General features: G+C 70.3%; 66 protein-coding genes and 1 pseudogene. 33 read left to right on the top strand and 34 right to left on the bottom strand.

From position 1 onward, the window contains the following. Positions 1 to 307 precede the first annotated feature (307 nt). Complete coding sequence (locus tag AB0I15_RS52410; RefSeq protein ID WP_358114438.1) at positions 308 to 1,855, top strand: FG-GAP-like repeat-containing protein; 1,548 nt, start codon at positions 308 to 310, stop codon at positions 1,853 to 1,855. A gap of 29 nt (positions 1,856 to 1,884) precedes the next feature. Here AB0I15_RS52410 and AB0I15_RS52415 read toward each other — a convergent pair whose 3' ends face one another. Beyond that, positions 1,885 to 2,370 carry a hypothetical protein gene (locus AB0I15_RS52415; protein ID WP_358114440.1) on the bottom strand — a complete coding sequence of 162 codons (486 nt, stop codon included), beginning with the start codon at positions 2,368 to 2,370 and terminating at the stop codon, positions 1,885 to 1,887. A gap of 93 nt (positions 2,371 to 2,463) precedes the next feature. Between AB0I15_RS52415 and AB0I15_RS52420 the strand changes: the two genes are divergently transcribed. Beyond that, complete coding sequence (locus AB0I15_RS52420) at positions 2,464 to 3,531, top strand: serine hydrolase domain-containing protein (RefSeq protein WP_358114443.1); 1,068 nt, start codon at positions 2,464 to 2,466, stop codon at positions 3,529 to 3,531. 420 nt (positions 3,532 to 3,951) lie between these two features. Here AB0I15_RS52420 and AB0I15_RS52425 read toward each other — a convergent pair whose 3' ends face one another. Next, positions 3,952 to 4,938 carry an AraC family transcriptional regulator gene (locus AB0I15_RS52425; RefSeq protein WP_358114445.1) on the bottom strand — a complete coding sequence of 329 codons (987 nt, stop codon included), beginning with the start codon at positions 4,936 to 4,938 and terminating at the stop codon, positions 3,952 to 3,954. 52 nt (positions 4,939 to 4,990) lie between these two features. On the opposite strand from AB0I15_RS52425, the gene AB0I15_RS52430 reads away from it, so the two are divergent. Both AB0I15_RS52430 and AB0I15_RS52435 read left to right on the top strand, forming a co-directional pair. Beyond that, positions 4,991 to 6,046: a saccharopine dehydrogenase NADP-binding domain-containing protein gene (locus tag AB0I15_RS52430; RefSeq protein WP_358114448.1), complete on the top strand. Its 1,056-nt coding sequence runs from the start codon at positions 4,991 to 4,993 to the stop codon at positions 6,044 to 6,046. A 235-nt stretch (positions 6,047 to 6,281) separates the two neighbouring features. Further along, a complete protein-coding gene (locus AB0I15_RS52435; RefSeq protein WP_358114450.1) occupies positions 6,282 to 7,226 on the top strand; it encodes an NAD(+)/NADH kinase in 945 nt (314 codons plus the stop codon). 100 nt (positions 7,227 to 7,326) lie between these two features. Here AB0I15_RS52435 and AB0I15_RS52440 read toward each other — a convergent pair whose 3' ends face one another. From AB0I15_RS52440 to AB0I15_RS52500, 13 genes are all read right to left on the bottom strand, one after another. Then, a complete protein-coding gene (locus AB0I15_RS52440) occupies positions 7,327 to 8,007 on the bottom strand; it encodes an L-2-amino-thiazoline-4-carboxylic acid hydrolase (protein ID WP_358114453.1) in 681 nt (226 codons plus the stop codon). A 386-nt stretch (positions 8,008 to 8,393) separates the two neighbouring features. Further along, positions 8,394 to 8,609, bottom strand: a complete 216-nt coding sequence (locus tag AB0I15_RS52445; protein ID WP_358114456.1) for a hypothetical protein — start codon at positions 8,607 to 8,609, stop codon at positions 8,394 to 8,396. 83 nt (positions 8,610 to 8,692) lie between these two features. Continuing rightward, a complete protein-coding gene (locus AB0I15_RS52450) occupies positions 8,693 to 9,160 on the bottom strand; it encodes a hypothetical protein (protein WP_358114459.1) in 468 nt (155 codons plus the stop codon). A gap of 460 nt (positions 9,161 to 9,620) precedes the next feature. Continuing rightward, positions 9,621 to 10,895 (bottom strand): amidohydrolase, encoded by a 1,275-nt coding sequence (locus AB0I15_RS52455; protein WP_358114462.1) that lies wholly within the window; start codon positions 10,893 to 10,895, stop codon positions 9,621 to 9,623. Positions 10,896 to 10,932: 37 nt separating this feature from the next. Next, positions 10,933 to 12,462: an ABC transporter substrate-binding protein gene (locus AB0I15_RS52460; protein ID WP_358114465.1), complete on the bottom strand. Its 1,530-nt coding sequence runs from the start codon at positions 12,460 to 12,462 to the stop codon at positions 10,933 to 10,935. 115 nt (positions 12,463 to 12,577) lie between these two features. Next, positions 12,578 to 14,083, bottom strand: coding sequence for an aldehyde dehydrogenase family protein (locus AB0I15_RS52465; RefSeq protein WP_358114468.1), 1,506 nt, complete (start codon positions 14,081 to 14,083; stop codon positions 12,578 to 12,580). Next, complete coding sequence (locus AB0I15_RS52470; RefSeq protein WP_358114470.1) at positions 14,080 to 15,096, bottom strand: ABC transporter ATP-binding protein; 1,017 nt, start codon at positions 15,094 to 15,096, stop codon at positions 14,080 to 14,082. The genes AB0I15_RS52465 and AB0I15_RS52470 overlap by 4 nt, the downstream gene beginning before the upstream one ends. Next, complete coding sequence (locus AB0I15_RS52475) at positions 15,093 to 16,097, bottom strand: ABC transporter ATP-binding protein (protein ID WP_358114473.1); 1,005 nt, start codon at positions 16,095 to 16,097, stop codon at positions 15,093 to 15,095. Before AB0I15_RS52475 ends, AB0I15_RS52470 begins: the two co-directional genes overlap by 4 nt. Further along, the gene (locus AB0I15_RS52480) at positions 16,094 to 16,906 is read right to left on the bottom strand and encodes a GntR family transcriptional regulator (RefSeq protein WP_358114476.1); all 813 of its coding nucleotides are present in this window, start codon (positions 16,904 to 16,906) and stop codon (positions 16,094 to 16,096) included. The genes AB0I15_RS52475 and AB0I15_RS52480 overlap by 4 nt, the downstream gene beginning before the upstream one ends. Positions 16,907 to 17,019: 113 nt before the next feature. Further along, the gene (locus tag AB0I15_RS52485; RefSeq protein ID WP_358114479.1) at positions 17,020 to 17,943 is read right to left on the bottom strand and encodes an ABC transporter permease; all 924 of its coding nucleotides are present in this window, start codon (positions 17,941 to 17,943) and stop codon (positions 17,020 to 17,022) included. Continuing rightward, positions 17,930 to 18,874: an ABC transporter permease gene (locus AB0I15_RS52490; protein ID WP_358114482.1), complete on the bottom strand. Its 945-nt coding sequence runs from the start codon at positions 18,872 to 18,874 to the stop codon at positions 17,930 to 17,932. Before AB0I15_RS52490 ends, AB0I15_RS52485 begins: the two co-directional genes overlap by 14 nt. Positions 18,875 to 18,912: 38 nt before the next feature. Continuing rightward, the gene (locus AB0I15_RS52495) at positions 18,913 to 20,193 is read right to left on the bottom strand and encodes an FAD-binding oxidoreductase (RefSeq protein WP_358114484.1); all 1,281 of its coding nucleotides are present in this window, start codon (positions 20,191 to 20,193) and stop codon (positions 18,913 to 18,915) included. 18 nt (positions 20,194 to 20,211) lie between these two features. Further along, positions 20,212 to 20,886, bottom strand: a complete 675-nt coding sequence (locus AB0I15_RS52500; RefSeq protein ID WP_358114487.1) for a haloacid dehalogenase type II — start codon at positions 20,884 to 20,886, stop codon at positions 20,212 to 20,214. 479 nt (positions 20,887 to 21,365) lie between these two features. Between AB0I15_RS52500 and AB0I15_RS52505 the strand changes: the two genes are divergently transcribed. Genes AB0I15_RS52505 through solA form a run of 6 tightly spaced genes read left to right on the top strand, consistent with a single transcriptional unit; the run spans position 21,366 to position 27,650 of the window. Beyond that, the gene (locus AB0I15_RS52505; RefSeq protein ID WP_358114490.1) at positions 21,366 to 22,643 is read left to right on the top strand and encodes a cation diffusion facilitator family transporter; all 1,278 of its coding nucleotides are present in this window, start codon (positions 21,366 to 21,368) and stop codon (positions 22,641 to 22,643) included. Between the two features lie 5 nt (positions 22,644 to 22,648). Further along, entirely contained in the window at positions 22,649 to 23,191 is a 543-nt protein-coding gene (locus AB0I15_RS52510) for a GNAT family N-acetyltransferase (protein ID WP_358114493.1), read from the top strand. 41 nt (positions 23,192 to 23,232) lie between these two features. Beyond that, positions 23,233 to 23,646 (top strand): hypothetical protein, encoded by a 414-nt coding sequence (locus tag AB0I15_RS52515; protein WP_358114496.1) that lies wholly within the window; start codon positions 23,233 to 23,235, stop codon positions 23,644 to 23,646. A gap of 53 nt (positions 23,647 to 23,699) precedes the next feature. Next, a complete protein-coding gene (locus AB0I15_RS52520; protein ID WP_358114499.1) occupies positions 23,700 to 24,962 on the top strand; it encodes an aspartate aminotransferase family protein in 1,263 nt (420 codons plus the stop codon). Further along, positions 24,943 to 26,463: an NAD-dependent succinate-semialdehyde dehydrogenase gene (locus AB0I15_RS52525; RefSeq protein ID WP_358114501.1), complete on the top strand. Its 1,521-nt coding sequence runs from the start codon at positions 24,943 to 24,945 to the stop codon at positions 26,461 to 26,463. Before AB0I15_RS52520 ends, AB0I15_RS52525 begins: the two co-directional genes overlap by 20 nt. Then, positions 26,460 to 27,650 (top strand): N-methyl-L-tryptophan oxidase, encoded by a 1,191-nt coding sequence (solA, locus tag AB0I15_RS52530; protein WP_358114504.1) that lies wholly within the window; start codon positions 26,460 to 26,462, stop codon positions 27,648 to 27,650. Before AB0I15_RS52525 ends, solA begins: the two co-directional genes overlap by 4 nt. A gap of 39 nt (positions 27,651 to 27,689) precedes the next feature. On the opposite strand, the gene AB0I15_RS52535 is transcribed toward solA, so the two are convergent. The 5 genes from AB0I15_RS52535 to AB0I15_RS52555 all read right to left on the bottom strand — a co-directional run bounded on the left by AB0I15_RS52535 (position 27,690) and on the right by AB0I15_RS52555 (position 32,930). Next, a complete protein-coding gene (locus AB0I15_RS52535; protein WP_358114508.1) occupies positions 27,690 to 28,901 on the bottom strand; it encodes an ADP-dependent glucokinase/phosphofructokinase in 1,212 nt (403 codons plus the stop codon). Position 28,902: 1 nt separating this feature from the next. Next, positions 28,903 to 29,763 (bottom strand): ketose-bisphosphate aldolase, encoded by an 861-nt coding sequence (locus AB0I15_RS52540; protein WP_358114511.1) that lies wholly within the window; start codon positions 29,761 to 29,763, stop codon positions 28,903 to 28,905. 52 nt (positions 29,764 to 29,815) lie between these two features. Further along, positions 29,816 to 30,658, bottom strand: a complete 843-nt coding sequence (locus tag AB0I15_RS52545) for a carbohydrate ABC transporter permease (RefSeq protein WP_358114514.1) — start codon at positions 30,656 to 30,658, stop codon at positions 29,816 to 29,818. Between the two features lie 6 nt (positions 30,659 to 30,664). Continuing rightward, on the bottom strand, positions 30,665 to 31,627 hold the full coding sequence (locus tag AB0I15_RS52550) for a sugar ABC transporter permease (protein ID WP_358114516.1): 963 nt from the start codon (positions 31,625 to 31,627) through the stop codon (positions 30,665 to 30,667). A 61-nt stretch (positions 31,628 to 31,688) separates the two neighbouring features. After that, positions 31,689 to 32,930, bottom strand: a complete 1,242-nt coding sequence (locus tag AB0I15_RS52555) for a sugar ABC transporter substrate-binding protein (RefSeq protein WP_358114519.1) — start codon at positions 32,928 to 32,930, stop codon at positions 31,689 to 31,691. Between the two features lie 416 nt (positions 32,931 to 33,346). Between AB0I15_RS52555 and AB0I15_RS52560 the strand changes: the two genes are divergently transcribed. Then, complete coding sequence (locus AB0I15_RS52560) at positions 33,347 to 34,138, top strand: DeoR/GlpR family DNA-binding transcription regulator (RefSeq protein ID WP_358114521.1); 792 nt, start codon at positions 33,347 to 33,349, stop codon at positions 34,136 to 34,138. Between the two features lie 69 nt (positions 34,139 to 34,207). On the opposite strand, the gene AB0I15_RS52565 is transcribed toward AB0I15_RS52560, so the two are convergent. The 4 genes from AB0I15_RS52565 to AB0I15_RS52580 all read right to left on the bottom strand — a co-directional run bounded on the left by AB0I15_RS52565 (position 34,208) and on the right by AB0I15_RS52580 (position 36,918). Continuing rightward, complete coding sequence (locus AB0I15_RS52565; RefSeq protein WP_358114524.1) at positions 34,208 to 34,939, bottom strand: hypothetical protein; 732 nt, start codon at positions 34,937 to 34,939, stop codon at positions 34,208 to 34,210. Between the two features lie 68 nt (positions 34,940 to 35,007). Then, positions 35,008 to 35,517, bottom strand: a complete 510-nt coding sequence (locus AB0I15_RS52570) for an LLM class flavin-dependent oxidoreductase (protein ID WP_358114526.1) — start codon at positions 35,515 to 35,517, stop codon at positions 35,008 to 35,010. A 105-nt stretch (positions 35,518 to 35,622) separates the two neighbouring features. Continuing rightward, on the bottom strand, positions 35,623 to 35,979 hold the full coding sequence (locus tag AB0I15_RS52575) for an FAD-dependent oxidoreductase (protein ID WP_358114528.1): 357 nt from the start codon (positions 35,977 to 35,979) through the stop codon (positions 35,623 to 35,625). A gap of 522 nt (positions 35,980 to 36,501) precedes the next feature. Further along, positions 36,502 to 36,918 (bottom strand): Rrf2 family transcriptional regulator, encoded by a 417-nt coding sequence (locus AB0I15_RS52580; RefSeq protein WP_358114530.1) that lies wholly within the window; start codon positions 36,916 to 36,918, stop codon positions 36,502 to 36,504. On the opposite strand from AB0I15_RS52580, the gene AB0I15_RS52585 reads away from it, so the two are divergent. The 7 genes and pseudogenes from AB0I15_RS52585 (at position 36,853) to AB0I15_RS52615 (ending at position 41,687) form a co-directional block, all read left to right on the top strand. Continuing rightward, positions 36,853 to 37,395, top strand: coding sequence for an Lrp/AsnC family transcriptional regulator (locus AB0I15_RS52585; RefSeq protein WP_358114533.1), 543 nt, complete (start codon positions 36,853 to 36,855; stop codon positions 37,393 to 37,395). The genes AB0I15_RS52580 and AB0I15_RS52585 overlap by 66 nt on opposite strands. Before the next feature lie 352 nt (positions 37,396 to 37,747). Continuing rightward, the gene (locus AB0I15_RS52590) at positions 37,748 to 38,890 is read left to right on the top strand and encodes an aminotransferase class V-fold PLP-dependent enzyme (protein WP_358114536.1); all 1,143 of its coding nucleotides are present in this window, start codon (positions 37,748 to 37,750) and stop codon (positions 38,888 to 38,890) included. After that, positions 38,884 to 39,408, top strand: a complete 525-nt coding sequence (locus AB0I15_RS52595; RefSeq protein ID WP_358114539.1) for a RidA family protein — start codon at positions 38,884 to 38,886, stop codon at positions 39,406 to 39,408. The genes AB0I15_RS52590 and AB0I15_RS52595 overlap by 7 nt, the downstream gene beginning before the upstream one ends. 130 nt (positions 39,409 to 39,538) lie before the next feature. Continuing rightward, a pseudogene (locus tag AB0I15_RS52600) lies at positions 39,539 to 39,673 on the top strand (NUDIX hydrolase); the annotation flags it as partial. Positions 39,674 to 39,729: 56 nt separating this feature from the next. Then, on the top strand, positions 39,730 to 39,996 hold the full coding sequence (locus tag AB0I15_RS52605) for a hypothetical protein (protein ID WP_358114623.1): 267 nt from the start codon (positions 39,730 to 39,732) through the stop codon (positions 39,994 to 39,996). Positions 39,997 to 40,032: 36 nt separating this feature from the next. Then, positions 40,033 to 40,497, top strand: a complete 465-nt coding sequence (locus AB0I15_RS52610) for a MarR family transcriptional regulator (protein ID WP_358114543.1) — start codon at positions 40,033 to 40,035, stop codon at positions 40,495 to 40,497. A gap of 428 nt (positions 40,498 to 40,925) precedes the next feature. Continuing rightward, on the top strand, positions 40,926 to 41,687 hold the full coding sequence (locus AB0I15_RS52615; RefSeq protein ID WP_358114546.1) for a GDSL-type esterase/lipase family protein: 762 nt from the start codon (positions 40,926 to 40,928) through the stop codon (positions 41,685 to 41,687). A 123-nt stretch (positions 41,688 to 41,810) separates the two neighbouring features. Here the strand turns inward: AB0I15_RS52615 and AB0I15_RS52620 are convergent, their stop codons facing one another. Further along, positions 41,811 to 43,070 carry a glycoside hydrolase family 30 beta sandwich domain-containing protein gene (locus AB0I15_RS52620; protein ID WP_358114549.1) on the bottom strand — a complete coding sequence of 420 codons (1,260 nt, stop codon included), beginning with the start codon at positions 43,068 to 43,070 and terminating at the stop codon, positions 41,811 to 41,813. A gap of 642 nt (positions 43,071 to 43,712) precedes the next feature. Here AB0I15_RS52620 and AB0I15_RS52625 point away from each other — a divergent pair. From AB0I15_RS52625 to AB0I15_RS52635, 3 genes are read left to right on the top strand one after another with little or no spacing between them, the layout of a single operon-like run. After that, positions 43,713 to 45,308, top strand: coding sequence for a glycoside hydrolase 43 family protein (locus AB0I15_RS52625; protein ID WP_358114552.1), 1,596 nt, complete (start codon positions 43,713 to 43,715; stop codon positions 45,306 to 45,308). A 39-nt stretch (positions 45,309 to 45,347) separates the two neighbouring features. After that, positions 45,348 to 46,787, top strand: coding sequence for an endo-1,4-beta-xylanase (locus AB0I15_RS52630; RefSeq protein ID WP_358114555.1), 1,440 nt, complete (start codon positions 45,348 to 45,350; stop codon positions 46,785 to 46,787). Positions 46,788 to 46,800: 13 nt separating this feature from the next. Continuing rightward, complete coding sequence (locus AB0I15_RS52635) at positions 46,801 to 48,273, top strand: non-reducing end alpha-L-arabinofuranosidase family hydrolase (protein WP_358114558.1); 1,473 nt, start codon at positions 46,801 to 46,803, stop codon at positions 48,271 to 48,273. A gap of 94 nt (positions 48,274 to 48,367) precedes the next feature. Here the strand turns inward: AB0I15_RS52635 and AB0I15_RS52640 are convergent, their stop codons facing one another. Both AB0I15_RS52640 and AB0I15_RS52645 read right to left on the bottom strand, forming a co-directional pair. Beyond that, positions 48,368 to 50,335, bottom strand: a complete 1,968-nt coding sequence (locus AB0I15_RS52640; RefSeq protein ID WP_358114560.1) for a tetratricopeptide repeat protein — start codon at positions 50,333 to 50,335, stop codon at positions 48,368 to 48,370. Positions 50,336 to 50,385: 50 nt separating this feature from the next. After that, complete coding sequence (locus tag AB0I15_RS52645; protein ID WP_358114563.1) at positions 50,386 to 50,832, bottom strand: hypothetical protein; 447 nt, start codon at positions 50,830 to 50,832, stop codon at positions 50,386 to 50,388. 15 nt (positions 50,833 to 50,847) lie between these two features. On the opposite strand from AB0I15_RS52645, the gene AB0I15_RS52650 reads away from it, so the two are divergent. After that, the gene (locus AB0I15_RS52650; protein WP_358114566.1) at positions 50,848 to 51,609 is read left to right on the top strand and encodes a hypothetical protein; all 762 of its coding nucleotides are present in this window, start codon (positions 50,848 to 50,850) and stop codon (positions 51,607 to 51,609) included. 243 nt (positions 51,610 to 51,852) lie between these two features. Further along, positions 51,853 to 52,602 carry a carbonic anhydrase gene (locus AB0I15_RS52655; protein ID WP_358114569.1) on the top strand — a complete coding sequence of 250 codons (750 nt, stop codon included), beginning with the start codon at positions 51,853 to 51,855 and terminating at the stop codon, positions 52,600 to 52,602. Between the two features lie 37 nt (positions 52,603 to 52,639). On the opposite strand, the gene AB0I15_RS52660 is transcribed toward AB0I15_RS52655, so the two are convergent. From AB0I15_RS52660 to AB0I15_RS52675, 4 genes are all read right to left on the bottom strand, one after another. Continuing rightward, positions 52,640 to 53,209, bottom strand: a complete 570-nt coding sequence (locus tag AB0I15_RS52660; RefSeq protein ID WP_358114572.1) for a flavin reductase family protein — start codon at positions 53,207 to 53,209, stop codon at positions 52,640 to 52,642. 19 nt (positions 53,210 to 53,228) lie between these two features. Further along, the gene (locus tag AB0I15_RS52665) at positions 53,229 to 54,005 is read right to left on the bottom strand and encodes an SDR family oxidoreductase (protein WP_358114575.1); all 777 of its coding nucleotides are present in this window, start codon (positions 54,003 to 54,005) and stop codon (positions 53,229 to 53,231) included. A 124-nt stretch (positions 54,006 to 54,129) separates the two neighbouring features. Further along, a complete protein-coding gene (locus AB0I15_RS52670) occupies positions 54,130 to 54,969 on the bottom strand; it encodes an SDR family NAD(P)-dependent oxidoreductase (protein ID WP_358114578.1) in 840 nt (279 codons plus the stop codon). A 132-nt stretch (positions 54,970 to 55,101) separates the two neighbouring features. Next, the gene (locus tag AB0I15_RS52675; RefSeq protein ID WP_358114581.1) at positions 55,102 to 55,923 is read right to left on the bottom strand and encodes a helix-turn-helix transcriptional regulator; all 822 of its coding nucleotides are present in this window, start codon (positions 55,921 to 55,923) and stop codon (positions 55,102 to 55,104) included. A 125-nt stretch (positions 55,924 to 56,048) separates the two neighbouring features. Here AB0I15_RS52675 and AB0I15_RS52680 point away from each other — a divergent pair, with 125 nt between their 5' ends. Further along, on the top strand, positions 56,049 to 56,894 hold the full coding sequence (locus AB0I15_RS52680; protein WP_358114584.1) for a helix-turn-helix transcriptional regulator: 846 nt from the start codon (positions 56,049 to 56,051) through the stop codon (positions 56,892 to 56,894). 66 nt (positions 56,895 to 56,960) lie between these two features. After that, positions 56,961 to 57,731, top strand: coding sequence for an aminoglycoside phosphotransferase family protein (locus tag AB0I15_RS52685; protein ID WP_358114587.1), 771 nt, complete (start codon positions 56,961 to 56,963; stop codon positions 57,729 to 57,731). A 65-nt stretch (positions 57,732 to 57,796) separates the two neighbouring features. On the opposite strand, the gene AB0I15_RS52690 is transcribed toward AB0I15_RS52685, so the two are convergent. Beyond that, entirely contained in the window at positions 57,797 to 58,606 is an 810-nt protein-coding gene (locus AB0I15_RS52690) for a cupin domain-containing protein (protein WP_358114590.1), read from the bottom strand. A 324-nt stretch (positions 58,607 to 58,930) separates the two neighbouring features. Between AB0I15_RS52690 and AB0I15_RS52695 the strand changes: the two genes are divergently transcribed. After that, a complete protein-coding gene (locus tag AB0I15_RS52695; protein WP_358114593.1) occupies positions 58,931 to 59,182 on the top strand; it encodes a hypothetical protein in 252 nt (83 codons plus the stop codon). A gap of 65 nt (positions 59,183 to 59,247) precedes the next feature. On the opposite strand, the gene AB0I15_RS52700 is transcribed toward AB0I15_RS52695, so the two are convergent. Further along, positions 59,248 to 60,270 (bottom strand): serine hydrolase domain-containing protein, encoded by a 1,023-nt coding sequence (locus AB0I15_RS52700; RefSeq protein WP_358114596.1) that lies wholly within the window; start codon positions 60,268 to 60,270, stop codon positions 59,248 to 59,250. Between the two features lie 157 nt (positions 60,271 to 60,427). Next, positions 60,428 to 60,703 carry a hypothetical protein gene (locus AB0I15_RS52705; protein WP_358114599.1) on the bottom strand — a complete coding sequence of 92 codons (276 nt, stop codon included), beginning with the start codon at positions 60,701 to 60,703 and terminating at the stop codon, positions 60,428 to 60,430. A 131-nt stretch (positions 60,704 to 60,834) separates the two neighbouring features. Here AB0I15_RS52705 and AB0I15_RS52710 point away from each other — a divergent pair, with 131 nt between their 5' ends. From AB0I15_RS52710 to AB0I15_RS52740, 7 genes are all read left to right on the top strand, one after another. Next, positions 60,835 to 62,319 carry a thioesterase domain-containing protein gene (locus AB0I15_RS52710; RefSeq protein ID WP_358114602.1) on the top strand — a complete coding sequence of 495 codons (1,485 nt, stop codon included), beginning with the start codon at positions 60,835 to 60,837 and terminating at the stop codon, positions 62,317 to 62,319. Beyond that, the gene (locus tag AB0I15_RS52715; protein ID WP_358114605.1) at positions 62,316 to 67,013 is read left to right on the top strand and encodes an amino acid adenylation domain-containing protein; all 4,698 of its coding nucleotides are present in this window, start codon (positions 62,316 to 62,318) and stop codon (positions 67,011 to 67,013) included. Before AB0I15_RS52710 ends, AB0I15_RS52715 begins: the two co-directional genes overlap by 4 nt. Beyond that, a complete protein-coding gene (locus AB0I15_RS52720) occupies positions 67,010 to 72,451 on the top strand; it encodes an SDR family NAD(P)-dependent oxidoreductase (protein WP_358114608.1) in 5,442 nt (1,813 codons plus the stop codon). Before AB0I15_RS52715 ends, AB0I15_RS52720 begins: the two co-directional genes overlap by 4 nt. Beyond that, positions 72,448 to 72,639: an MbtH family NRPS accessory protein gene (locus AB0I15_RS52725; protein ID WP_358114611.1), complete on the top strand. Its 192-nt coding sequence runs from the start codon at positions 72,448 to 72,450 to the stop codon at positions 72,637 to 72,639. The genes AB0I15_RS52720 and AB0I15_RS52725 overlap by 4 nt, the downstream gene beginning before the upstream one ends. Next, a complete protein-coding gene (locus AB0I15_RS52730) occupies positions 72,632 to 75,772 on the top strand; it encodes an amino acid adenylation domain-containing protein (protein WP_358114614.1) in 3,141 nt (1,046 codons plus the stop codon). Before AB0I15_RS52725 ends, AB0I15_RS52730 begins: the two co-directional genes overlap by 8 nt. A 7-nt stretch (positions 75,773 to 75,779) precedes the next feature. Then, complete coding sequence (locus AB0I15_RS52735; RefSeq protein WP_358114617.1) at positions 75,780 to 78,920, top strand: condensation domain-containing protein; 3,141 nt, start codon at positions 75,780 to 75,782, stop codon at positions 78,918 to 78,920. Beyond that, positions 78,913 to 80,875, top strand: a 1,963-nt coding sequence (locus tag AB0I15_RS52740; RefSeq protein ID WP_358114620.1) for a condensation domain-containing protein, incomplete at its 3' end; no start/stop codon positions are given. The genes AB0I15_RS52735 and AB0I15_RS52740, both read left to right, overlap by 8 nt.

The following is an 80,875-nucleotide window of genomic DNA, read 5'->3' on the forward strand; positions in this document are numbered from 1 at the left end:
GGACACCGAAGGCTGGACCCAGACACTGCTGTCAGCCAGCCCCGACACCGTCACCTGAGTGGGAAGTGCCCCGGCACCTGCCGGGGCACTTCGCATGCCTGCAGATACTCGACCACGGCACGGCGGACCACGACCTGCCCCGCTCACGAGCGAGACGACGGGCCTGCTGCTTCACGAGAAAGTCCGCGCGAATCGGTTGGCCGCCGTGCAGCCCCGCCATGTGGACATACCGCGTGTATACCGGTACTTCGTATTCTGCCAGGTCATGAGATGGATGAGATCCGGCCTCTGTGCCGCCCTGATAGCGATGTCGACGGCAGTGACCGTCCCCGAGTCCGCCGCGGCTCAGGCGAGCGGGCTGAGCCCGTACGACCAGTTGGTCCTCTCGCACGAACCTGCGGCGTACTGGCGGCTGTCCCACCCGTCGGCCGGCACGGAACTCGACCGGGCCGGCCACGGCCACAAGGGCACCTTCCGCGGCGTCACGAGCTCCGAACAGCTCCCCAACAGGGACGGCGCCGCCGTCTTCAACGGCACGTCGGGCTACTTCGAGGTGCCCAACGCCAAGGCCTTCCACATCTCCACCACCGGGAAGTTCACCGTCGAGGCGTGGATCAGGCCGCACACCCTGAACTTCCCCGACGTGGAGCAGGACGGCTACATCTACTTCATGGGGAAGGGCACGAAGTCCCGCGAGGGCGGCGACCAGGAGTGGGCCGGCCGCATCTACAACAAGTCCCACCCGGAACGCCCCAACCGCGTCTCCGGCTACGCGTGGAACCCCGAGGGCGGATTCGGGGCCGGCGCCGCCTTCCAGCACCCGATGACGGCCGGCCAGTGGATCCACGTCGCGGTCACGTTCGACACCTCCGAGGGCACGTACGGGAAGGTGCGCATCTACAAGAACGGCGTGCTCTCCGGCTCCGACAACCTCGTCTATCACCCGGGCCGCGAGGACGAGGTCATCGTCAAACCCAGGCCCGGCCCGGCCCCCGTCCGGGTGGGCACGCGCAACTTCGCCTCCTATTTCAAGGGCGCGATCGGGAAGTTCGCGATGTACGACCGCGCGCTCACAGCGGGCGAACTCCGCTCGCACTACGCGGTGATGACCGGCGCGAACCAGGACTTCAACCGCGACGGGGTCGGCGACCTCTTCTCGGCCGCCACTGGGACGCTGACCATCTGGAACGGTACGGGCGCCAACGGCTTCGCCGCCGCCACGCCCGTCGGGCCCGACTGGGACGCCTACAGCCGGCCGATCGCGGGTGACTTCAACCGTGACGGCCTCACCGATCTGGTCGCCTCGAAGAAGGACGACCACACTCTGCACGTCTGGAACGGCAAGGGTGCCAACGACTTCACCTCCGCCCAGCAGCTCGGGCCGGGCTGGGCGCCATATGAGAGCACGTTGACCTCGCTCGGCGACATCAACCGGGACGGCAACGACGACATCGCGGCCACGTACGACGGCACGCTGTACGTCTGGAACGGCAAGGGCGGGAACGCCTTCGGCCCGAAGACCGCCATCGGCGTCAACTGGGGTGCCTACACCCGGCCCATCGGCGGGGATTTCAACGGCGACGGGATCGGTGACCTGGCGGCGGTGAGGAAGGCCGACCACGTTCTCTTCATCTGGAACGGCAAGGGTGCCAACAATTTCACCCCCGGCCAGGAAATCGGACCGGGCTGGGAACAGTACGCGAGCACGCTGATGACGCCCGGCGACATCAACCAGAACGGCATCACCGATCTCGCCGCCGTCCACAACGGCACCCTGTACATCTGGAACGGCAAGGGCGCCAACACGTTCGGGATCGCCCAGTCCCGCGGGTCGGGCTGGGCAGGGCATTTCTGATCCCGCCCTTCATTGATGTCACCAGGCACTCAGTCGAGCACCCGCACGTGCTGTGCCGGAACATCCGGCAGGACGGCGACGTCCTCGATTTCGATCTGGTGAACACTGGCGGCGATCATCAGGGCGGCGGCCATCGTCGCCACCGTCGCGACGGCGGCCGCCCGCCAGCGGCGTCGCGGTCCCGTCCGAGCGGAATCCGGTTCCGGTTCTATCGGCAAGCCCATGTCGAGCCGCATGCGGGCCGCACTCCACGCCGCGGCCGCCTGCTCGTCAAGACCGCAGCCGCGGACGAACGCCGTAACCACCTCCGCGCGGGGCAGTGTCCGGCGCTTGAGCATCCCGGCCGCGGTCGAGTACGGCAGGTGGTGGCCCGCCCGGTGCGCCTGGGACTGGATGTCGCGGTAGCTGCGCCCGGACCAGGCTTTGAGCCGTTGGAGCGCGGCCACGAACTCGGCGTCGGTGTGCGCGGCAGCGGGGTCGGGCCGTCCTGACCGCTCTTCTGATCTGGTGCTCATAACCTGGCAGTACAGCCGAGTCGCACAGATCCGCACAAGCCGGAACAGCACATTCCTTGAGCGCGGGCCCGCGGATCGGGCAGCGTCGAAGGCGTGATCTCCCCCTGGTTCCACGCCGCTCTCGCCGGCGTTCTGATGTCATCCGCTCCGGTCCATCAACGGATCGAGTCGTTTCTTGATCGGACGTTGCCGCCGGGGCCGGGCGGCACGGTGGCCGTGGCCCGCCACGGCAGGCTCGTGCACTGTGCCGGGTTCGGCCTGGCCGACCGCGAGACCAGGACCCCGGCTCGATGCGACACGGCCTACGACGTCATGTCGATCACCAAGCAGTTCACCGCAGCCGCGATCATGAAGCTGCAGATGACGGGCAGGCTGCGCACCACCGACCGGCTCGGGGTCCACCTCGGTCCGGTGCCGGCCGACAAGCGCCTGATCACCGTACGCCAGCTACTGACCCATAGCTCCGGCCTGCGTGACCTCGGCGACGACTACGCCCCCGTCTCCCGCGACACCATGGTGCGGCGGGCCCTCGCGTCACCGCTGCGGTCGAGGCCGGGAGCCGAGTTCCACTACTCCAACGTGGGCTACAGTCTGCTGGCCGCCATCGTCGAGCGCGTGTCCGGCAGCTCGTACGAAAGGTTCCTGGCCGAGCACCTTTTCGCCCCCGCCGGCATGACCAGCACGGGATACGTGCTGCCCCGCTGGGCGCCCGGCCAGGTCGCGATCGAGTACGACAGGCGCGGCACGAGACGAGGGCGGCCCACCGAGCATCCCTGGGCGGCCGACGGGCCCTACTGGTACCTGCGTGGCAACGGCGGCATGCTCTCCACCGCCCGCGACATGTACCGCTGGCATCGGGCGCTCGAGGCAGACACGATCTTGTCCCGCCGGGCCAAGGCGGAGTTGTTCACCCCGCGGGTGCTCATCGACCGGAAGGCGAAGGTGTACTACGGCTACGGCTGGGGCGTGCTCCCGCGCACCGAGCACGGCCGCGTCGCCGAACATGACGGCGGCAACGACTGGTCCTTTGGCGAGTTCGCCCGGTTCCTCGACAAGAAGGTGATGGTGTTCTGGATCACCAACCAGGCGTATCGGACGGGGAAATGGAACCTCGAGGACATCAACAGCAAGCTCACGCTGGGTCTGGTCCGAGCTTTGTGACCCGAGCCCTCGGATGACGCCGCGCTGCTCGGCGTTGCCTCTCTCAGGCAACCGATCGGCGCGCGCGGAATTCACCGCGAAAGCTTCCGGGTGCCGGACATCAAGGACACGGTGTTCGCGGAACTCGGCATCACCGAGCGCAACGTCGTCATCGAGTGCGGGCCCCCGGAAGCGATCAAGCACGCCGTACGGGCGAGGCTCGGGGTCGCGTTGCTCTTCCGCGCCTCGGTTTCGGAGGATCTGGCCGGGGTTCGCTTCAGGAGATCCAGATCGCCGATGCCCGGCCGCGTCTGCCGATCTTCACCGTCTGGCGCGCCGACAAGCGCCTGTCCCCCTTGCAGCGCAACCCGCTGACCGTCATCCGCGACGCGCTGTCCCCCTGACGTCCCGCGGCCCGGCCGGTCATAGCGGTGGGGGCTGTCAAAGAAGATCCTGGGATCCGGACGACGTGGGTTCGAGCTCCTGACGATGGCGCCTCTCCCGCCGGTACGCGCCCGGCGGCAGGCCGTACGCCCGTTTGAAGGCATGCGCGAACGCGTACTGCGAGGTGTAGCCGACCTTGCCCGCCACCACGTTCGCGGGCACGTCGGCGGAACGCAGGAGCCGGGCGGCGATGGTCATGCGCCACCACGTGAGGTAGGCCAGCGGCGGCTGGCCGACCAGCCCGGCGAACCGGCGGGCGAAGGCCGCCCTGGACAGGCCGGCCTGCTCGGCCAGTTCCGCGACGCTCCACTGCCGTCCTGGCTCGCTGTGCATGGCGCGCAAGGCGGCCACGACGGGCGGATCGTGCAGGGCGGCGGTCCATCCGGTGGGGGTGTCCTTGTGCTCGTCGAACCAGGCGCGAAGGATGTGCAGCAGGAGCACGTCCAGCAGCGCGGACACCATGGCATCGCTCCCCGGGCGGGAGCTTTCCAACTCGCCGCCGAGAAGGTCGAGCGCAGCGCGCAGCTCGACGTGACGGCCGGCCCGGGCCGGCAGGTGGACGATGTCCGGCAACTCCTCCATGAGCGGATGCCTGCGTGAGCTGTCGAGCAGGTAGGCCCCGCAGAGCATGACGGTGAGCGGGGCGGCGTCGCGTGCCTCCTCCGCACCGGACGCGTCGACGAGCGGAGTGGACAGGCTGTCCGCCAGCCCGTGCGCGGCACCGCGCGACAGGAACACCATGTCACCCGGGCCGAGAGCAACAGGATCGCCCCGCTCCGGGATCAACCAGGCCGTGCCCTGGAGGACCACGTGAAACCCCGCCCCTTCGCTCGCCGGGAACCTCCGGCCGAACGGGGCGCTGTGGCCGACACGCCCCGAGTGGGGCAGGCCGGTGCGCAAGACACGGATCACGTCGGACAACACATCCATATCCGAAGACGATAAAGCAAACATCGGCGCTTCTGACGCATTGGGAGTCTCCATATGTGCCCTCTACGGTAGGCGTGACCAGCGATGATCCTGATCGGAGAACCACATGAAGATCGCCGTTTATGGTGCGAGCGGTTACCAGGGCAAGCTCGTCCTCGCCGAGGCCGTCCGACGGGGTCTCGACCTCGTGCTGACCGGCCGTGACGCCGCGCGCCTGCGGCAGGCCGCCGCCACCGTCGGACTGTCCGGCCCGGACATCCGCCTGGCCGCCGCGGACGACCACCAGGCTCTGCTCGCCGCCTTCCGGGAGGCCGACGCCGTGGTCAACTGCGCGGGACCGTTCACGCCGACGGGCCCGGCGGTGGTCCGGGCCGCGATCGCCGCGGGCGTACCCTACGTGGACACCGCCGGCGAGCAGCCGTACGTCAAGGCCGTCTTCGACACCTTCGGCGCGCAGGCGGAGGCCGCCGGGGTGAGCGTCGTGCCCGCCGCGAACGACGCCTGCGTTCCGGGCGATCTGATCGCGGCCCTCCTCGCCGAACGCCTCGGACCGCTCGAGGAGATCACCAGCATCCACGTCATCACCGGTGGCGGCGGCCCGTCCCGCGGCTCGCTTCGATCGGTGATCGAGAGCATCGACATCATCAAGGCGGGCGGCCTGGTGTACGACGACGGCGACTGGCGCGTGGGCCTGCCCGCCCGGAAGACCTCGATCACGCTGCCGGGAGGCGCGGAAGCGATCCCGGTGGCGAAGTTCCCCCTGACGGAGGTCGTGACCATCCCCCGCCATGTCCAGGTCCGGCACGTCGAAGGACTGGCCGAGGCCGCGCTCAGCGCCCGGCTGAGCGTTCCCCTCGATCCGTCGATCATCGCCGATCTGCCCGAGGGGCCCACCGAGCAGGCCCGCGAGAGCCAGCGGTTCACGTACGTGCTCGATGCCGTCGCGCTCGACGGCCGCCGGGCTCGCGGCGTGGTGGCAGGCCCGGACACCTACGGGACGACCGCCACGATCGCCGTCGAGAGCGCCCGCCGCCTCGTCACCGGCCCGGCCAAACCCGGCGTGCTCGCTCCCGCCCAGGCCTACGACCCGGCCGCCTTCCTGGACTTTCTCCTGCTCCACGACGTGCGCTGGACCATCGAGGAGGACACGGCGGGCAACTGAGCGCCCGCCGCCGCAGGTCTATTCCTCCGCGGAACGGCTTGCGGTGGCGGGCACGCGGCATGCCTCAACGGTAAAGAATGCGGGGAGCAACGACCAGTGCACTCAGGGTGCCCGTGCGCCTGCGTCGTCCGATCACCCACATCCCGTCGTCCGGACCGTCACGAGCGGGGGCGTCACCGGTGCCCACGACGACCCGGTCCCGCAGGTCGCCGCAGGTTTGGGTAGGTGCCTCTTCGTGAAGATCTCGTCAGACCAGTCGCACCTCACCCTGGGCCTGGTGGTGCATCCGTCCCGGCCGGTCCTGGACTCCGTACAGGTGATCACCCGGTACGCGCGCCGCACCGGAGCCACCGTCATCGCCCGCCCGTGCGACGCCGAGCGGCTCGGGCCGGAGGTCGTCTCCGTCCCGGCCGAGGAGTTCGCCGACCGGGTGGACGGTGTGATCAGCCTGGGCGGCGACGGCACCATGCTGGGCGCGATGCGGCTGGTGGTCGGCCGCCAGGTGCCGGTGCTCGGCGTCAACCACGGCCACCTGGGCTTCCTCATCGAGGTCACCCCGTCGGAGCTGGAACAGGCCCTGGACCGCCTGGCCGAGGGCCGCTACACGCTCGAACCGCACAGTTGCCTGGAGGCGGGCGGCTTCACCGCGTTCAACGACATCGTGGTCGCCTCCGCCGAGCCGCTGTCCAGCCTGACGCTCGACCTCGAGGTCAACGGACTGCGGCACGGCTACTACCGGGGGGACGCGGTGATCGCCTGCACCCCGACCGGCTCCACCGCCTACAACTACGCGGCGGGCGGCCCCGTCATCTCACCGTCCGCCCCGGCCGTCGCCCTCACCCCGGTCGCGCCGATGTCCGGCATCAGCCGTTCCGTCGTCCTGGGCAAGGACGACCACATCGTCCTGCGCAACCCGTCCGAGAACGCGCCGCTGCTCTTCTCCGTGGACGGCACCCCCGCCGACCCGCTCCGGCCCGGGGCCGAGCTGTCCATACGGCTGCGCACCGAGGCCGTGGACGTCGTCCGGTTCGACGCCGACACCCATTCCCAGCGCAACCGGGTCAAGCTCAGCCTGTTGGACCTGCCGCTCCGGCGGGACCAGCTCGTGGAGCTCATCCCCCAGCCGCTGCGCGAACAGGCCGAACGCCTGCGTCAGGCGCACGCGGACCCGGCTCAGTAGTCGCCCGTCCGCGCCCGCCGCCGATCCCCGCCGGACGACGGCGGCGCGCGCGGGGGCTCCGCCACGGCTGCGAAGGAACCCCCGAACGGCTATGAGGGCGTCAGCCCGCTTCGTGGTTCCGGCTGAAGTGGAAGGGGCAATGCGTGCCGCCCGTTCCGATGGTGGTGCGGCGATCGAACCGGAAGCCGTGCCTGCCGGGTTCGATGGCCTCGATCCAGTTGGCGTCGAACGCGCACATGACCGGGGTCAGTTCCGGCGCCGCGTTGGCGACCAGAACGTCGTGGTAGAAGCACTGACGCACGTCGAGGTGGTAGCGCCGATCGTCGTCGACCGGCCGGGCGAAGACGAACCCCTTCCCGAACGCGTGCTCCTCACGGGATCTGCTCAGCTCCACCATGGCCTGAAAGGCGTCCGGCGCGTTGTCCAGCATCGCCCGCGTGCCCTCCTTCATGGTGTCGCCGAGCGGTTCGACGAACGACGTACGCACGGCGGCGAGGGCCTTCGCCTGGCCCAGCCTGGGCAGGAGGAACTCGTAGGCGGCCACCAAGGCCAGGGTCATGCGCAGGTTGTGGCGGGCGGGTTCGTCGACGATCAGGTGCTGATTCGCCGCTTCGAGTTCGCTCTGACGTGCCCGCATGGCGGTCGTGAGCTCGACGGGGAGCGCGTGCTCGAGCAGGGTCGCGGCGAGGTGATCGTAGAACGCGTCGATCAGCAGCGTCGTGTCGCGATCGGGGTCGGGGACGTAGTCGCCTTCGGCGAGCCCGAACTGGTCGGTGGACATGATGGTCCTTTCGTGTACGGCTCGGCGCGTACACGACCGTGATCCCGCGTGAAGGCGTGACTGGTCGTGCTCGCGACCGAGCGAGCACGCCAGCGCACTCCACCGACCGACCAGGCGCTGACAGGCTTGTGTATATTTTCGCCGCCAGTCTGGCACGCCGCCGACGATCATGTCCAACCGACCGCCGGATCAGCACGCGCTCCAGGTCGTCCATGCCGTACGCACCGGCGGTTCGGGGCCCTGACAGAAGCCGAGTTGACGCCGGGTGCAGGCGGGCCGGCAGGCGACCGCGGCGAGTTCGGCCCACGTGGCGGACGAATGGGCTGTGCCCGGCAGCGGATGCAGTTCGACTGATCGATCCCCTACGATGCGCCGGACCGGCCGGCTCAGGCGCTGGCGGCGGTTCGCCACCGCTGCACGATGGTGACGTCGTCCGGGTCGCCGTGCCAGGCGGTCTCCTCGGGCAGCGCGTGCGGCAGCCAGACCGCGTAATCCGGGGCATCGGGCGCGATGTCGCGGGTCCCGTCAACGCGGGTCCCGTCCGGCAGCACGTGTGGATCGGGGACGCGCAGAATGCCGCCGGCCAGCATGATGGCGGTCATGAGCGGCACCCCTTCCGTCTCACCTGTCACCCTTCCCCGCTCAGCATAGCGCGCGGCCCCCGCCGGGAAAGGGACCGTTTCGCTCAGCCGATCCCATAACGGCCCGAGAACCACAGATAGGCGCGCCGAGCCGCACCCTCGTCACCGAACAGTTGGATCAGGCGCCTGGCCCGCCGGATGAGCACGCAAGCGAAAGCCTCGGCATAGAGTTCGGCCGCGTCATGTCCGTAGGGCGGCGCCAGACGCGAGGCGTGCACCGCGTGCAGCCGGGCCCAGGACGCCTCGCGTGACGGCATGCCGTCCAGGTGATCGATGGCGTGCCCCAGCTCGTGGCCGGCCACGCTGACCGACGGCGACGGCACACTGCCCACCCCGATGCGACGCTGGTTGGGGTCGTAGATCCCGGCGCTGCGTTCCCAGCCGCCCTGCTGGACCGGCAGCGCGACGCCGCGAAGCGCCTCGAAGCCGGGTAAGTCCGGTACGGCGCCGGGCCCGATCACGATCCCGCCGTCCAGATGAGCGGCCAGGCGCGTACCCAGGGCTCGTGGCACCGCGGATAACGTCATGATGGCCAAAAGGGCCTCTGCGGGCGGAAACGTGCCCGGCGGCCAGGCCCGGTGCACCCGATGCTCCAGAGCCCCCACGTGAAGCCAGCCCGGCCGTCCCCTGCTCTGGCCGGCCAACCCCATCTCCCCCGATGCCCATCCCGAACAACCCGCTACCGACAGCCCCGCCGGATGAAGATCAAGGGCCGAGGGACAACATTGATGATCACGACGCACTTTAGCGGGAGACAGGGCGCCACGCATCCACACCCGTCGAGCACGAAGCCGCCGCCTAGCAGCGCGCATCTCCTCATGCGCTGCCGTCGCGACACGGGGAACGACAAAGGCGCCCGCAGGGCCGAAGGGTGCCGAGATCCCGCCCGGCGCGCACGGCCCGGTCAGGTTGCTCCCCCGCTCCACTGGTGGCACCTCAGAAGCGACCCGTGGCCGCGAGCGGCGGGAAGTCTCAGGAGCGGATGAGCGCGGTCAGGAGGTCGGCGGCCGGGGGCAGGGCGGACTCGTTCAGGTCGAAGGAGGGCGAATGGTGTGGTCCGTAGGTTCCGGCGCCCACGAGAAGGTAACCGGCGAGTCCGCCGCGTTCCTGGACGTGCCGCATGAAGAGCGTCGCGTCGTCGCTCGCGCGCAGGGGGCGCGGTGGCACAAGACGCAGCCCGCAGCCCGGGGCGAGGGTTTCGATCTTGGTCAGGATCGCGTCGTCGGTGGTCGCGCTGGTCGCCCAGCCGGTTCTGGTGATGTCCACGGTGACGCCGTGCATGGCGGCCGCGCCGTTGAGGACGTCGCGGGCCCGCCGCTCCAGGTCGTCGTGCTCGGCGGCGGAGTCGGCCCGGATCTCTGCGCCGAGGACGGCGTGGGCGTTGACGATGTTCGGCGCACCGGGTGCGTGCAGTGTCCCGGCGTTGACGCGGGTCGTCGCCGTCGCGTAGCGGGGCAGGGCGTGCAGGCCCAGAACGGCGGACGCCGCCGCCACCAGCGCGCTGCGGCCCTGTTCGGGGGCACCGCTGGCGTGGGCGGCGACCCCGGTGAACTCCGCGCGCAGTTTCGAGGTCCCGTACAGCTCGGTCGCCGCCGCCACGCATCCGTCCGGGGTGCCGAAACCGAGGTGTACGGCCAGCAGGACGTCGACGTCGTCGACGAGCCCGGCGGCCACCATGGGAGCGGCGCCGCGCACGCCCTCCTCGGCGGGCTGGAACAGCAGCCGTACGGTGCCGGGGAACCGCCTGTCGGACAGCAGGGCCGCCGCCCGCAGCGCGATGGCCATGTGCCCGTCGTGCCCGCAGGCGTGCATCGCGCCGTCGATGTCCGAGCCGAATCCCTGGGCCGCCGGGTGGTGGCCGCCGGAGCGGCTCTCCTGGATCGGGAGGGCGTCCATGTCCACCCGCAGGCCGACCAGCGGACCCGGGCGGGTGCCGCGCAGCTCCGCGACGAAGGCGGTGTTCCCGCCGCGGAAGCGGCGCACCGACGCCGCCGGCACGCCCTGTGCGGTGGCCCGCCGGGCGGCGGCGTCGAGCTCGTCGTGGCTCGGCAGGCCAGGGTGATCGCGCACGTCGACGAGGTCGTGGCCGCCGCGGAGCCGCCAGCCCAGGTCGGACAGGAGGCTCCAGGCCAGGTCCGCGGTCTCGATCTCGAGGAAGCCGACCTCGGGCCGCCGGTGCAGGTGGCGGCGGACGGCGGTCGCGTCCAGGGGGTCCGGCCGGGCCCCGGATCGCCGGCGCGTGCTCACGGTGTCCCGGGGCCGGGGTGTTGCCGGGAAGCCGTGGTCACGACAGCTTCGTGTCCTTTGTGAGCAGGGTCCGCTCCAGCGGGTCGGTCGGCAGGCCCTTGACGGTGTCCGCGACGCCCACGGTGAGGCTTTCGTGGACCAGCGGGACGAAGGCCACGTCGGTGGCCATCTGGGTGGCGATCTGACCGTAGAGGGCGTGGCGCTTGGTCGAGTCCGCCATGCTCCCGGCCTCCTTGACGAGCGCGTCGACCTTCGCGTTGCAGTATCCGGCGAGGTTGAAGCTGCCCTTGCAGGTTCCGTCCGAGCGCAGAATGCTGATCGGCTCGGGCAGGTCGATGAGGTGGTTGCGGGACAGCAGGGTCGCCTGGAAGTCGCCGCTCATGAGGTCGTCCTCGACCGAGGCGTAGTCCCCGGTGCGGATCTTCACGGTGATGCCGGCCTCGGCCAGTTGCGCCTGGATCACCTGCGCGAGGTCGGCGAACTCGGGCCGGTCGGAATAGGCGATGAGCTCGAAGCCGAGGGAGCCGGGGTCGATGCCGGCGGCGGCCATGGCGGCCTTGGCGGCGGAGGCGTCCCCCTGCACGGGCTTCAGCCCGGCCGGCGTCCAGGGCTCGTCGGGGGTGAACGGCCCGGCCGCCGCGGTGGCGGTGCCCTCGTAGACCGCCTTGACGATGGCGTCGAGTCCGATGGCCTTCTGGATCGCGCGGCGGGCCTCGACCTTGTCGAAGGGGGCCTTGCGGGCGTTGAGGTAGAGGCCGGTGGTGCGGGGCAGCGGAACCTGCTGCAGGGTGATGTTGTTGTCGCCCTTCAGGGTGGTGAGGGTGGTGATGGGGAGGTTGGCGGCCACCGAGACCTCACCGGCGCGTAGCTGTGTGGCACGGGTGGAGCCGCTCTCGGCGTAGCGGATCTCGGCGCTGTCGAGGGCGACGTCGCCGCCCCAGTAGCCGTCGTTGGCGGTCAGCGACAGCGACTGGCCGGTGCCGATGCCGGCGATCTTGAACGGTCCGGTGCAGGTGCCGACCGGGTTCGTGGTGGTGCCGGAGAACGCCTCGGGGGCGAGGATCCCGGTGTTGGGGACGCTGACCCGTAGCGGCAGGAAAAGGTCCTCCTCGGGCGTGTCGATCCGCAGGGTCCGGTCGTCGACGGCGGTGACCGAGGAGATGACGGTGGGGGCGAAGCTGCGTGGCGGCGCCGGGGCCTTCAGCAGCCGGTTGAGGTCGTCGGCGACGACCTTGGCCGTGAGCGCGGTGCCGTTCTGGAACGTGGTCTCGCGGATGGTGAACGTCCAGGACTTGGGCTCCGTCTGCTTCCACTCCGTCGCCAGAGCGGGCTGAGCCTGGTTGTTCCCGTCCACGGCCACCAAGGTCTCCAGGCAGCCGGCGCGGGTGAGGGTGAAGGCGTCGTCGGTCTCCAGGGCGTACCCGGAGTCGGGCGCCCACAGGTCGGCGATGATCAGCTTGGAGCTGCCGCTCGCCGCGGTGTCGGGACTCCCGGAGTCGAACGAGCAGCCGGCGAGCACGACAAGGGCTGTCGACAGGCCGGTGAGGGTTTTCAGAGTGCGTGCCATGCTGGTGTTCCTCCGGAACGTCGTGGGGGGTGAGCAGGAAGATGGGCACCCCGGCATGACCGGTCGACGGTCGTTCGTCGCGGTCGGGTGGGGCAGCGGACGGGTGGTCGGGGGCTCAGCCGATGGAGGTCAGCCGGGCTGCGATGACCTTGGGTGCGGTCATCGCCACGACGGCGCTGGTGACGCCTTCCCGGCCGATGCCGCTGCGGTGGAAACCGCCGAACGGCATGGCGTCGATGCGGAAGTCGGACGTGTCGTTGATCATCACCGCGCCGGCCCGCAGGCGGCGGGCCGTGCGCAGGGCCGCGGTGGTGTCGCGGGTGAACACCCCGGCCTGCAGGCCGGTGGCCGCGCGGTTGGCCTGGCCGACCGCGTCGTCGAGATCGATCACGGGCAGCACGCTGACCACGGGGCCGAAGATCTCGTCGGTGACGATGGGATCGCCGGGGGCGAGGTCGGTGAGGATGGTCGGCTGGTAGGTGGCTTCGTGACGGACGGCTCCCGCGCGTACGACGGCGCCGCGGGCGACGGCCTCCTCGACCCGGCGCTCCACGAGCCGCGCGGCCGCCGCGTCGATGAGCGGCCCGACGTCGGTGGCCTCGTCGTGTCTGCTACCGACGCGCAGATGGGCGGTCGTGTGGGTCAGGTGGCCGAGCAGTTCGTCGTAGTGCTGGGCGACCACGTAGACCCGCTGCACCGACAGGCAGTTCTGTCCCGCGCACCCGAACGCCCCTTCGGCTATGGCCTGCGCGGCCGCCCTCAGGTCCACGCCGTGGTCGACGATGACGGGGTTGGATCCGCCCAGCTCCATCAGCAGGGTCCGGGCGCCGGCCAGGCGGGCCACCTCGTCGGCGGTGCGGACCCCGCCGGTGAAGGAGACGACGTCGACGCCGGGGTGTGAGACCAGCTCCCGGCCGGCGGTCGGGCCGCCTGGCAGCACGGCGATCCGGTCGCCGGGAACGCCGGCCTCGAGGAGCAGGTCGGCGAGGGCGAGCGCGGACAGCGGCGTCGCCTCGTGCGGCTTGACCGCGATGACGTTGCCGGACAGCAGCGCCGGGCCGACCTTGTGCGCCACGAGGTTCAGCGGGTCGTTGAACGGGGTGATGGCGGCGACGACCCCGAGCGGTTCCCTGCTGCTCCACCCGAGCCGGTCCGCGCCACGGGAGGTGTCGTCGAACGGCACGCTGGCCCCCTGCAGGGCGTGCCCCGCGGCGGCGGACAGTTGCAGGGTCTCCGCCGCGCGGGCCACCTCCCGGCGGGCGTCCCTGATCGTCTTGCATCCTTCGGAGCCCACGATGGCGGTGAACCGTCCGGCCTGCTGCCGCAGCAGGTCGGCGGCGCGGTGCAGGGCCTCCCGGCGCTGCCACAGCGGCCAGTCGGTACGGTCGGCGGCCGTGCCGGCCCGGAAGGTGTCCACGAGCGCGTCGACGGCGGCGCGCACCTCCGCGGCGGTGCTGTCGGCGACCTCCCCGAGGAAGGCGCCGGTTTCGGGGTCGGTGACGGCGGTGTGCCGTTCCGTCTCCCGCCAGCGTCCGCCGGCGAAGGCCTGACCGGGCGGGGTCCAGCGGCCGGCGGCGGGAGACGCGCCCGACGCGGCGGCGCCTCCGGTCATGAGGCTCATGCGGGGACCTCCTCGACGACCAGCCGGCTCCGGCTCTCCGCGGAGCGGTGACAGCGGACGTGGTGGCCGTTACCGGTGTCGACGAGGTCGGGTTGCTCGGTGCGGCAGTGGTCGGTGGCCAGCGGGCAGCGGGTGTTGAAGCGGCAGCCGGAGGGCGGGGAGACGGGGCTGGGCGGTTCGCCCGTCAGGTGGTCCGGCGCGCCGGCGTCGATGCGGTGTCCCTGACCGGAGTGCAGCAGCGCCAGGGTGTAGGGGTGCAGGGCGCCCGTGAAGATGTCGTCGTGCGTGGCCATCTCCACGACCTGGCCGAGGTAGAGCACCGCCACCCGGTCGGCGAGGAACTTGACCACCCTGAGGTCGTGGGAGATGAACAGCATGCTCAGCCCTCGTGAGCGGCGCAGATCGACCAGCAGGTTCAGGATGGTCGCCTGCACGGAGGCGTCCAGGGCCGACACGGGCTCGTCGCAGACGAGCAGCTTGGGTTCGAGCAGGAGGGCTCTGGCGATGACCACCCGCTGCAGTTGCCCTCCGGAGCAGTCGCCCGGCCGGCGCTCCAGGAAGCCGTGGTCCAGGCCGACCTCCGCCAGCGCGGTGATGACCCGCCGCAGGCGTTCCTGCGGCGTGCCGATGCGGTGTTGCTGCAGGGGGGCGAGCATGGACTCCCGCAGCGTCATGCGCGGGTCCAGCGCGGAGTGCGGGTCCTGGAAGACCAGTTGCGCCGCCCGGCGCAACTGGCGCAGCCGGGCGCCGCGCAGCTTGCCGACCCTCAGCCGATCGACGGCGATCTGTCCGGAGTCGACTGGTATGAGGCCGAGCAGGAGCCGGGCCAGCGTGCTCTTGCCGGAGCCGGACTCACCGACCAGCCCCATGACCTCCCCCGTACGGATCCGCAGGGACACGTCGTCGACGGAGTGCACGTGCGGCCGGCGCCCGAACCCGTTGCGCGACAACGGATAGTGCTTGGTGACGTGGTCGATGACGGCGATGTCGGAGATGTGGGCGGGGTCGTTCATGCCGGAACCTCTCGTCGAGGGTCGATGGTGACCCAGCAGCGGGAGTTGCGACGGGTGCCGCAGCCGGTGAGATCGGGCTCCTCGCTGTCGCAGTGGGAGCCCAGCTCCGCGTCGCCGTCCGCCACGGCGCAGCGCGGGCGGAAGCGGCAACCGTTGCTGACGGCGTGCGCCGAGGTGGCGTTCCCGGGGATGGTGTGCAGGTGGCCGGTGTCGTCGGTCTGCAGGGTGGAGCAGCGCAGCAGTGCCCGCGTGTACGGGTGCTCGGCGGCGGTGATGACCTCGGCGGCCGGTCCGTCCTCGACGATGCGGCCCGCGTACATGACGGCGATGCGGTCGGCGATGGAGGCGACGGTGGTGACGTCGTGGGAGATGAACAGGACCGACATTCCGGTCTCGACCTGCATGGCGGCGATCAGCCGGAGAATCTGCGCCTCGACGGTGACGTCAAGGGCGGTGGTGGGTTCGTCGGCGATGAGGACGTCGGGGTGGGCGGCCAGCGCCATGGCGATCATGACGCGCTGGGCCATGCCGCCGGACATCTGGTGCGGATGGTCACCGGCGCGCCGTTCGGGATCGGGGATCCCGACCGCGGCGAGCAACTCCACGACCCGGCGGCGGGCGGCCTGCCGGTTCATGCCGAGATGCCGGCGCAGCGGCTCGGCGACCTGGCTGCCGATGGTCGCGGTCGGGTCGAGCATGCGCTTGGGCTGCTGGTAGAGCATGGAGATGCGCCGGCCGCGGACGCCGTCGAGCGCCCGTGAGGAGGCCGCGAGCAGGTCGAGGTCGCCCAGCCGCAGGCCCTCGGCGTGCATGTGCAACCCGGTCGGCAGCATGCGCAGCACCGAGTGGGCGGTCATGCTCTTGCCCGACCCTGATTCACCGACCAGGGCCAGCACCTCGCCGGCGTCGAGGGTCAGGCTGACGCGGTCGAGGATGGGTGGGGCCTGTCCGGGCCGACCGGCGTGCACCGTCAGGTCGCGGACCTCCAGACGCGCGCTCATGGCTGCTCCCGGGGATGCGGTGGGACCTCTTGGTCGTCGTCGTGGCGGTAGCCGTCGGCGTGTTCGTGAAAGGTCTGGTCGTGCGCCGACGGGCCCTGGTGGTGGTGCGGGTGCGGGCGGAGGTGCTTGCGCGGCCGGTCCGAGGCCACCGGCCGGAGCTCGCCGACCTCGGCGAAGTGACGGTCCAGCAGCTCCTTGGCGGCGACCCTGTCACCGCTGGCGATGACGTGCAGCAGTTGCTCGTGCTCGACCGGCAGCTTGGACCGATCGCTGTAACTGTCGACGATCATCCGGAAGCAGAGCTGCATCTCGTTGGCGATGAGTCCGTACAGCCGGTCCAGCCGGCTGCTGCCGGCGGCGTGGACGAGCCGGCGGTGAAAGGCGAGGTCGAGGGCGGCCAGTGCGCTCTCGTCGGCGTGGCCGACGGCGTCCCTCATCCGCGCGACGATCACCTCGAGGTCGGCGACCAGGCTCGCGGAGACCCCTCGGGCGGTGACCCGGCGCAGCGCCTCCCGCTCGATCGCCTGGCGGGCGACGAAGATGTCCTCGAGATCCTCTCTGGTCAAGGTGGGGACGAAGACCCCTTGGCGGGGGTAGCTGACCAGCAGACCTTCCTGCACCAGACGTTGCATCGCCTCGCGCAGCGGGCCGCGCGAGACCTCGAAGTACGCCGCGAGCTCGACTTCGTTCATCTGGGTTCCGGGTGAGAACTCCCCGCCGAGGATGCGGTCGCGCAGCAGCCCCGTGACCACCTCCGTCAGCGTGCGCTTGGAGGTCTTGCCCGCCGGGGCCGGGGTCTGATGGCTCATGAGTGTGCTTCTCCGGGTTTGTGTGCCGTCCACACCGCGCACGGTCTGCAGTCGTAGGAGCGTGTGATCGTTTCCAGTCTGTCCGCCGCGCGGGCGCAGCGGGTCCGCGCAGGTCACGAGGACCGGCCTGGCCGGGCTCGGCGCGTCTCCAGGCCGCGGCCGGCGAGTGTGACGCTGAGCGCGACGATGAAGATCGCGGCACCGGGCACCAGGACCAGCAGCGGCGCGCGGTCGAGGTAGGGAATGGCCTCGGACAACATCGAACCCCAATCGGAGAACGGCGGCTGGACGCCGAGTCCCAGGAAGGACAGGGCGCCGACGGTGATGAGCTTGTGGCCGAAACGCACCGCCGCGTGGGCCAGCAACGGGGGCATGGCGTTGGGAAGCAGGTGGCGGCGGATGATGAACCACCCCGAGCACCCCAGGGCCTGGGCCGCTTCGATGAAGTCACGGCCGTTGAGCTCCAGTGCGACCCCGCGGGCCAGCCGGCAGAACGGTGTCCACCCGCCGATGGTCAGGGCGAGCACCAGCGTCAGGTCACCGGTGCCGAGGATCGCGACGAGGAAGAGCGCGACCACCATCTCGGGGAAGGCCAGCAGGATGTCGGTGACGCGCATGACGACGGTGTCGAGCAGACCGCCCCGCCGGGCGACGATGAACCCCACGAGGGTGCCGGTGACGGCGCAGATCGCCAGCGTGACCGAGGCGACCGCGAGCGAGAACCGGCCGCCGTCCAGGAGCCTGCTGAGCACGTCACGACCCAGGTGGTCGGTGCCCAGCAGGTGGGCCGGGGAGATGCCTTCCAGGCGAGCGACGAGGTCCTGCTGAGCCGGCGGATAGGGCGCCAGCCACGGCGCCAGCAGCAGGAGCGTGGCGATCACTCCGAACAGGATAGACCCGGCCAGCAACGCCGGCGGCCAGCTCCCGCGCCCGCGGCGAGCCGGGGCGGCGGCGGTGGTCTCGGCCGGTGACGGCGCAGGCGCGGCGCCGGATTCGTCGCGACGGGCGTCGTCGCCGAAGACGTCAAGCACGGACACGGCTCGACCTCGCAGTCGGGTTGATGACGGTGTAAAGGAGATCGGTGAGGGTGGTGATGATCACGGCCAGGCCGACGACCGCAACGACCCCGCCCTGGACGAGCGGGACGTCGTTGTTGATGACCGCCTCGTACATCTGCCGCCCGACCCCGGGTACGGCGAAGATCACCTCGACGACGACCGACCCGCCGAGCAGGCCGGCCAGCCAGACCGCGAACAGGGTCAGGACCGGCAGCACGGAATTGCGCAGCCCGTGACGCAGCATGGTCTGGGCGAAGCTCATCCCCCGGCCGCGGGCGGCGGTGATGTAGGGCGCCTCGAGTACCTCGATCATCGACGAGCGGGCGACCTGGGTGAAGTAGCTCATCGGCCGCAGCGCCACGGTCAGGCAGGGCAGCACCATGGACTCCACGCCCTGCCAGCCGGAGGAGGGCAGGACGCCGAGCTGCAGGGCGAACACCAGCACCAGGACCGGGCCGAGCCAGTACTCCGGTACGGCCACGAAGGCCTGCGTGACGCCGGTGATCGCCCCGTCGAGCGTGGTCCCGCGGCGTACCGCGCAGACGGCTCCCAGGGGGATCGCGACCACCAGGGCGAGCAGGAGGGCGATGACGGCGATCGAGGCGGTGACCGACAGCGCCCGCATCAGCTGAGGGAGGACCTCCGTGCCGTTGGTGAACGACCGGCCGAGGTCGCCCTGCAGCGCCGAGCCCAGCCAGGACAGGTACTGCTGGAGCAGCGGCCGGTCCAGCCCGTACTCGGCCCGGAGGCGGGCCAGCGTCTGCGGGTCCTGGACCAGATCGCCCACCCGGGCCCGCAGAATCCGGGCGGCCGGGTCGCCGGGCGTGACGTAGGGGATGAGGAACACCAGGAAAGAGGCGACCAGCAGGGTCGTCACGAGGACGGCGAAGCGTCTTAGCACGTACAACACTCGGGAACCCTCCGGGTCGTCACACGTTCTCGGATCGATCAGCGCACGGCGTCGAGGGCACGGAAGAACGCGCCGGCGGCCGGGAGGAACCAGGGCGGCCCGAAGTGACCGGGGACCGGCGGGAACGCCAGGCCCTGCCAGGGGTTGACCGTGGGGTCGCCGCCGATGACGTCGGCCATGACCTTGCCCATGTGGGTGGCCATCTGGACCCCGTGGCCGCTGTAGCCGACGGAGTAGTGCATCCCGTCCCGCACGCCGGCGTGGACCATCTGATCCATCGTCATGTCGACCAGCCCGCCCCAGCAGTAGTCGAGCCGGACGTCGCGCAGCCGCGGGAACACCTCGATGACGGCCTTGCGCAGGATCTCCCCGCTCTTGAGGTCCGACTGGGCGTCCGACAGGGCGAACCGGGCCCGTCCGCCGAACAGCAACCGGTTGTCCGGCGTGGGACGGAAGTAGTACAGCAGGTTCTTGGTGTCGGACGCCATCCGCCGGTGCGGCATGAGCTGGGCGACGAGGTCGTCCGGCAGGGGTTCGGTGACGACGATGAAACTGCCCACCGGCACGATGCGGCGGCGCAGCCACGGGGTCAGCGCCCCCGTGTACCCGCTGGTGGCGATGAGCACGTCGGAGGCGGTCAGGGCGCCGCGCGTGGTCTGCACCCGATGCCCGTGGCCCGGGCCGATGCGGCTCACGCCGGTCACCGCGGCGTTCTCCGCCACCAGGGCCCCGTGACCGACCGCGGCGCGGGCCAGCCCCATGACCAGCTTCCCGACGTGAGCGCCCGCCCCGTTCGGGTCGACCTGGGCACCGTGATAGCGGTCGCTGCCGAGCTCGTCCCGCATGCGGCCGCGGGGGACCAACTGGACCGAGCGGCCGACGAGCCTCTCGATCATCTCCGCCGAACGCTCCAGAGCGGCGTAGTGCGCCGGTTTGGCGGCCAGGGTGAGCTTGCCGGAGCGCGCGAAGTCGCAGGCGATCTCCTCGTCGGTGACGATCTTCTCGACGGTGTCGATGGCGTCGTCGTACGCGGTGAACATCGCCGTCGCACGCTCCGCGCCGTACCGCTTGACCGCGGCGGGCAGGGAGATGGCCAGGCCCGTCGTGGCCATGCCGCCGTTGCGGCCGGAGGCTCCCCAGCCCACGGTGTGCGACTCCAGCACGGCGACGCTCGCACCGCGGCGAGCCAGGTGCAGCGCGGCGGACAGGCCGGTCAGCCCGGCGCCGATGACCGCGACGTCGACGTTCCCGGGGAGCTCGGTACGGCGGAAGTCACCGGGCGGTTCGGCGGTGTCGAGCCAGTAGCTGGTCAGCTTCACGACGTCCTCCTTGCGATCTCAAAGACCCAGCACAGCGGGAACGCCGGACAGGTCGGCGGTTTCGGCGTACTGGTAGAAGGGCGTGGAGGGGTCGTAGCCGCGGTTGACGTAGACCTTGTGCGGGATCCGCAGCTCGTGGGCGGGGATCAGGTCGTACCAGATGTGCGAGGAGACGTGGACGATCTCGTCGCGTTCGCAGCCCAACTGGTCGAGCAGATACTCGAAGGCCTGGTAGCGCGGCTTGTACGCCCTGGCCTGCTCGGCGGTGAACACCTTGTGGAAGGGGGCGTCGAGCTTGTCGACGTTGTGCCGCAGCGTCTCGTCGACGGCGTTGGAGAGGATCACCAGGGGGTAGGTGTCGGCGAGCTTGGCCAGGGCCGCGGGGACGTCCGCATGCGGCCCCCAGGTCGGCACGCAGGCCACGATGGCCTCGCCGTCGGAGGGGCGGTAGCCGATGCCCCAGCGTTCGCAGGCGCGCCTGAAGGAGTCCTTGAGCACGTCGGGGTAGAGCTTGAACTCGCCGAGCACCTCGTCCATCCGGTACGCGCGGTAGTCCTTGAGGAAGAGCGGCATGTCCTCCTCGGAGATCCGGTCGGCGACCAGCGGCTTGACGGTGAGGTTGAGGTCGAAGCTGGTCAGCGTCCCGTAGCAGTCGAAGGTGATGTATTTGGGGCGCACGCTGGTCAGATCCACGAGCGATTCCTCCGGTGGGGGTCGGTCCGGTGGGAGTGGGAGCTTCGGTGGTCGGTCCGGCGAGAGCCGGAGCCCGTCGGTGCGGGCGGGTCGCCGGCGAAGCGGCGGGATGTCACGCCCGGTGCAGGCCGCCCAATGTGGCCGACCGTGTGGTGTCTGGAACGCTAAGCATCCGATTCCCTGCTGTCAACAATTCTGGGAAGCCTGCTTGTAACGAGTATGTTTCCCAGGCTTCCGTTGATCTTCAAAAGCCGGTCGCACGACTATTTCCAGGTCTTGGCACTGGCGTTCACCGCGCTTATGTTCTTCATGTGCTCAGGAAGATTGTTGACAACAGTTGACCGTTGCTGGCTGTTGTGGACAAGATGTGATGGCGCGGCAGGCGCCACTCGCCAGCCGGCCGACCCTCTCCCGGCCCCCGCGACCCTCTCTCCCGGCCCCGCGACTCACTCTCTCCCGCCGGCATGAACGGACTCTCGATGCGAGCTTCCACGACCCCAGACGATCACGGCCACGGTCACGGTCATGGCCACGGCCACGGGCACGACCACCCCCACGATGACGCTCCCGCCGCAGTGAGCGGCCCCGAGCACGAGCACGACCACCACGCGGCCGAGGCGTCGGCCACCACCGACCACGGACATGGTCACGGGCACGGCCACGGTCACGGTCACGGGCACGGGCATGGGGACGACCATGACCACGACCACGGGACCGGCCTGTGGGCGCGGATCAAGCACACGCTGATCCCGCATGCCCACGACGCCAACGACGCGATCCAGACCGCCGAGGAATCGGCCCGGGACGGGATCCGCACGGCCTGGATCGGGCTGGCCGGCATGATGGCCACCGCGATCGGGCAGATGGTCATCGTCGCGGTGTCCGGGTCGATCGCCCTGCTGGCCGACACCATCCACAACCTGGGGCACGCGGCGACCACGATCCCCCTGATCATCGCCTTCCGGCTGGGCCGGCGCGCGGCGACCAAGAAGTTCTCCTATGGGTATCGCCGCGCCGAGGACCTGGTCGGGTTGTTCATCTCCCTGGTCATCGTCGCCTCGATCGGGCTGATCATCTGGGAGTCGATCGACGCGCTGCTCAACCCGCGCCCGCTGACCAACCTGTGGTGGGTCTTCGCCGCGGGGGCCGTCGGCTTCCTCGGCAACGAGATGGTGGCGGTGTACCGCATCCGGACCGGCCGTCGCATCGGCTCCGCCGCGCTGATCGCCGAGGGCCAGCACGCCCGCGCCGACGGATACACCTCGATCGCCGTCATCGCCGGTGTGGTCGGCGTGTGGCTCGGGTTCGACCGCGCCGACGCCATCGTCGGTCTCCTCATCGCCCTGGCGATCAGCGGCATCCTGGTCAACTCCCTGGTCATCATCATCCGCCGGCTCATGGACGGTGTGGAGCCGGCGACGATCGACCGGATGCGCGGCACCGTCGCCGGTGTCGCCGGTGTCGTGAACGTCGGCGAGGTCCGTGCCCGCTGGTCGGGTCACCGCATGGAGGGAGACGCCGAGATCGGCGTCGACTGCGGGCTGAGCGTGATCGAGGCCCACGACGTGGCCGAGCGGGTGCAGCACGCCCTGATGCACGCGGTGGGCAACCTCGACCGGGTCACCGTCCACGTCCACCCCACCATCGACGGCGTGATACCCGACGACCTCCACGAGCTGTCCGCCCACCACGCCTCGAAGGAAGCCCGGGAGGCGTACCGGGCCAAGCTCGCCGCGCAGCACGCGGGCGCGCGATGACGCCCATGGACGGCTCGCCGGGATGGTCGATCCACCCGCTGACCGAGCACACCCTGCCCGGCGCGCAGTCGGTGATGCGCCACAGCATCGCCGATGACTTCGGCGACGCCTACGACCCGCGGATCCACGCCGACGTCGACGACCCGCTGGCCCACTACGCCCCGGGCGACGGCCCCTTCCTCCTGGTGGTGACCGACGACCGCACGGGTGAGGTCCTGGCGACGGGAGGCATCCGCAGCGGACGGCTGAAGCCCGGACTGACCCCGCAACACGTCGTCGACCGGTACGAGGACGGCCGGCACGGCCAGCTCGTACGCGTCTACGTCCGCAAGGACGCCCGCCGCCGCGGCATCGCCGGGACCCTGGTCCGCGCGGTTCTCGACCGGGCGGAGCGGGAGGGGCACTACCAGGCCATCGCTCTGCACACCTATCGCCACTCCCCCGGCGCCATCGCGTTCTGGGAGTCGTTCGGCGCCCGGCTCGTCCACGACGACACGCGGGGAGCCAGCGGCGCGATCTTCTACGACCTGCCGCGTTCCCCGCGGTGACGTCCATCCAATGCCCCCGCCCCGCCAGACAGGAGAACACCGTGTCCAAGCGTCGTGACGTCTTCATCTTCGTCGCCGAGCCCACCAAGATCGACAACGCTCGCGCCAGCCTCGTCGACTGGCTGCGCAGCCTCGAAGGCCACCCCGGCTACCTTGGGGGCTCGGTGCTGCGCGAGTGCGCCGGCGAGCTCATCCCGAACACGCTGGTGATGACGCTGGAGTTCGAGAGCACCGAGGCCGCCCGGGCCCTGTGGCCGAAGATCGAGAACACGATCAACCCGCTCTACCCCGATGACAAGTCCGACAGGTCGATGGACCAGGGCGCCGCGTTCTTCACCGGCGCCGACGCCCCCGTGGCGCCGGAGGACCTGAGGTTCACCCGCGGCGACGGCCTGGTGGCCCGGATGCTGCACATCCACGCCGAGGTCGTCGAGGACGTCGTCGTCGCCGCCTGACCCGCACCGTCCCTGTCCGCGGTCCCCTCCCCGATGTGATTGAGGAGCCCTTCTTGACCAGCACCAGCCTGTGGCATCCGCAGACCGCGATGTCCACCATCGAGGAAACCCTCACCGTCATCGCGTCGGGGCGGGGCGCCTCGGTGCGTACCGAGGACGGCCACGACCTGCTCGACCTGCCGGCCGGCCTGTGGCACGCCAATGTCGGGCACGGCCGATCCCGCATCGCCGACGCCGTTCGCCGGCAGATGAGCGTCCTGGAGACGTACCACCTGTTCCAGGGCATGGCCAACCGTCCCGCCATCCGGCTCGCCGAGCGCCTCGCCGAGCTGAGTCCCATCCCCGACGCGAAGGTCTTCCTCACCAGCGGCGGCTCCGACTCCGTCGACACCGCCTGCAAGCTCGCGCGCCGGCACTGGCAGGTGGCCGGGCGGCCCGGCAAGCGCGTCATCGTCTCCCGCCGGCACGCCTACCACGGCCTGCACGGATTCGGTACGAGCATCACGGGCATCCAGAGCAACCGCGACGGGTACGGCGGCGACTCGCTGATCCCCGAGACCGCCCGCGTGCCCTGGGACGACCTGGCCGCCACCGAGGCGGAGCTGCTCCGGCTCGGGCCCGACAACGTCGCCGCCGTCATCGCCGAACCGATCATCGGCACCGGAGGGGTGCTGCTGCCCCCGCCCGGCTACCTCCCCGGCCTGGCCGACCTGTGCCGCCGCCTGGACATCCTGCTCATCGCCGACGAGGTCATCACCGGCTTCGGACGTGTCGGGCAGTGGTTCGCCTGCCAGCGCTACGGCATCGAGCCGGACCTGCTCACCATGGCCAAGGGCATCACCTCCGGCTACCTGCCGTTGGGCGGCGTGCTGGTGTCCCGGCGCGTCTGGGAGCCCTTCTTCGCCGAAACCCCCGGCGCACCGACCTTCCGCCACGGTCTGACGTACTCGGGACACGCCGCGGCGTGCGTCGCCGCCGAGGTGAACCTGAGCATCCTCGAGGAGGAGGGCCTGCTGGAGCGCGTCCTGGACCTCGAGCCCGTCCTGGCCCAGGCCCTGACCCCGCTGCGCGACCACGAGGCCGTCGTCGACGTCCGGGCCGGGGTCGGACTGCTCGCGGCCGTCCAGCTCGCCCCGGATGTCGACGCGCGCCCCGTGCTGCGCGCCGCGCGGGAGCGGGGCGTCCTCACCCGGCTGCTGGCCGACAACTCCCTGCACGTCAGTCCCCCGTTCGTCATCACCGCCGAGGAGATCTCCCGTGCCGCCGACGTCCTCAAGTCCGCTCTCGACCACGCCCGTGCCCTCGAGTCCGCCTGAGGCCGCGCCGGCGCTGCGGCCGGACGACATCGCCCGGCACCGCGACCTCACGGAGAGCGCGGCCGCGTCGCTGCCCGACGGCTTCCTGACCTCCGGGTGGACGGCGACGCGCTCCGGGCGGATCTTCACCGTGGCCGATCCCGCGCTCGGCCGCCCGGTCGCCGCCGTCGCCGACTGCGAGCCGGAGGACGCCCTGCTCGCGCTCGCCGCGGCCGACGACGCGTTCCCGGCCTGGGCCGCCACCCCGACCCGGCTGCGGGCCGACATCCTGCACCGGCTCTACCAGGCGATGCTCGCCGACGAGGAGCGCCTGGCGGCCCTCATCACCCTCGAGGTCGGCAAGACCCTCACCGAGGCGCGCGGCGAGGTCCGTTACGCCGCCGAGTACGTCCGCTGGTACGCCGAGGAGGCGGTCCGCAGCTCCGGCCGGAGCACCCCGACCCCCGACGGCGGCTGGCACATCGTCACCGTCCCGCGCCCGGTCGGCCCCTGCCTGCTCATCACCCCGTGGAACGTGCCGCTGGCGATGGCCACCCGCAAGGCCGCGCCGGCCCTGGCCGCCGGCTGCACGGTCGTGCTGAAACCCGCCGAGCTCACCCCGCTCACCACGCTGGCCTTCGCGCAGCTCGCGCAGGACGCGGGGGTGCCGCCGGGCGTCTTCACCGTGGTCACCACCACGGATCCGGCGGCGGTCTGCGGCGCCCTCATCGCCGACCCACGCCTGCGGAAGGTGTCCTTCACCGGCTCCACCCCCGTCGGGAAACTGCTGCTGCGGCAGGCCGGCGCGCACGTGCTGCGCACGTCGATGGAGCTCGGCGGCAACGCCCCGTTCCTGGTCTTCGACGACGCCGACCTCGATCTCGCGGTCCGTGAGGCGGTCATCGCCAAGATGCGCCTCGGGGGTCAGTCGTGCGTGGCGGCCAACCGGTTCCTCGTCCAGGAACCGGTGGCCGACGAGTTCGCGGCCCGCCTCACCGAGGCCCTCACCGCGATCACCGTCGGGCTGGGAACGACGGACGTCGACCTCGGCCCGCTCATCGACGACCGCGCGGTCGCCAAGGCCGACCGGCTGGTCGAGGACGCCGTCGCGAGAGGGGCGACGCTGCTCGGGCGCGCCGGCGCGCCCGACGGACCGGGTAGCTGGTTCGCCCCGGTGGTGCTGGACCACCTCAGCGCCGACGCCCTCCTGCAGCAGGAGGAGGTCTTCGCCCCGGTCGCGGGCATCCGCCGGTTCCGGACGGAGGACGAGGGGGTGGCGCTGGCCAACGACACCCCGTTCGGGCTGGCGGCCTACCTGGTGGCGCGCGACGGCGACCGGATCGCCCGGGTCGCCGGCCGGTTGGACAGCGGCATGGTCGGCATCAATCGGGGGCTGCTGTCCCACGTGGCCGCACCGTTCGGCGGCATCAAGGAGTCCGGGCTCGGCCGGGAAGGCGGCGCCGAAGGGCTCCTCGAATACCAGAACCTCAAATACCTCGCCGCCCCGGCGCTGACCCCATGAGGCTCGCCGGAACCGCTCGGAGGAGGGCGGCGGTCGTCGGGACCGGAGCGATGGGGAGCATGGCCGCCTGGCACCTGGCCGAGCGCGGCCTGGAGGTGCACGCCTTCGATCGCTGGGGCGTCCCGCACCACCGCGGCGCCTCCGGCGGGCAGAGCCGCCGGTTCGCGGTCATCAGCATGGCCGACCCGGATCTGCCGCCGCTGGTCCGGCGGGCCGAGCGGCTGTGGCGCCGGCTGGAGGAGGCGACCGGACGGCGACTGCTCGAGCAGACCGGCGGGCTGATCCTCGGCCCCGCCGGCAGTGCCTCCGTCCGGCGGGCCGTGGCGAGCTGTGAAACCTGGGGTCTGGCTCATCGCATCCTCGACGCGCGGGACCTGCGGCGGCTCTTCCCCCAGCATGCCGCCGACGACGAGGACATCGCCGTCCACGACCCCGCGAGCGGCTTCCTCCGTCCCGAAACGGCGATCCTCGCCGCAGCTGAACAGGCCGCGACGCTCGGGGCGACGATGCGCCATGACACCGAGATCCTCGACATCGACGTGCGGTCCGAGAGCGTCGGGCTGACCTACCGGGACGGCGCGGATCGGCCGCACGCCGAGACGTTCGACGTGGTGGTCCTCGCCCCCGGCGCCTGGGCGGCCACACTGCTGCCGGACGACCTGCGCAAGGCGATCGGGGTGGGCGGGCTGACCGCCCGCCGGCTGGCGCAGACGTGGTTCGTACCGGACGACCTGTCCCTGTACGACGCGGAGCGCTTTCCGGTCTTCGAACGCGTCGGCATGTCGGACGGCGCCTCCCTCTACGGCTTCCCGGCTCTCGACGGCGCCACCGTGAAGATCGGCGTGAAGAGCCGCCCGCACCCCGAGGTGGCCGACCCGGCGCGACCGGATCCCCACCTCGCCGCCGACCACATGGCGGAGGTCCGCGAGGTGGTCGCGCGCTGGCTGCCCCGGCTCAACCCGCGGCCGGTGCAGACCTCGGTGCACGTGGAGTCGTACACGGAGGACGGCCGGCCCGCCGTCGGGCTGCTCCCAGGCACGGCGCACGTCGCCGTCGCGGTCGGGTTCTCCGGCGGAGGGTTCAAGTACGCGCCGGCGGTCGGCGAGGCCGTGGGCGACCTCCTCGTGGAGGGTGTCACCGAGGCGGCTATCCGGCAGTTCGCCCCGGGCCGTTCCGCGACGGTGTGAGCAGAGCGCCCAGCCGGGGCGGCCGGCTGGGCGACTCGATCAGCCGGGTCCGGTGCGGCGCGAACCGCTCCGGGAGACCGCGGCGAGGAAACCGCCGACGAACGCGTCGCCGAGCCCGATGGTCGTGGGCGCGGCGACGTCGAGTTCGAAACCGGGCAGGCAGCGGACGACCCCGCCCATCCGGTCTTCCAGAGCCGCGGCGAACTCCACCGCCTCCGTGCGCCTCGGCCGGTTCCGCATGCGTTCGTAGTCGTGGCTCGTGTACGCGTCGCCGTGGCCGTAGCGGGTGCTGGCGATCACGATGCCCTCGTTCAGCGACTCCGCGTACGCGCCGGCCCGCTCGCCGAAGGCCGCCGACCAGTATTTGGTGTGCACGACCAGGGTCGTCACGGGGATGACGGTCCGCAGCGATTCGAGGGCGGACGCCACCTCCGTCACGGAGAGCAGGTCGACGGCGTGGCCCAGGTGCGCCTGCATCTCGTCTTCGTTCAGTCCGTAGATGTCGATGACGTCCAGGAGCGCGTCGCGGACCCGATGGCTGAGGCCCGGCTCGTGGAATCCGGCGTCCTCGTAGTAGACGACCGCCTCGGCCGGGAGCTGTCGCATGTGGCTTCTCAGGGTGGACAGACGCCGGTCAAGTGTCGGCCGGTCCCGAATCGCGTTGAATCCCGAGATCAGAAAGACCCGTGCGTGGCTGAGCAACGAGCCCAGGTCGCCGCTCAGCAGCATGGACTCGTTCGCCGGGTCGTTGACGTAGATCAGCCTGTTCGGGAACGGCGCGCGGATGTCGATGTCACCTGCTCGGACCCGCAGGCCCTGGTCGTACTGCACGATCAGGTGCGGATAGAGGGTGTCCTGGTCGCCGCTGCAGACGTAGTCGCAGTCTGCCGGCAGCAGGCGGCGGACGATGTCGTTGAGACTGACCAGGTGCAGGGTGGACGGCACGCCGAGCCGGCTCATCTCCATGGCCGCCCGAACCGACGTTCCCCCCAGCGTCGTTCGTGTGGGGAACCGCCCCGCGAATGCGCTCAAGGCCGCGGAGGAGGCGACGAAGTGCTCGCCTCCTCCACCCTTCTTGAGGTAGCCGAGAATCGAGATGACCAGTTCGCGCTCGTTGGTCACGGTGACCGATGAGGTCAACTCGGCATCGTGGATCCGGTGTTCGGCGACGAGCCGCTCCAGGACCGACGAGGACAGCTTGAGTTCGTAGTCGACGCATCCCCCCAAGCCCAGGACGACATGACTGGTCATGTCAGTACAGAGAGGCCTTGCCGGCCGCCTCGAAGAGGTCGATCTTCTGCCCGGCCACCACCTTCATCGCCTCGATGCACGGCGGCTGGATGGAGTTCGGCTCGCGCAGGCTCTGGTCGGCCAGGACCTCGCGCATCTTCATGTGGTAGGCCAGCTTGATGTCACTGGAGATGTTGATCTTGTTGATGCCGAGCTTGACCGACTGCGCGATCTCGTCATCCGGATTGCCCGAGCCGCCGTGCAGCACGAGAGGGATCTTGACCCGGTCCTTGATCTCCTTCAGCAGGTCGAGCTTGAGCTCCGGCTTCAGGGTCTTCGGGTAGATGCCGTGATAGGTGCCGATGGCGACGGCGAGACTGTCGACCCCGGTCGCCTGCACGAAGGTCACGGCGTCGGCCGGGTCGGTGTAGATGATCGCGTCGCTGCCGTCCTCGGCCTCGCCGTCGGTCTTGCCGATCGTCCCCAGCTCCGCCTCGACCGACAGGCCGACCGCGTGCGCGGTGTCGGCGACCTTCTTGGAGATCGCGATGTTGTCCTCGAAGGACCGCATCGAGGCGTCGATCATCACGGAGGTGAAACCGATCCGGATCGCGGTCAGCATCTCCCGGTAGGTCGCGCCGTGGTCCCAGTGAATGGCGATCGGCACGGACGAGCGATGGGCCCGCTGGGTCATCGCGGCGATCACGTCCACGCCGATGTGCCGCACCTCGTCGGGATGGATCCCGACGAAAAGCGGCGCGTTCTTCTCCTCACTGATGTCCACGATTCCGTTGAACATGGCATAGTCGCTGATGTTGAAGGCGGGCACGGCGAAATTTCTTTCATTCGCGACAGCCAAGAGCACATTGCCGGTCGTCAGCATTGCGGTATTTCTCCTTCTATTAGTGAGTTTTCTGCCCGGACGGGGCGACGTTTCACGACTTGACCGCGCCGGAGGTGAGGCCGCCGATGAACCGCCGCTGGAAGAGGAGGAACAACACGAGCACCGGGATGGACCCCAGAATGCTCATGGCCATCATCTGGTTCCACTCGTAGGAATGCTGGCCCATCAGGAGCTGGATACCGATGGGAACGGTTCGCATGTCGTCGGTACGCGTGAGGGTCAGCGCGAACAGATATTCGTTCCACGAGATCATGAAGGTGTAGACACCGACGGCGACCAGCCCGGGAACCGAGATGGGCACCAGGATCCGCCAGAGGGCCGTCCAGCTCGACGCGCCGTCGACCTTGACGGATTCGTCGAGTTCCCGGGGCAGGGTGTTGAAATACGCGGTCATCATGATGATCGCATAGGGCAAGGTGAACACCATGTGCGTGACGATCAACCCCGGATAAGTATTGTACAGGCCGAGCGCCACCACGAGACCGAAATAGGGAATGACCAGGGTGATGGGCGGCACGGCCTGAACGGTGACGATCACGGCGTTGATGGACCGCTTCATCGGGAAGTTGTAGCGGCTGAATCCGTACGCCGCGAGAATCGCCACGAACAATGTCAACACCGTCACCGACAACGCGACGATGTAACTGTTGATGAAGAACATCAACTGGGTCTCGTCGCCCAGGATCATCGCGTAGGCGTCGAACGAGAAGTTCTCGGTGATCAGCCGCGGCGGAACCTGGAAGACCTCCCCGTTGGTCTTGAACGACGTCGACAGCATCCACACGACCGGAAGGCCGGCGAAGGTGGCGCCGGCGCACAAGCCTGCGAGCACGGCGATCTTCGCGCCGAGGCGCCGCCTCTTGCGGGTGAGCACGGGTGATCACCTCTCCTTTTGCAGGCGAACGTAGAAGAAGGCCAGAATCATCGTGAGCAGCAGGACTATGACAGCGGCGGCGGACGCGGTGGCGAACTCGTAACTGCTGAAGGCTTGCTTGTAGGTGTAGGTGCTGAGCATCTCCGTGACGTTCAGCGGGCCACCGCCGGTGGTCATCCAGATGAGGGCGAACTGCTGCGAGGTCCAGATGAGATCGAGCACGGCCATGCTGAGGAGCACCGGTTTCAGCTGTGGAAGCGTCACATTGCGAAACTGGCGGAATGCGGTCGCGCCGTCCACGGAGGCCGCCTCGTACAGGACGGGTGAGATTCCCTGGAGGCCGGCGAGGATGCTGATCATGAAGAAGGGGAAGCCGGCCCAGATGTTGATGAAGGTCAGCGCCCAGAGCGCCATGTCCGGGTCGGAGAGCCAGCTCACCTGCTCGCGCATCAGGCCGATCGTGGTCAGGACGTAGTTGACCACCCCCGACGGGTCCAGCATGAGCCGCCAGATGACCGCGATCACCGCGACCGTGAACAGCCAGGGCAGGATGTAGACGATGCGGAAGATGGCCTTCGTCACTCCGCCCAGCAACGGCGTGTTGAGCATCGTGGCGAAGGCCAGCCCGAGGCCGAGGTGAGCGAGCGTGCTCAGGGTGATGAAGATGAACGTGTTCTTCAGCGCCGCCAGGAAGTCCGGATCGGTGAGCACCGTCGCGTAGTTGGCGAGGCCGGTGAAGACCGGATTCTGCTCGACGATCACGTTGTCCTTGAACGAATAACTGATCACCATCGCGATGGGGATGATCATCAGCACAAAGATCAATATCAGCGTCGGCGAGAGATAGCCGTACGGGACGACACGCTGCACGGGGAAAGGCCGCGTCCTTCCCCTCCGGACCGCAGGGGATTCCGATGCCGGTTTTCCGGGTCCCGGGGAGGCCGCAGGATCGAGTTTCGCGGTTGCCATCGATGTCTCCTTGGTTCGGGGCCGCGCCGCACGGTCGGCGCGGCCCACGAAGTACGGCAGGTCAGAGCACCGGCGCCCAGGCCTGCTGCGCCTTGTTGAGGGTGTCGTCGACACTCTGCTTGCCGGTGAGCAGCAGTTGCAGTTGCTCATCGAAGCTGCGCATCAGGTCTTCGGACTTCGGCAACCCCACGAACTCGTTGGCGGGATATCCCGTCTTGTAGATGTCGAAGGCCGTCTTGAACAGCGGGTCGCTCGTACTGAAGTCCGGCTCGGCCGTCTTGTTGCCGGGGAAGCCGTGCGCCAGCGTGCTCAGATGCGCGTTCGCCTGCTTGCTCATCAGGAACTGGACCAGCTTGAACGCCTCGGCCTTGTGCTCCGAGGACTCGGCGACACCGATGCCCCAGGACGCGTACGGGATGCCGCGCTTGCCGGTGTAGGTGTCCTCGGCCGGGATCGGCACCACCGTGAAGTCGAGGTCGGGGTTGTTCTTCTTGATCAGCGTGATGTGAGCCAGGGAGTCGATCACCATGCCGACCTGGCCGGTGGAGAACTTCTCGACCTTGTCCTGCTCCTTCATGGTGAGCGCGCCGGGCGCGATGACGCCCGCGTCGTTCAGGCTCTTCACGTATTCCACGGTGCTCTTGACGCCCTGGCCGGTCAGGTCGGGCTTGCCGTCCTTGGTGAGCATGCTGCCGCCCGATGCCCACAGCCATGACATGACGTCGTTCTGGACGCCGTTGGGGACGGCGGCGTCGAGGGGCAGGGCCCAGCCCTTGACGTTGCCGCCGAGCGCGCTGATCTTCTTGGCCGCGTCCAGGAACTCCGTGCGCGTGCTCGGAGGCTTCTTGACTCCCGCCTTCGAGAGCAGATCGTTGTTGACGAACAGGGGGTAGACGAAGTTCACCACGGGGATCATGTAGGTCTTCCCCTTGACCTGGATCTGGCTCGCGAGCTGGCTCGAGTCGTATTTCGCGGCCGTCATGAGCTCGGACAGGTCGGCGATGGCGCCCTGCTTGGCGAAGTCGCTCACCCATGCGCCGTCGAGGCCCACGACGTCAGGCAGCGTCCTCGACGCCGCCCCGGACACCAACTGCTGCTTGGTGGACGCGTACGGGCCGCTCAGCAGCTTGACCTTGATGTTCGGGTTCTGTGTCGTGAATTCCGACATAAGCTTGTCGAACGAGCCCGCCGGCAGTTCCGGCGCCCACCACTGCGCGAACTCCAGCGTGACGGTCCCGCCCTCGCTCGATCCCGTGTCCGATTCTGTGCCAGAACCACACCCCACGGCAGTGGCGCCGATCATCGCCACCGCCACCACTCCGATTAGTCGCCTTGTCCGGCCCTGCAACCGGGTGCCGCCTCCGGTCATCGCGACCTCCTTGCCGTGCGGGTGTTACCGCTCTTTGCTGGTTTCCGCCACATTAACAACGCATGACAGCCGTCACAAGACCTACTCATGCAAAAACCTGCTAGGAACCGCATAGTCCGGCAAGCAACGGGAACGAACACCCCTACGCAGGGAGCTTTGGTGCCGAGAACCTGGAACAAGCGGCATATTGCCGGGTAGGAGCAGCATTGTGCTGTAGTCTGCAGTTCTAGGACCTGTATCACTCCTCTGTTGCGTTGATCCACAGCGCAACCACCGCAGAGATGGGAGGGTCAGTGACCCTTGACGAAGAGGACCGGCAGCGGCGTCTACCCGCAGGACGTAAAGCCCAGATGGCGGCATACGTCGCAGAGACCGGGCAGGTCACGGTCAGCGCACTCGCAGAGCGCTTCGGCGTCTCCATCGACACGATCCGGCGGGACCTCGACCAGCTCAGCGCCGACGGCGTCCTGGTGCGCACCTATGGCGGAGCGGTCAGCCAGTCGACCCTCTCCCGGGTCGACCGGGCCGTGGACGTGCGGCTCAAGATGGAGGAACGCGAGAAGGAGAAGATCGCGGTCCTCGCCGCGGCGCTGGTCAAAGACGGATCCATCGTCATGGTCAACGGCGGTACGACCACTCTCGCCGTGGCCAGGAACCTGCGCAACCATCGCGACCTGACCGTGGTGACGAACAGTCTGCTCGTGCCCCCGGCGCTGTCGCCCTCGGCCGTCCGCGACGTGTACGTCTTCGGCGGCGCGGTCCGCACCCTCACCCTGGCCACCATCGGTTCGGTCAGCTTCCGGGCCTCCGATGGTAGCGAGCTGGACATCAGCTGCGACCTGGCGTTGATCGGGGTCGGCGCCGTCTCGGCCACCGCCGGCTACACGACGAGCAACCTCGCCGAGGCGGCGATGATGCGCGAGATGATCTCTCGGGCGACGCGGGTGGCGATCCTGGCCGACTCGTCCAAGTTCGGTCGCCGGCTTTTCGCCCAGGTGTCCGAGCTCGGAGGCGCCGACTACCTCGTCACGGACTCCACCCCGCCGCCCGATCTCCTCGACGCGTTGCGGGAGAACGAGGTGGAGCTGGTCACGCCGGAAACGGCCGAAGGCGATCCCCAAGCCGATCAGGACCCCCAGTAGTCCAAGCTCCAGAGAGTGTGACCCACGACATCACTGGCCGTTCCCCGTGACGGGAGAACGGCCAGCCCGTCAGCGGAAGGAGGGGACGGTGGGCGGCAGCCCCATGAAGACGGCGCCCGCGGCGTCGTACATGGCCGGGCTGAGAAAGGCGTGCTCCTGCGGCACCAGCACGTCGCCGAGCAGGGCCTGGAGCGGGTGGTCGCGGTAGATCGCGGCGGTGCCGGACAGTGAGACGATCCTGTGGACCACCTCCGAGGACGTCCGGGCGAGATAGGCGGCCGACAGGCGCAGGTGGGCGTTCTGCTCGGCGGAGACGACGGACAGCGACTGGGCGGCGTACGTGATCGCCGGGTAGCGGTAGAGCGGCTCGTCGATCACCGGCTCCCCGCCGCGGATGAAGGTCCACTCCCGATCCACCTCGACGTCCTTGGCGATCAGGTCGAAGGAGCCGGTGCCCTGCATGCCGACGACGTCCCAGTCCTGGACGATCTCGAGCCGGCCCGGGCGTACCAGTGCTCCGCGAGGCTTACCGGAGGTCGCGTCGTCGCCGGGGATGCCGACGCAGACGATGTCGGCGGCCATGCAACCACTGGCGAACTTCCACCGGCCGCTGACGCGGAAGCCCCGTTCCGTCGGGGTGGCCTGCTGGATGGGGAACAGCGTGGCCGCCCGGTAGAGGCCGAGCCCCTTGAGCCGGTCGACGAAGTCCCTGGGGACGTGGCGCCGCTCGCGGAACTCCTGCCGGCGCTCGGCCAGCTCGGCCAGCGTCTCGGCGAACGCGTCGGAACCGTCCTGCGCCATCGCTTGCTCCTCGTGTGGTCCGATGTCGTGCTCAGAGCGTAGGGAGGGCGCTCCCGGGCCGTCAGTCGTCATCCGGTCCACACGGGAGGCGCGGCCACGGGAGCCGGCTCGATCTGGTGGACCTGGTAATGACGGCCCTGGTAGGTGACCGGGGAACCGCCGCCCGACAGCAGCTTGACCAGGGTGATCGCCTCCTCGAAGGCGTCCACGGCGTCGGCCGGCGACAGCCGCGGCACGCCCATGTCGGCGATGCGATCCCACAACCCGCCCGCACCCATGCCGAGCACGACGCGGCCCCCCGAAAGCGCCGACAACGACGTCACCATCCGCGCCAGCACGGCAGGAGGCCGGGTCGGCAGGTTGGTGACGTTGGCGAAGCCGGCCAGGTGCTGGGTGCGTCCGAGAACGAAGCCGAGGGCGGCGTAGGCGTCCACGCGTCCGCCGAGGTAGGGATGGTCTGACAGCGAGAAGATGTCGAGCCCGTCGCGGTCGGCCTGCTGGGCCATGCTCAGCAACTCCGGCACCTCGTGGATGCCGGCGTGCGTACCGAATCCGAAGACGACTTCGTGTCCGGACAATGTTCTGCCTCTCCTTGCAGGGTGTTCGGTGTTCGCCAGGCGTGCGGCCTCGGGCTTGGCTCCGTTCGGCGCGGGCGGCGCATGATCGTGCGGCTGTCCTCGTTCTCAGCCGAACTGTTCGGTGAAGCGGCCGGTGAACAGGTCGGCGCCCTTGCACTCCGAGACCGTCGAGGCCGGGACGACGGCCGGGCCGTCGGGAGTGGGCAGTTGGCCGTCGGCGAGGTAGTCGCTGTTGACCCGCATGCCGTGGGCCTGGAACCAGATGTCGGCGGCGATGACCTCACCGCCCGTGGTGGTGACGGTGAAGGGCCCGGCCTTGCCGGGCTCGGTCTCCGGCGGCGCCGTCAGGCCGGCGCCCAGCCGCAGCCGGATGTCCAGCTCGTCGAGCCGGCGGTGCAGGTCCTGGCGCAGTTCCGGCAGGAAGGCCGGCAGGAGCCGCTCGGCCGGATCGACGATGGTCACCTGCTTGTATGGAGTCGGCGTGCGGCTTGGCCGGATAGGCATGGCTGGAGCCGGTGGCCGGCACAAGATGGTCGGCCTCCACCCGCCGGCCCGAAGCCGGCGTGACCCCGCCGGGATCGGCCGACACCGCGCGGTCGCGCAGCACCGTGCCCTGCGTCAGCCACTGGTCATAGGGGAGGAACATGCTGCTCCCCCACTCGGGCCGGGGCAGCGTGCGCAGCGATCCGGCCGAGTTGATGAAGGCGTCCCGGGCGTCGATGAGGATGACGTCCGCCTCCGGCTCCAGCGCCTTGGCGATGGCCGACCCTCCGTAGCCACCGCCGATGATCAGAACTGTACGACTCACGGGTCCACGCTCCTGCAGCGGCACTATCAGTTCGTGCCACGAACCATATAAGTTCGTGTCACGAACTGCAAGCGTGGGACGTTGGTGTTCAAGGTAGTTCGTACAGCGAATCATGATGTTCGTCGTACGAATCAGCATGCCCCGGGCCGCGACCGATGGCGGCACCGTCCGACCCGTCAGGGACGCCGTCTCCGCAGACCGCGGCGCGTCTGCCCGGACACCCCGGGAAATCGAGCCTCAACCGTGGCCTTCATGCCGGCCAGCGTCCGCCCGGCCAGTTCTCTACGCCAGGCCAGGTCGGCCTGGCGCATGACTTGAGAGATCACGCAGGTCTGGCGATAGTCGGCCCCGGGCTCCGCCTCCGGGGTGTCGCCCAGGATCTCGGCGCACTGGAACGCCTCTTCGGCGCCTTCGATCGCCACCACCACGTCCAGCACCGTGATGTCCTGCGGTCGGCGGGGGAGGCAGGCGCTTGGGGAACACCCGGCATGGGCATAGCCTGCCTGCCAAACACATGGAGAGGCGGCGTGGTGAGCAAGGTCAGCACAGGCACCAACGGCGGCTATCGCGGCGATCCGCAGAATCAGCCGCATCAGGCGGCGGTGGCGCCCCTGGACCACGTGGACTGGGCCATTCTCACCGAACTGCAGGCCGACGCCCGCTTGTCGATGGCCGAGCTGGCCCGGCGCGTGCACATGTCCGGACCCGCCGTCACCGAGCGCGTCCGGCGGTTGGAGCGGTCCGGCGTCATCACGGGCTACGCGGCACGCGTCGACCCCTCCGCTGTCGGACGCCCGCTCTCGGCCTACATCCGCATCGGCGCGGTCGGCGCGATCAAGGACGACGTCGCCGCCCTCGTACGCCGGATGCCCGAGATCATCGAGTGCCAGCGTGGCACCGGACACGAATGCTTCATCATGAAGGTCGCGGTAAAGGACGTCGCCCACCTCGAAGAGGTGATCGACCGGTTCACCCGGCTCGGGCGCGTCACCACGTCGATCATCCTGTCCACGGTCGTCCCCGATCAGGGCCTCCGGCCGCTTGTTCACGAACAGGTGCCTTCACCATAACGGGCGCCTCCTCACAGGTCGTCGATCAGGCCGGCACCGGCCGTCCCTGATGCACGAGGAGATCGGTCAGCAGCGCGCCTTCGTCTCGGGAACCGGCCCGGCTCATCCGCCGCCGTCCGCACTGCAACGCGCTCAGCACCCCGAAGCACATGTCACCGGCCTATCTCCCTGGCGGAAAGCGACCTTCGTCACCACTTTCCGCATGTGAGGTGATCGCCGTCTGAGGCGAGGGCTGTGAAGGTAGATGACCTGATTCCGCCTCACGGTGAAAGTCGGCCTGGAATTGCGGAGGGCAGAGTGACGACCATGGGCGCAGTCCCGGGCGTCCCGGGCGAGGGAAGGAACGAGGACGATGAGGGCATCGAGCAGAATCGATACGGTCGCCGTCCGCGCCGGGCACCATGTGGCTCCGGACACCGGAGCGATCACAGAGCCGATCACCATGTCGGTCTCATTCGAACGGGACGCCGACGGCGGCCACTCTCGCGGCTATCACTATGGAGCCGCCGGAAATCCCAACCGCTCCGCTCTGGAGCATGCGCTGGCCGCCCTCGAGGGCGGGAGCGAGGCGTTGACCTTCGCCAGCGGCTCCGCCGCGATCAGCGCCGTGTTGCGGACGGTTCTTTCCCCCGGCGCGCACGTGCTCCTCCCCCGAGACGTGTTCCAGGGCACCGCCCGCCTGCTCGTGCGCCTGTCCGAATGGGGAGTCGACCATGACATGGTCGACATGACCAGCATGGACGCGCTCATCCGGGCCTTCAGACCGAACACCGCCCTGGTGTGGACGGAGACGCTGTCGAACCCCCTGCTGAACGTGGCCGACATCGGCGCGATCGCGTCCCTGGCCCACCGGCGGGAGGCGGTGCACGTGGTCGACAACACCTTCGCCACTCCGATGTTCCACCAGCCCCTGGCCTTCGGTGCGGATTTCGTGGTGCACTCCTCCACCAAATACCTCTCAGGCCATGGTGACGTGGTGGGCGGCAACGTGATCCTCGGCGATGCGGCCCCGCATGCCGGACGATTGCGCGAACTCCAATGGATCGACGGCGCCGTCCCTTCGCCGTTCGACTGCTGGCTCACCCACCGCGGGCTGAAGACCCTGCCCTGCCGGATGCGTGCGCATGCCGCCAACGCCGCCCGAATCGCCGAATTCCTCGCCGCGCATCCGCAGGTGATCGAGGTGTACTACCCGGGTCTGGCGGGATCCCCGAGCCGTACGGATGCCGCGGCCCTTCTCGGCGGCTATGGGGGCGTCGTCTCCTTCCGGGTGGCGGGTGGCCGCCAGGGGGCTCTGCGAGTGGCCGGAGCCGTGGAGCTCTTCCGGCACGCGACCAGTCTCGGTTCGGTGGACAGCCTCATCCAGCACCAGGCATCCGCCCCGACGCACGGCACCGGCACCGCGCTCCCCGACGACCTCCTGCGGCTGTCCGTCGGGCTTGAGCACGCGGACGATCTGATCGACGACCTCGACCAGGCCCTGAACCCATGCTGAAAAGGACGCAACGGATCCAGGACACGTTGCGGACGCTCGGACTGCGGTGGCCCGACCTGGCTCCGACACACGAGTTCGTTCCCGTGATCCGGCACGCCGACATGATCTTCGTCTCCGGACACGCGCCCTACAGCGACGGCGACTTCCGCCACAGGGGCCGGCTGGGCGCGGAACTCTCCATCGAGGACGGCCGGCGAGCGGCTCAGCTCGCGGTGCTCGGCTGCCTGGCGTCCCTGGAGGCCGAACTGGGTGACCTGGGCCTTGTCGAGCGCATTCTGAAGATGAACGGATACGTACGCTGCGTGGCCGGCTTCGAGGAGTTGCCCCGTGTGACCGACGGCGCCTCGCGCATGCTCATCGACATGTTCGGGGACGCGGGGCGCCACGCCAGGACCACGGTCGGCGTCACCGCCCTGCCCGCGGGCGTCTCCGTCGAATGCGAGCTGGTCGTCGTGGTTCGCCAGGACGGTGACCCGGGTCTGGGGGCTGCTGGTTCGCGACCTCCCATGGACTGGTGAGCGTCGACCGCCGAGCCGAGCGGTAGGACCCGTTTTCGTCGGCTCCGGACCACATCGATCACGTAAAGGATGCAAGATGCTCGATCTCCCCCGCGACCTTCCCATCGTCGAACGTGACGTCGTCCGGCTCGTGGTACGCGACAGCGACGACCGGATCCTGCTCTTCCACACCCGCAACCCGTACGTGCCAGAGCTGGGCACCTGGTGGGAACTACCCGGCGGAGGCATCGACGCGGGAGAGACCTACCTGGACACCGCGGTCAGGGAGCTGCGCGAGGAGGCCGGCTTCCTCGTGGGGCTGGAGCAGGTGGGACGTCCCACGTGGCGGCGCAAGGCGTTCGCCACAGAAGCGTCCGCCTCCTCCAGAACGAGGTCGTGGTCGAGATCCGGTTGGAGTCTCCCGGCTCCGCGATCGACGAGTCCGGCAGGCACGAGGACGAAAAGGAGGACTACTTCGACTTCCGCTGGTGGCCCGTCACCGACGTCGTGTCCAGTGAGGAACAGTTCTACCCACGCCGCTTGCCTGGGCTGCTGATGCCGTTCCTGGCCGGCCAGGATATCGACGAGGATTTCGAGTTCTGGTCGTGACGTAGTTCGTTCCGCGAATTTTGCTACTGTGAGCCGGTGAGCAAGGAAATCAACGGCCAGATCGGGACGGTCGCCGCGCTGGTGCGCTCCACGTTTCTGGTGAATGCCGTGTACACGGATTCCGCGCGCGAATACGGCCTCACCCAGCAGCAGGGCCAGTTGTTGTGCGTCTTGATGGCGCAGCCGTACGGCATGAGCGAACTCGGCGCGATGCTCGGTCTGGCCAAGTCGAGTTTGACCGGCCTGGTGGACCGCAGCGAGCGCAACGGCCTGGTCCAGCGCAAACCCGATCCGCAGGACTACCGTGCGGTGCGGGTGGCGCTCACAAGGCAGGGCGCCAAGCTGGCCGACGAATTCTACGCCGAGACCTGTCGTCGTATCGAGGAGCTCACCTCGGGGTTCACCGCAGCGGAGCGTGACACGCTCGCCGCCCTGCTCGGCCGCGTCGTGACGGACAACAAGGTCGCCAGCGTTTTCATGGAACCGGATCCCATGCGCTGAACCGATGCACCGCGAACCACTATGGTTCGTTATACGAACTAGCCTCTGAACAGCGCGCGTTCTGCACCTCTTGATAGCAGATCCCGACTGCCGCCATCGGTTGGTCTCGGATGTAGAAGTGGTCGCCGTTGTGGTGGAGATGGGGCAGGGGGCGGCGTCGATGGGGCGGCCGAGGTGCCGGCACAGGTGAGCGTCGGCGCGGACCAGGGTGGCGAACGTGGCCATGGGAGCGGTGCCGTGCTCGAGTTCGCCGGGGATGGTGGAAACACTGAGAACCCCGGCGCCCGGCCGTACTCGGCCTGGGCGACCTCACCGCCGTGGCCATTGCTTACGCTTGGCGCTTCCGCACGCTGGAGATGCCTCGCCCCAGGACGATGTGACCTCGGAGTGACACCGAGCAGTCACTTTATGTAGCTAATATTTACTTTGTGTCATCATCGCAGCCCACACCCGCCGGTGTCGTCAACCTCATGATCGTCGGAGACTCCATCAGCCACGGCAGCAGTGGCGACTGGACCTGGCGCTACCGCCTCTACCAGCACCTGCGCGCACACGGAGTGGACCTCGACTTCGTCGGCCCGAAGAACGACCTGGACGCCATCACCACCGCACAAGTGGGAGACGGCGACGTCGACTACGCCGATCCGCAGTTCGACACCGACCACGACGCCCAGTGGGGCCGGCCGTACTGCCTGGAGATGAACGAGATCGCGGCCAAGGTCGCCGCACACCGCCCCGACTACCTCCTGGTCCTGCTCGGCATCAACGACCTGTTCTGGTACGACCACGGCCCCGAGCAGAACGAGGCCAACCTGCGCACCTTCATCGCCGCCGCCCGCACCGGCAACCCCGGCCTGCGCCTGGTGCTGGGCACCCTGCTCGACACTCACAAGGCCAGCGTGGACCCGGCCTTCAACGCCCGGGTCTGCGAGTTCAACCGGTGCCTGATCATGACCGGCTGCGACCTGCACACCCCGCAGTCGCCGATCGTGATCGCGGCCACGCACGCCGAGTTCGTCGCCTCCGCCCACACCTGGGACGGCACCCACCCCAACGCCCAGGGTGAGCTGCGCATCGCGGCCGCCTTCGCCGACACGCTGTCCGGCCAGTTCGGCATCGGCGCACCGTACCCGCGCCCGTTCCCCACCGTGGCAGAAGTGCCCGTCGCCGCCAAGAAGCTCATCGCCTAGCAGGCAGCCGAAGGCTCGGACTTGACGCGACCACGCTCGCGTCACCGCCCGGTCGGCCGGGGCCGGGCGGGTCGTGCGCGGGAGTCGGCGCACGGTCACGCGCTGCGTGATGATCGCCGTGGTCTAGGTCACGAAGGTCATCACGCTTCGGGCCGGAAGCGTGACGGTGAAGGAGCCGTTCGACATGCCGGTCGTGCCCTGGGACGCGACGTTCCGGCTCGCGTCGGTCAGCCAGGACGAGACACTGGACGCGGTGCTGTTCGCCAGGGTGAACCGCTGGCTCACCGTGGAGGTCGCCTTGTTGATGGCCACGACGACGACCGTGGAGGCACCGCCCCGGTACGCCGAGACATAGACATTCGACGCCGGGTTCGCCGTCGCCTCGATCCGCACATATCCGGGGCGGACGAACCTGGCGAAGTGCGCCATGCTCGCACCGCGCTTGCTGATGTGGCCGTCCTCCCGCATGGGGCCGTAGCTGCGCCGGATGTACCACCAGACGTACGCCTGGAACTCGGCGTCCACCATGGCGCGGTGGATGTGCTCCCCCACGTCGAGAGCCTGCGGCCAGAGGTCCGCCGAGTCGCTGCTGTTGGGGTGGTAGACCTCGGTCATCCAGAGCTCCTTGCCCGCGCCCCGTTGCTTGAAGAGGGGGTAGGGGAAGTTCGCGAACGAGGTGCCGTAGAGGTGGGCCCCGATGATGTCCACGTTGGCGAGCGCCGCGGAGTCGTTGAGGATCGGGTCCGAGATGTTCTTCAGGTACTGGAAGGACTCGGGCGCGATGACCCGGGTGCCGATGGAGCCGGCGTTCTCCCGCAGGAACCGCACCATCTCGGCGGGAGTCCACCACGTCCAGTCATGCGCGTAATCGGGCTCGTTCTGCACCGATATCCCGTACAGGTTCACCCCGTTGTTCCGCAGGAACCCGTTGAAGTCGTTCAGGTGCTGGGCGTAGGCGCCGTACATGTCGTACCTGAGGCGTCTCGCGTTGGTCTGGCTGCCGCGCACGAAGGTCTCGACCATGCGGGCGGGAGGATTCCACGGCGACGCGATGACGGTCGCCCCGAGTTCGATCGCGCGCCTCGCCGTCGCCACGTCACGGCTCCAGTCCACCTGGTTCTCGGGGACGGGGATCCTCAGCACGGAGAACCCCAGCCGGCCCTCGCCGGTGCCGAACGCCGTGGTCCGCTGGGCCGCCGTCAGGTCGCCGATCCAGGCCGTGTGGGTCATGCCGCCGAAACCCCGGATCGTCTGCCGCTGCGCCGATGGGTCGATGACCGCCGGGGCGGCAGCCGTCGCGGCCACGGCTCCCGAAGCCCCGGCGGCCGACGCCGTGAGGATCGGCACGGCCCCCATCGCCGTCAGGACGGTTCTCCGGCTCATCGATCTTCGCTCGCCACTCACGGGCTGGTTCCCGTCTTGCGCCATGTCTCCTCCTCCTGGCCGATGGTGCTCGATCTCGTCAGCCCGGGGCCCGCCAACAAATGGGAGCGCTCCCATAGCGGAAATGACCACGCCCTTGTTCGCGTTAACATCTCCTGCTGGAACGTAGAGCCGCTCCTACGGCTCGTCAACCGTTCGCCAGGCGGAAACTTAATCCAGGGCGCTCTCGACCGCCCCGAAGACAGCCGTGCTTTGGCGGACCACGAGTTCGGTCCCCAACTCCGCTCTTTTCCGCTGGAATGACTCTCCTTCGGCCAAGCCGATCAGCTCGGGAGCGTATCCAGGCACAATTCGGTCTCCGGCCGGAGCCGGTGTCGCCACAGCAAGTTAACTCAATACGGCCCGAACTCTTCCTGTCTCCAACTGGGCACTTCGGTGAAACTTTCACCCCCGTGGGCGACACGGGGCGATCTCCTCCCGGACGAATGTCCAGGCAGGGCGACATCCTGATGACAATGCCCAGCTCGGCAAGGGTGGCCCCGTGTTGACGGCGGCTCGGACCGTCGGATGTACTCCGCGACAACGTACTCGCCGGCAAATGTTAGCGCTAACAACTTTGGCAACCGCCGTCTGGAGGCTCCTGTGAGGCGCGTGCTCGTGATCCTCTCGTCGCTGCTTCTCGTGGGCGTGCTGCTCACACCCCAGACGTCGGCCACGACCAGCGCGTGGTACCCGAATCCGGGCGGCGACTACACCAACCCGGTCGTCTGGCAGGACTTCGCCGACGGCGACATCATCCGGGTCGGCGACGCCTACTACTACTCGGCCTCGACGATGCACTATTCACCGGGCGCGCCGATCCTGCGCTCCTACAACCTCGTCGACTGGGAGTACGCCGGACACTCGGTCCCGAGGCTCGACTTCGGCTCGGGCGCCTACGACCTCAACGGCGGCCGGGCGTACGTGAAGGGCATCTGGGCCTCGAGCCTGAACCATCGGCCGAGTAACAACACCTACTACTGGATCGGCTGCGTCGAGTTCAACCGCACCTACGTCTACACCGCCTCCGCCGTCGACGGCACCTGGGCCAAGCGCTCGCAGATCAACACCTGCTACTACGACGCCGGCCTGCTGATCGACACCGACGACACCATGTACGTCGCCTACGGCAACGGCACCATCAGCGTGGCGCAGCTCTCGCCGGACGGGCTCGGCCAAGTACGCGCCCAGCGGGTGTTCCAGACCCCGAGCAGCGTCGGCACCCTGGAAGGCGCCCGCTTCTACAAGCGAAACGGCCACTACTACATCTGGCTCACCCGCCCCGCCAACGGCCAGTACGTGCTCCGCTCCACCTCCCCGTGGGGCCCGTACGAGATGCGCCAGGTCCTGCTCGACATGCCCGGCCCCATCTCCGGCGGCGGCGTGCCCCACCAGGGCGGGCTCGTCCAGACCCCGAACGGCGACTGGTACTACATGTCGTTCGTCGACGCCTACCCCGGCGGCCGGGTCCCCGCGCTCGCACCGATCACCTGGACCAACGACTGGCCGTCCGTGCAGACCGTCAACGGCAGGTGGGGCGTCACCTACCCGAAGCCGAACATCCAGACCAGCCGCACCGTCGCGCCCATGATCGGCCCCGACACCTTCACCTCCGGCAGCCTCGGCCACCGCTGGGAATGGAACCACAACCCCGACACCGGCCGCTTCTCCACCGGCAACGGCCTGCGCCTGCAGACCGCGACCGTCACAGGCGACCTCTACAACGCCCGCAACACGCTCACCCACCGCATCCAGGGCCCGTCGTCCACCGCGACGATCGAACTCGACTACGCGCAGATGACCAACGGCGACCGCGCCGGGCTGGCCATGCTGCGCGACCAGTCGGCCTGGATCGGCGTCAAACGCGACAACGGCGCCAACCGGGTCGTGATGACCAACGGCCTGACCATGAACGGCTCGTGGCAGACCACCGGCACCGGCACCGAGGCGGCGAGCGCGAACATCTCGGGCGGGCAGATCTGGCTGCGGGTCAACGCCGACATCCGGCCCGGCTCCGGCAGGCAGGCCCGCTTCTCCTACAGCACCGACGGCAGCACCTTCCTCAGCCTCGGCCCGGCCTTCACCCTGAACAACGCCTGGCAGTTCTTCATGGGTTACCGCTTCGGGATCTTCAACTACGCCACCCAGTCCCTCGGCGGCGCGGTGACCGTACGCCGCTTCGACCTCACCACCCCCTGACCGGCACAAGGCGTCGACGCAGAAAGGCATGAACCGTCCATGAAACGACTCCTGTCCCTACTCACCACCGGACTGGTCGCCATCGGCCTCTCGGTGGCGCTCACTGGGCAAGCGGGTGCCGCCTCGACGTTGGGCGCCTCGGCAGCCGAGCGAGGTGGCCGCTACTACGGCGCAGCGGTGGCCGCCGGCAAACTGGGTGACTCGACGTACGTGAACATCCTGAACCGGGAGTTCAACTCGGTCACCGCCGAGAACGAGATGAAGTGGGACGCCACCGAGCCGTCCAGGAACTCCTTCACCTACACCAACGCCAACCGGATCGTGAACCACGCGATCGGGCGCGGCATGAGGATCCGCGGTCACGCCCTGCTGTGGCACTCGCAGATGCCCGGCTGGGCGCAGAGCCTGTCCGGCTCGACCCTGCGCGACGCCATGATCAACCACGTCACACAGGTCGCCACCTACTTCCGAGGCAAGATCCACTCGTGGGACGTCGTCAACGAGGCCTTCGCCGACGGCGGCAGCGGGGGGCGGCGCGACTCGATCCTCCAGCGCACCGGCAACGACTGGATCGAGGCCGCGTTCCGGGCCGCCCGCGCCGCCGACCCGGGCGCGAAGCTCTGCTACAACGACTACAACACCGACGGGATCAACGCCAAGAGCACCGGCGTCTACAACATGGTCCGCGACTTCAGGTCGCGCGGGGTGCCGATCGACTGCGTCGGCTTCCAGTCCCACCTGGGCACGTCGCTGTCCGGTGACTATCAGGCCAACCTGCAGCGCTTCGCGGACCTCGGCGTGGACGTACAGATCACCGAGCTCGACGTCGCCTCCGGCGCCAGCCAGGCCGGCATCTTCGCCTCGGTGACCCGCGCCTGCCTGGCGGTCTCCCGCTGCACCGGCATCACGGTCTGGGGCATCCGGGACAGCGACTCCTGGCGAGTCGGGGCGAACCCCCTGCTGTTCGACTCCGCCGGCAACAAGAAGGCCGCCTACACCGCCACCCTCGACGCCCTCAACAGCGGCACGTCCAACCCGGCGCCGATCGACACCAACGCCTGGTACGTCCTGCTCAACCGCAACAGCGGCAAGGCCCTGGACGTCTACAACCTGTCCACCGCCGACGGCGGCCGCATCACCCAGTGGAGCCGCAACAACGGCGACCAGCAGCAGTGGCAGTTCGTCAGCTCGGAGAGCGGCTGGTACCGGCTGAAGTCGCGGCTGTCCGGCAAGGTCCTGGACGTCTACAACTTCTCGACCGCCAACGGCGGCTCCATCGTGCAATGGGCCGACGGCAACGGCACCAACCAGCAGTGGCGGCTGTCCGACAGCTCAGGCGGCTACGTGAGGTTCATCTCGCGCCACAGCAACAAGGCCCTGGAAGTCCAGGGCGCCTCCACCGCCGACAACGCCAACATCGTCCAGTACGACGACTGGAACGGCGCCAACCAGCAGTGGCAGCTCGTCCGCGCCGGATGAATCGGAGGACATCGTGAAATTCAGATCCCTGGCCGTTCTCGCGACGGTGGCCACGTTACTGGCGGGCCTGTTCGTCGCCATCCAGATTCGGTCCGCCAACGCGGCCACCGTCGACACCAACGCCTGGTACGTCCTGGTCAACCGCAACAGCGGCAAGGCCCTGGACGTCTACAACCTCTCGACCGCCGACGGCGGCCGCATCACCCAGTGGGGCAGGAACGACCAGAACCAGCAGCAGTGGCAGTTCGTCGACTCGGGCGGCGGCCACTACCGCATCAAGTCCCGCCACTCCGGCAAAGTCCTCGACGTCTACAACTTCTCGACCGCCAACGGCGGCTCCATCGTCCAGTGGGCCGACGGCAACGGCACCAACCAGCAGTGGCGGCTGTCCGACAGCCCGGACGGCTACGTGAGGTTCATCTCGCGCCACAGCAACAAGGCCCTGGAGGTCCAGGGCGCCTCCACCGCCGACAACGCCAACATCGTCCAGTACGACGACTGGAACGGCGCCAACCAGCAGTGGCAACTCGTCCAGGTCGGCGGCGGCAACCCGAGCCCGACGCCCACGGCGACCGGCATGTGCGATCTTCCGTCGACGTACCGCTGGACATCGACGGGCTCGCTGGCGACCCCGAAGTCGGGATGGGTCTCGCTCAAGGACTTCACCGTCGCCCCCTACAACGGCAGGCATCTCGTCTACGCCACGACGCACGACACGGGGACCAGGTGGGGTTCGATGAACTTCGGCCTCTTCACCAACTGGTCCGACATGGCCTCGGCCGCCCAGAACACGATGTCGTCCTCCACCGTCGCGCCCACGCTCCTCTACTTCGCCCCGAGGAACATCTGGGTGCTCGCCTACCAGTGGGGCGGAACCGCGTTCTCCTACCGGACCTCCAGCGACCCTGCCAATCCGAATGGCTGGTCAGCGCAACAGGTGCTCTTCTCCGGAAGCATCACCGGCTCCGGGACAGGCCCCATCGACCAGACGCTCATCGGTGACAGTACGAACATGTACCTGTTCTTCGCCGGGGACAACGGCAAGATCTACCGGGCCAGCATGCCCATCGGGAACTTCCCGGGCAGTTTCGGCACCACCTCCACGGTGATCATGAGCGACACCACGAACAACCTGTTCGAAGCCGTCCAGGTCTACAAGCTCCAGGGCCAGAACCGATACCTGATGCTCGTCGAGGCGATCGGCTCGCAGGGCCGCTACTTCCGCTCGTTCACCGCCACCAGCCTGAACGGTTCGTGGACACCGCAGGCCGCGACGGAGGGCAATCCCTTCGCCGGCAAGGTCAACAGCGGCGCCAGCTGGACCAACGACATCAGCCACGGCGAGCTGATCCGTGCCAGCGCCGATCAGACCATGACCGTCGATCCCTGCAACCTGCGGCTGCTCTACCAGGGACGCAACCCCAGCTCGGGCGGAGACTACGGCCTCCTGCCCTACCGGCCGGGTCTGCTGACCCTGCAGCGCTGAGGGTGGTGCCGGCGTGGCGGGCTCGGTGGAGGGCCGAGCCCGCCATGGGTCATGCGGACATGTCAGCTCTCACCCGGCCACGCTCCCCCAGGGCTCAGCGGCCGAGCAGGGACTTGAAGTGCGGGAGTCGCTCGCGATCTTTCCGTACGTCGGCGTGGTCCGGGCCCTGGACGCGGATGCGTACCGGGAGCAGTTCCTCGTAGAGTTCGCAGGCTCGGGCCGGATCGCCCGCCTCGCCGGTCCAGCGGGCGATGGCGGAGCGGACGGCGAGCGTCTCCGGGTGTTCGGCGCCCGAGACGCGGTCACGGTCACGGGCGACGGTGATCAGCAGGTCGCGGGCGGTGGCCGGGGCGCTGGCCCGGCCGGTCCAGTGGGCGTGGTTGGCCCGGATGGTGAGGGTGTCGTGCCGGTCGGCGCCATATACCCGGATGGCGACGGGGATCAGATCGGCCAGGCGGTCGCGGGCGGCTTCGGCGTTGCCCGCCTCGCCGCTCTGCCAGGCCAGGTTGGCGATGGTCTGCAGGGTTTCGGGGTGCTCGGGGCCTGACACACGCTCGCGCAGGGGAAGCAGCTCGGCGCACAGGTCGCGGGCGGCGGCGGCGTCGCCGGACTTGCCGGTCCAGAAGGCCAGGCGGTCCCAGGCGGTCAGCGTGTCCTCGTGTTCGACGCCCAGTACGCGCTTGCGGCCCTCCAGGACGTCGGCGTACCGCTCGCGGGCCGGCTCGAAGCCGCCGGCCAGCCCTATCACGAAGGCGACGTCGTCCATGGACCACAGGGTGTCCGGGTGGTCGGGGCCGAGCCGGTCCAGGCGGGCGGACAGCACCCGCTCGTGCAGCAGGCGCGAGGTGGAGTAATCGCCGCTCCACGCCAGGAACTCGGCGATCCGCCGGAAGGCGGGCTCGAAGGGATCGAGCGCGGCCACCGCGTGCGGCAGCAGCCGGGCGAAATCCGGCCAGTCCTGACGGTGCTCGGGCACCTTGGGGACCGCCGCGGTCAGCACCTCGGCCGCGACGGCCCGCCACTCCTGCTGCTCGGGCACGTGGTCCAGGACCACCAGGCGGACCAGCCGGTGGATCGAGGTGTCCCCCTGCCGGACCGGACCGATCAGCGAGTACGCCCGCAACGCCCGCACGGCGTCGTCGACCGCCGCGTCCTCGTGGGCAAGGGCCCCCAGCAGGGCGGCGGCCCGGCTCCGCCCCGTCGGCGAGGCGACCGGCAGCAGCAGGCGCAGCGGGATCGAGTCGGGGCCCAGGCAGGCGAAGATCCGCAGCATCGCGATGGCCTCGGGGTTCTGGGCGGCCAGCCGTCGCAGGGCCAGCGTCCAGGTGGCGGAGACCGGCTCGTCGTACTCCCAGGGGCGGCCCCTGCTCAGCAGCTCGGTGCGGTGACGGCGCAGCAGGGCGAGGTACTCCCCCAGCGTGCGGCCCGCTTCGAGGGTGTACGCCGCCGCCTGTTCCAGAGCCAGCGGCAGCAGACCCAGCTCCGCGGCCAGTTCCCCGGAGGACCCGGGGTCGTCGTCCCCGCTCCTGGTCCGCAGGAAGGCGGCGGCCACCGCGGGTTCGAGGGGGTGCACCTCGATGCCCAGCGGGGCCGGCCAGTGGGCGTACCGGCTGGTGATCAGCACGTGCCCGCGTCCGGCCGGGGGCAGCACCCCGCGGATCGCCGCGGGGTCGGTGACGTTGTCCAGCACCAGCAGCCACGGCCCCGGATGGGTGGCCAGAGCGGCGTGAACCTGGGCGGCCGGGTCGGCGCCGTCGACCAGGTTCCGGACGCCCAGCAGCAGCGCCAGCTCCGACAGGCCGTTCGAGAGCGTGACCTCGTTCTCTGCCGCGAGCTGCCAGACCAGGTGGTACTCGTCGTGATGCCGGTGGGCGTACTCCAGCGCGGTGCTCGTCTTGCCCACCCCGCCCAGGCCGTGCAGCACCAGCACCGTGGGCAGCGTACGGGCTTCGCGGAGCCGTTCCCCGATCTCGGCCAGCAGTGGCTCGCGCCCGGCCAGCCACAACGGCCGCGGCGCCAGCCGTACCGGATGTGCCGGGGGTTCCGCCCGCTGCTGGTGCAACGTCCCGATCGCGATCCCGCCGCGATCGGCCTGAACAGCGCCGGGACCGGTCAGGCGTCGGACGGGCCCGGCTGCGGAGGGTTTCCCGTCGACACCGACCCGTGGATCACTCCTGCCGCCACGCCGCCGTGTGACGCCTCGATCCTGACGTCGCCACCCGCCGCCAGCCCGTGGTCCCCGGCCTGCGCGCCGCCGGACCGCAGGTCATCGATCAGCCATTCCAGCTCGGCGGCGAACTCGGGATCACCGTCCGCGGCCTCCTCCAGCGCCAGCCGTACGCGCTGCCGGGTCCGCGGGCTCTGCCGCCCTTCCCCGGTCTCCTCCTCGAGCCGGGCCAGCGCGGGCTCGTCGCCCAGCCGCTCGGCCACGACCTCGTGCAGCCGATCCATCCCGGCGTCGATGGCCAGATCGACCTCCTCGTCGGCCCGCCGGAACACCCGCCCGAACTTCTGCACCAGGTAGCCCACCACGTACCCGGCCAGCAACTCCAACTCCATTCCCGCCTCCCGTCGGTGTATCGCCCCCGCCCCCTCAACCGTTTCCACCCCGACTTCTTCGTCACGTGCGGCATCGACGGGCGGCCCAAGGTGAACCGCGCGCCGGGCGCCGTACGTCGTGGGGGCATGGCATCCAGGTTGTTCGCGCTCTTCGCGCTCGTCGCCGCCCTGCTGGCCGGCACCTCCACGGCGGCCCACGCCTGCTCCTGCGCGCAGATGACACCGGCCCGGTCGGTCGAGCAGGCGACGGCCGTGTTCACCGGAACCGTGGTGGCGGTCCGCACGGACGACGCCCGTCCCCCGGCCCCTTCGGTCTTCACCTTCCGTGCCGACAACGTCTACAAGGGCACGCCCGCCGCCGAGTTCACGCTCGCCAGTGACGTCGACAGTGCCTCGTGCGGGTACGCGTTCGAGAAGGGCACGCGCTACCTGGTGTTCGCCAGTGCCGAGACGTCGGCGGTGGCCGGGGAGGTGCCGGGGGTCGGCCTGAGCTCCTCGCTGTGCGCGGGCAACGTTCCGGTCGAGCCGGGCACGGGGCCCCTGCGGCCGGGGGATGAGCGGACCCCGGGACACACCAGCCTGGCCGGTCCGATCGACGCCGCCATGATCGCCGCCCTGGGCACCCCCAAGACGACCTCCGAGATCGCGCCGAGCGCGGTACGGCCGCCGGCCGGGAGCCGGAGCTGGATCCTCCCCGGCCTGGCCCTCGCCGGGGCCTTCCTCGCCATCGGGATCGCCACCCTTGTCGTCCGCCGCCGCCGCACGCAGGAGAGCTGACTCTTCCGTTCGGCGCGGGCGTCGGTCCGCCCATCCGAATCCATCACTCTCAGTAGCGGCTTCACGCGTTCGCGTGACGGCGGGCTCTCGGTTGAGAGAACATCGAGAGGGATAGCTCGACCCCTCCCGGTAAAGGAGCCCCTGCATGCTCGTGGACGTGGCCAACGGAATCGTTGACCGACACCAACGCCTTCCAAGGCCGAACTCGCCGTCCCGCGGGCGCGCTGCTAGATCGCTGACGCGTTGAGCACCCGAACCGACGGCCAGGAGCGGCGTACGCTGCTGACCGGAGCCGGGGTCCTGGCGGCGGCCTGGCTTACCGGCTGCTCATCGGCCGAAGCGGTCAACACCAGGTACGCCGCGGGATCCGCAGCCCTCACGGCGCCGTCCCCCGCAACGCCGAAAGCCGCCTACGACCGGCTGATTGAGGGCAACAGGCGCTGGGTGACCAACACCCTCCAGCATCCCGATCGCGATCCCACCCGCCGGGAGTTGCTGGCGACCAGCCAGCAGCCCTATGGAGCGGTGCTGTCCTGCATCGATTCCCGGGTCCCGCCCGAACTGGTCTTCGACACCGGCCTGGGCGATCTGTTCGTCATGCGGAGCGGCGGGGTGACCGTGGCGCCCGTCATCACCGCCTCCGTCGCGTACGGGCCGATGATCAGTGGGACCCCGCTGATCATCGTGCTCGGCCACCAGCGGTGTGGCGCGATCTCCGCCGCCTACAAGGCCCTGCGAGAGGACCGGCCGCTGCCGGGCAGTCTCCAGGCGATCGCGGACGCCCTGCGCCCGGCCTACGAACAGAGCGCGCGGCAAAGCAGTGCCGACCCCGCCGAGACGATGGCCAAAGCCCAGGTGGAGCTGATCGCGAACGCTCTGCGCGACAACGCGGATCTCGCGCCGTTGGTGAGCAAGGGGGCCCTGGCCGTGGTCAGCGCGTACTACTCCCTCAGCACAGGCCAGGTCGAGATCCTGAACGGCGCACCCGCCTGAGCGACCGATCCCCCCGGGGGCCGGAATGCGGTGGCGGCTACCGGTCGCGCGTCAGGTACTGCCATTTGGTCATGTGGTCTCGCAGGTCGAGGGTGTCGGCGTTGGCGGAGAAGGTGCCGTCGCCGCGATGATGGAACTCGCCCGCTCCTCGTTTGGCGGCGTCGAACCAGGCGCGCTCGCCGCGGAGGATCCACAGGTTGTAGTCGTCGACGAGCCTGTCATCGGCCACGGTGCATTCGATGTTGGCGAAGCACTCCTCGACGAGAGGCGCCTGGACGGCAACCGCGGGTGCGGGGGTGAAGCCGAACCTCTCCCATTTGTCGACGTCGCGGCCGGAGATGTTGCCGATGTCGGTCACCTGTTCGGCCAGGTCGATGGAGGGGATGCCGATGACGCACTCGCCGGTGGCGCGCAACGCGTCGTAGCTGTGATCCCACGGGCCCAGGATCAGCCCGATGAGCGCACCGTGCGCGATCGGCATGTTGAAACCGTTGGTCATCAGGTTGGCGCGTTCGCCGTCGAAGGTGGACACCATGACGACCGGTCCGGGCTCGATCAGCCGGTGCACGAGGTCCAGCGGGTATTCGGAGAATCCTGTGGGGCTCATGTCGGGCCTTCCTCGGACGCTAGATGGCCTGGGCGGTGGGCAGGATGGTGATCTCGGTGAGGTTGACGTGGCGGGGCACGGCGGCCATGAAGGCCACGGTCTCGGCGATGTCACTGGACTGCAGGACGTCGATCTGGTCGATCAGGTCGGCCATGAGCTTGCCGGCGTCGGGGTCGGTGACGTGGTCGGGCAGTTCGGTGTCGACCATGCCGGGCTCGATGGTGGCCACGCGGATGTTCTTCGGGCCGAGCTCCACCCGTAGCAGCCTGGTGAGGTGGCTGATGTAGGCCTTGGTGCCGGAGTAGATCGAGAACTTCTCCAGGATCCGGGTGGCGGCGATCGAGGAGGTGGTGATCAGGTCGGCCGGCCTTCCCGCCTCGGCGGCGGCGCTCAGGTGCGGCAGGAAGGCGCCGATGACGTTCATCACGCCGGTGACGTTCAGGTCGATCTGGCGCTGCCAGTCGTCGAGTCGTAGCTCATCGATGGCGGAGATCAACTGGACACCGGCGTTGTCGAAGACCAGATCCGCTCGCCCGAGCCGCTCGGCGACCTGGTCGGCGGCGGCGTGGACGGCGGCGCGCTCGGTGACATCGACGGGCAGGGCCATCGAGGTGCCGCCGGCGGCTCGGATGCTGTCGGCGAGCGCGTCGAGCCTGTCCTTGCGCCGGGCCATGACGGCGACCCCGGCCCCCAGCCGGGCCAGGCGCTGCGCGGTGGCGGCGCCGATGCCGCTGGAGGCGCCGGTGACCACGGCCACGCGGCCGGCGAGCGGAGTGCCGGTGAGCAGAGCGGACATGAGTCGTGCCTCTTCTTTCCGGTGATCGGTTTCTTGGGATCGGTGATGCTCGGTTGTGGCGTCTGACGCCACCGATGAGCTCGGTGCTGGTCGCCCTCGCGAAGGTGCTCGCCGGCTCCGTACGTCAGGCGGCGTCGTCGTGCGCGGTGGCCGCCGACTTGTCGCGCCAGGTGTTCAGGTCGTAGTGGATCTGCTCGAGCTTGACCTGGAGCCGATCGATGGTGTCCGGCCCGAGGTACAGGTGCCGGGGCAGGATGGTCTGGCCGGTGACCTCGTAGATCAGGGCCGCGCTCTTGACGGGGTCGCCGAGCTGGGTGTGGTTGGCGTCGTCGACCCAGTCGAGGGTGACGTGCGCGGGGGTGCCGTCGTAGTCGGCGATCCGCTCGCGCGCCAGCGACAGCGAGCTGGCGTCCAGGAAGTCGGTACGCAGCACGCCCGGTTCGACGACCATGGACTGGATGCCGAACGGCGACATCTCCGCCGCGAGGGCTTCGCTGATCCCGGCGACGGCGAACTTGGAGGCGCTGTACAGGCTGACTCCCGGCTCGCCTTCGAATCCGGAGCGCGAACCGATGTTGACGATCTTGCCGGAGCCACGGCGGCGCATGCCGGGCAGCACGGCCCGGGTCATGTTGATCAGGCCGAACACGTTGAGGTCGAACAGCGAGCGGGCCTCGTCGTCGCCGATCTCTTCCAGGGCGCCCAGCAGGCCGCGGCCGGCGTTGTTGACCAGCACGTCGATGCCGCCGAAGCGGTCCGTCGCGGCCTGGACCGCGGCGGGGATGGCGTCGCTGTCGGTGACGTCCAGGGCGACGGCGAGGACGTGCTCGGAGGTCCGCAGGTCGCCGGGCAGCCTGTCGGGGTTGCGGACGGCGACGACCACGTCGTCTCCGCCCTTGAGCGCGGCGCGGGCGATCTCGGCGCCGAGGCCGCGTGAAGCACCGGTGATGAACCAGGTAGCCATGATGTCGTCTCTTCCCTTGGTGTTTCTCTTGTCGAGAGTTCCGGCGGGAGTCGGCTCCCGCCGCTGACAGATTCAAGTCTGTGCAGCTCACGGGCAGGGATGAAGGCCGGGAGTTTCCTGGGAAGAGCACACCTAGGAAGAGAACATCGGGGTGGAGCGCAGTCGCTCGAACGCGTCCGCGGTCGCCGAGGCGGGCTGAGCCTGGTAGACGACGAGTTGCTGATGCGGGGCGCCGTTGACGGTGAAGGCGGCGAACTGGATGTGCAGATCGCCCACACGCGGGTGCCGCAGGTGCTTGCCCTCCTGCGTCTTCGACTTCACCTCGTGACGGGCCCACAGGTCGGCGAACACGGGGCTGGCCGAGCAGAGCTCGTCGACGACCTGGTTGAGGCGCGCGGACTCCGGGTCGTGGCCGTAGGCGGCCCGCAGTTCGGCCACGCAGGAGTGCGCGGCTCGCTCCCAGTCCTGATAGAACTCCCGTCCGGCCGGGTCGGTGAACACCATGCGGGCCAGATTGTCGGCGACGGCGAACCCTTCGTGCAGGGCGACGGCCATCGCATTGGCGGCCAGGATGTCCAGGGCGGGGCCCAGCACGAACGCCGGCGAGCTGTGCCAACCGTCCATGAGCTGCAGCAGGTGCGGGCTGACATGGTCATCGGCGGCGGTTCGGCGCCGGGCAGGCGGCTGGATCAGGCGGTGGAGGTGCTCGGTGGCCTCCTCGTCCAGGCTCAGGGCGCGGGCCACCGCCTCGGCCACCTGCGGCGAGGGGCTCGACTCGCGGCCCTGTTCGAGCCGTACGTAGTAGTCGCTGCTCATACCCGCCAGCATCGCCACCTCCTCGCGGCGCAGGCCCTTGACGCGGCGCCGCCCGTACTCGGGCAGGCCGACGTCCTGCGGTTTGAGAGCCTCGCGACGAGCCCGCAGGAACTCACCCAAAGGTGTGCTTCTGCTCATATAACCAGGTTATGGGACGCATGCCCGATGATCCATGACATGACTGTTTGGGCGTGTTTTCCTAGGAAAAGTGCACCCTGGCGTTGAGGCTCCCTTTGCCGCCGCTCTCACCTAGCCTCGATGCCATGGAGGGTGCCGACACGAGCAACACCTTGGGGCAGTTCCTGCGCCGCCACCGCGCGTCGATCCGCCCCGAACAGGTGGAGGGCCGACGGCGGGTGCCGGGGCTGCGCCGTGACGAGGTCGCCAGGCTGGCCGGGCTCAGCACCGGTTACTACGCGCGCTTGGAGCAGGGCAGGGATCGGCGCCCCTCGCGGCAGACGGTGACCGCCCTGGCCCGGGCGCTTCGGCTGGACGACCAGGCCGCGACCGAGCTGTACCGGCTGGCCGGTCCCGCCGCCCGCCGCCCTCGCCAGGCGCGGACGGAGCGGGTGTCCCCGGAGGTGCTGCGGCTCATGCACGGCTGGACGGACGTCCCGGCGTACGTGCTGGGCTGGTCGATGGACGTGCTGGCACGCAATCCGCTCGCCGTTGCGCTGCACGGGCGGTTTACCCGCGCCGACAACATGGCGCGCATGGTCTTTCTCGATCCGGCGGGGCGCGAGTTCTTCCGTGACTGGGGCGGGGCCGCCGGTGCCGCCGTGGGCTGGCTACGCGAGATCGCGCTCATGACGCCCGACGACCAGCGCGTGACGGAGTTGGTAGGTGAGCTGTCCATCAAGAGCCCGCCGTTCCGGCGCCTGTGGGCGGAGCGGGGGTCCGGCCGGGCCGCGTGCCGCGGCGTGCGCCTCTTTCACCCGGAGGTCGGGGAGCTGCGCCTGAGCAGGGAGGTCTTCCCGATCGCCAGCGCGCCCGGGCAGCGCCTGGTCACCTACCAGGCCGAGCCGGACTCGCCGTCCGCGGACGCGCTGACCCTCCTGGCGACCCTGGCCGCACCGGATGTCGGCGAGGTGGGTCAGGGCGCGGCGTGACGACTGTGCCGGTGGCGTGCACGAGGCCGCCGGTCGGCCGCACGGTCGCACGCGATAAACCCGGTGATGTCGATGGTCATCTTCGCGATAATCGCCGATGTGGAAAAGGTCGAGGTCGTCGTCGCCCATCACGAGTGCGCGACCCTGCGCGTCGGTGAGGTGTTCCTGAAGATCGATTCCGATCAGACGCGTACCGACGTCGAGGTCGAGGCGATGGCCATGGCGCCGGTCCCGACTCCGGAGGTCCTGTGGCGCAGGCCGCCCGTGCTCGCGCTCGCCGCCCTCCCCGGTGCGGCGCTCGGCCGCCTCGGCAAGCCGTCGACCGCGTCGCCGGCGGCGTGGGCCGCGGCGGGTGCCACCGTACGGACGCTGCACGACGCGCCACTGCCGCCATGGCCCGGTCGCAGCCTTGACGCGATCGCATCGCGCCTCGACGGCGAATGCAAGTGGCTCATCACGAACGACGTCCTTCCCGCCGGCCTGGTCACGCGCAACCGCCAGGTCGCCGAGGCCGCGCTCCGGCCGTGGACACCGGTGTTCACGCACGGCGACCTGCAGATCGCCCATGTGTTCGTCGACGGTGACGAGATCACCGGCGTGATCGACTGGTCCGAGGCGAGCCAGGGCGATGCCCTCTTCGACCTCGCCATCTTGACGCTCGGACACGAGGAACACCTTGGCGACGTCATCGCCGGCTATGGCGCCGACGTCGACCTCGACGTGATCCGCGCGTGGTGGTCGCTGCGAAGCCTGCTGGCGGTCCGCTGGCTGGTCGAGCACGGCTTCGACCCGTCCGCGCCAGGCTGCGAGGTCGACGTGCTGAAATCCCGGCTGTGAGGCCGCACGACTTGAGCCGAAGATAGGCCTCGAATCGACCCAGGACGAAAAGCCTGCTCAGGAAATCATCCCCACATACACTCCCAGTATTCTTCGCCACAAACAGATTCGCACTCGTAGAATTCCTTGCTGCCGTACGGGGCCACGCTCAGGCAGTAGCCGAAGCAATCCTGGTACAGGCTGTCGCAGTGGAAAGGGTCTGTCCACGCCCGCCGGCGCCGACGAGATCCTGGGGCCGGTCCGGCGGCACGTGGAGATCGCCGGGTGGCGCCTCGTGGGAATGCTCTGCCCAACTGCTGGAGCACGTCGTTCAGAATCGGGTCGGCGAAGGTGACCTCCACCACCGGAGAGTTCTTGCCGCAGCAGGTGTCGCGGTCTCCGGTGGTGGTGACGGACTCAACGGCGTCCTTCGGCACGACAAAGGCGTAGGAACGAAGGGGACCGGCGCCCACGGCATACGGCGTGATCCTGACATGGTCGGGTCGGTCGGCGACGGCTTCGACAATGCTCTGCAGCCCTTGCTGCTCCTGTTGTGCGAACAGATCGTCCAGTGAGATCGACTCGCCTGCCATATCGGGCCCCCGGTCGGTAGGAGACATATTTCCGAATCCAAGCTGCCCGGTGTCATGGTGGATGCCGCGTGCGACATGCCGTTCCATACGGAAGGCTGCACATCTCCAGGTGGTTCGCTTGACCTTCGGACGGGCCGAGACCACGTGACCGGCGAATACGGCGTGCGACGTGACCCGCGCCCCCGACTTGTCGCGAAATCCGTGCGCGACGCCCGGCGGCACCAGAATGACGGCGCCCGGGCCCACCGGCTGCCATTCTCCGTCGTAGTAGGCCTCCGCTTCGCCCTCGTCGACGATCAGCACTTCTTCGTTGGTCCGGGCGGACCGGATCGAGCACCAGGAAATATCGGGAGTCCGGCTTGTGGTTGTGCGGGTCCGCGGGAAAGGGGACATAGTCCACCTGAGTGATGATGGTCATGACACCCAGCCTGCACTCCCCGCTTGACCTGCCCATATCGCACTTTTTTCCTTACCTGGCAATCGAGAGGTAACCATCGCCCGCGGACCCAGAGCGCGCCTGGGGAACGGCGCGCCAGTACTGTTGGGACGTGCAAGAGACGCTCACGTATCTGGATCAGACATTCATCAAACTTCCGTGAGTTCCTCTTCGTGGATCACGCATATCGCTTGGTCGACATCAAGCGCTTCGGTGTGTCTCATGCAGATGCCGGTGACACCCGCCTGCTGACGGAGCTGATCGCCCGGTTGGAGCATGCGGTTCATCCGCTGGTGGCGGGGGCCACCGAGAGGTACCGGCTCGCGGATCTCGGCCGGGCCGCCTTTCACGACTGGGGCGGGGTTCATGTCGACTTTCACGAGCTGGTCTGCATCGACCGCCCCGCCAAGACTTTGTCGCTCCTGGTCGCCGCTGACGACTGAGCGCGTGTTCAGGACGGGCCGGTAACGTCGGGAGTCAAGGTGATTTCGCCGTTCGAAGCGGCCGTTCATGATGTGGGGCGTCGTCTGTTGGCCGTGTCGGCGGTGCACATGAGCCGTCCGGCTGCGGCGATGGCGTCGGCCGGTTGGCCGGAAGCGAGCTGCACGACCACCTGCGTCCCGCCGTCCGCGCTGCTCATCGCCATCCCGCTGTAGCCGAAGATCCACCCGGAATGGCTGAAGACGCGCCGCCCGCAGCCGAGCGTCTCGGCGAAGATGCCGAAGCCGCCGCTCTGCAGTCGCCTGCCCACCTCCTGGGCGAACACCCAGTGATAGAAGCTCGACACGTCGGCCGCGGTCGAGATCAGCCCGCCCGCGGTCCAGAAGATCGACGCGTCCAGCTCGGCGTTGTCCACGCCGTCGGTGTGTTTTCCGTGCGCGAGATCCTTGGGCAGGTCGTCGGTGGGGAGCTCGGTCGCGGTCAGGCGCTGGGGGCCCGTGATGCGCTCGCTCAGCAGCTCCCGGTACGGCCTGCGGGACACCTTCTCCAGAATCATGCCGAGCAGGATGAAGTTGGTGTTGGAATAGCCCTGCGCCTCTCTGTCCGCATATTTGAGGAGTTCCCGGGGCGGCCAGTGGCGGAGGTGGGCGCCGTCGCCCAGGTCCTTGACGAAACGTTCGTCGCGCAGGTAGTCGGAGATGCCGCTGGTGTGCCTGAGCAGGTCCGCCACGGTCGCCTTCGTCTTGATGACACCGGGCAGCACGTTGTCGACCCGGTCGGTGAGCGCCAGCCGCCCCTCCTCGACCTGCTGCAGGACGAGCGTCGCGGTGAACGTCTTGGTGATGCTCGCGATCCTGAACCGATGGTCCGTCCGCATCGGCACCCCGGTGTCCGCCTGCCCTGCCGCCGCCTGCCACGTCTGATCGCCCCTCCTGACGTGCACCACCGCGCCCGACGATCCGGACTCGACCAGCCGCGTGGCCTCCGCCCGCACGTCTGGCGCCGGGGAGGGCCGTACGGACGGCGTCGGGGGGACGGGAGAGCTGCACGCGACCGCGCAGAGCAGGGCGAGGATGGCTGCGATCCGCATGACTTGATAGTGGTGTCCGAGCTCTTCGGAGGGAAGGCCGGCCCTTCCCGCCTGATGCGCTTCCCCCCGCTTGGACTGGCGGCTGTCAACGCCCCCGCAGGGCCGCCGCCAGCAAGATCACCAGCTATCTGACCGATATGCGGAATAAAACTCGACTCTATTTGTCAATATTGCCAGATGTTCCATCGGCATGAAGACCGAAACCCTGGTTACGGGCATTCCATTGGCCAACGCGATCTTCACGCAGCGTGACGGAACCCTTTGGCGCAGCGGTTGGATGGAGATCATCTGCCCAGTTGGCAGGGTTCGCCGGACGCCAACGCGCCCACAAGCAGTGATATTTCTCGATGCCCGAAACCTCAATTCCGTCATTGGTTGAAATTTCACCGCTTGACTGACTTTCGGACAGAATAATAGGAATGGCGTGGCTCAAAGCGTTAACCGGTCCTCGCCACGACGAACTCTGGCGAGCGGCTCATGCTTCCTGCCGCCCGCGCGACGACCTCGCACGGCGTGGTGGATCCGTCTGGGGGGTGACTTCGCGTAGCAATGCGAGAGGAACACGTGCTACCCGAGACCCCGTTCGCCTCGCTGAGGCGGCACCCGTCCGGCGCTCCGCTCCTCTTCTGCCTTCCCTACGCCGGTGGGGACGTCTCGGCCTTCTGGCCGTGGAGGCACGCGTTCGACGGAGTCTTCGACGTACGGGTGGTGATGTTCCCCGGTCGTGAAGGCCGGGTGGCCGAACCCGGGGCCCTCTCCCCGGAGCTGATCGCGCGGTCCATCGCCGCCCACCACCGCACGCCGTACTCGATCTATGGGCACAGCATGGGCGGCCGGGTCGCCTTCGAGGTGGTACGCGAGCTGCGGCGGCTGGGCGTGCGAGCGCCCGAGTGCCTCTACGTCGGCGCCGCGCACCCGCCGGAGCGCCAGGAGACGCTGGGGCGATGGACGGGCCTGGGTGACGAGGACCTGATCGAAGAGCTGATCCACCGGCTGGGGGCGCCCGCGGAGTTACGGACGCGGCCCGAGGTCAAAGCCCTGCTCATCCCCGCCCTGCGGACGGACATGGAGTGGCTGCGCCGTTACCGCTTCGCCAGGCAGGAGCCGCTCGACGTCCCCATCGTCGCCTTCGCCGGCGCTCATGACCGAGAGGTCGCCCACCCCGTCATGCTCGGCTGGGCCCGCCACACCTCCTCGACCTTCCGCCTGCACACGCTCGACGCCGCACACCTGTTCCTCGCCACGCACGGCGATCAGGTGGCGCGGACGATCACAGCGGGTCCCCAGCAGCGCCCGACCCCGGACGAGGTGCACGTGTGGCTCGCCGACCTCGAGGAACTGCCCGAGATGTGCGCGGCCGTCGACGAGCTGTCGCCCGGGGAGGCGGCACGAGCGGCCGGGTTCCGGCAGGACGACCATCGGCGCTGGTTCGTCGGCGGGTCGGTGCTGCTGCGGCGGCTGCTCAGGGAGTACGGGGTCGAGCCGGGCGTCGGCGACCTCCCCGCCCGGCCCGGCGGCGAGCCGTGCACCGGGACCGCGCCGTGCACCGGGACCGGGCTCACCTACAGCCTCAGCCGATCGGGCGGGCTCGTGCTGGTCGCGCTCGCGACGGGCCGGGAGGTGGGCGCCGACCTCGAGCTCGTCCGCCCGCCGCTGGACGAGCAGGCCTTGGAGGGGACGCTGGACGAGCGGGAGCGCGACGAGCTCGCCGCGCTGCCCGAGGAGCTGCGCTCGCACAGCGCGCTGCGCATCTGGACGGCGAAGAAGGCGGTACTGAAGGCGGTGCGCGAGGCGACCGGTGACGGGCCGCGGGTGGATCCGGCGCTGTTCGGGTTCGCCGGGCAGCGGCCGGGCGCGACCTGGGTGCCCGAAGTGATGCCCGAAGTGATGCCCCGGGTGGCACCCGAGGTGGCGGAGTGGCGGGTGACGCACCTGCCGCTGGGCCGGGCGATCGCCGCGATCGCCGTCCGCGCGCCGCGCTTCCTGCTGCGTTTCGAGACGGTACGGCAAGGCCGGCTGGTACGGCAGGGCGTGGAGGCCGCAGGATGACGCTCCTCAGCAGTCTGATCACGGCCCAGGCCGCGAAGGCCCCGGACGCCCCGGCGGTCCGGCAATGGGAGAACGCGCTGACCTACGCCGAGCTGGCCGAGCAGGCGCGAGCGCTGGCGGGCCGGCTCCGCGAGCTCGGCGTCGGGCCGGAGACGCGGGTGGGCCTGTGCGCCCGCCGCACCCCGCTGATGCCGGTGGCGGTGCTGGGCATCATGCTGGCCGGCGGCGCCTACGTGCCGCTGGACCCCGGTCATCCGCGCAGGCGCCTGGAGGAGGTGCTGGAGGACGCCGGGATCGCGGTGGTCGTCGTGGACGGGCACGGCCGCGAGCTCCTGGACGGCTGCGGCCGTGCCCTCGTCCCGGCCTCAGCAGGCACCTCGGCCTGGACTTCGGCCGACACCTCGACCGGCACCTCGACCGGCACCTCGGCCGGCACCTCGACCGAGGCCGGGATCGCGGTGCTGCGGGAGGGCGGCGCCGTGCCGGGCAACGCGGCCTACGTCATCTACACCTCGGGCTCCACCGGCCGGCCCAAGGGCGTGGTGGTCAGCCATCGCAGCGCGGTCGCCTTCGCCACCTCGACGGCCGCACACTTCGGCCTGGACGCGCGATGCCGCTCGATCGCCTTCTCCGCGCTGGGCTTCGACGTCTCGGTGCTGGACATGCTGACCCCGCTGACCACCGGCGGCTGCGTGCAACTGGTGCCGGACGAGGACCGTGTGGATCCGGCCCGCCTGCAGCGCTTCCTGGAGGAGCACGACGTCACCTGGGGGTTCATCCCACCCGCGTTGCTGCCGCTGGTGGACCCGGCGCGCCTGCCGTACCTGAAGGACGTGGTGACGGCGGGTGAGCCGCCCGGGCCCGAGCAGGTGGCGCGATGGTCGGCGCACGCGCGCTTCCACAACTGGTACGGCCCGACCGAGTCGACCGTCTGCGTGGTGGGCGGCGAGTTCGACGGCGTGTGGGAGCGGCCGCTGCCGATCGGACGGCCGCTGCGCGGCTGCCGGGCGCACATCCTCGACGAGGAGTTGAACGAGTGCCCGGCCGGTGTGCCCGGTGAGCTGTTCATCGGCGGGCCGCAGGTGAGCCGCGGGTACCTGGGCCGGCCCGGGCTGACGGCGGAGCGTTTCGTGCCCGACCCGTTCGCGGCGGAGCCGGGCGCGCGGTTGTACCGGACCGGCGATCACGTGGCGTGGGAGGAGGACGGTCAGATCTCGTTCATGGGCCGCCTCGACCGCCAGGTGAAGGTCCAGGGGCAGCGGGTGGAGATCGGCGAGGTGGAGTCGGCGCTGCGCGCCCATCCCGGGGTGCTGCAGGCGGTGGTGGACTTCGCGGGCGAGCTGGTGGCCTACGTGACGCCCAAGGACGCGCCCGGCCTGGCCGAGCTGCGCGCGGATCTGGCGGTGCGGCTGCCGCCGTACATGCTGCCGAGCAGGCTGGAACGGCTGGACATCCTCCCGCTGAACGCCTCGGGCAAGGTCGACCTCGCCACGCTCCGGGCGCGGTCCCGGCCGGAGCGGGGAGGCGGCACGGGGCTGGCCGGGATCTGGGCGCGGGTGCTGGAGGCGCCCGCCCCGGACGACGGAGACGACTTCTTCCAGCGCGGCGGGCACTCGCTGCGGGCGATGCGGCTGGTGGCGGCGGTACGCGCGGAGCTGGGCCGGGCGGTGTCGGCCGAGGACGTCTACACGGCCAGGACCTTCGGCGAGCTGCGTGCGCTGGTGGAGCGCGCGCCACGGGAGACCGTCGCGGCGCCGCCCACCGGGAGCCCGCCCGCGCTCTCCCCCGCCCAGCGCCGGATGTGGTTCGTCGAGCAGCTCGCGCCGGCGTCCACCGCGCACAACATCGCGATGGCCGAGCGGATCCGCGGCCCGCTCGACACCACCGCGCTCCGGCGCGCGCTCACGGCCGTGGTGACGGTCCACGAGGCGCTGCGCTGGCGGGTGGGCACGCGCGACGGGATCCCCGAGGTGACGGTCGCGCCGCCGGGCGAGGTGCCGCTGCCGATCGACGACCGCTCGGCCGGGGAACTGGCCGAGGCGTTGCAGGCGGAGGCGCGGGCGCGTTTCGACCTGGCCGCCGGGCCGCTGTTCCGGGCGCGGCTCATCCGGCTCGGCCCGGACGAGCACGTGCTCTGCCTGACGGCGCACCATCTGGTGTTCGACGGCTGGTCGCAGGACGTGCTCTACCGGGACCTGGCCGTCGCCTATCGCGGCGAGCAGGTCGAGACGCGAGGGCACGGGTTCGCCGACTACGTGCGCTGGCTGCGCGGGCACGGCGACGGCCAGGCGCTGAGCTGGTGGCGGGAGCACCTGCGCGATGCCCCGCTGGTGCTGGACCTGCCGAGGGACGCGGCCAGGCCGCCCGCGCAGACCTTCGACGGCGCCTCCTGCCGGGGCGAGATGGACGCGACGCTCGCCAAGCGGGTGGCCGAGCTGGCCGCGAGACTGGGCGCCACGCCGTACGCGGTGCTGCTGGCGGCCTTCGGCCGGCAACTGGCCGGGCTGGCGGGGCGGGACGACCTGGTGGTGGGAGCGGCGTACGCGGACCGGCCGGACGTGGCGTTCGAGTCGTTGGTGGGGATGTGCGTGCAGGTCCTGCCGCTGCGGCTGCGCCCCCGGGGGGACTTCGCGGAGCAGGTGACGGCGTGCGCGGCCGAGCTGGGCGCGGCGATCCGGCACCGGGACGTGCCGCTCGGGCAGTTGCTGGAATCGCTGCGGCTGCCGCGCGACCTGAGCCGCAACCCGATCACGCAGGTCATGTTCAACATGTACAACTTCGCGCAGACCAGGCTGGAGCTGGCCGGTTGCGCGAGCGAGCCGATGCGGCCCGGGCTGCCGGGGGCGCTGTTCGACCTGACCATGTACGTGAGCGAGCACCGCGACGGTTACGCGCTGGAGCTGGTCTACAACCCCGGCCTCTACACGGCCGAGCGCATGGCGGCGCTGGTCGGCGGCTACGTCGAGCTGCTCGACGAGCTGCTGACGGGGCGGGTGGAGCACGACGTCCCCGACGTGGAGCTCCCGGCCTGGGCCGGGCCCGGGTTGCTGGAGCTGGTCGGCGACGCGCACGTGCGGACGCGGCGGCGGACCGAGGCGGCGCTCCGGACGGCGGGTGTCGAGCCGGGGGCCGTGGTGGCCGTCGTCGCCTCCCGGGTGCCCGAGCTGCCGGGGACCCTGCTCGGCGTGCTGGCGGCGGGGGCGCGGTGGGTGGTGATCGACTCGGCTCATCCTCCTGCCGTACAGGAGAGGCAGATCGCCGCGGCGGGAGCGCGGGCGGTCCTGCGGGAGCGCGAGATCGAGCTGCGCGAGGGCGGCACCGATCTGCCGGGGGCCGGTTATCTCTCGATGACCTCAGGCACCACGGGCGATCCCAAACCGGTCGTCACCACCGAGCGGCCGCTGGCTCATTTCATCTCCTGGTATGTCCGCACCTTCGCGGTCGGGTCGCAGGATCGGTTCGCGCTCCTGTCCGGGCCGTCCCACGATCCGGCGCTGCGGGACATGTTCGTCCCGGCCGCGGCGGGCGCCGAGCTGTTCGTGCCCGAGCAGGAGCTGACCCGTGATCCCGCCAGGCTCGTCGCCTGGCTGCGCGAGCACGCGATCACCGTGCTCCACCTGACGCCGCAGCTCGCGGCGGTGCTGGCGGGCACCGGCGTCACGCTGCCCGACGTGCGGCTGGCCGGGGTGGGTGGCGACCGGTTCACCGGCGCCGAGGCGGGCAGGTTGCGCGCGCTCGTGCCTCATGCCCGGCTCGTCGCCTTCTACGGCACGACCGAGACGCCGCAGGCGCACGCGTGGCACGAGCTGGCGGAGCCGTACCCGGAGGTCGTGCCGATCGGGCGGCCCGTCGAGGGCAGCGAGATCATCGTGGTGACGGCGGACGGCAGGCGAGCCGCGGTGGGTGAGCTCGGCGAGGTGGTCGTCCGCAGCCGCCACCTGGCCACCGGCTACCTGGATCCGGAGCTGACCGGTCGGCGCTTCGCCGGTGACCGCTTCCGCACCGGGGACCTGGGGCGGCGCAACCCCGACGGCACGATCACCCCGGCGGGGCGCGCCGACGACCAGGTGAAGGTGCGCGGGTTCCGGGTCGAGCTGGGCGAGGTGGAGGCGGCGCTCGCCGCCTGCAAAGACGTGCGGGCCGCCGCGGCCAGGGTCGAGGGCGGCACGCTCATCGGCTACGTCGTGCCCGCGCGGCCGGGGCTGGCGGCGCATCGCGTCCTGGAGGAGCTGCGCCGCGTGCTGCCCGGGCACGCCGTGCCCACCGAGGTGGTGGCGCTGCCCGCGCTGCCGCTGACGCCCAACGGCAAGGTGGACCGCGCCGCGCTGCGCGGACGGCCGGTCGAGCAGCCAAAGGCCGACGGCCGCCCCGCGCAGAAGGTCGACGGTCCCACGCAGAAAACCGTGGCCCAGGTGTGGCACGCCGTGCTGGGCATGCCGCGGCTCGGCCCCGACGACAACTTCTTCGAGATCGGCGGCCACTCGCTGGCCATGGCCGCCGTGCAGGCGCGGCTGAAGGCGGCGACCGGGCGCGAGGTCCCGATCGTGGAGCTGTTCAGGCATCCCACGATCCGGACGCTCGCCGCTCATCTCGATGGCGAGGGCGGCAGCCCGGGGCTGGACCGGGCGGCGCGCCGCCTTGCCGTACGCCGAGACAGGTTGAGGAACCGCAACGAGAAGGGGACTGCCCCATGACGGACGAGCCCACGGCTGAGCCGATCGCGATCATCGGCTTGTCGTGCCGAGTCCCGGGAGCGGGTGACGCGCGGCAGTTCTGGCGCAACCTCGCCGACGGCGTCGAGTCGCTGACCACCTACACCCTGGAGGAGCAACGGGCGCTGGGCGTGGCGGAAGGTGTGCTGGCCGACCCGAACTTCGTGCCGGCCGCGATGGTGCTGGAAGACCACGAGGACTTCGACGCGGCGTTCTTCGGCATGTCGATCAGGGAGGCGGAGGTCCGCGATCCGCAGCATCGGATGTTCCTGGAGCTGTCGCACACGGCGTTGGAGGACGCGGGTTACGACTCGTTCCGCTATCCAGGCGAGATCGGCGTGTACGCCGGGACCGGAACGGACGCCTACCAGTGGCGCAACATCCGCAGCAACGCCCAGGCCCACAAGAACGCCGGCTGGCTGGCGGTCATGGTGGGCAACCACGTCGACTACTGCGCCACCCTCACCTCGTACAAGCTCGACCTGCGCGGCCCCAGTTACACCGTGCACACCGCGTGCTCGAGCGCGCTGGTGGCGGTGCACATCGCGTGCGAGGCGCTGCGCAACGGCGAATGCGACATGGCGCTGGCCGGCGCCGCCATGCTGGACCTGCCGCAGGGCGAGGGGTACGTCTACGACCAGGACGGCATCGTCTCGCCCGACGGGCACACCCGCTCCTTCGACGCCGGCTCCGGCGGCACCATCTGGGGCAGCGGCGGCGGCGTCGTCGTGCTGAAGCGGCTGTCCGAGGCGATCGACGACCGCGACAACATCCGCGCGGTGGTCCTGGGCAACGCGATCAACAACGACGGCGCGGGCAAGGTGGGCTTCTCCGCGCCGAGCCTGGACGGGCAGGCCGCGGTGATCGCGCAGGCGCTGGGCGTGGGCGGCGTGGACCCGCGTACGGTCACCTACATCGAGGCGCACGGCACCGGCACGGCGCTCGGCGACCCGATCGAGGTGGCCGCGCTGTCCAGTGTGTTCGCGCAGCATACGGCCGACACCCAGTGGTGCGGCATCGGCTCGGTCAAGAGCAACATCGGCCACCTCGGCCAGTCGGCCGGCATGCCCGGCGTGATCAAGACGGTGCTGGCGCTGGAGAACCGGCTGATCCCGCCGACGCTGCACTACACGAGCCCCAACCCGAAGATCGACTTCCCGGCGAGCCCGTTCTACGTCGTCTCCTCGCCGACGAAGTGGGAGCGCGACGGCTTCCCGCGCCGTGCCGGGGTCAGCTCGTTCGGTATCGGCGGCACGAACGCGCATGCCGTACTGGAAGAGGCGCCGCCGCGCCCGCCGCTTCCCCGCGAGCGGCCCGCGCACCTGCTGAAGCTGTCGGCCAGGACGGAGTCGGCGCTGGCCGCCGCGCGGGAACGGCTGGCGGCGCACCTGGCCGCGCATCCCGAGACGGACCTGGCCGACGTGGCCTTCACGCTGCGGGTGGGCCGCCGCGAGCTCAAGCACCGGGCCGCCGTCGTCGCCACGTCGCCGTCCGACGCGGTGGCCGCGCTGGCCGATCCCCGGCGGATCGTCGCCGGCGCCCGGCCGAAGCGGGCCCCGCAGGTGGCCTTCCTCTTCTCCGGTCAGGGCTCCCAGTACGGCGGCATGGCCGCGGAGCTGTACCGGAACGAGCCGGTCTTCCGCGAGGCGGTCGACGAGTGCGCGGCCGTCCTGGACGTGCGTGAGCAGATCTTCGCCATCGGCGAGGAGGCGGACGAGGCGCTGCGGCAGACCTCGCTCACCCAGCCCGCCCTGTTCACGGTCGAGTACGCGCTGGCCAGGCTCTGGCTCTCGCTGGGCGTCGAACCGGCCGCGATGATCGGCCACAGCATCGGCGAGTACGCGGCGGCCACCATCGCCGGCGTCTTCGCGCTGCCCGACGCCCTGCGGCTGGTCGCGGCGCGCGGCCGGCTGATCCAGGGCATGCCGCCGGGCTCCATGCTGGCCGTGCAGCTCATGCCCGACGAGATCACGCCGATGCTGCCCGACGGCGTCTCCGTGGCCACCGTCAACGGCCCCGGCACGTGCGTGGTGTCCGGCCCGTCCGAGTCGGTCAGGGAACTGGCCGAGATGCTGGAGGAGGAGGGCATCGGCTGCACCCTGCTGCGCACCTCGCACGCCTTCCACTCGGCGATGATGGAGCCGATGCTCGGCGAGTTCCGCGAGCTGGTCGCGGCCGTCGGGCCGGCCGCGCCGAGCCTGCCGTTCCTGTCCAACGTCACCGGCACCTGGATCACCGCCGCGGAGGCCACCGACCCGTCCTACTGGGCCAGGCACGTGCGCGAACCGGTCCGTTTCGGCGACTGCGTCTCGACGCTGCTGACCGACGGCGAATGGATCATGATCGAGTGCGGGCCGGGACGGCAACTGTCCGGCCTGGCGGACGCCCAGCTACCCGCCGGTGCGATCGCCCCGCTGCCGTCGCTGCCCGGCCCGCGTGACCGGGCCGGCGACGTCGCGATCTTCTCGCAGGCCGTGGGCGCGCTCTGGGTCCACGGCATCGAGCTGAACGACTTCGGCGCCCCCGGCTACCGCGTCTCGCTGCCGACCTACCCGTGGGAGCGGCAGCGCGCCTGGATCGACCCCGACCCGCAGGGCGCCTTCGCCGGTGGCGTCGCCCGCCCGCGGCAGGCCGACGGGCCGCTGCCGCCCGAGCAGTGGTACGGCGTGCCGGTCTGGCGTCAGGCCCCCGCCCGTCCGGCGACGCCGTCGCCGATCACGCGCTGCCTGGCCTTCGTGGACGAGGACTCGGCCGCGCTGGCGGACGCGCTGCGCGCCTCCGGTGCGGAGGTTCTGGAGGTGCGGCCGGGCGACGCCTTCGGCGCCTTCGACGGACATTTCACGGTACGGCCGGCCGTACGGGAGGACTACGACGCGCTGCTCGAAGCGGTCGGCGAGATTCCCGGGCGGATCGTGCACGCCTGGGCCCTCACCGGCGGCGAGCAGACGTGGGCGGCGCAGGAGCGCGGCTTCTTCGGCGTCCTGGGTCTCGTGCAGGCGCTGTCGGCGGCCCAGCCTCCTGGCGGTGTGCAGCTCGATCTGGTGACCGCCGGCACGATGGACGTCGTCGGCGACGACCTGACCAGGCCGGAGCACGCGACGCTGGCCGCCTTCGCCCGGGTCGTCCCCCTGGAGACGCCGTGGCTGCGCGTCCGCCACATCGACGCGCCGGATCGGGACGCGGTACGCGGCGTCGCCGCCGAGCTGGGCCGCCAGGCGGAGCCCGGCGAGGCCGGGCTGCTGGCCCCGGTCGCCCTGCGCGGCGGCAAGCGGTGGCTGCTCGGCTACGAGCAGGTGGAGGTGGCGAGCGAGCCGGGCGAGCCGCGCGACGGCCAGGTGTACGTGATCACCGGCGGTCTGGGCGGCATCGGCGTCTCGCTGGCCGAGGATCTGGCGGGGCGCGCCCGCGTCGGCCTCGTCCTGCTGTCCAGGAGCGGGCTGCCCGGCGGCCCGCCACGGTCGGCCCGCGAGGCGCGCGCCGTCGAGGCGATCCGCCGGATGGAGGCCGCCGGGGCGCGGGTGCTGACCCTGGCCGCCGACGTGACGGATCCGGCGGACATGCGCCGGGTCAGGGACGACACGCTCGCCGCCTTCGGCCGGGTGGACGTGCTCGTGCACGCGGCCGGCCTGCCCGGCGGCGGCATGGCCCAGATCAAGGAGAGGGAGGCGGCCGAGGCCGTGCTCCGCCCCAAGGTGCTCGGCACGCTGGCGCTCCAGGAGGCCTTCGGCGACCTGGAGCTGGAGGCCGTGGTGCTCTGCTCGTCGATCACCGCGGTGGCCGGCGGGTTCGGGCAGATCGACTACTGCGCGGCCAACAACTTCCTCGACGCGCACGCCCGCGCCGGACGAGGCTGGAACGCGGCCCAGATCGTCAGCGTCAACTGGGGCAAGTGGCTGGAAGTCGGCATGGCGGCGGAGACCGAGGCGCCCGCCGGATTCGTCGCGTTGCAGCGCGGCGACCGGATCAAGGCGATCGACCACCCGGTCCTCACCGCCCGGCACGCCGGCGAAGGACTCGACTGGTGCAGCGGCACGCTCTCGCCGGGCACGCACTGGGTGCTGGACGAACACCGCATCGCCGGCGTCCCGGTGCTGCCGGGCACCGGTCACCTCGAGCTGGCCAGGACGGCCGCCGAGGCGGTGCTGCCCGGCGACGGGCTCGTCGAGCTGCGGGACGTGGTGTTCGTCGAACCGCTGTCGGTGGCCGACGGGGCGACCGCCGAGGTACGGGTGATCTTCACCCCGGAGACGGACGGCGCGGAGTTCCAGGTGCAGAGCATCATCGGCGGGTCGCACCGTACCCATGCCAGAGGCATGGCGGCCAAGGTGAACCCGCCACCGGCCGGCCGCGTGGACCTGCGCGCGATCATGGATCGCTGCGTGCCCTCCGCGGATGGGCAGGGCGGCGTCCCGCTGTCGGGTCTGCTCACGCTGGGCGGGCACTGGAGCAGGACCCTGGCCGCCACGCATACCGGCCGGCAGGAGGCGCTCGGCCTGTTCGAGGCCAACGACGTGCTGCTGGCCGATCTCGACCTGTGGGGGCTGCACCCGGCCCTGCTCGACGCGGCCACCACCTTCAGCTGGAGCCAGATCGAGGGTCACTACCTGCCGCTCGGCTACGGCCGGATCACCGTACGCGGGGGCCTGCCCGAGGCGTTCTGGAGCCACCTGCGCATCACCAGCACCGACACCGACGAGGTGCTGGTCGTCGACGTCACGTTGATCGCGCCCGACGGAACGGTGCTGGTGCAGGTCTCCGACTACGTCCTGCGGCGGATCGACACCGAGGCCGTGGTGGCCGGGGTCGTCACCAGCGCCGACTCCCAGCGCGCCGCCCCAGCGGCGCCCCGCGATGCGGCCCATGGTGCGGCCGGCGATGCGATCGGCATCCGGCCTGCCGACGGGGCCGTCTCCCTGCGCCGGCTGCTCGCCGCCCCACTCGGCCCCCAGGTCGTGGTGGCGGCCACCACGGTGGCCGAACTCGTCGCCGGCGTCGGCTCGCTGACCCAGGAGACCGTCGAGACCGAACTCGACCCGGCAGCGGTCGCCGACCGGCAGGACAAGGCGCCGGCCGAGGGTTACGTCGCCCCGCGCAACGACGCCGAGACCACGATCGCCCGCCTGTGGGGCGAGGTGCTCGGCGGCGACCACATCGGCATCGACGACGACTTCTTCGAGCTGGGCGGCAACTCGCTCATCGCGGTCCAGCTCATCGCCCTCATCCGTAAGGAGCTGGGGGTGCGGCTGCCGATGCGCAGCCTCTTCGAGGAGCCGACCGTGGCCCGCGTCGCGGCCCTGATCGACGCCGCCGCCCAGCCCACTCCCGGGCCCACTCCCGGGCCCACTCCCGGGCCCACTCCCGGGCCCACCCCTGGGCCCGCCACCCAGACCATCCCCCGCCTCCCCCGGAGTTCCGCATGAGCGCAGAGACCAAGGTCGTTCTCAACGACGAGGAGCAGTACTCCATCTGGCCCGCCGACCGGGACAACCCCTCCGGCTGGTACGACGCCGGCTTCTCCGGCACCAAGGACGAATGCCTGGAGCACATCGAGCGCGTGTGGACCGACATGCGGCCGAAGAGCCTGCGAGAGGCGATGGCCGGTGAGTGATGCCTTCCCCGCGTCCTCCGGCCAGGAGCGGATGTGGTTTCTCGCGCGCTTCGAGCCCGACCTGGCCGTCTACAACATCGGGATGTCCATGCCGATGGCGGCCAGACAGCCGGTGGACCCGCGCCGGCTGGAGCGGGCGATCGATCTGGTGGTGCGGCGCCATGAGGCGTTGCGCACCACGTTCGAGTTCCGGGACGGGCAGGTGGTGCAGATCGTCAGCCCCGACGCGCCGCCCACGGCGCTGACGGAGACGGACCTGACCCACCTGCCGCGGGCCGCCGCCGAGGCGGAGCTGGCCCGGCTGGCCAGGGCCGACGCGGTGCTGCCGTTCGACATGGAACGGGCCCCGCTGTTCCGCGCCAGGCAGGTCAAGCTGGCCGAGGACGATCTGCGGCTGGTCATCGTCTTCGATCACACGATCTTCGACGGCGTCTCGTCCATGATCTTCATGGACGAGGTGGGCGAATGTTACGACGCCCTCGGCGAGGACCGGGCGCCGAAGCTGCCCGAACTGCCGATCCAGTTCGCCGACTTCGCGGTGTGGCAGCGCGGCAGGCTGTCCGGCGAGTTCCTGGAGACCGAGCTGGCGTACTGGCGCGAGCGGCTGGCCGGGGTGCCCGCCGACCTCGCCCTGCCGGGCGATCGGCCACGGCCGGCCCGCCGTACGTATCGGGGCGAGATGCGGCTCGGCGCCTACTCCCCCGAGCTGTCGGCGGGCGTGGAGCTGCTGGCCAAGGAGCTCAACGCGACGTTGTTCACGGTGATGCTCACCGCGTACGCGGCCGTGTTGTCGCGCTGGTCCGGGATCGACGACATCGTGGTGGGCACGCCGATCGCGGGACGGCTGCTGCCCGAGACCGAGCCGGTCATCGGCATGTTCGTCAACGCGGTGCCGCTGCGCGTCGATCTGTCGGGCACGCCCACCTTCCGCGAGGCCGCCGCCCGCGTACGGGCGACGGTGGCCGAGGCGTTGGACCATCAGGAGCTGCCGTTCGAGCGGCTCGTGGAGGACCTGCAGCCGGCCCGGGACCTGAGCGTGCCGGCCCTCTATCAGGTGATGTTCAACCTGGCCGTCCTCACCAACGAGGGGCAGATCGCCAACGGCACCGCGAAGGCGGACATCCAGCTCGACCTCAACATGCGCGACGGGCGGCTGCACACCCGGCTGGAGTACGCCACCGACCTGTTCGATCCGGAGACCATCGAACGCTTCGAGACGAATCTGCGCCGGCTGGTCGAGTCGGCCGTCGCCGACCCCGACCGGACGCTCTCCACGCTCCCGCTGCTCACGGAGGAAGAGCGTGAGCGGGTGCTGGCCCTCGGGACCGGCGCCCCCCAGGCCGCGCCCGGGACCCTGCACGCGTTGATCGAGGCCCAGGCCGCCGCGACCCCCGGCGCTCCCGCGGTGCTCTTCGGCGATGTCACGCTCACCTACGCCGAGCTCAACGGCCGCGCCAACCGGCTCGCCCGGTATTTGCGCCACATCGGCGTCGAACGTGGTCAGCCCGTCGCGGTCAGCGCGGAGCGCTCGCCCGAGCTGGTCGTCGCGCTGCTCGCCGTCCTCAAGGCGGGCGGGGCGTACGTGCCGCTGGATCCCGAATACCCGCCGGACCGGCTGGAGTTCATGCTCTCCGACTGCGGCGCACGGGTACTGCTCACCCAGCGCCACCTGCCGACCGGTGGGCCGATCAAGACCGTGGTGCTGGAGGACGACCACGACCTCGGCTCCGGCGATCTCGAGCCGGTGACCGGACCGGACGACGCCGCGTACCTGATCTACACCTCGGGCTCGACCGGCCGGCCGAAGGCCGTGGTCAACACCCACCGCGGCATCGTCAACCGCCTCGCCTGGATGCAGGAGACGTTCGGCCTGACGGCCGGCGACGTGGTGATGCAGAAGACCCCGACCAGCTTCGACGTGTCGGTGTGGGAGCTCTTCTGGCCGCTGCTGCAGGGCGCCTGCCTCGTCCCGGTACGGCCGGGCGGCCACCGCGACCCCGGCCACCAGCGCGACCTGATCAAGCGGCACGCGGTCACCACGATGCACTTCGTGCCGTCGATGCTCGCCCTCTTCCTGGAAGAGGCGAACATCGAGTCGTGCACGTCGCTGCGGCGCGTGGTGTGCAGCGGCGAGGAGCTGCCTCCCAGGATGGCGGCCCGCTTCTTCGACCGCCTGCCCGGCGTGGAGCTGCACAACCTCTACGGCCCGACCGAGGCGGCCGTCGACGTCTCCTGGCACGCCTGCCGGCCGGGCGAGACGGTGATCCCCATCGGCCGTCCGATGCCCGGCTGCCGCCTGCACGTCCTCGACGAGCACCTGGAGCCGATGCCCGTCGGCGTGCCCGGTCACCTGCACATCGGCGGCGTCCAGGTGGCCCGCGGCTACGCGGGACGGCCGGGGCTGACGGCCGAGCGTTTCGTCCCCGACCCGTACGGCCCGCCGGGCGCGCGCCTGTACGCGACCGGCGACCGGGCCCGGCTGCGCGCCGACGGCGAACTGGAGTTCCTCGGCCGCATCGACGACCAGGTGAAGGTGCACGGCTGGCGAGTCGAGCCGGGCGAGATCGAGGCGGCGCTGGCCGAGGACGCCCGGGTGCGCAGGGCCGTGGTGGCCCTGCGTGATGACGCGCCGGGCGGCCGCGGGCTGGTGGCCTACGTGGACTGGACGGGCGAGGCGGACCGGCTGTCGCACGAGATGCGGACCGGGCTGGCGGGCAAATTGCCCCCGGCGCTGGTGCCGCAGGCGTTCGTGCAGGTCACCGAGTTCCCCTTGGGCCCGAGCGGGAAGCTCGACCGCGCCGCGCTGCCGCCGCCCACCGGGCCCGGCCGCGGCGATCTGGGCACCGCCTATGTCGCGCCGGAGACGCCGCTGGAGGAGGAGGTGTGCGCGCTCTGGGGCGAGCTGCTCGGCCGTGACCGGGTGGGCGTCGAGGACGACTTCTTCGCGCTCGGCGGCCACTCGCTGCTGGCCGTCCTGCTGATCACCCGGTACCGGGAGTGGTACGGGATCGAGATGGACCTGCGGGTCTGTTTCGAGCTCACCACGGTGGCCGAGCACGCCCTGGCCGTACTGGAACTCCAGCTCGGCGACGTCGAGCTGAACGAGCTCCTGGGGGAGGACACGGACGGATGAGTGGCGGATGAGTGAGGTGAGAGGGCGGCTGGCCCGGCTCAGCCCGGAACAGCGCGCGGCGCTGGAGCGCAAGCTCCTGCGGCGGCCGAAGGCGCGGCCCACCGGCATTCCCGCGCGCAGCGATCCGGACGCGCCGGCGCCGCTCTCCTACGGGCAGGAGCGGCTCTGGTTCCTGCAGCGGCTCGACCCTGCCGACGCCTCCTACAACATGTACCTGGTGCAGCGGCTGCGCGGTGAGCTGTCCATCCAGGACCTCGCCAGGGCGCTGACCACCGTGGCGGCGCGGCACCCGATGTTGCGGGCCCGCTTCCCCGCCGTGGAGGGCGGTCCGGTCCAGGTCGTCGAGCCGGCGCTGAAGCTCGATCCGGTGCTGGTGGACCTCACGGACCTGCCCGCGGCCGAACGCGAGGCGCGGGCCACCTCGATCGTGGCCGAGCTGACCAACGCGCCGTTCGACCTGGCCACGGGCCCGCTGGTGCGGGTGCACCTGATCACGCTGTCGGCGACCGATCACGTGCTCTGCCTGGTCCTGCATCACCTGGTGGCCGACGGCTGGTCCCTTAAGATCATCTTTTCCGAGCTGGCCGCCTGCTACACCGGGAACGCGGCCGGGCTGAGCGCGCCCTCGCTCGACTACCGCGACTATGCGGCCTGGCAGCGTGGCCGGGAGCCGTCGCAGGAGTCCCTGGACTACTGGCGGGCCCAGCTCGACGGTGTGGAGCCGCTCGACCTGCCCACGGATCGGCCGCGACCGGCCGTACGCGGAACCAGGGGCGACTACTGCGCGCGCCGCATCGGCCCCGAGCTGACGGCCCGCCTGGAGCGGCTGGCCAGGGACGAGCGCGGCACGCTCTTCATGGTCCTGCTGGCCGCCTACCAGCTCCTCCTGGGAGCGCACTGCGGCACGGACGACCTCACGGTCGGCTCGGTCATCGCCGGGCGCGATCGCCCGGAACTCCAGGACGTCGTCGGCTTCTTCCCCGAGACGCTCGTGCTGCGCGGCGACCTGTCCGGCGACCCGACCTTCCGCACGCTGCTCGCGCGGACCAGGGCAACGGTCCTGGACGCCTTCGCGCACCAGGACATCCCCTTCGAACGCCTGCTCAACGACCTCGGCATCCGCCGCGACCTGAGCACGACGCCGCTGTTCCAGGCGATGTTCGTGATCCAGGACAAGGAGGCCTCCGCCCTTCCGCTGCCCGGCATAGAGGCGGAGATCTTCGACCCGGGGGCGACGCAGGCGAAGTTCGACCTGATGCTGGACGTCACCCAGTTCGACGGCTCCCTCTGGGCGATGCTGTCCTACGCCGGCGACCTGTTCGAGGAGGAGACCGCGACGCGGTTGCTGCGGCGGTGGGAGCGGGTGCTGGAGACGGTAGCGGGCGACCCGGGCGCGCCGCTGTCCGCGCTGCGCGCGGCGATGCTGCTGCCCGAGGACAGGCCGCCGGTCCTCGACGCCCCGCAGCCGCCCGCGCGCGACGTGCTCGACCTCTTCCAGGAGCGCGTACGGCTGACGCCCGGCGCGCCGGCGGTGAGCCACGGCACCCGCCGGGTCACCTACGCCGAGCTGGACGCCATGGCCGCCGTGCTGGCGGGGCGCCTGTCCGAGGCCGGCGTCGGCCCGGACACGGTCGTGGGCCTGCGCGCCAGGCGCTCGGTGGAGCTGATCGCCGGGATGCTCGCCGTCGGCATGGCGGGCGGCGCGTACCTGCCGCTCGACCCGGCCTACCCGCCGGAGCGGCTGCGGTGGATGGCGGCGGACGCGGGCGCGGCCCTGGTGCTGGACGAGGACGATCTACGCGAGCCGGGCGGCTCACCTCGGGCCGCAGTGCTGGGCTCGCTGGCGTACGTGATCTACACCTCGGGTTCGACCGGGCGCCCCAAGGGCGTGGAGGTGCCGCGCGAGGCGCTGGCGGCGCGGGTGGGCTGGATGCGGGAGCACTACGGGCTCGGGCCGGGCGACCGCGTCCTGCAGTTCGCCTCGCCGAGCTTCGACACGCACGCCGAGGAGATCTACCCGGCGCTGGCCGCCGGCGCCGAGCTCGTGCTCTGCCCGGACGACCCGCTGCCCGACTTCCTGAAGACTCCGGAGGGTGCCGCGCTCACCGTGCTGGACCTGCCCACGTCGTACTGGCGGGAACTGCTGTCCATGGGCGTCGCCTGGCCGCCCGGTCTCCGGCTGCTCATCCTGGGCGCCGACCCGCTGCCCGGCCCCGCCCTGGCCACCTGGTACGAGTCCGGCCCCCCGGGTGTTCGCCTGATCAACAGCTACGGCCCCACCGAGACCACGATCATCGCCGCCACCGCCGAGATGGACCCCGCCGAGGCGCTGCGCCGCCCGACCGTGGGCGTCGCCCTGCCCGGCACCACGCTTGAGGTGCTGGCCCCCGACGGGCTCCCGGTTCCGCCCGGGGTCGCGGGCGAGCTCCACATCGGCGGCAGCGGCCTGGCGCGCGGCTACCGGGGCGCGCCCGCGCTCACCGGCGAGCGCTTCGTCCCCGGTCCTGACGGCTCGCGCCGCTACCGCAGCGGCGATCGGGCCCGCTTCCGCCTGGACGGCAGGCTGGAGATCCTCGGCCGCCTGGACCGGCAGGTGAAGGTGCGCGGCTACCGCGTGGAGCCGGGCGAGGTGGAATCCGTGCTGCTCGCCCACCCGTCCGTACGGCAGGCCACCGTGGTGGTCCGCGACGACCGCCTGATCGCCTACGCCGTCCACGACGCCGGGGACACCGGGGACACCGGGGACGCCTTACGCGATCACCTCGCCGCCGAGCTCCCCCCGCACATGGTGCCCAGCGCGATCGTCTCGCTCGATCGCATCCCGCTGACCCCCGGCGGCAAGGTCGACCAGGCCGCCCTGCCCGCACCGGGCCAGCCTCCGGGCGCGGCGTACGAGCCGCCGGCCGGGCCGGCCGAGGAGCTCGTCTGCCTGGTCTGGTCCGAGGTGCTGGGGCTGGAGCGGGTGGGCGCGCTGGACGACTTCTTCCGGCTCGGCGGCCACTCGCTGCTGGCCACCAGGACCACGGCCCGCATCGCCGCGGCCACCGAGCTGGAGGTGCCGCTCAAGCTGGCCTTCACCCACCCGACGCCACGCCTGCTGGCCGCGGCGCTGGAGCACCTGGCCGAGGAGGCCGACGAGCGTGGATGAGCGGCGTGCGCGCGTGGAGGCCCGCTTCCGCAAGGCGGTGGCGGGCCTCGGCACCGGCACCGGCACCGGCGTCGCGGAGGAGATCCCGCGACGGGCCGAGGGCAGCGATCCCCCGCTGTCGTTCGCGCAGGAGCGGCTGTGGTTCATGGAGCAGTTCGCCCCCGGGACGAGCGCCTACGTGCTGCCCGTGTCGGCCAGGCTCCGCGGCCCGCTCGACGTCGAACGGCTGCGGCGGTCGCTCGACGCCGTGGTCGCCCGGCACGAGAGCCTGCGCATGACCTTCCCCGCCGGCCCCGACGGGCGGCCGGAGGCGCGGGTGGCGGATCGGGTGCGCGTCCCGCTGCGCGTCGTGGACGTGACGACGGAGACGGCGGCCAGGCAGGTGCTCAGCGCCGACGCCGCGCTCCCTTTCGACCTGGCGGCCGGTCCGCTGCTGCGCGCCACCCTGGTACGGCTGGCGCCCGACGACCACGCGCTGCTCGTCGCCGTCCATCACATCGTCGCCGACGGCTGGTCGGCCGACCTCATCCTCCGCGAGCTCCTGGCGCCACCGGAGCGCGGACCGCGGCTGGGTTTCGGCGACTACGCGTTGTGGCAGCGAGAGCGGCTGAGCGGCCCGCGCCTGGCGGCCGACCTGGCGTTCTGGCGGGGCGAGCTGGACGGGTTGCAGGTGCTCGAACCGCCCCTGGATCGGCCCCGCCCGCCTCGGCAGGGCTTCCGGGGCGGCTGGCACGACCTCGAACTGGAGGTGTCGGCGTTCCGCGAGCTGTGCCGGGCCGAGGGGGCGACGCTGTACATGGGGCTGCTCGCCGCCTTCCAGGTACTGCTGGCCCGCTGGTCCGGCATGACCGGCTTCGCGGTGGGGTCGCCGGTGGCCGGGCGGACCAGGCCGGAATTCGAGGAGATGGTGGGGCTGTTCGTCAACCTGCTCCCGATGCGGGCGCGGCTGGCGGGCGATCCCGGATTCGCCGAGTTGCTCCGCCGTACGCGGGATGGAGCGCTCGAGGTCTACGACCACCAGGAGCTGCCCTTCGAGAAGCTGGTCGCCGAGCTGGACCCCGTACGCGATGTCAGCCGCCCGCCGCTGGTACAGGTGCTGTTCGCGTTGCAGAGCTACCGCGACGGCGGCGAGGGCTTCGAGCCGGACAGCACGACCACCCGGTTCGACCTGGAGCTCTACGCCGCCGAGCGAGGTGAGCTGCTGGAGGGGCGCTTCGTCTACAACGCCGAGCTGTTCCGGCCGGAGACGATCGAGCGGCTGGCGCGGCGGTTCGCCGCGCTCCTGCGTGCGGTGGTGGCGGCGCCCGACGTGCCGGTGGGCCGCCTGGACATCCTGCCGGCCGAGGAGCGAGAGCAGATCTCCCGGTGGAACGCCACGACCCGGGAGCATCCGGGCGGGACCCTGCACGAGCTGGTCTTCGAGCAGGCCGAGCGGACACCGGAGGCGACGGCCCTGGTCTTCGAGGGCGACCGGCTGACCTACCGCGAGCTGGCCGAACGGGCCCGCGCCGTGGCGGCCGGGCTGAACGTGCGGGTGGACCAGCCGGTGGGTGTGTGCATGGAGCGGGGGCTGGACCTCCCGGTCGTGCTCCTCGGGGTGCTGGCGGCCGGTGGCGCCTACCTGCCGCTCGATCCGGGTCACCCGGCGGAGCGGACGCGCGGCATGCTGGCCGACGCGGGCGCCGACCTGGTGCTCACGGCGGCGGACGGGCCCGCGGCCCCGGGAGCCGTCGTGCGGGTGCGCGAGGACAACCTGGCCTACGTCATCTTCACCTCCGGATCCACCGGACGACCGAAAGGCGTCGGCGTCTCCCACCGGGCGATCGTCAACCGCCTGCGCTGGATGCAACACACCTTCCCACTCACCCCCCAAGACCGCGTCCTGCACAAAACACCCACCACCTTCGACGTCTCGGTCTGGGAACTCTTCTGGCCCCTCATCACCGGCGCCACCA

The sequence above is a fragment of the Nonomuraea sp. NPDC050643 genome, assembly GCF_040654715.1.
In the GTDB taxonomy this organism is placed as follows: domain Bacteria; phylum Actinomycetota; class Actinomycetes; order Streptosporangiales; family Streptosporangiaceae; genus Nonomuraea.

Excerpts from the sequence above, each read along its gene's own strand:
- AB0I15_RS52410 (WP_358114438.1), top strand. The coding sequence starts at position 308 with ATGTCGACGGCAGTGACCGTCCCCGAGTCCGCCGCGGCTCAGGCGAGC.
- AB0I15_RS52415 (WP_358114440.1), bottom strand. The coding sequence starts at position 2,370 with ATGAGCACCAGATCAGAAGAGCGGTCAGGACGGCCCGACCCCGCTGCC.
- AB0I15_RS52425 (WP_358114445.1), bottom strand. The coding sequence starts at position 4,938 with ATGGAGACTCCCAATGCGTCAGAAGCGCCGATGTTTGCTTTATCGTCT.
- AB0I15_RS52430 (WP_358114448.1), top strand. The coding sequence starts at position 4,991 with ATGAAGATCGCCGTTTATGGTGCGAGCGGTTACCAGGGCAAGCTCGTC.
- AB0I15_RS52440 (WP_358114453.1), bottom strand. The coding sequence starts at position 8,007 with ATGTCCACCGACCAGTTCGGGCTCGCCGAAGGCGACTACGTCCCCGAC.
- AB0I15_RS52445 (WP_358114456.1), bottom strand. The coding sequence starts at position 8,609 with ATGACCGCCATCATGCTGGCCGGCGGCATTCTGCGCGTCCCCGATCCA.
- AB0I15_RS52460 (WP_358114465.1), bottom strand. The coding sequence starts at position 12,462 with ATGGCACGCACTCTGAAAACCCTCACCGGCCTGTCGACAGCCCTTGTC.
- AB0I15_RS52465 (WP_358114468.1), bottom strand. The coding sequence starts at position 14,083 with ATGAGCCTCATGACCGGAGGCGCCGCCGCGTCGGGCGCGTCTCCCGCC.
- AB0I15_RS52470 (WP_358114470.1), bottom strand. The coding sequence starts at position 15,096 with ATGAACGACCCCGCCCACATCTCCGACATCGCCGTCATCGACCACGTC.
- AB0I15_RS52475 (WP_358114473.1), bottom strand. The coding sequence starts at position 16,097 with ATGAGCGCGCGTCTGGAGGTCCGCGACCTGACGGTGCACGCCGGTCGG.
- AB0I15_RS52480 (WP_358114476.1), bottom strand. The coding sequence starts at position 16,906 with ATGAGCCATCAGACCCCGGCCCCGGCGGGCAAGACCTCCAAGCGCACG.
- AB0I15_RS52505 (WP_358114490.1), top strand. The coding sequence starts at position 21,366 with ATGCGAGCTTCCACGACCCCAGACGATCACGGCCACGGTCACGGTCAT.
- AB0I15_RS52510 (WP_358114493.1), top strand. The coding sequence starts at position 22,649 with ATGGACGGCTCGCCGGGATGGTCGATCCACCCGCTGACCGAGCACACC.
- solA (WP_358114504.1), top strand. The coding sequence starts at position 26,460 with ATGAGGCTCGCCGGAACCGCTCGGAGGAGGGCGGCGGTCGTCGGGACC.
- AB0I15_RS52535 (WP_358114508.1), bottom strand. The coding sequence starts at position 28,901 with ATGACCAGTCATGTCGTCCTGGGCTTGGGGGGATGCGTCGACTACGAA.
- AB0I15_RS52540 (WP_358114511.1), bottom strand. The coding sequence starts at position 29,763 with ATGCTGACGACCGGCAATGTGCTCTTGGCTGTCGCGAATGAAAGAAAT.
- AB0I15_RS52550 (WP_358114516.1), bottom strand. The coding sequence starts at position 31,627 with ATGGCAACCGCGAAACTCGATCCTGCGGCCTCCCCGGGACCCGGAAAA.
- AB0I15_RS52555 (WP_358114519.1), bottom strand. The coding sequence starts at position 32,930 with ATGATCGGCGCCACTGCCGTGGGGTGTGGTTCTGGCACAGAATCGGAC.
- AB0I15_RS52560 (WP_358114521.1), top strand. The coding sequence starts at position 33,347 with ATGGCGGCATACGTCGCAGAGACCGGGCAGGTCACGGTCAGCGCACTC.
- AB0I15_RS52565 (WP_358114524.1), bottom strand. The coding sequence starts at position 34,939 with ATGGCGCAGGACGGTTCCGACGCGTTCGCCGAGACGCTGGCCGAGCTG.
- AB0I15_RS52580 (WP_358114530.1), bottom strand. The coding sequence starts at position 36,918 with ATGCGGCTGATTCTGCGGATCGCCGCGATAGCCGCCGTTGGTGCCTGT.
- AB0I15_RS52590 (WP_358114536.1), top strand. The coding sequence starts at position 37,748 with ATGAGGGCATCGAGCAGAATCGATACGGTCGCCGTCCGCGCCGGGCAC.
- AB0I15_RS52595 (WP_358114539.1), top strand. The coding sequence starts at position 38,884 with ATGCTGAAAAGGACGCAACGGATCCAGGACACGTTGCGGACGCTCGGA.
- AB0I15_RS52620 (WP_358114549.1), bottom strand. The coding sequence starts at position 43,070 with ATGAGCCGGAGAACCGTCCTGACGGCGATGGGGGCCGTGCCGATCCTC.
- AB0I15_RS52630 (WP_358114555.1), top strand. The coding sequence starts at position 45,348 with ATGAAACGACTCCTGTCCCTACTCACCACCGGACTGGTCGCCATCGGC.
- AB0I15_RS52645 (WP_358114563.1), bottom strand. The coding sequence starts at position 50,832 with ATGGAGTTGGAGTTGCTGGCCGGGTACGTGGTGGGCTACCTGGTGCAG.
- AB0I15_RS52660 (WP_358114572.1), bottom strand. The coding sequence starts at position 53,209 with ATGAGCCCCACAGGATTCTCCGAATACCCGCTGGACCTCGTGCACCGG.
- AB0I15_RS52665 (WP_358114575.1), bottom strand. The coding sequence starts at position 54,005 with ATGTCCGCTCTGCTCACCGGCACTCCGCTCGCCGGCCGCGTGGCCGTG.
- AB0I15_RS52670 (WP_358114578.1), bottom strand. The coding sequence starts at position 54,969 with ATGGCTACCTGGTTCATCACCGGTGCTTCACGCGGCCTCGGCGCCGAG.
- AB0I15_RS52675 (WP_358114581.1), bottom strand. The coding sequence starts at position 55,923 with ATGAGCAGAAGCACACCTTTGGGTGAGTTCCTGCGGGCTCGTCGCGAG.
- AB0I15_RS52680 (WP_358114584.1), top strand. The coding sequence starts at position 56,049 with ATGGAGGGTGCCGACACGAGCAACACCTTGGGGCAGTTCCTGCGCCGC.
- AB0I15_RS52685 (WP_358114587.1), top strand. The coding sequence starts at position 56,961 with ATGTCGATGGTCATCTTCGCGATAATCGCCGATGTGGAAAAGGTCGAG.
- AB0I15_RS52700 (WP_358114596.1), bottom strand. The coding sequence starts at position 60,270 with ATGCGGATCGCAGCCATCCTCGCCCTGCTCTGCGCGGTCGCGTGCAGC.
- AB0I15_RS52715 (WP_358114605.1), top strand. The coding sequence starts at position 62,316 with ATGACGCTCCTCAGCAGTCTGATCACGGCCCAGGCCGCGAAGGCCCCG.
- AB0I15_RS52720 (WP_358114608.1), top strand. The coding sequence starts at position 67,010 with ATGACGGACGAGCCCACGGCTGAGCCGATCGCGATCATCGGCTTGTCG.
- AB0I15_RS52725 (WP_358114611.1), top strand. The coding sequence starts at position 72,448 with ATGAGCGCAGAGACCAAGGTCGTTCTCAACGACGAGGAGCAGTACTCC.
- AB0I15_RS52735 (WP_358114617.1), top strand. The coding sequence starts at position 75,780 with ATGAGTGAGGTGAGAGGGCGGCTGGCCCGGCTCAGCCCGGAACAGCGC.